Origin of the sequence: Plantibacter sp. CFBP 8798, from assembly GCF_014841195.1 — a bacterium.
Taxonomy (GTDB): domain Bacteria; phylum Actinomycetota; class Actinomycetes; order Actinomycetales; family Microbacteriaceae; genus Plantibacter; species Plantibacter auratus.
In genome coordinates, this window is record NZ_JACYTS010000001.1 from 1,235,944 (window position 1) to 1,351,286 (window position 115,343).

Consider the following 115,343-nt stretch of genomic DNA (forward strand, 5'->3'; position numbering starts at 1 on the left):
TCACGCTCACCCCCGGCTCCGTCGTCGGCGACCCGGCTGTCGTCGACCTCCTCGGCTACGGCACGTCGAACACCTTCGAGACGGCCGCGTCGCCGTCCCCGTCGGGCAACACCGTTCCGCAGTCGATCGTGCGCACCACCTTCGCCGACACCGACAGCAACGCCGCCGACTTCACGCTCAGCGACACGGTCACGCCGCAGAACAGCGCCGGCGATACCCCGGTCGACCCCGAGCCCACGCCGGAGCCGACCCCCGAGCCCACCGACCCGACCACCCCGGTCGAGCCAGGTACGGCGACGATCGCGGAGATCCAGGGCAGCGGTGCCGCGAGCACGATGGTCGGCCAGACGGTCACCACCACGGGCTTCGTCACCGCGAGCTTCCCGACCGGCGGCTTCAACGGCTACTACCTGCAGACCGCGGGCACCGGTGGAGCGATCGACCCCGCGACGCACCTCGCGTCCGACGGCGTCTTCGTCTACTCGCCGGCCACCGTCGGCTCCGTCGCCGTCGGCCAGTACCTGCAGGTCACCGGCGTCGTGGACGAGTACTACGGCCTCACGCAGCTGAAGGTCACCGACCCGGCCGCCGTCTCCGTGCTCGACGCCACCGGTGTCAGCGCTCCGACCGCCGCCAGTGTCGCCTTCCCGGCCACCGACGAAGAACGCGAGCGTCTCGAGGGCATGCTGCTCGACCCGGCCGGCGACTACACGGTCACCGACACCTACAGCACGAACCGCTACGGCGAGGTCGCGCTCGCGGCATCGACGACGCCGTTCGTCACGCCGACGGTCCTCGGCAAGCCCGGTTCTGCTGAGGCGCTCGCGGCCGCGGCCCGTGTGCCGGCGGAGAAGGTCGTCCTCGACGACGGCTCTACCGTGGACTTCTCGAAGGCTGAGAACACGGGCATCCCGCTCCCGTACGTCTCGACCACCGCGCCCGTCCGGGTCGGTGCCGCCGTCGACTTCACCGCACCGGTCGTCTTCGACTTCCGCAACAGCAACTGGAAGTTCCAGCCCACGCAGCACCTCACCGGCGCCAACGCCGCGGATGTGCAGCCAGCGTCCTTCGAGAACACACGCTCCACCTCGCCTCGCGGGGTCGGCGGCGACGTGTCCCTCGCGACCTTCAACGTGCTCAACTACTTCGCCACCACCGGCGACTCGCGCACCGGCTGCACCTTCTTCACCGACCGTGAGGGCGGCAAGACGACCGTCGACGACTCCGATGCCGCCGGTTGCGGCGTCCGAGGAGCGGCGACGGCCGAGAGCCTGGCGCGTCAGCAGGCGAAGATCGTCTCGGCGATCAACGCCCTCGACGCCGACGTCGTCTCGCTCGAGGAGATCCAGAACTCCGCCTCGATCGGCCTCGACCGCGACGACGCGCTGAAGACCCTGACCGCGGCGCTCAACGCCGATGCCGGTGCGGGCACCTGGACGTTCGTCCCGTCGCCCGCGAAGGTTCCCGCGGACGAGGACGTCATCCGGACGGCGTTCATCTACAAGTCGGCCGCCGTCGAGACCGTCGGTGAGTCGCGCATCCTGCTCGACGAGCCGGCCTTCGACAACGCCCGTGAGCCAGACGCGCAGGCGTTCAAGCCCAAGGGTGCGGACGACGCGGCGACGTTCCTCGTGATCGCGAACCACTTCAAGTCGAAGAGCACTTCCAAGGCCGCGACGGGCGACAACGCCAACACCGGCCAGGGCGCCTTCACCGGCGACCGCACGCGTCAGGCCAAGGCCCTCGTGACCTTCGCCGACACGGTCTCGAAGGACATCGGCACGAAGAAGGTCTTCCTCGTCGGCGACTTCAACTCCTACGACGCCGAGGACCCGCTGGACGTGCTCCGCGACGCCGGCTACATCAGCCAGGAGGCCAAGACCGGGGAGTACACCTACGCGTTCGACGGTGCGGTCGGGTCCCTCGACCACATCTTCGCGTCGCCGGAAGCCGACCAGAGCGTCACCGGTGCCGACGTGTGGAACATCAACTCCGTCGAGTCGATCGCCCTCGAGTACTCCCGCTACAACGCGAACGTGACCGACTTCAACGTGCCGGACATGTTCCGCTCGAGCGACCACGACCCCGTGATCGTCGGCATCAGCGCCGACGCGAGCGAGTCTGCGACCGTCAACCTGCTCAACATCAACGACTTCCACGGTCGGATCGACGCCAACACGACGAAGTTCGCGGGCACGATCGAGCAGCTCAAGGCGATGTTCGCACCCGACCAGACGGCGTTCATCTCCGCTGGTGACAACATCGGTGCCTCGCTCTTCGCTTCGTCGTCGCAGCAGGACCAGCCGACGATCGACGTGCTCAACGCACTCGGCCTGAAGGCCTCCGCGGTGGGCAACCACGAGTTCGACCAGGGCTACGGCGACCTCGTCGACCGTGTCATGGCCGACGGGAAGAACGCCGCCTGGCCGTACCTCGGGGCCAACGTGTACGAGAAGGGCACGAAGAAGCCCGCGCTCGAGGAGTACACGATCCTCGACATCGACGGAGTGAAGGTCGCCGTCGTCGGCGCCATCACGCAGGAGACGCCGACGCTCGTGTCGCCCGCCGGCATCGCCGACCTCGACTTCGGGGACCCGGTCGAGGCCGTGAACCGCGTCGCGGCGCAGCTGACCGATGGCGACGAGTCCAACGGTGAGGCCGACGTCATCGTCGCCGAGTACCACGAGGGTGCCGGAGCCGGCACGCCGGACGGCGCGACCCTCGAGCAGGAGCTCGCCGAACAGAGCGCCTTCACCGAGATCGTCACCACGACGAGCGCGGACGTCGACGCCATCTTCACCGGCCACACGCACAAGCAGTACGCGTGGGACGCTCCGATCCCCGGCGTGACCGGCAAGACCCGTCCGGTGCTCCAGACCGGCAGCTACGGCGAGTTCATCGGTCAGATCACGCTGACCGTCGACCGCGCGTCGGGTGACGTCACCGCCTACACGGCGAAGAACGTCGCACGCACCACCGTTGCCGAGGCCGACCTGGTCAAGCAGTTCCCCGCGGTCGCGACGGTCAAGACGATCACCGACAAGGCCCTCGCGGTCGCGGCGGAGATCGGCAACCAGAAGATCGGTGAGGCGAAGGCCGACATCACCCGCGCGTTCAACAACGGGGTGAAGGACGACCGCGGCGCCGAGTCGACGCTCGGTGCGCTCGTCGCCGACTCGCTCCGTGCCTCGCTCTCGAGTGCCGACCGGGGCGGAGCCGACATCGGCATCGTCAACCCGGGTGGCATGCGTGAGGAGATCCTCGCGGGCGACATCACGTACGCCGAGGCGAACGCGGTGCTGCCGTTCCTCAACAACCTGTGGACGACCTCGCTCACGGGTGCACAGTTCAAGACCGTGCTCGAGCAGCAGTGGCAGCTCGACGCGGCCGGGAACGTCCCGTCCCGTCCGTACCTGCAGCTCGGACTGTCGTCGAACGTGCAGTACACGTTCGACCCCACGAAGGCCCAGGGACAGCGGATCACGAGCATCACGGTGAACGGTGCGCCGATCGACCCGAGCAAGAGCTACCGGATCGGCTCCTTCAGCTTCCTGCTGCAGGGTGGCGACAACTTCCGTGAGTTCGCGAACGGCACGGACACGCGCGACTCCGGTCTCGTCGACCGCGACGCGTGGATCGCCTACCTGACGGCGAACAGCCCGGTGTCCCCGGACTTCGCCCGCCAGAGCGTGCAGGTCACGAACGCGCCGACCGCAGCGGTCGCCGCTGGGAAGACGGTCTCGTTCGACGTCGCGAAGCTCGACCTCACCTCGACCGGCAGCCCGGTGAACACCTCGCTGGCGATCGAACTCAACGGCTCGCCGATCGGGACGGTCCCGGTCACCGCGGGGGCCGCGACGGTCTCGTTCACCGTCCCGGCGGGTACCGCTGACGGCGCGGCGACGGTGCGCCTCACGGCACTCGAGTCGGGGACGACGCTCACGGTGCCGCTCACGGTCGCGACGCCGCCGGTTGTCATGCCGCCGACGCCCGCACCGGAGTCCGCGCTCATCCAGGCGCTCAAGGACCTGATCAAGGCGATCACCGACTTCATCATCGGCAAGCTCGCCACGATCCACGTCGGCAAGGAGTACGCCGGCACCTGGGTCAGCGTCTGGCTGCACTCCGACCCGATCCTCGTCAGCGACGGCCTCGTGCAGGTCGACGCGGACGGCAACGTGCAGGTCACGGTTCCTGAGGACGCGCCGGTCGGTGCCCACCGCCTCGTCGTCCAGGACGCCGACGGCAACGTCATCGGCTGGCAGGACATCGTCGTGCAGGCTGCGGCGGTCGACCCCGGCACCGACCCGGGCACCCAGCCCGGTGCGGGCGGCGGGACCGGTTCGGGAACGGCCGGCGGCAGCCAGGACGGCAGCCTGAGCAAGACCGGTGCCGAGCCGTGGGGGAACGCGGCGCTCGCCGCACTGCTCCTCGTCGGCGGCCTCGCGCTCGTGATCGCCCGTCGTCGCTCGGCGCAGCAGCTCTAGGCGCTCGCATCACCGAGCACCACCCGGCACCATCAGCACCACCAGCACCATCCCGATGCCTCGTCATCGGTCGGACCACGGTCCGCACCGACGGCGGGGCATCGGGTGTTTCCGCGCCACTGCACTTAATCTGTGAGCATGTCGAGCCTCACGAATCCCCGCGGACCGGAGCGGCCCGCCGTCTACTGGCGACGCAGGTTGATCGTGTTCGGCGTCCTGCTTGCCGTCATCGTCCTGGTCATCGTGCTCATCGTCCGGCTCGCGTCGGGTCCGGGCACCCAGAACACCGCCGCGACGCCCACCCCGACGCCCACAGCGACCCCTGCGCCGACCCCGGCTCCCGAGGCGTCGACCACCGCACCGATCGATGAGTCCGCGACCACCGACCCCGGTTCGGCGGCCGCGTGCACGGCCGACCAGATCCGCGTCGAGGCCGTCGTGAACGGGACGAGCTTCGCGGCGGACGAACTCCCGCAGCTGTCGCTGAGCGTGACGAACACCGGCTCGGCCGCGTGCACGATGAACGCCGGTACGAGCCAGCAGGTGTTCACCGTTTCGAGCGGTGAGGAGCCGTACTGGACGTCGACCGACTGCCAGACCGGACCGAGTGACCAGCAGGTGCTCCTCGAGCCGGGGAAGACGGTCTCGTCGAACCCGCCGATCACCTGGGACCGCACGCGGTCGGCGCCCGACACCTGCGACCAGCCGCGCGACCCGGTGCCCGCCGGTGGCGCCTCGTACCACCTGAACACCTCGATCGGCGGCTTCGCCTCCGCTGACAGCGCGCAGTTCCTGCTCAACTGACGGAACCTGCTCGCCGAGCCACTCCGGTCACTGAGCCCCCCCCGGTCACTGAGCCGCTCCCGCCCCGGTCACTGAGCCGCTCCCGCCCCGGTCACTGAGCCTGTCGAAGTGCTCGACCCGCAGCCCCGCACCAGCCTGCGACAATGGACGCATGGCGAAGCAGAAGCGACCCGAGTTCCGTTCCGAGCCTTTGGCCGCGGCCCTCGCCGCCGGCGACATGGTTGCCGTGGCACTCGCCTTGCGGAACGGCCGCTTCGTCGTCCCGCTCATGAAGCCGGGTAACCCCGACAAGCCGACGGAGACCGGCGAGGTCTGGATGTTCCGCCAGCCTGAGACCGCGAGGCTCGCGCTGCTCCTCTTCTCCGACGCGAAGAACAAGCCGGCCGCCCTGCCGCCCTACGTCGGCCTGCACGACGGTGCCTGGCTCGCGAGCTTCCTCCGCACCTACGGCGACGACATCGAGACGGTGCTCTTCGACGTCGCCGGTCCGCACTCGCTGCAGGCCTCGCCGGAGGAACTGCTGCGGGTCCTCGAGCTCGAGGCGCCGGCCGCCGAATAGCCCGACCCCGACCGCAAGTCCCGCTCTCGGCGTCGTCCGCGGTTCACAACTCCTGCACGTCGTCCTCCGAACCCCGGCAGGTCCCGTTCTGGGCCCCTGCGGGACCAGTCCGCAGGAGTTGTGAGCAGCACGCCCCCGGGCCTGGTTCGTGGAGCAGGTGCGCGGGCGCGCTCAGAAGGCCGCGTCGAGCTCGCGTTCGCGTCGGGCGGGCCGTGCGGCCTCGGCTGCGGTCTTCGCGATGCCCAGCACCGACTTGAGGTCGTTGCTGACGTCGGAATTGAGCAGCAGCTTGTAGCCGAGTCGGTTGCCCTCCGAGCCGCGCTGCTTCGCGACGCTCACCGGACGCACTTCGCCGCTGAGGCTGATCTCGCCGTAGGCCGCGAGGTCGCGGGGGAGGGCGAGGTCGCGGATGACGGAGACGAGGGCGAGGGCGATCGCGAGGTCGGCTGCCGGTTCGCTGATCTTCACGCCGCCGACGGTGGAGATGTAGACGTCGTGGTCGGTGAGGTCGTAGGAGTAACGGCCGTGCAGCACCGCGAGGATCATCGCGACACGTGACGGGTCGACGCCGTTGGTGACCCGGCGGGGGTTCGGTGCCTGCGTCTTGTTGATGAGGGCCTGGACCTCGACGGGCAGTGCGCGACGGCCTTCCATGACGATGGTGACGCAGGTACCGGCCACGGGTTCGTTCTGGCTGAGGAAGAGGGCGCTCGGGTCGGGGACCTCGGCGATGCCGTCGCCGGCCATCTCGAAGCAGCCGACCTCGTCGGTGGCGCCGAAGCGGTTCTTCTGCGCGCGGAGGAAGCGGAGCGCGGTGTGGCGGTCGCCTTCGAACTGACACACGACATCGACGAGGTGCTCGAGGAGCCGGGGGCCGGCGATCGAGCCGTCTTTCGTGACGTGGCCGACGAGGAGGATCGGGAGGTCGCGTTCCTTGGCGATACGGGTGAGCACGGCGGAGACTTCGCGGACCTGGCCGGGTTGTCCGGCGAGGCCGTCGGACTGCGAGGAGGACACGGTCTGGACGGAGTCGACGATGAGGAGCTTGGGCTGCACCTGGTCGATGTGGCCGAGGATGGTGGCGAGGTCGGTCTCGGAGGCGAGGTAGAGGTCGTCGTGGAGGGCCCCCGTGCGTTCCGCGCGGAGGCGGACCTGGCCGACCGATTCCTCGGCGCTGACGTAGAGGACGCGGGCGCCGGTCTTCGCCGCTCGGGACGCGACCTCGAGGAGCAGGGTCGACTTGCCGACGCCCGGCTCGCCGGAGAGGAGGATCGCGGCGCCGGGGACGATGCCGCCGCCGAGCACCCGGTCGAACTCGGCGATACCGCTCGACCAGCGCGGTGCCTCGTCGGCGCTTGCCTGCGTGATGGGGCGTGCGGCGCGTTCGTCCGTGGCGCGGATCGGGGTCAGCTTGCCGAGGACGCCGGTGGGAGCCGACGCTTCGACGACCGTGCCCCACTGCTGGCATTCACCGCATCGGCCGGCCCACTTGGCGGTGGTCCAGCCGCATTCGGTGCAGCGGAATGCGGGGGAGGGTGCCTTGGCCATGCGGCCAGCCTAAGCGCGGCCGCCGACACCGCCGGCCCTCCGCGCCGCCTGTGGATGACCGGCATCGCTCAATTCGCGTCGGCGCTCGTCTTCTATTACACTCGACCCCGGTACCGTGTCCGAGCGGCCGAAGGTGCAACTCTCGAAAAGTTGTGTGCTTGAAAGAGCACCGTGGGTTCAAATCCCACCGGTACCGCCATAGAAAACCCCTGGTTGTCCAGGGGTTTTCTGTATTTCTGGCTGTGGCGTGGTGCGAGCGTCATGCAGGTCTTCGGACAAGTGTGCCGATCAAGGTTCATTCGGCGGGGTTCGAACGGGGTCAGATCCGACCTCGCATGACGGCTCAGGTGTCGAGGATGTACGAAGCTTGAGAAGCGCACTCGGGTGAGTCATCGACTCGCCTCCGCAGCAGCCTTCGTGAGCGCGTGCCCCGCGAGGAGCATGATGACGAGAGCGATCGCTGTCAGCGTCGATGCGATCCAGATCGGAGCGAGTAAGCCCGGCCCGGTCGCGAGCCCGAACGCGCCAAGCACGGGCCCCGCGGCAGCTCCGATGTTCAATGCTGCGGTTGCGTACGAACCGCCCATCGTTGGCGCACCCGACGCCGCATACAGCACACGAGTGATCACGGTGCTACCCACGCCGAACGACAGGAAGCCCTGAACGAAGACGAGGATGATAAGCGCGACGGGATGCGACGCGACCAATGCCAATGCGATCCAGCCTGTCAGCAGCAGCGGACTGCCGACCGCAAGCACGACGCCGGGGCGTCGATCCGACAGTCGCCCTGCAATCGTGACGCCAAGGAACGATCCCATGCCGAACATCACCAGCGCGACGGACACCCACCCACCAGCCATCCCCGCGGTCTCGGTCACGACGGGTGCGAGGAAAGTGAATGCCGCGAAGGTCCCTCCGTTGATCACCGCTCCAAGTGCCATGGCCAGGATGAGCCGCGGCTGTGCCAACTGGCTGAGCTCGGCATGAAGCCGTGGCGAGGAAGCGCTTGAATCGGTCTGACCGGCGTTATTCGTGATCCCTCGGATGACTCCGCAGACCGCCGGAATACAGAGGATTGCGATCGCCCAGAACGTCGTTCGCCAGCCCAGCGCTGTGCCGAGCAAAGACCCCGCGGGGACACCCGCGACGGTTGCGATCGTCGTGCCGGAGAGCAGGATCGACAGTGCCCGCCCCTTCTGGTTCGCTGGCACGAGGGTAGTTGCCGCGCTCAGTGCTACGGCGAGGAATCCTGCGTTTGCAAGAGCGCTGAGCACCCGGGTGATGAGGAGGAGCGAGAACACGGGTGTCATCGCTCCGACCACGTGACTTCCCGCGAACACGAGAAGGCAGACGATCAACGTGAGCCGCGGTGGCCAGCGGCGAGCGAACGCCGCCATTACTGGCGCGCCGATGACCATACCGACCGCGAAGGCCGAGGTCAGCAGGCCGGCCGTGCCGACCGAGACATCAAGCTCGGTCGCGATCGCGGGGAGCAATCCCGCGAGCATGAATTCTGAGGTGCCCATGACGAAAACCGCCAGAGCAAGCATGTAGAGAGCAAAAGGCATCGAGTACTCCGAGGTGAGAGATCAAGAAATGGTTCTTCTTGTCACCACGGCCAGTACCCCGGGCACGCCAGAAATACGCGCACACCGATCGTGGGCGTCGCAACTACTGGTTCACGGGGCTGGCGGTGTGACCGACAACCCCTGGCCTGTCTGACTCGGGACTCGACATGTCCCAAACTCTACAGCGCTCAACTGCGCGTGGCGTGGAGCGATCGGTCCCCCTCGGTCCGGCGTCATCCGACCGCGCGTGAGCTGATCTTGAGACGGCGACGCGTCAGCAAAGTCCGATCGGACCCGGGTCCTCACGGTAGCGGATCGCATGCGCCGTGGTGCGTTTCTGGTGCAGATCTCCCCGTGGACGGGTGGGTGTACCTGTGAGGCGACGCGGGCATTTGCGCTGATCTGGCGGGGCTTTTCGCAAGGGCGCGATGGTTTCGTGACGGCGCAAATGGAACTGAATCCCATCGGTACCGCCACGACGAGGCCCCGTGCATCCCCGAGCATCACCGGGACGGAGGGGGCTTGTCGGTGCAGGCCCGGCGTCATCCGCTAGGGCGCGTCCCGCCAATAGTCGCCGCGCACGACCCAGACGTCGTCACCGAACTCCTTTGCCGAGACGCTGATCGGCTGCGGGTCCCAGAAGGTCCCGGGCACTCGTCCGAACTCGACGAGGTAGGTGTCCTCGAACGCGGCACGCGCTTCACCGATCGGTGGTCGCACGGTGAAGAGAGACCAGCAACCGCCGTTGCCGGCGTTCGTGCATTCGTTCCGCACGCGAAGCAGTTCGGTGCCCTCCGGGAATCGCATAGCCTCACTCGACGGCACCGCGGTGCCGCCGAACCGTTCGAAGTCGAGCGCCAGGAGGCGTAGCGGATAGACGTGCATGGCGACGTCCAGAACAAGAGCCATGGTGATGATGAGCGCCGTCGACCAGGCACGACGACGTGCCCTACCCTGCATAGTTCCCCCGCCCCCGGGTCCAGCCGAAGCTTCGACCGTACCAGGGGCCGGACCGGTGCTCGGTAGAGTCGAATATGGCTACCTTCGATGAGGAACGTGACCGAAGCGCGCATCTGCCGACGGGAGAAGCGGCGCCTCCGAGCCCACCAGGAGAGCCCGAGCCGCCGTTTCAGGCGATCTTCCCGAATCTGGACCGCGTGTCCCGAGACTCGTTGCGGAAGGGCACGTTCAGTCGCCGCCGAATCATCCGCGCAGCGATCGGGTTTCTGATCGTCGTCATCACGATCGTCGTCATCGTCTGGCTGACCCGGCCGAGCGGCTAGCCCAGTCTGAGGGTTCTCAGGCCTGCAGCCGGAACGGTTTCGTTGTTGTGGGCAAGGAATGCCTGCGTCCTCGCTACACCCTCCCAATCGTGTTCACGGCTATCCAGATGATCAAGGCGATGAGGATCAGGCCAGCGACACTGCCGATGATCTTCGTCGACAATGGACGCTTGTTTGAAGGGGCATTCATGAGCGGAGCTTAGCCACCGCCTCGCGAGCAGCGGCCTACCGTGCTCGGCGCGGACGGTTGTCGTGGGAAGCCGCGCAGATCCGATGAAACACCCGGAATGAAAGACCTCGCGGGGCGGTAACCGCCGCAGAACTGAAAGACACGGATTCCCAGCGAAGCCCAGTGACACCTCACCTGAGGTTCAGAACGCCGTCGCACAGTGATTCCATGACCAGATCACGTGCCCTCGTCGTCCCCCTCGTCCGCACCGCCGCCGTCCTCGCCGGCGTCTCACTGCTCGCGGGGTGCCAGGCCACCTCGGCAGCCGTGCCCGATCCGTCGTCCTCGGTCTCGACGGCGCGGAAGGGAAGCGCCGACGGCGGCTCGACGGGCGACCGCAGCGACTCGAAGACCGAACAGAGGAACCTCGCCGCCGTGCTCAAGCTCTACACGGACGCCTTCCCCGACCCCGCCTCCTCGAAGGCGGTGGCCACGACCGACAAGCTCGTCGCGGCCGACGCCGTCGCGCACGGTTCCGGGCAGAAGTCCGGTCCGAGCGGGCTCCTGGCGGAGTTCACCGCCGACCGGACGCGGGTCCCCGGGGCGCAGGCTGTCGTCAAGCACACCGCGGCCGACGGCGACCTCGTCGCCGTGCACTACCAGGTCGCCTCCGACCCGGCCGACGAACGGACGGGCGAAGCCGCTGTCGACCTGTTCCGGGTGCGGGACGGCGCCGTCGTCGAGCGCTGGGCGTTCGATCAGCCGATCGCGACCGGGACGCCGGCGAGCGGGAACACCAACACAATGTTCAGCGACCTCTACAACCCGGCGAAGCCCGCGGTCGCGCCGTCGGAGTCGCAGGAGGAGCAGAACCGGACGTTCGCGGTGAGCGCGTACAACACGCTGTTCCGCGACCAGGACATCTCGATCCTCGACAAAGCGTTCGACCCCGCCTACCTCCAGCACAACCCGGTCGCACCGAACGGCACGGCAGCGCTCAAGTCCTTCTTCTCGGGTTCCGCGACCTTCCCGCCGCAGGAGTCGGTCATCTCGCTGAGCGACGGCGACCTCGTGTGGACGTTCTCGCAGAGCGTCGGAGCGAAGGCCGACGACCCCGTTCTGGCGGCGGACATCTTCCGGGTCGACGACAAGCTCATCCGCGAGCACTGGGACGTGGTACCGACCGCCGGGTGATTGTCGGGCCTCCAAGCTGCGCGCTCATTAGGCTCTGGGGATGACTCAGGACTTCGCGACGCTGAACGCCCACGCCATGGAGGTCGCCGCCGCCTACGACGATCTCAGCACGAAGCGGATCGGACGCCCGTGGACGAACCAGGAGGTCGCCCTCGGCTTCGTCGGCGACGTCGGTGACCTCGCCAAGATCGTGATGACGCTCGACGGGACGCGTCGCATCGACGGCATCGGACTCGAACAGCTCGAGCACGAACTGTGTGATGCCATCTGGTCCTGTCTCGTGCTCGCCGACCGGTTCGGCATCGACATCGGCGAGGCGTTCCCCCGCCAGATGCAGGATCTGGTGCGGCACGTGTCCGAGCTCCGGGCCGACGAAGCGAGCACTGACTCCGCGACGCCCGCTGGCTAGAATCGCGACATGAGCGACGACAGCACGGCCAGCGCCGACGACGGCGAATCCTTCGGCGTCGAGCCTGGCACCTACCGGCACTTCAAGGGTGCGCGCTACGAGGTCATCGGCGTCGGACGCCACAGCGAGACCGAGGAGCCGTACGTCTTCTACCGGACGACCACGACCCCGCCGACGTCGTGGGTGCGACCGCTCGCGATGTTCGTCGAGCCCGTCTCGCGCGACGGCTACGAGGGACCGCGTTTCGCCCGCGTCGAGGACGACGCCGACTGACCACGGAGGAGCATCGCATGACCGACACCGATCACACCCAACCCGAACCGGCCGACGAGCGCGACCTGTTGGTCGAGCGCATCATCCACGCGCCGCGATCGGCCGTCTGGGCGGCGTGGACCGACCCCGCGACGCTCGGGCAGTGGTGGGTGCCGTCGCCGGCGGTGTGTCGGGTCGTCGAGTTCGAGTTGCGACCCGGCGGGTCCTTCCGCACCGAGTTCAGTGAGGACGGCGTCGACTTCGTGCCGCAGATCACCGGATGCGTGCTGGAGGTCGTTCCGGAGCAGCGTCTCGTCTGGACGACGGCGCTGACCGCAGGCTGGCGGCCAGCCGAGCAGCCGTTCATCACCGCCGTGATCGACCTCGCTGACCACCCCGACGGCACCCGCTACCGAGCGACCGCGCTCCACAGCGGGGTCGCGCAGCGCGACGAACACCTCGAACTCGGCTTCCACGCCGGCTGGGGGATCGTCACGGAGCAACTCGCCGCGCTGGTGGAGCAGCGCTGAGCAAGCCCTCCACTCACGCCGTCTCCGGATCGGTCGCAGTGCTGGGTTCTGGCGTCAGCATCATGCCGCCCGGCGTGTAGGAGGAGTCGAGCAGGGCGCGCACCCACGCCTGGTTGACCGACGGCTCCGGCTGCGCGAACCGGAACTGCAACGGGACGTCGCTCGTGATCCAGAGACTCACCCGCCCGCCGCCGTCCACAGCCCCCTTGGTCCATTCGACGAAGAAGGACTCCCGACGACGCAGCTTGTTGCCGATCGCCGCCCTGAGGTGGGCGAGCACGCGGTCGTCGAAGTCGTAGTGACTTCCGGCACCGTAGATGAGAACCCCCATGCAGCGATTGTGCCGCATCGGCCCCGCCGCACCGCTCGGCGACGCCCCGCCGCTCCACGTAAACTCGTGGGATGCCGAGTCCGACCCCCGCACCCGCACCCTTCGCCCTTCGCCCCGCGCTCATCCCGGGCATCATGGGTGCGGTCGCGCTCATGCTCGGGCTCGCACTGCTCGAACTCGACGCCTTCACGATCGTGTTGTTCGTGGTGAGCATCCTCGCGCTCATCATGGCCGTGTTCGCCTGGCAGGCCAAGCAGCCGCTGTGGTTGATCCCGACGCTGCTCGTCGCGATCGTGTGGAACCCGGTCCTCCCGCTCCCGTTCAGCGGCATCCCTTGGATCATCGCGCAGTTCCTCGGCGCGGTCGTGCTCGTCTCCGTCGGCATCCTGCTCGAGAACAAGCACGCCGCCCCGCCCGCCTGACCGGAAATGTTTCGGGAACGCCTGCGGGTCGTCCCGGCTCTGGCAAGCTTGCGCTCATGACGCTTGAACGCAACTGGGCCGGCACGCACACCTTCGCAGCGCCGCGGATCGTGAACGCCACGTCGATCGACGAGGTCCGCGCACTCGTCGCGGTGGCCGCCAGGACGGGCACGCGCGTCCGCGCCCTCGGCACCCGACACTCGTTCACCGACCTCGCCGACTCCGACGGCACGCTCATCACGGTGCTCGACATCCCCGCCGACCCGGTGTTCGACGAGGCCGCCGGCTCGGTGACGATCGGAGCCGGGACCCGCTACGGGATCGCCGCCGCCTGGCTCGCCGAACAGGGCCTCGCCTTCCACAACATGGGCTCGCTCCCGCACATCTCCATCGGCGGCGCGATCGCGACCGGCACCCACGGTTCCGGCAACGACAACGGCATCCTGTCCTCGGCCGTCAGCGGTCTCGAGTACGTCGACGCCACGGGCGAGCTCGTCCACGTCCGTCGTGGGGACCCCGGTTTCGACGGACTCGTCGTCGGGCTCGGCGCGTACGGCATCGTGGTGCGCGTGACGGTCGACGTGCAGCCCGCCTACCGCGTGCGTCAGGACGTCTACCGCGACGTCCCGTGGGACGCCGTCCTCGCCGACTTCGAGGGCGTCACCGGCGGCGCCTACAGCGTCAGCATCTTCACGAACTGGCTCGGCGACACCGTCGAGCAGATCTGGTGGAAGACCCGCCTGGCCGCTGGTGACGACGAGCTGCCCGTCGTCCCGGAGTCGTGGCTCGGCGTGCAGCGGGACTCCCTGACCGCCGGCAACCTCGTCGAGACGGACCCCGACAACCTCACGCTGCAGGGTGGTGTCCCCGGCGACTGGTGGGAGCGACTGCCGCACTTCCGGCTCGAGTCGACGCCGAGCAACGGCGACGAGATCCAGACCGAGTACTTCATCGACCGCGCCGACGGACCCGCCGCGATCACGGCCCTGCGTGCGCTCGGCGACCGCATCGCTCCGCTGCTGCTCGTGACCGAACTGCGCACGGCGGCGCCCGACAAGCTCTGGCTGAGCGGTGCGTACCACCGGGAGATGCTCGCCGTGCACTTCACCTGGCGCAACCTGCCCGAGGAGGTCCGGGCGGTGCTGCCCGCGATCGAGGAGGCGCTCGCGCCCTTCGGTGCCCGCCCGCACTGGGGCAAGCTCAACCTGCTGACGGCCGAGCGCATCGCCGAGGTCGTGCCGCGGCTCGCCGACGCGCGGGACCTCTTCGAGGAGTTGGACCCGGCAGGGACCTTCTCGAACGCGCACCTGGAGCGCATCGGGGTCCGTCTGCCCCGGTAGCGGGTAACGGTGGCTCGGGTGCCAGCGCGGTGCGCTGGCGCGAGCGCGGGTCATCGGGTGCCAGCGCGGGGCGCTGACGCGAGCGCTGGGGAACCGGCGTGGGCGCGGGTCACACGCGTGAGCGCGAGTCTCCGGAGACCCGCGCTCACGCGTCAGACCCGCGGTGACGTCAGCGCACCGCGCTGGCGCAACCCCAGAGGTCAGTCCTCGACTCGGATGCCGAACTGCTCGGCGAACATCGCCGCGAGCTCGCCGACCTGGAACGGGGTCATCGTCGCGCCCCGCAGATGCTCGATGCCCGCGATGCGACGCAGCTCGAGCGTCCGGAGGTCGACGTCGGTGAGCCTCGCCCGCGTGACGTCGAGACTGTTGAGGGTGCAGTCGACGAAGCGCACCCGGGTGGCCGTCGCATCGGCGAGGTCGAGTTCGTCGATCGTGCAGTCGTCGAACAGGACGTCCTGCAGCACGGCCCCGCGCAGGTTGACGAACCCGAGCTTGCACCCGGTGACCCGCACCGACTGCCAGTTCGCGTCGTAGCAGTCGGCGGAACCGACCCGGGAGCCCTCCAGCTCGACGTCGCGCAGCCGAATCCGAGGGGCGAGGAGGATGGGCGCGTCCCATCGTTCGAGCCGGGTGTCGAGGAACGACGCCGCCCGGAAGTCGGTCTGGTCGGCTCGAATGCCCGCGAGCAAGGATTCGGAGATCGTGATGCCCGAGAGGTCGCGGTGCGACAGGTCGAGGTCGGCGAACCGCAGACCTTCGACACTGTCGTGTGCGTCGAGGGCGCCCTCGTCGCCGTCGGTCAATCCGATGAGCCGGACGGGGTCGAGCCGTGGTGCCGTCGTTCCGGTGCGTTTCGCCATGCCGTGTTCTCCCGATGCCCGTGCGTGATGGGGTGATCCGGCCAGCCTAGGGGCGGCCGCCGACGGGCTTCCGAGCCAGTGCTCAGCTCGCTGTGAACCGACCGGGGAGGAACGGCAGGAGTGGAGCGCGGTACACGAGCGACGTGTCGACACCGGCGGTCAAGGTGGTCCTGGCCGCGCCGTACCGCCAGACCCGGTTGAAGAGGAAGACCTCGAAGGAGACGTCCGTCCCGCCGACCTGCCAGCTCCCCGTACCCCACTGCGCTGGCTGGCCGCGCCCGTCGAACACCACCGTCGGACGCTGGAAAGCGCCGTACCAGGGACGTCGGAGTGTCACTTCGACGCGATGCTGCGTCGGCGACGGGTCCTGGACGACTTCGCTGCTCATCGGCCCAGCCTAGGGCGAGCGGCGACGTTCCCGTGGTGCCGGTGCCGGCGGGACGGGCTTCGCCGCGATGACGTCGGCATCGGCGATCACGACCGGTCCGCGCATGGTCTCGACCGTGCAGCCCGTCGCCGACCGCTCGACGAGCTCGCCGAGGGCGTCGGTCGCACCCGCCTCAGCGCCCTCGGGCAGTGCGAAGCGCACGACGACCCGCGAACCGAGCGGTGCCTCCCGGAGGAAGCGGACGGCGTCCGGACCGATCATGGCCGGGTCCTCGACCACGACCGCGCGTCGAAGCTCACCAGGAGCTCGGGCGGTAGTCCTTGAGGAAGACGCCGAAGAGGTTCTCGCCGGCCTCGCCGCGGACGATCGGGTCGTACACCCGCGCCGCGCCGTCGACGAGGTCGAGCGGGGCGTGGAAGCCCTCCTCCGCCAGTCGCACCTTGGTCGGGTGCGGGCGCTCGTCGGTGATCCAGCCGGTGTCGACGCTCGTCATCAGGATGCCGTCGGTCTCGAACATCTCCCGCGCGCTCGTCCGGGTGAGCATGTTCAGCGCGGCCTTCGCCATGTTCGTGTGCGGGTGGCCCGGGCCCTTGTACCCGCGACCGAAGACGCCCTCCATCGCGGAGACGTTGACCACGTAGGTGCGCGGGAAGTCGGATGCGGCCATCGAGGCACGCAGGCGACTGATGAGGATGAACGGGGCGGTGGCGTTCGCCAGCTGGACCTCGAGCATCTCGATGGGCTCGACCTGGTCGACGTTCTGCACCCAGCTGTTGCTGTGGTCGACGTCGGGCACGAGTCCACCGGCGTCGATCGCGGTGCCGGCGGCGAGGCGTTCGAGCGAGGACGACCCGGCCGTCATGGCCGCCTCGGTGAGGGCGTCGGCCTTGGCGGCCGCAGCGGCGAGGATCGGGTGCGCGGACACCGACGCCGCGAGCGACAGCGGGTGCGCGTCGTTGGTGTGGCCGAAGGTGACGAGCTCGGGCAGTGGGCCGTCGGGCAGCGGGGCGAGCTCCGCGTCGACGAGCGGCTGGTACGCGCCCTTCGTGCGGCGGACCGTCTGCGCGGCGTTGTTGATGAGGATGTCGAGCGGACCCTGCTCAGCCACGGAGTCCGCGAGGGCGATGACCTGGGCCGGGTCGCGGAGGTCGATGCCGACGACGCGCAGGCGGTGCAGCCAGTCGGCGCTGTCGGGGAGCGCGCTGAAGCGTCGGACGGCGTCGCGTGGGAACCGCGTCGTGATGGTGGTGTGTGCGCCGTCGCGCAGGAGTCGCAGCGCGATGTACATGCCGATCTTCGCGCGGCCGCCGGTGAGGAGGGCGCGCTTGCCGGTGAGGTCGGTGCGGGCGTCGCGCTTCGCGTGGCTCATCGCCGCGCACTGCGGGCAGAGCTGGTGGTAGAAGGCGTCGACCGTCGTGTACGGCTGCTTGCAGATGTAGCAGTTGCGCGGCACCAGCAGTTCGCCGGCGGTCGGGGCCGTCGTGGTGGTGGCGAGCGGGATGCCCCGCGTCTCGTCGTCGATGCGGTCGGGGGCGCCCGTCGCGGTGGCGGCGATCACGGCGCGGTCGGCGTCGGCGATCCGGGCCCGACGGTCGAGTCGGCGCTCCTTCTTGACCGCCTTGAACATCTTGGCGGTGGCGCGGCGCACCTGGAGGTAGTCGGGGTGCTCCTCGTCCATCGTCGCCATGGTCTGGAGGACGCGCAGCGTGACCTCGAGATCGGTGGGATCGATGCCCGCGTCGTCGCCGGGAGCGTGGTTCGCAGGCTCGTCGTGGGGGAGAGAGGTCATTGCTTCATTCTACGAGCCGCCGGACGTGCCCCGGTCGGTGCTGTGGTCAGCGCGGGGCGCTGGACGGACCGCGACCCACAGACGAGAGCGCGCCCCTCCGGAGGGGCGCGTTCACGTCGGAGACCCGCGCTCGCGTCAGCGCACCGCGCCGGCCCGAGGGAAGGGTGTCCGTCGTGCGTGAGACCATGGGGCGATGACTCCCGAGCCCGCACCACTGGTCGACGTGGCCGACCTCGTCCGGCTCGTCGGGCGGGTGGCGTTCGACCGCGGCCGGGTCTACGCGAGGGACGGTCGGGTCACCGCTGCCGACTGGGACCCCGACAAGCGTCGGCTCCACGGGATCGTCGAAGGCTCCACCGACGTCCCGTACGCCTGCATCATCGACCTCGGCGACGACACCGGCGGGTTCGCACGGATCGAAGGAAGCGCCTGCTCGTGCCCCCTGCGCGGCGACTGCAAGCACATCGTCGCCACCCTGCTGCACAGCAACGCGGCCCACCTCCGGGCCGAAGGTCGCTCCGACCGGTGGGTGGCCCCACAGCGGCCGCCGTCGGTGAAGGAGGCGTCGTGGCGTTCCGACCGGCGTTGGACCGCACCCATCAACGACCCCGCGCTCGACGAACCGGCCGAGCACCAGCCGATGTACGCCCTCGACGAGCTCGACGACCTCCCCGCCTCCTGGCGTCCGGAAGCGGAACGGCGAGCAGCGCGATGGACCCCGAGTCCGCAGACACCGCCGGCGCCGCCCAGCTGGCGGAACCGGCTCGACTCCCTCGCCGGTGACGCCGGTCGCGCCACGGCGCCGACGGCCATGGGCCTGCAGTTCGAGGTCCGCGAGAGCATCCCGCGCACCGCCGAACGCTGGCGCGGACCGACCTCCCGCACGGCCGACGGCCCGCCCGAGCCCCGGCACCCCAGCCGGATCGCCGTCCGACCCGTGGTCAAGAAGGCCGGCGGCGGCTTCGTGAAGTCGACGATCTCGTGGACCTCGTTCACGCACCAGGGCCACCGGCTGTCGCTCGATCCGGCGCACCAGCAGTGGTTCACGCAGTTCCAGGCGCTCCTGCGTGCCACCCGTCCGCCGGCCGGTGCCTACGCCGGCGCCGGTGACTCGGACTGGCTCGTCCTCGACGACTTCGGCAGCCCCGTCCTCTGGCATCTGTTCGAGGAGGCGGCCCAACTCGGGATCGAACTCGTCGGCACGCGCAAGGGCACGGTCACCCTCGGCACCACAGCCGCCATCCGGCTGGACGCCGCGCACGACGACGAGGGCGTGGTCCTCCGATCGGTCGTGACGATCGACGGCACCGACGTCGATGCCGCCACGAGCGGAGCCCTCGGCGACCACGGGCTCTACCACTACACGCTCGAACCCAAGCAGGCGCTCGTGCTCGCACCCCTCGCCGAACCGCTGACGGACGAGGCCCGCGGACTCCTCGGGCCAGGCGAGCCCGTCGTGGTCCCCGAAGCCGAGGTGGCGGAGTTCCTCGAGCACTACGTCCCACGACTCCGCCGCAGCATCTCGCTGAGTTCGACGGACGGCACCGTCGCCCTCCCCGAGATCGTGCCACCGGTGCTCGTGCTCGCGGCCTCGTTCGAACCGAAGCAGACCCTGCGCCTCGCCTGGTTCTGGCAGTACGCCCCGGCGCAGCGCGTCCCGATCGGTGGCGGCACCCCGGCGCTCGCCGCAGGGCGACCACTCGTGTCCACGGTGCCGAACGGCGCGCCGACCGACGCCGCCACCGGCACTGCCGCAGCGGAGGTCCTCCGCGACGAACGCGCGGAACGGGCCATCCTCGACCGGGTCGGTGCCGCCATCGCCGCCGCAGCGGAACCGGAACGCCGCGCGCTTGCCGCCGGCTCGTTCGACGAGCTCACGACCCCGGGCGTCTGGCCGCCCAGGCCGCAGGTCCTGACGGAGTTCGACGCGGCACTCGTCACCGAGCGCACCCTGCCCGTCCTCGAATCGCTCGACGACGTCCTCGTCGAGGTGTCCGGCGACCGCCCTGAGTACCGGGAGCTCACCGGCACACCTCACATCTCGGTCACCACGGTGGAGACGGAGCAGCGCGACTGGTTCGACCTCGGGATCGTCATCCACATCGGCGAGTACAGCGTCCCCTTCGAGCCCCTCTTCAAGGCCCTCTCGAAGGGGCGCACGAAGCTGCTCATGGTCGACCACACCTACCTCTCGCTCGAGCACCCCGCCTTCGACCGCCTGCGCGAACTGCTCACCGAGGCGGCCACGCTCAAGGAGTGGGACACGAAGCCGAGCATCAGCCGCTACCAGGCGAGCCTCTGGGCCGACTTCGAAGACCTCGCCGACGAGACCGAGCAAGCCGTCTCCTGGCGCGAGGCCGCAGCCGGACTCAACGCGATCGAAGCGGTCCCCGACACCCCCTTGCCGTCGGGACTCCGCGCCGACCTCCGGCCCTACCAGGTCGAGGGCTTCCGCTGGCTCGCGTTCCTCTGGCAGCACGGACTCGGCGGCATCCTGGCCGACGACATGGGCCTCGGCAAGACGCTCCAGACGCTCGCCCTCGTCGCCCACGCGCGCGAGACCACCGGGACCACGGCACCACCGTTCCTCGTGGTCGCCCCGACGTCGGTCGTCTCCAACTGGGTCGCCGAGGCCACGCGCTTCGTGCCCGGCCTCGTCGTCCGCAGCATCACGGCCACGCAGGCGAAGGGCAGCGCGTCGATCGCGGACCTCGCTGCGGGCGCCGACATCGTGGTCACGAGCTATGCGCTGTTCCGGCTCGATGCAGCGGCGTACCAGGCGGTCGAGTGGTCGGGGCTCATCCTCGACGAGGCGCAGTTCGTGAAGAACCACCGTGCCAAGCTGCACGAGTGCGCGGTCGACCTCAGAGCACCGTTCAAGCTCGCGATCACCGGCACGCCCATCGAGAACACCCTCATGGAGCTGTGGTCGCTGCTGTCGATCGTCGCGCCGGGCCTGTTCGCCTCGGCGCCGCGCTTCACCGAGCACTACGTCAAGCCGATCGGCAAGGGGCTCGACTCGAGTCGGCTGCAGACCCTGCGCCGACGTATCCGACCGCTGCTCATGCGCCGGACGAAGGAGATGGTCGCGCCCGAACTGCCGCCGAAGCAGGAACAGGTGCTGCGCATCGAGCTCGCACCGGCCCACCGCAAGCTCTACGACCTCGTCCTCCAACGCGAACGGCAGAAGCTCCTCGGACTCGTCGACGACCTCGACCGCAACCGGTTCATCGTGTTCCGCTCGCTCACCCTCCTCCGCATGCTCAGCCTCGACGCGAGCCTCATCGACGCCGAGGAGCACGCGGGCATCCCCTCGAGCAAGCTCGACGCACTCCTCGAGCAGCTCGACGACGTCGTCGCCGAGGGGCACCGGGCGCTCATCTTCAGCCAGTTCACGAGCTTCCTCGGCACCGCCGCTCGTCGGCTCGAGGAGCAGGGCATCGCGTACGAGTACCTCGACGGGTCCACCCGTCGTCGGGGAGAGGTCATCGACCGCTTCCGCACCGGTGACGCCCCCGTGTTCCTCATCAGCCTGAAGGCCGGCGGGTTCGGCCTCAACCTGACCGAAGCGGACTACGTCTTCCTGCTCGACCCGTGGTGGAACCCGGCCGCAGAGGCGCAGGCCATCGACCGCACGCACCGCATCGGCCAGACGGAGAACGTCATGGTCTACCGACTGGTCGCCGCCGACACGATCGAGGAGAAGGTGATGGCGCTCCAGGCGAAGAAGTCGGAGCTCTTCGCCGCGGTCCTCGACGACGACGCGGTGTTCAGTCAGGCGCTCACCGCGGAGGACATCCGGGGCCTGCTCGAGTAGGCTCCGGCACCCACGACGCCCGTCGGGATGGGGTCGGTCGAGCGACCGATAGCCTGATCGCTATGGAACTCGGGGTGTATGCGGTCGTCGGCATCGCGGTGATCGTCGCCGTCGCGGCCTTCTCCCGCAAGCTCGGCGTCGCCGCGCCGATCATCCTCGTGATCGTCGGTGTCGGGCTCTCGTACCTCCCGGGCGTCCCGGAGATCGAGGTCGAGCCGGAACTCGTGCTCGACGTCGTCCTGCCACCCATCCTCTACGCCGCGGCGATCAGCGTCCCGATCATGGACTTCCGCCGCAACCTCGCCACCATCACGAGCCTGTCCGTCGTGCTCGTCATCGTCACCGCGTTCGGTGCCGGCTTCCTCCTCTTCAGCCTCCTGCCCGACCTCAACCTCGCCGCCGCCATCGCCCTCGGCGCGATCATCAGCCCGCCCGACGCGGTCGCGGCGACCTCCATCGGGCGCCGTCTCGGCCTCCCGCCCCGCCTCCTGACGGTGCTCGAGGGCGAGGGGCTCGTGAACGACGCGACTGCACTCGTGCTCCTCCGATCGGCGAGCGCTGCGGCGGCCGGCGGCATGCTCACGCCGTGGGCGACGGTCGGCGACTTCGTCTACGCGGTCGTCCTGGCGATCATCGTCGGCTTCATCGCCGGATACGTCACCGTCTGGCTGCGGTCGAAGCTCAACGACTCCGTCCTCGACACCGCGATCTCCATCGCCGTCCCGTTCGTGGCGTTCATGCCGACCGAGGCGCTCGGTGGGTCCGGTGTGCTGGCCGTCGTCATCGCCGGCCTGTACACGGGCCACGCGAGTTCGGCCGCGTTCTCGGCGCAGGCGCGGATCAGCGACCGCATCAACTGGCGGACCATCCAGTTCCTGCTCGAGAACGCCGTGTTCCTCCTCATCGGACTCGAGATCCGGACGCTCATCGGCGCCGTCGACGCCGAGATCCTGTCCGTCGAGGAGTCCATCGGGATCGGTCTCGTCGCGACGGCCGCGCTCATCGCGCTGCGGTTCCTGTGGGTGGGCCCGCTGGTGCTCGGGCTCCGTGCACGAGAACGCTGGGCTGAGCGGCAGACCCTGCAACGGTGGCTGTCGATGGGGTACTCGGAACGGTTCCCGAGACAGAACCGCCGATGGCATCGACGGCGGCGTCGGGAGCGCGCCTACGAGCGGCAGCGCGCCGACCTCGAGCAGCTGCGGCTGGAGCAGATCGACTGGCGGGGTGGCGTCATCCTCAGCTGGTCGGGCATGCGCGGCGTCGTGACGCTCGCCGCCGCACAGTCACTGCCGCAGAGCACCCCGTACCGCGAGCAGCTCGTCCTCATCGCCTTCACGGTCGCCGTCGTGACGCTCGTCGTCCAGGGTGGCACGCTGCCGTGGCTCATCCGGCTGCTCAAGGTGCAGGGGATCGACGAGTCCGAGGACCGTCGACAGCTCGCGACCCTGCTCGACGAGATCAGCTACGCGGGCATCAGTGTGCTGGAGGATCCGGCGTCGGCGGTCGGCATCGAGGAGGAGATCGACCCCGATCTGCTCGAACGCGTCCGGCAGTCGACGTTCCTGCGGGCCGAAGCCGCCTGGGAACGCTCGCGCGAGTCGGTCTCGCCGAGTGAGACGCACGCTGAGACACCGCACCGGCTCTACCGCCAGCTGCGCCTCGCCGTCGTCCAGGCCGAGCGTGAGCGGCTCCTCGACGCCCGGGCGCGCGGTGCGTACCCGTCGCGCATCCTCGCCGAGGCGCAGACGATGCTCGACATCGAGGAGACGCGCCTGCGGCCGCCTCGTGCCGACCACTAGAGCTGGGTGACCTTTCTCAGGAGTCCTCCGGTGCGCCGCCCGGTGGGCGGATCGACGCGCCAGCGAACTCCTGAGAAAGGGTCGTTGCGGTCAGGAACTTGGGCCGGGGTTGGTGATGTCGGCGACGCACTCCGCCTCGCGCCGACCGCTGAAGCTGCTTGACCGTTCTCAGGAGTCCTCCGGCGCGCCGCCCGGCGGGCGGGTCGACGCGCCGGCGAACTCCTGAGAAAGGGTCGTTGCGGTCAGGAACTTGGGCCGGGGTTGGTGATGTTCGCGACGCGCTCCGCCTCGCGCTCGCCCGCAGCGTCGCGTTCGGTCTCCGAACCGGGGTTCGTGATGTCGGCCTCGCCGCTCGCCGCGGGGTCGTCGGCGGCGACGTGCGGGCCGGGGTTCGTCGTGGAGGCCACGCGCTCGGCCGCCGCGTCGTCGACGGCCTCGTCGTGTGGACCCGGGTTGTTGATGTCGGCGTTCTGGTCACTCATGGGGTGCTCCTTCCGAGATCCGCCTGGGCGGTCTCCGTCTCGCGCATCGTCGCGCTGATCCGCTCTCACGGTAGGTCCGTGGGCGGGTGGCTGCAAGGGGTGGCGCCGGCCGATCAGTCGCGGGCGGCGAAGGCGTCGACCCCGGTGAGTTCGGCGGAGAGCGCCCAGAGTCGGGCCGCCTCCTCCGGATCGGTCGCGTGGTCGGCGACACCGGAGGCCGGGGAGACCGCGGTCTCGGCCGGGCCGGCGATGTCGCAGTCCTCGCAGAACACCCCGCCGAGGCCGTCGAGCGACGGCGAGGTCGCGGCCCAGACCTCGGTTGCGGCACCCTGCTCGGGCGACTTGAACCCCGAGACGAGGAGGTTGCCGTCGGCGTCGACCCAGCCGAGCGCCATCATCTCCTCGCGGGGCAGGTGCCGCTGCAGCGGCGTGAGGATGCCACCGGGGTGGACGGAGAACGCGCGGACGCCCTCCTCGGCGCCGAGCGTATCGAGCTGGAGGGCGAAGAGCGCGTTGGCGGTCTTCGCCTGCCCGTACGCCTCCCACTTGTCGTAGCCGTGCTCGAACTGGACGTCGTCCCAGCGGATCCCCGAGCGCTTGTGGCCGCTGGAGGACAACGCGACGACCCGCGAGGAGCCGCCCTTCACGATGGCGGGCCAGAGGCGGTTGACGAGGGCGAAGTGGCCGAGGTGGTTCGTCGCGAACTGGAGTTCCCAGCCGGGGCCGACGCGCGTCTCGGGAGCCGCCATGACGCCGGCGTTCGTGATGACGAGGTCGATGCCCCGGCCCGTGGCGAGGAAGCGGTCGGCGAACGCCTCGACGCTCGCGAGGTCGGCCAGGTCGAGTTCGTCGACCTCCACGCCGTCGATGCCGGCGAGCTCCTCGCGAGCGGTCTCCGGGCGCCGCGCGGGGACGATGACGTGGGCGCCCGCGCCGACCAGGGCACGGACGGCCTCACGGCCGATACCCGAGTAGCCGCCGGTGACGATGGCGAGCTTGCCGGTGAGGTCGATGCCCTCGAGCACCTCCGCCGCGGTGCTCGAGTGGCCGAAGCCGGAACCGATGGGGTGCTGCGGGGTGCGCGTGCGATTGGTCATGCCCTCACGCTACGACTCCGGGGAGGGCGGCGGAACCGGAAGGACCTGGGAAGATGTGCAGCCCTCGTCAGCCCGTGGTCGTCGCAGCCCGCACCACCTGGACTCAGCGGGTGGACAGCACGCGCACGGATGGGAGCGGGTGGCCGTGCAGCAGCGCACGGACCTCCTGCAGGCGGCGACGCACGCCCCACATCGTGACCTTCTTGAGCGACTCGGAGACGATGCCGCCGCTCATCTTCGACTCGCCAGACACCCGCTCGGTGAAGACGATGGGCGTCTCCACGACCCGGAGCCCGCGCTGCAGCGCCCGCCAGAGGAGGTCGACCTGGAAGCAGTACCCCTGCGACGCGACGTCGGCGAGGTCGATGCGGCGCAGTGCCTCGCTGCGGAACGCGCGGAACCCGCCGGTCGCGTCGGCGACACCGATCCCGAGGGCGAGTCGCGTGTAGAGGTTGCCGCCGCGACTCAGCGCGAGCCGATGCGCGGGCCAGTTCTCGACGACGCCACCCGGGACCCAGCGCGAGCCGAGCGCGAGGTCGTGGTCGTCGAGGAGTCCGATCAGGCGGGGCAGGTCCTCGGGGTGGTGGGAGCCGTCCGCGTCCATCTCGACGATGACCTCGTAGCCGCGCGCGAGCGCCCAGGCGAAGCCCGCGAGGTACGCCCCGCCGAGCCCGTCCTTCACGGCCCGGTGGAACACGTGCACCTGCGGGTGCTGCGCGGCGAGCTGCTCGGCGAGGAACCCGGTGCCGTCGGGGGAGGAGTCGTCCACGACGAGGATGTCGACCCCGGCGACGGCGAGCGTGCGGTTCACGATCGGCTGCAGGTTGTCGAGTTCGTTGTAGGTGGGGATGACGACGAGGGAGCGGTTCACGTCGGTTCCTTTCGGGTCGTTGGGAGTGGTTCGGAGCGGGGCGGCCCCTCGACAGGAGCGAGGGGTGGGGAGCGGTGCTACGGGGTCGTACTGACGAGCGAGGCGAAGACGACGTAGTTGTTCGCGTAGGTGTTCGCGGCGTCGTCGAAGGGCCCGTTGCAGGTGATGAGCCGGAGCTGCGCGTCGGGCGTCGGTCCGTAGACCTCCTCGGTGGGGAAGGTCTTCTTCTCGACGTCGATGGCGCGGTCCACGGCGTAGGTGGCGGTCGAGCCGTCGGACATCGTGACCGTCACCTGGTCGCCCGCCACGAGCTGCTTGAGGTGGACGAACACCGCCTCGCGGAGGGTCGTGTCGAGGTGACCGGCGATGACCGCGGGCCCCACCTGACCGGGCAGGACGCCGGCGCGGTACCACCCGGCGTCCTCCCACTCGACGGGCGGCAGGAGGACACCGGACGCATCGCGCTCGAGCGGTTCGACCGCCGCGTCGACACCGATCGACGGGATCTGCACCCGGCTCACGCTCAGTGCGCTGACATCGGCGGCCGGCGCCTGGGCGACCGGGTCCTGCTTCGCACCGGCGGCGCCACGGTCGGTCGCCTCCGAGGAGGTGATGGGCCCGTCGGCGGCGTTCGGCGAGGTCGGCGTCTGCCCGGTGTGCGTCGTGGCGCAGCCCGAGAGGGCGAGCGCCGTGAGGAGTGCTCCGGCCGCGGCGAGCGTGCCGATCGTCCGGCGGTGTGCGCGGATCATGAGGTGGCTCCTTCGGTGAGCGGCGGGCACCCGTCCAGCTCACCGGTCGTGAGCATCATGGGCGCGAGGGCTGCCCAGGCGGCGCCGAAGTAACTCGGCACCTCCTGCGCGAGTTCGTCGGCGGCTCGGAGGTCGTCAGCCGACTCCGGCAGGTTGCCGACGGCTGCGCGCGCGGCTGCTCGGGCCTGGAGGGCGAGCGGGTGCACGTCCGAGGTCAGTGGTGATCCGCCGAGATCGGTCTCCGCCCGCAGCTCCTTCGACCGCGCGAGGGTCGAGGCGAGGCGGGCGGCCGTCGCCTGGTCGGCGGTGTCGCAGGACTCGGCGTAGCGGATCGGGAGTCGGGCCGCGTCGTAGCCGTAGCGGACGCTCTGCCCGGTCCCTGCCGCGCCGGGCATGGCATCGACGGAGCCGTCGGCGTGCACCTGGGCCCAGTCCGGCGGCAGCGGGCTCTCGTCGAGCAGGGTGGTGGTGACCGCTGCGGAACCCGCCTGCAGTTCGGCCCACCGCGGGTCACCCGTCGCCGCACCCAGCACCGAGAAGGCGACGGGGGAGGCGTAGGACGGGTTGTACGCGTAGGGCTCGGTCGATGCGGCCCAGACACCGGGCAGGAGGATCCGGCCCGCGGCGGTCTCGGCGGTCATGCGGTCCGCGATCACACCGGCAAGCGTGACGCCGGCCTCGGTGAACCGCGGCTCGTCGAACCGGGTGCCGGCGATGACGAGGGCGCGGGCGGCGTCGAGGTCCGCATCGCTTGCGGGTTCGTCGTCGACGACCTCGCCGTCGCTCCACCGCCAGGCGAGCAGTCCGTCGGGGCGCTGCAGGTGCTGCTCGGTCCAGTCCCAGATCTCGGTGAAGGACTGCTCGTCCCCGACCCCGGCCGCGACGAGTAGTCCGTAGGCCTGCCCTTCGCTGACCGTGTCGTCACCCTGGTCCCGGCGCACGACGCGGCCGTCGTCGACCCAGTCGGCGAGGAACGCGTCTGCGGCCTCGGTGGTGGTCCGGTCCGTGACCGTCGAGGTCGGGCCAGGCTGTCCGTCGGCGTCGGTCGCGCCGGGTGACGCAGCCGTCTGACCCTGGAGGAGGTTCGCCGGGAACCCGGTCGCCAGGGAGGCGATCACGGCGGTCGCGGTGACCGCGGCGACCGCGGTCGCGGCGATGCCGATCGTCTTCTTGGCGCTCATGGTCAGCTCGCCGCCGTCCCGAGCTCGCGCACGAGCCGGGCGAGCTTCGCGTCGAGGTCGTCGAGGACGGACCCGAGCGTCGACGACTCCTTGGCGAGTCCGCCGCCACCGGTCTCCACCGGACCCTCGGGAGCGTCACCGGCCGCTGAGCTGTCGAGGACGGGCATGAGGGTGACGCCACCTGCGGCGTTGTCGAGCACGAAGAGCGTGCTCACGGTGCCCGGCGCGAGGTTCACGGAGGCTTCGGCCGCCTGCTTGCCGCCGGTCAGCTCGAGATCCCATGGGCCGGCGGGGACGCTCGCGTAGTCGGTCGCCGTTCCGGTGGTGGCGCCCTTCGCGATCGGCATGCCGGTCGAGGTGCTGACGTCGACGCTCTTCACATCGGTCGACGCCTGGATCAGCCGGATGCGTGCCGCACCCTCGGCCGGACCGGTGAGGTCGTCCTCGAACACCTTCGTCTGCAGGTCCTTGTTGGGACCGTAGGCGGCGACGGTGGCCGCTTCCCCGGCCGTGATGGTCACGTTGGTGCTGATGACCGGCTTCGTGCTGTCGGGAGCCCCGGCGGGCACCATCGACACCACGTAGGTGCCGGCGGCGAGGTCGGTGTAGGGGGAGACCTGGCCGTAGGCGACGTCGTCGAGTTCGAACACGGTCGCGCCGCCGGAGAGCGCCGACAGCTTCACGTCGACGGTCTTGGTGTCGGCCGAGAGGTGCCCGACGCGGATCCAGCCGGTGCCGGCGGCATCGGTGGTGGCGGCGCTCGCGGCGGTGGTGCCGAAGCCGATGAGTGCTGCCGTCGCGACGGCGGCGAGGCCGCTGAGGGCGAGTCGCCTCGTGGTGGTGGTTCGCATGGTGGAACTCCTGTTCTTCGGGTGGTTCGGGGGTTCGGGTGGTTCTGGCGTCCGGCTCGAGCCGGTGCTCGGGACGGTGGTCAGCGGACGACGTCGGGTTCGACGACCGAGTAGGTGACCCGCACGCCGGCCGCCGTCTGCTCGACACGGTCGGCCGCGTAGTCGCCCTGGATCGAGCGGATGGAGTCGGCCAGACGGCTGTCGCCCGCCGCGGTGCCGGTGCGGAGCACCATCGTCCGTCGCACGTCGCCTGTCTCACCGTCGAGCACCGGGGTGCTCTCGAGCCGGACCGGCGTGGTGGCGAGCACCTGTCCGAGGGCGAGCAGGGCGCGGGAGTCGAGCTGGCCGTCGCTCACGGTCTGCGAGGCCTCCGCCGAGACGCTGAGCGAGGGATTCAGTAGGAGCTGCGCGCCGAGCGCCGCCCGAGCCGCCGTTCGTCCGGCAGCCTGCTCGGCTGCCGCGTCGAGTCCGTCGGCGTCGATGCGGCGGACCTCGACGGCCTGCGTCCCGGAGCCGAAGGTCGCGACGAGCTCGGAGTTGTCGATCGCACCCTTCACCTCGGGGAAGGTGGTCGGGAAGGTCCGCATCGAGTCGGTCGTGACGATGTAGTCGGCGTCGCGCCAGCCGTTGGGCGACTGAGCCTGGACGGCGGAGTCCGTGTCCATCTTGTAGTACCAGATGACGTTGTCGCGATCGAAGCCGCTCTCGACGAGGTCGACCCACATCGCGTCGTCGACGATCACGCGGGACTCCTTCGGCACATTGGTCTGGACCCACTGCTGGGCTTGCCGGACCGGCTTGTCGAGGTCGGCGAGGAGGAAGCCGCGGAGCTGGGTCGCCGTGTTCGGGACGGCGACGACAGCTGCCGCGAGCACGGCGGCGACCCAGACGGCTCCGGCTGCGCGTCCGCCGAGAAGACGACGGCGCGGTGCACCGGCCTCGACGGTCGAGCGGCGACGGAACTGTCGGATGGCCGCGCCGGTCACACCCATGATGAGGATCGTCATGAACGGCAGCAGCATGATGACGTACGGCACCGGCAGGTAGCCGCCTGGGCGCAGCATGAAGAGGCCGAGGAAGACGGTCATCGCGGCGATGACACGCAGTCGCGAGATGAAGAGCCCGGCGACGGCGGCCACCGCTCCGGCGACGAGGAGTGCCGCGTCCAACTGCCACCACATGCCGAGGGTCTTCGCCGACAGGCTCTCCGGGTCGAACAGCGACCCGCTCGCGACGCGGGATCCGAGCTGGAAGAAGACGCCGCCGAGGAGGCTCACCCGGTCAGGGCCGGGGATGAGCTCGCCCTTGATGGCGGCGAAGAGCACGTACGTGAAGCCGATGACGACGACGATCGTCGCGGCGACCGGCAGCGTGTACCGGCGGGTCTCCTTCCGAGCCGCGCGCCACATGGTCCAGGCGAGGAAGGGCAGGGCGAGCAGGAAGGTCTCCTTGCTCAGCACGGCGATGCCGAACGCGGCGGCGGAACCCGCGAAGCCGACGAGCTGGTGCTTGCGGCTCGTCGCGAGGATGAAGGCACCGAGGAGCCAGGGCACCGCGACGTTGTCGAGGTAGACGGTGCGGTGGAACTGCACCGCGAGCGGCGAGATCGCGAACACGAGTGCGGCGACGGCGGCCATGGCCCGGCTGAGGTGCAGGCGGCGGGCGAGGACCCACACGAGCACGACGGCGATGAGCGTCGCGACCAGCATGGCCTCACGTGCCGCGACCACGGCGATGTCGTAACGGTCGAACGCGCCGGTCAGCCCCGTGTAGGCCGCGATCTGCAGCCAGCCGAGCGGCGGGTGGTCGTACCAATAGGTGTAGTGGGCGAGTTCGCCGAGCTTCAGCACGCTCCACGCCTGGGCGGTGTAGGTGCCCTCGTCGTCGATGCGCTGCGGGGATCCGCCCATGTTCATGGCCTGCGCGACGGCGGCGATGGCGAGCACGGGCAGGAGGAAGGCCAGGGTGCGACCGTGGCGCGAGAGCCAGCGGCGCACGACGCCGGGGCCTCGCTGTGCCGGTGGCCCTGAGGTGAGCCAGCCGAGGCGGTCGCTCTCCAGGTGGAGCTCTGGTCGGCCGGGGGCGGCCGGTCGTTCGAGGATGCCGGTCATCGGGTTGCTCCGTTCTGGAGGACGAGCTCGGGTGCGCGGTCGGGCAGGTCGACGGAGACGGGAGCGGCCTCGGTGGCCTCGGCGACCTCCTCGCTGCGGTGGGCGCCGGTGTGCTCCGTCTTCTCCCAGGAGTGGTCGCCCTTCCACTCGCGGAAGACGGAACGGACGGCGGCCAGGCCGAGGAAGATCTGGTACGGGAAGGTGCCGAGGATCAGCCGGGCGTAGTCGCGGAGGCGGACCTTCTGGCCGTAGAGGCGGCCGAACTCGCCGAGCCCGGAGGCCTCCACCGCGAGGGTGACGATCGTCGGCGCGAGCGGGATGAAGGTGAGGAGCGCGATCGGCGCGGGCACCTTCGCGAACAGCACCAGCAGGACCGAGACAGGGATGAGGAGGCCGGTCGCCGCCTGGAGGAACGGCATCGACAGCAGGTAGCGGGCGAACATGCGCTGACGGAACGTCGGCAGCTTGCGCCACTCGCCCTTCTTCAGGACCTGCAGGAACCCCTGGTTCCAGCGCGTGCGCTGCTTGTAGAGCGACTGCAGGGTGCCTGGCGTCTCCTCGCGGGTGACGACCTCCGGGCTGTAGGCCACGACGACCGTCGCGCCGGCGCTCGAGAGTCGGACGCCGAGCTCGCAGTCCTCAGCGAGGCAGCCGTCGTCCCAGCCTTCCGACCAGTCGAGCCAGGTCTTCTTCACGAACACCGTGTTGCCGCCGAGCGGGATGAAGCGGGAGTTCGCGTGGAAGTGCAGGCGCGACCGGAACCAGAAGTAGTACTCGAGCACGTTCCGGAGTGACCACCAGCTCGACTGGAAGTTCATGAGCTGCACGCCGCCCTGGACGACGTCGGCGCCGCTCTCGGTGAAGCGGGAGTCCACGAGCGTGAGCAGGCGCGGATGCACCTCGTCCTCGGCGTCGAACACGCCCACGACGTCGCCACGGGCGATCTGCAGCGCCCGGTTGAGGGCCTTGGGCTTGTTCTTCGGCACGCTGTCGTCGACGACCACTTTGATGAGGTCGGGGTGCCGGGCGGCGGCCTCGCGGACGACGCGCTCGGTCCCCGGGTCGTCGTGGCCCACGATCGCGATGATCTCGAAGTCGGGGTGGTCCTGTTCGGCGAGGCGGTCGAGGGTCTGACCCATGACCTCCTCCTCATGCCGACCGGGGACGAGCAGGGTGAAGGAGTGCTTGGCGGGCAGCGGGACCGCGGCGAACCCCGTGTTCTTCAGATGGCCGGTCGACCGCCAGGCGTGGAGCATCCAGTAGAGCGTGGTGACGGCGATGATCGTCAGCGCGGCGGCGAACAGCAGCATGGTGCCGTAGCCGAGCCACTCACCGATGCTCCAGGAGCCGGGGTCGGCCGCCGACGCCGGGTCCACCAGGGTGCCGCGGTTCGGCAGCGGTTCCGTGGGTGCAGCGGGCTGCGGGGTCAGCAGGGGAGCGGGCTCGTCCGCGGCGGCGAACGGGCGGGAGGGGATGAGCGCGAGCGCTCCGAGCAGCGGTGCGAGTGCGGGTGCCATCAGGACAGGCCTCCAGAGGTCGGCAGTGCGTGGGTCGGTGCGGATCGACGAGGGGTCGTGGTGCGCGGTGCGGCGGCGGGTGCCGATGCGGCCGGGCTCGAAACGGTCGTCTCCTGCGTCGTCGTGCTGCGACGGCGATCGGTCGCCGACTCGGCGGGTCGGAAGACGACGAAGCGGTAGGCGAGGAAGCGGAACACCATGCCGAGGACGAGTCCGACGCCGTTGCCCGCGATGTTGTCTGCGAGCGGCGTGGTGTAGCCGAGGACGTAGTGCGAGACGAAGAGACACCCCGCGGCGATCCCGAGGCCCAGGACGTTCATGAGCGCGAAGAGGGCGCCCTCCTTCCACACCGCGCGGCGGTGCTCGGTCCGGAACGTCAGCGCCCGGTTGCCGAGCCACGCGACGATCGTGGCGACGGCGACGGAGATCACCTTCGCGCCGATCGGCTTGTCGTCGAGCACGGTGAACCGGAGGAGGTTGTACACACCGACGTCCACGACGAACGCGGTGCCACCGACGAGGCCGAAGGTGACCAGCTGGGAGACGAGCTTGGGGAGACGCAACGGCTGGCGTGCACGGCGGGGACGCGTTCTCGGAGCGACGGATCGTTCGGGGACGGACGGCTGGCTCGGGTGCACGACGGAAGATTCGGGCTTCACGGTCATGCACGCCGTTCGGGGGCAGCGCGAACCGCGGTTTGGTCGATTCCGCCGCCGCCCAGGGCTTTGCCAGGTTCAGGAAACAGGGCTGAAATCCCTTGATTTTCCGCGGAAGTTGACGTATTCGCGAGGGCACGGGGGACAACACCGCGGCCCCCTGAACTGGGCCGCCGCCCGCCCGTCAACCGGCACGACGGCGATCCTTCGGTCGCCTACGATGGGGGCAACGCCCGGTGTGCTCGGGCGTCGTGATGCCCTGATTCGAGGGCGCGCGAGACGACCGGCACAGAGGGAGACATCTGGTGGGAAAGCTGATCTACGGGAGTTCATCGCGAGAACTCGAACTCGACGACCGGATGCTCGCGCACGTGAAGTCGATCGCGGTCATGAAGCTGCGGCGCAACGAGTCCTTCACGATCTCCTGGCCGCGCTCGCTCGAGACCGGTGGCGGACGCGTGACGATCTGGGTGCACCCCTCGATCTCGTTGCAGTTCGAGTTCGACCAGGAGGAGCGTCCGGAGCTCAACCGCAGCTGGCTCGAGTCGATGATGCAGGACGCCAACAAGACCGGCGACCTCGCCATCGGACGTGAGGTCCCCGACATCGACCAGCGGGCGCGCCCGACCAACGTCAGCGAGCCCCGCCCCCGGAAGTCCTCCGCGTGAGCGACCGGGTGATCGTCCTCACCGGCGCCAGCGACGGCATCGGTGCTGCGGCCGCGAAGGCGTTGACGGACGCGGGCGAGCAGGTCGTGGTGGTCGGGCGGTCACCGGAGAAGACCGCGGCCGTCGCGCAGCGGATCGGGGCTGCCTCGTTCATCTCCGACTTCGCCGAACTGGCGCAGGTGCGGCTCCTCGCCGAACAGCTCCTCGAGCGGTACCCGCGGATCGACGTCCTCGCCAACAACGCCGGCGGGATCTTCGGCGCCGACCGCCGGGTCACGGCCGACGGCCACGAGCAGACGTTCCAGATCAACTACCTGGCACCCGCGCTCCTCACCCACCTCCTGCTGGACCGCCTCCTCGAGTCCGAGGCGACGGTGATCAACACCTCGAGCGTCGCCAACCGCCTGTTCGGGAAGCTCGACCTCGACGACCTGGACGCCGAACGCTCCTACTCGCCCACGCGTGCCTATGGCAACGCGAAGCTGGCGCAGATCCTCTTCACGAAGGAGCTCGACCGCCGGTACGGCCCGCGCGGACTGTCCGCCGCGGCGTTCCACCCGGGGGTCATCTCGACGAACTTCTCCAGCGCGCCCGACGGCGCGATGCGGTTCCTGTATGCGAACCCGCTCGGTCGTCGCCTGCTGAACACCCCCGAGGAGGGCGCCGACACCCTCTTCTGGCTCGCCGAGAGTCAGCCGGGCCTCGACTGGACCTCGGGCGGCTACTTCGTGAAGCGGAAGCCCGCACGCACCAACAAGCTCGCCGACGACGTCGCCCTCGCCCGCGGGCTCTGGGAACGGACCGCGGAGCTGCTCGCCGAGCACCGCTGAGCGGTCCCCTCGGTCCGTCTCAGTGGCTCCCGCGTCGCCGTTTCGTGGTGACGGGAGCCTAGGCTGGTGGAATGCGATGGAACGAGTGGACGACGGCGCTCGTCGTCGCCGGGGTCCTCGCGCTCGCCGCGCTGCTGATGCTCCTGGTCCTCGGACCCGAGGCACCGGTCGTGTGGGGACTCGTCTCCGGGGTGCTGCTCGCCCTCGTCGTCGGTGCCATGGCGTTCGTCAAGCGCGAGCGCTGACCGCGGCCATCCTGGGAAGGCCTGGGCGAGTCGGGCGGCGGTGCGCGAGGATGGAGCAATGACGACGAAGCGCATCCTGTTCATCGGCGGCAGCGGCATCATCTCCTCGGCGTCGGTCGCCAGAGCGGTGTCGCTCGGCCATGACGTCACCGTCCTGAACCGCGGCCTGTCCCACGTCCGCCCCCTCCCCGAGGAGGTCGAGCTCCTCCGCGCGGACGTGCGCGACACCGACGCGGTGACCGAGACGCTCGGCTCGCGCGAGTTCGACGTCGTGGCGCAGTTCACCGCGTTCACGCCACCGCAGGTGCAGGCGGACATCGACCGCTTCGCCGGTCGGATCGGCCAGTACGTGTTCATCAGCTCCGCATCGGCCTACCAGAAGCCGCCACAGCGCCTGCCCGTCGTGGAGTCGACGCCGCTCCGGAACCCGTTCTCCCAGTACGCGCGCGACAAGATCTCCTGCGAGGACGTCCTCGTCCACGCTTACCGCGAGCAGGGTTTCCCGGCGACGATCGTGCGCCCGTCACACACCTACGACCGGACGCTCATCCCCACGATGGGACGGCGCACCGACCTCGACCGCATGCGCGCGGGCAAGCCGGTGATCGTCCACGGCGACGGGACGACCCTCTGGACCATCACCCACACCGAGGACTTCGCGGTCGGGTTCGTCGGCCTGCTGGGTCGCCGCGACGTGCTCGGGGAGGCCTTCCACATCACGGGCGATCACGCACCGAGCTGGAACGACATCACCCGGTGGATTGCGGAGGCGGCCGGCGTGGAGGCCGACATCGTGCACGTGCCGTCCGACGTCATCGCGGAGGTCCACCCGCCGCTCGGGCCGACGCTCCTCGGCGACAAGGCGTTCCCGATGGTCTTCGACAACACGCGCATCCGCAGTCTCGTGCCGGAGTTCCGGCCCACCATTCCGTTCTGGGACGGCGCGGCGGAGATGGTCGCGTTCCACGACGCGAACCCGCACTGGCAGCCGGCCGAGCCGGAGCTCGACGCCGCCTTCGACCGGATGGTCGCCGCCGTCGGTCACTGACCTGCCCTCGATCCTGATCGTCCTTCGGCCCCGAGCGGCCTTCGGTCCCTGAGCGGCCTTCGGTCCCTGAGCTTGTCGAAGGGCGCCCTTCGACACTTCGACAGGCTCAGTGCGGCGCAGCTCAGGAACCGGCGGGGGCGGCCTCCGCGGCCCGGAGGTCCTTGCGGAGGATCTTGCCTGACGCCGACTTCGGGATGGCGTCGACGAACGCCACGCGCCGGATCTTCTTGTGCGGCGCGACGCGCTCCGTGACCCACGCCATGAGCGCCTCGGCGGTGACGTCCTGGCCCGGTTGCAGGACCACGAACGCTTTCGGCACCTCTTGGCCCTCGTCGTCGAGCACCCCGATGACGGCCGCGTCGGCGATCGCCGGGTGGCCGAGCAGCAGCGCCTCGAGCTCCGCCGGCGCCACCTGATAGCCGTGGTACTTGATGAGCTCCTTCAACCGCTCGATGATGCGCACGGTGCCGTCGCCGCGGACGGTCGCGATGTCGCCGGTGTGGAGGAAGCCGTCGTCCTCGAGGGTCTCGCGAGTGGCCTCCTCGTTGCCGAGGTACCCGAGCATGACGTTCGGGCCGGCGCAGAGCAGCTCGCCCGCCGCGCTCTCCTCGTCCGAGCCCTCGGCCGGGTAGTCCACCTCGGCGCCGGTCTCCGGATCGACGATCCGGCACTGCATGTTCGGGAGGGTCGTGCCGACGCTGTCGAGGGACGCCCCCTCGGCCTGGAATGCGATCGCGTGGCTGACCGGGCTGAGTTCGGTCATGCCGTAGCCCTGTCGCATCCGACAGCCGAGACGCTCCTCGACCGCCCGCCCGAGCGTCGCGTCCAACGGTGCGGCACCGGAGAAGATCGTGTGGACGCTCGAGAGGTCGAACTCGTCGACGAGCGGGTGCTTCGCGAGCGCCACCGCGATCGGCGGGGCGATGAACACGTAGCTGCAGCGGAAGTCCTGGATGATCCGGAGGAACTCAGCCAGGTCGAACCGCGGCATGGTCACGAGCGAGGCGCGCCGCGACAGGGCGAGGTTGAGGAGCACCGTCATGCCGTAGATGTGGAAGAACGGCAGGACCGCGAGGATCCGGTCGTCGGCGACCATGCCGAGCTGCGGGATGGACTGCTGCACGTTCGCGACGAGGTTCCGATGCGAGAGCATCACGCCCTTCGGTCGACCCGTCGTGCCCGAGGAGTAGGGCAGCACCGCCACATGCGTGCCCGGGTCGAACGAGACGTCCGGCGCGGGGAGGCGGCGCAGGAGGAGGTCGCTCAGCGACGCGTGCCCCTCCGCGCCGTCGAGGACGACGACGCGGTCGGAGGGGATCGCGCAGGCGCTCGCCGCAGCCCAGGCCTGGGGGAGCAGTGGGGAGACGGTGAACAGCATCGTCGCGCCGGCGTCGCGCAGTTGCGCCTCGATCTCCTCGGCGTTGTAGAGGCCGTTCACCGTCGTCGCCGTCGCACCCGCGCGCAGGATGCCGTGGAACACGGTGGCGAAGGCGGGGACGTTCGGCGCGTGGAGGGCCACGACGTCGCCGACCCCGATGCCGGCCGCCGCGAGGGCGCCGGCCAGGGCGTTGATCTGGCCGATGAGCTGTCGATAGCTCGTCTCGGCGCCGGTCGTGCCGTCGCGGAGGGCGATGCGGTCGAGGTCGCTCGGGGCGATGCCGCCGAACAGGGTGTCGTAGACGCTCAGGTCGGGGATCTCGACGTCGGGATGCGGGCTGGTGAACACGAGTGATCTCCTTCGAACACCGGTGATGGTGGAGTGAGTCTATCCACGCCGGGTGCTCGTTAGGCTGAACCCGTGAACGCGTCCCGCCCCATCCTCGGTCTCCTGCTCGACGTCGACGGCCCCATCGCCAGTCCGATCACCCGGACGATCAACGTCCCGAGCATCGCGCAGGACCTCGCGACGCTCGCGAACGCCGGGGTGCCGATCGCCTTCAACACCGGGCGGAGCGACGCGTTCCTCCGCGAGGTGGTGGTCCCACCGCTCCTGGCCGCCGGGCTCGCGGACGACGTCCGGCTCTACGGCATCTGCGAGAAGGGCGCCGTGTGGTTCGGGTTCTCGGCGGCGGGGGTCGACGAGCTGAGCCTCGATCACGACGTCGCCATGCCGGAGGGGTACGGCGACGTCATCGAGCGCCTCGTCGACGAGCGGTACGCCGAGACGGTGTTCTTCGACCACACCAAGCGCGCGATGGTCTCGGTCGAGCAGCACGTCGAGGTGCCGGCAGCGGACTACGCGGTCGTGCGGAAGCACTTCGACGACGACGCCCGGGCCGAGCTCGCCCGACGCGGGTTCGGGGTCGAGCACGCGCCCGGCCGCTACCCGGACGACGCCGGCCTCGTGCAGTACCGCATCGATCCCACGATCATCTCCACCGACATCGAGTCGGTCCGGCTCGGCAAGGACCTCGGCGCCGAGCGCGCGCTCGAACTCCTCGAGGCCGACGGCGGTGCGCTCCCGGTCGCCTGGCGCACGGTCGGCGACTCCCGGAGCGACTACGCGATGGCCGACTGGTTGTTCGAGCACGGGTTCGAGGTCGCGCACGTTGACGTCCGCCCCGCCGACGGCGTGCCCGAGAAGCCGTACCCGGTGTTGACCCACCCGACGCTCATCCACGACGAGGCGGGCGCGGCCTTCCTGGCCCGCTGGGTCGCCATGGTGCAGGGGACCGCGACCGACGACGCCGACGTGAGCTGACCATGGCGGGAGACGGGGAGGGTCGGACGGCGGGCCGCGGACGCGGCGTCACGACGGAACGCGGCCTGGACCGCGTCGTCAACTTCAGCGACGCGGTCGTTGCCATCGCGATCACCCTCATCATCCTGCCGCTCGTCGACGTGGCCCAGGAGTCGGGCGGCGGCCCGGTCTCCGAGTTCCTGGGCGAGAACGCCTCCGGGCTCGCGGCGGCGGCCCTGAGCTTTGTCGTCATCGCCAGCTTCTGGCGCGACCACCACCGACTGTTCGAACGCACCGAGAGCTACTCACGGCGGCTCGTGTCGTTGAACTTCGTCTGGCTGGCGGGCATCGTGTTCCTGCCGCTCCCGACGGTCCTCATCGTCGACGCGGCCGGATCGGACCGCGGTGCCGCGATGCTCTACATCGCGACCATGCTCGTCTCGATGGTGGCCGTCCGGCTGCAGCAGATGGTGATCGTGCGCGACGGTCTGCTCAGCGAGGAGGCGGCGGCGATGCCGCAGCGCCCGTGGTGGCTCGTGTGGGCGCCGACGGCACTCATGCTCCTCGCCTTCGTGCTCGCGGCCCTGGTGCCGGGCGTGGGCACTCAGGCCCTCTTCCTCCTGCTGCTGTCGATCCCGCTGTCGTGGGTCGGCGGGAGGCGGCACCGGGTCGACCCCTCGACAGGCTCAGGGACCAAGGAACCTTCCGGTCCCTGAGCCTGTCGAAGGGTGGGGTGAGTCGGGTGGGGCTGCACTTCGACAAGCTCAGTGACCGGTCGTGGTGGCTCTCGGGGATCGGTGGTGGTGGCTTTCGGCGACCGGTGACCTTCTGGTTCGTGGACATATTCCGGTCCCTGAGCTTGTCGAAGGGTGGGGTGAGTCGGGTGGGGCTGCACTTCGACAAGCTCAGTGACCGGTGGTGGCTCAGTGACCGGTGGTGGCTCAGTGACCGGTGGTGGCTCAGTGGCCGCCGGTGGTCGGGTCAGGTCTGGCAGTGGGGACACCAGTAGGTGTCGCGGAGCGCGGTGGGGTCGGCACCGAGTTTGCCTCGCTGGATCCGGGTGCCGCAGCGGAGGCAGCGCTGACCGTCGCGTGAGTACACCCACGTCTTCCGGCCGGGCCTCGTGTCGCCCGTCGTGACGCGGTTGCGACGGTCGCGATTGGCGTTGATGAGCCGGTAGCCGAGGCGTACGGCGCCCGGCAGGTCGACCTCGGCGGTGGGCCTCGTCGGGAGGACCCCACGGATGAAGCACAGCTCGTTGACGTACTCGTTGCCGAGCCCCGCGAGGTTGCGCTGGTCGAGCAGGGCGACGTGGATCTCTCGGCCGTCGGCCTCGAGGTTGTGGATGGCACGCTCCTCGTCCCAGTCCGGTCCGAGGAGGTCGGGACCGAGCCAGCCGAAGCGCTCTTCGTCCTCGCGCGAGGGGAAGACCTCGACGAGGCCGAGTTCGAACCCGACCGTCACCCAGTGCTGCGTCGACACGATCGCGCGGGCCTTCCACGCCGGCCGCCGCCAGTGCTCGCCCGGCTGGTAGACGTGCCACAACCCCTCCATCTTGAGGTGCGTGTGGAGCGTGTGGTCGCCGATGTGGTGCAGGAGGTGCTTGCCACGCGGGATGACGTCGTGGACGACGTCGCCCCGCAGGTCGACGGTCGCGAAGGCGGGCACCCGCAGGTCGAAGCCGGTGACGACCTCGCCGGCGAGCGCCTGCCGCAACCGGTGCGCGGCTTGGAAGACCGTGTCACCCTCTGGCATGAACCGCTCCGTCCGTTCCGGCTACGGTGCCACCGGCAGGGTGTCCGGCGCAACCCGTGGCGGGACGGCCGCGAGCCGGTTCACCCACGCCGGAGCCGCAATCCACGCGGCGTCTCGACGAATCCGGCGTCGCGGAGGGCGTGGCCCGTCGGGGTGCCGAGCACGAAGGCGCCGTTGACCTGCTCGATGCCGAGCTTCTCGATGCGACCAGCGCGCACCGTGGACGCCAGGGAACGCGCCCCGGCGCGGAGCTGGTCGTCGTCCTCCGAGAAGACGAGGGCCGTCTTGCCACCGCGTTCCAGGTAGTAGACCGGCGCTCCGTCGACGAGGACGACGAGCGCACCCGCCTTCCGCCCCGGCCGGTGCTTCACCCCGGTGACCTCCTGGCCCGGCCAACCGAGGGCGGCGCCGTAGGGGTTCGCCGGGTCGGTCGCGGCGAGGGTGACGGCGTCGAGCGGTGGCTCGTCGTCGGTCCGGATGAACCCGCGCAGGCGGTCGACGGTGCCGGAGGAGGCGAACTGCGCCCCGCCGAGGCGTTCCACGAAGTATCCGCGACGGCAGCGACCGTTCTCCTCGAACTGCTTCAGCACGCGGTAGGCGAGGGCGAAGCCGCCAGTCACGCCCTCCGCGACGACGGACCCGCGCGTCACGACGCCGTACCGCTCGAGCAGGGTCTCGCCCGTGGCGACGGCACGGATGGTGGCGTCCTGCTCGGCCAGCGGCAGGATCGACCACCGGCCGCCGAGGGTCTGGCTCGCCCGCGTCGACATCGAGGGGCGCTGCAGGTTGCGGCCACGGTACAGCTTCGATCGCGGGGTCTGCCGTTGCACCCGGTGCGCCGAGTTCCCCGAGCCGGAACCCACCAGGGTGCGGAGCGGTGAGAAGGTGTCGTTGGTGACGAGCCCGGCCCACACGAGCTCCCAGAGGGCGTCGACGAGGAGCTTGTCGTCCGTCGAGCCGACCGACTCCGCGAGCTGCCGGAAGAAGTACGCGCCGCCCCCGCCGAGCGTCGCGAGCAGTTCGGTCTGCAGGGCGTCCGGGGTGTGCGGCGTCGGAGCGAGGGGCAGCGTGAGGGGCGCCGTGTCGGCGAGGTGGAGCGCGACCCAGCCGTCGTTGCCGGGGATCGAACCGCTACCCGACCACACGACCTCGCCCGTCGCGGTGAGTTCGTCGAGCATGGCGGGACTGTAGTCGGCGACGCGCGAGGGCAGGATGAGCGACTCCCAGGCCGACGCCGGGATGGGCGCGCCGGCGAGCTGGTCGATGACCGTCGCGACGCCGTCGACGCCGCGGAGCGTCCCGCCGAGGTGCTGCCACACCGGCAGGAACCGGGCGAACGCCTGCTGCTCGACCGGCTCGACCTCGTGCCGCAGGGCCGCGAGCGAACGGATGCGGAGCTTGCGGAGGACGCCGGCGTCGCACCACTCCGTCGCATCGGTGGGGCTGCGGTCGGCGTCGTCGTCCTCGCCCACCTGCTGCCGGCCGGCGGGGAGGAACTCCCCCTTGACCACGCGGCCGGCGTCGGCCAGCCGGGCGAGCGTGTGCTGGACCACCGCGGTCCCGAGACCGAAGCGCCTGGCCGTCTGCCCGGTGGTGAACGGCCCGTGCGTGCGCGCATGGCGGGCGAGGAGGTCGCCCAGCGGATCGGCGACCGGCTCGGTGAACGCGACCGGCACGCCGATGGGCAGCGGGGTGCCGAGGGCGTCGCGGAGTCGACCGGCGTCCTCGATCGCGGCGAAGCGCTCCTCGCCGGCGATCGGGACGCGGATGACGCGCTTCGAGCGTTCGAGTTCGGCGACGGCGGCCGCCGAGCGAGCCGGATCGGGGGCCCAGGCTTGCGGCTCGTCGCCACGACTCGCCTCGCCGTCGGCGGAGACGCCGTCGAAGGTCGTCCGGGCTGCGATCTCGTCGATCGTGAGCGGGCCGAGCATTCGCAGCGCGTCGGCGACGCCCTCGACCCCCTTGAGTCGACGCTCGGGGTCGAGACGCTGCAGCTCGAGCGCGGTCTGCTCGATGACGCCGGGGTCGAGGAGCTCGCGGAGTTCCACCCGACCGAGGAGTTCGCCGAGCATGGTGCTGTCGACCGCGAGCGCCGCGGCCCGACGCTCGGCCAACGGGCTGTCGCCCTCGTACATGAACGCGCCGACGTAGCCGAACAGGAGCGAACGGGCGTAGGGCGAGGGCTGATCGGTCGTGGTCTCGACGATGCGGATCGCGCGCGACTGCAGCTCACGCGCGAGGTGGTCGAGGGCCGGGAGGTCGTACACGTCCTGGAGACACTCGCGGAGCGTCTCGAGGATGATCGGGAACGTCGGGTACTGCTTCGCGACCTCGAGGAGCTGCGCCGACCGCTGGCGCTGCTGCCAGAGCGGCGAGCGTTTCTGCGGCGAGTAGTTCGGGAGCAGGAGGGCACGGGCGGCGCACTCGCGGAACCGCGAGGCGAACAATGCCGACCCGCCGACCTCCTGCGTGACGAGGGCGTCGAGCTCCTCCGGTTCGAAGACGAAGAGTTCGGCTCCCGGCGGCTCGCTCTCGGTGTCGGGTAGGCGGACGATGATGCCGTCGTCGCTCGCCACCGCCGAGCCGTCGACCCCGAGGCGCTCCTGCACCCGAGCGCCGACCGCGAGCGCCCAGGGAGCGTGCACACGGAGTCCGTAGGGGGAGTGGAGGATGACCCGCCAGTCGCCGAGTTCATCGCGCGAGCGTTCGACGACGAGGGTCGTGTCGTTGGGGACGACACCCGTCGCCTCGCGCTGCTCGCGGACGTAGGCGACGAGGTTGCTGATGGCCCGCTCGTCGAGGCCGGCTGCTTCGAGACGTGGGGTGGAGCCCGTGCCGGTGGTGTCGAGCTCGCGCACGAAGGCGCCGATGGCGCGACCGAGCTCGGCCGGGCGACCGATGCCGTCGCCCTTCCAGAACGGCAGCCGGCCCGGCTGGCCGAACGCCGGGGTCACGAGCACGCGGTCGTGGGTGATCTCCTGGATGCGCCAGCTGGTGGCGCCGAGGGCGAAGACGTCGCCGACGCGGGACTCGTAGACCATCTCCTCGTCGAGCTCGCCGACGCGCGCGCCGGCACCCGACTCGCCGACCATGAAGACGCCGAAGAGCCCGCGGTCGGGGATGGTGCCGCCGCTCGTGACGGCGAGGCGCTGGGCCCCCGGCCGCCCGGTCAGGACCCCGGCGTCGCGATCCCAGACGATGCGCGGGCGCAGCTCGGCGAAGGCGTCGGAGGGGTAGCGTCCGGCCAGGAGGTCGAGCGTCGCCTCGAAGGCCGAGCGGGGCAGGGAGGCGAACGGGGCACTGCGCTTGACCGTCTCGAACCAGTCCTCCACGCCGAGTTCGTCGAGCGCGACCGCCGCGACCGTCTGCTGCGCGAGGATGTCGAGCGGATTGGAGGGGACCTCGATCGCCTCGATGAGCCCGGCCTCCATCCGCTCGGTCGCGACCGTGGTGCTGATGAGGTCGGCGCGGTGCTTCGGGAACAGGACGCCTCGGGAGACCTCGCCCACCTGGTGGCCGGCGCGGCCGACCCGCTGCAGGCCGCTCGCGACGCTCGGCGGGGACTCCACCTGGATGACGAGGTCGACCTCGCCCATGTCGATGCCGAGCTCGAGGCTCGAGGTCGCGACCACGCAGCGCAGGCGTCCGGACTTGAGGTCCTCCTCGATGCCCGCCCGCTGCTCCTTGGAGACGGATCCGTGGTGGGCGCGTGCGAGGAGGGGGACGTCGTCGTCGCTCTCCTCGGTGGCCGGCCGGGCGGCTGCGGCCGCGACGCTCGTCGATCCGCGGGTCTGGCCGCTCTGGGCCATGAGCTGCGCCGGTGGACGCCCGGCACCGGGGGTCGTGAGAGTGGCGTCGCTGAGTCGGGCCTCGTTGATCTCGTTGAGCCGGGCCGTGAGCCGCTCCGCCAGACGACGGGAGTTGGCGAACACGATGGTGGAGCGGTGCGCGAGCACGCGGTCGACGATCGCCTCCTCGACGTGGGGCCAGATGCTGCCGACGCGGTCTTCGCCGCCGCCGTCGCTGTTCGGGGTGTAGCCGGTGAACCCGCCACCGCTGCCGTCGTCGTCGGCCTCGCCGGGCGTCCGCATGCCGGCGTCGGGGTCGGTCATGTCGTCGACCGGGACGACCACGTGCAGGTCGAAGGTCTTCGCGGCCGGCGGGGCCACGATCTCGACCGGTGCGCGGCCGCCGAGGAACCGCGCGACCTCCTCGGCGGGGCGCACCGTCGCGGAGAGCCCGATGCGCTGCACCGGCTTCTCGAGCATGGCGTCGAGCCGCTCGAGCGACACCGCGAGGTGGGCGCCGCGCTTCGTCGAGGCGACGGCGTGGATCTCGTCGATGATGACGGTGTCGACCGTGCGGAGGGTCTCGCGTGCCGCACTCGTGAGCATGAGGAAGAGCGACTCGGGCGTGGTGATGAGGATGTCCGGTGGCTCTTTGGCCATCGCCCGGCGGTCGGCGGACGGGGTGTCGCCCGAGCGGACGCCGACACTGATGGTGGGTGGTTCGGTGCCGAGGCGGCGCGCCGCCTGGGCGATGCCGACGAGCGGGGTGCGGAGGTTGCGCTCGACGTCGACGCCGAGGGCCTTCAGCGGCGAGATGTAGAGGACGCGGGTGCCGCGGGAGCGCTCGCGCTGGGCGGCGGCGGCCTCCGCCTCGTCGGCCTCGAGGCCGGTGAGCGGGACGCCGGTGCGCGGCCGCACGGCGTGCTCGGCGATGGCCTCGGAGAGCAGGCGGTCGATCGACCAGAGGAACGCGGACAGGGTCTTGCCCGAACCGGTCGGCGCGACGACGAGGGCGTTGGCGCCGCGGGAGATCGCATCCCAGGCACCCGCCTGCGCCGGCGTGGGCGCGACGAACGCCCCCTCGAACCAGTCGCGCGTCGCGGGGGAGAAGCGCTCGAGCACCTCGGTCATGGGTTCCATCATCCTGCACCCCACCGACACCGCGACCGGCGTCGCGCGCGGTCGTGTGGCCCCGTATGATCCCGCCGCGCGTCTGGCGCGGTGTCCGGTCGAACCGCCGCCCGCCTGGATCGCCGCTCGGCTCCATACGGTATGAAGGAGCTATGAGCGTTCGCACCCCTGATCCCAACCCGGAACCCGATCTCCCCGGCAATTCCAATCCGGGCTGGCTGTCGGACGTCGAACTCGAGGAGATCCGCCGCCGGCTCCCGTTGCTGTACGTCGAGGCCGTGCCGGTCCGCGTCGACGGCTTCGGTGTCGTCACCGAGGTGGGCGTCCTGCTCCGGGCCACGGCGCTCGGCGAGATGACGCGCACGCTCGTCTCCGGTCGCGTCATGTACGGCGAGACGATCCGCGACGCGCTCTTCCGCCACCTGGAGAAGGACCTCGGTCCGATGGCGTTCCCGCTGCTCCCTGCGTCGCCCGTGCCGTTCCAGGTGGCCGAGTACTTCCCGTTGCCGGGCTTGTCGCCGTACTCCGACGACCGGCAGCACGCCGTCGCACTGGCGTACGTCGTCCCCGTGACCGGCACCTGCGAACCCCGCCAGGACGCGCTCGAACTCACGTGGATGACACCTGAGGCGGCGTCCTCCGACGCGATCGCCGCCGAGATGGAGGGCGGCCGCGGCACGCTCCTCCGCGCGGCCCTCGCCTCCGTCGGACGGCTGCGCTAGCCCTTCGACAAGCTCAGGGACCGGGTACGGGCTCAGGGACCGATGCGTCAGCGGGTGTAGCGGACCTCGTCGATCATCTCGCCGAGGAACGGCTCGGTCTTGGCTCCACCGTCGAGGACGAACCCGTTGCGCTGGTAGAAGCGGTGCGCACGCGGATTGTCCGCGGCGACCCACAGGAATGACGGCTGACCGTCGGGGATGGCGGCGTCGAACAGCTGCTGACCGATGCCGGTCCCGTGGAACGCGTCCAACAGGTAGATGAAGTACAGCTCGCGCTCACGGGGTGCGTCCTCGTCGCGGGCTGGGCCCGAACCCGAGAAGCCGACGATCTCGCCGTCGACAAGCGCTGCGAAGTGCGTGTACTCGGGACCCTGCGCGGCCCAGTGGGTCCACAGCTCGGCCATGCGGCGTGGTGACAGCTTCGCGAGGGTGGCCGAGCTGATGAGGTGGTCGTAGGTCTCGTGCCAGCACGTGGCGTGCACACGCCCCAGCGACTCGGCGTCGACGTCTCGGATGGGGCGGACGACTGCGGTGGCGTTCATGGTGGAACCGTATCCCGAGCGCCCCCGTCTCGCGAAATCGAGTGGGTCCGCGAACGGCGAAGCGCCGCCCACCCTGCGGTGGACGGCGCTTCGTTCGAGCGGTTCGCTGCTAGTTGCCGCTGGACGCGCGACGGTTGGTCCGGGGGCGCGAGGACTCGGCGGGAGCGCCCGAGTTCGCGGCGTAGCCGGTGCTGTAGTGCGTGCGGCTGCCACCGGTGGCGGCACCGGCGCCTGCACGCGCGCCGCCCGAGCGACCGGCGCCGGAGCGCTGTCCGCCCTGACCACCGTTACCGCCGGCGGGACGACCGCCACGACGACCGCCGCCGCCCTGGCCGCCCTCGCGAGGAGCGCTGTCGCGGCTCGCGCCGGCGCGAGCACCGTCGCGGTCGCGGTGACCGTTGCCGAGGCCGTTGCCGTCGCGGGCTGCACGCTTACGCTGCGCGTTCGCACCCTGCGAGCGACCACCACCGCCACCACCCTGCTGCTGCACGGCCGCACGCGGCGCGGGCTTCACGTAGGCGGCGACGTCGCCGATGAGCTCGAGGACCGCCGGGGAGGTCGCGGTGACCGCCTGCGGGGTGACGTTGATCTCGGCCTTGCGGAGGAGCTTCTTGAGGTCCTCCATCTGGCCGGGGATCGCGAGGGTGACGACGTCACCGGCGCTGCCCGCACGAGCCGTGCGGCCCGAGCGGTGCAGGTACGCCTTGTGCTCGGTCGGCGGGTCGACGTGGATGACGAGTTCGACGTCGTCGACGTGCACACCGCGGGCGGCGACGTCGGTGGCGACGAGGACCTTGGCGGTCCCGGCGCTGAAGGCCGCGAGGTTGCGGTCGCGGGCCACCTGCGAGAGGTTGCCGTGCAGGTCGACCGCGGGGATGCCGGAGTCGGTGAGCTGCTTCGCGAGCTTCTTGGCGTGGTGCTTCGTGCGCATGAAGAGGATGCGTCGGCCACTACCCGAGGCGAGGGCCTGGATGAGGTCCTTCTTCGACTCGACCGAGGGGGTCGTGAAGACGTGGTGCGTCATCGCGGCGACGGGCGAGTTCGCCTCGTCGACGGAGTGGAGCACCTCGTTCTGCAGGAACTTGCGGACGAGCTTGTCCACGCCGTTGTCGAGCGTCGCGGAGAACAGCAGACGCTGCCCGCCGCGAGGCGTCTTGTCGAGGATGCGCGTGACGACCGGCAGGAAGCCGAGGTCGGCCATGTGGTCGGCCTCGTCGAGGACGGTGATCTCCACGGCGTCGAGGTTCACGAAGCCCTGCTTCATGAGGTCCTCGAGGCGGCCGGGGCAGGCGATGACGATGTCGACGCCGGCGCGGAGCGCCTCTTCCTGACGCTTCTGCGAGACGCCGCCGAAGATCGTGGTGGTCTTCAGCGAGTAGGCGTCGGCCAGCGGCTGCATGACCGCGGCGATCTGGGTGGCGAGCTCGCGCGTCGGTGCGAGGACGAGTCCGAGCGGGCGACCCGGGCGGCGCTTGCCACCGGCGAGGGCGCCGCCGAGACGGGCGACCATCGGGATGCTGAAGGCCAGGGTCTTGCCGGAGCCGGTCTTGCCGCGGCCGAGGACGTCGCGTCCGCCGAGGGTGTCGGGGAGCGTGTCGATCTGGATGGGGAACGCGCTCGTCTTGCCGTCCTTCGCGAGGGAGGCGACGAGCGGTGCCGGGACGCCGAGGGCGTCGAAGGTGATGGTTGCTTCGGTCATGGGTGTGTGTCTCTTTCAGGCACGGCCACGAGCTTCGATGACGGCTGCCGGCGCACTCGTGTGCGGTAGCGGGCACTGCCGGGATGACCACGCACGTGATGACTCACGTGGATGGTACGGCGTGCTTCCGTCGGCGTCGTCGCTGGTGGGAGGTGGCGAAGGCGCAGGTCGCGCATCCGTTCGCCGTATGAAGTGTCATCGACCCTGGCATGCACCGCTGGGTGCCGTGCAGGGGAGAGAGGGAGCGTTCTACGACGCAAGCGAGTACCGCACCGGATGGCGCGATCGCACGCAAGTTCCTCCAGCGTAGCGCATCCGGCGAGGAGTCTGCTGGGAGAGGCGCGTTACGGCTGTGTTTCCATCTCCTGGAATCGGTCGTCGGCGCTTGACAGTCCGCTGGAGCAGGTGAGTAATGTGTCACCCACCACAAACCCGGATCCGTGTACTGTGTCACACGGTACAGAAAGGCCTGTCGCCCAAGAGCTTCGACGAAGACGCCCGAGCAGCGAGCACCGCGGTGCACGCGGGAGGCCGTTACGCCGCCGTCGCACCGATCGCGGGAGTCCGCATCCCGCTGGGCGCCCGACAGGTCGCGCTGGGAGATGGCGAGCTCGGTGCGTGGCAGCGTCGGAACCGCGACGCCACCGTCCCGCGCTCGATCGAGCAGCTCCGCCTCGCCGGCAACCTCGACAACCTCGCCCGGATCTCCGACCCGGGGGACGGCACGTCACGCTTCCGCGGGCGCTACCCGTTCCTCGACACCGACGTCTTCAAGACCCTCGAAGGCCTCGCCTACCTGCTCGCCGAGGACGAGGTCGTCGGGGCGGCACCCGGCGACGTCCGCGACTTCTACGAGGAGGCCGTCGGCGTCATCGAAGCCGCGCAGCGCGAGGACGGGTACCTCAACTCCTACTTCCAGGCTCCGGAGATCGAGAAGGAACCCTGGGAGGACCTCGCCTGGGGCCATGAGCTGTACAACCTCGGGCACCTCATCCAGGCGGCGATCGCCGCGAAGCGTCGTCTCGGCGACGACCGTCTGCTGATCGTCGCCCGGGCGTTCGCCGACCTCGCCGTCGAACGGTTCGGACCGGACGGCGACCCGCAGGTGTGCGGGCACCCCGAGGTCGAGATGGCCCTGGTCGAGCTGTTCCGTGAGACCGGCGTGCCGTCCTACCTCGAGCTCGCGACCGCGTTCGTCGACCGACGTGGTCACGGCACGGTCGAGCTCCGGGTCTTCCCCGCCGAGTACTTCCAGGACTCGGCCCCACTGCGCGAGCTCGACTCCGTGACCGGACACGCCGTCCGCATGGCGTACCTGGCCGCCGGAGCGACCGACGTCGCCCTCGAACGCGGCGACCAGGAGCTGCTCGCGTCGCTGCAGCGGCTCTGGGACGACATGGTGGAGACGAAGCTCTACCTCACGGGCGGCCTCGGGAGTCGACACTCCGACGAGGCGATCGGCGACCGCTACGAGCTGCCGTCCGAACGCTCCTACAGCGAGACGTGCGCGGCGATCGCCGTGATGCAGTGGGGCTGGCGCCTGTACCTCGCGACCGGGTCGGCCGCCGTCCTCGACACCGTCGAGACCGTCCTCTACAACGCGTACGCCGCAGGCCTCTCCGCGGACGGCATGGCCTTCTTCTACGACAACCCGCTGCAGCGTCGTCCCGACCACCTCCAGCGGTCGGGGGCGGAGGCGGACGGCGAACTCCTCCGGCGGAGCTGGTTCGGCTGCCCGTGCTGCCCGCCGAACATCGTGCGCTGGACCGCGGAGCTGCAGGATCACCTCGCGACGTCGACCCCCGCCGGTGTCGAAGTCGCCCACCTCACCGCGGCGTCGATCGCGACCGAGCGGCTCTCCTTCATCGTCGACACCGCGTATCCGTGGGACGGAGCGGTCACCGTGACGGTGGACACCGCCGCCGACGACGAGGTCGAGCTCGCGATCCGCATCCCCGCGTGGGTCGTGGGCGGCTCCATCCGCATGGGCGGATCGAGCGCGCCGCTCGAACCCGTCGACGGATGGGTCCGTGTCCGGCGCTGGTGGCGTGCGGGCGACACCGTGGAGCTCGACCTCCCGATGCCCGTCCGGGCGCACGGCGCGCACCCCTCCGTGGACGCCCTCCGCGGCTCGATCGCCTTCGCCCGCGGACCGATCGTCTCCTGCGCCGAGCAGCAGGACACGACGGCGGACCTCGACCTCCTGCGGTTCTCCGGAGCCGACGCGGATCGCGCGGTCGTCGAGCACCGTCGGATCCTGGACCGGGAGGGGATCGACGCCGTCGCGCTCCTCGTCCCGGCGACCGTCGACGCCCCCGCTCCGGCCGTGCTCTACCCGATCCTGTCCGGGGCGCCCGACACCGAGCCCGCCACGGCACCGCTCGCCGCGGTCGCGACGACGGCCTCGGTGACACAGACCACCGCGACCCTCATCCCCTACGCCCTCTGGGGCAACCGCGAACCGGGTGCCATGCGCGTCTGGTTCCGCTCCCACTGACCTCCTCCCGTCCCCCGACCCCGCTCCACCCTCTCCACCCGCGGGCGACCCGCCCGATCGACACGAAAGCAGAGCGTCATGAAGCAACGATTCTCCATCCCCGCCCTCGCGGCGGCGGCCGTCCTCCTCCTCGCGGGGTGTACCTCCGCGGGTTCCGGCTCAGGAGGTGACGGACCGTCCAGCACCCCGGTGAAGGGCGGCACCGTCGACGTCCTCCTGAACGCGGACTTCTCGCATCTCGACCCGGTCCAGGGCTTCGACGGCGGCGTGAACAACTTCTACCGCCTCATCTACCGCACGTTGACGACGCAGTCCACGGGCGAGGGCGCCAAGGGCACCGAGATGGTCCCCGACCTCGCGACCGACCTCGGCACGGTGAGCGACGACGGCCTCCAGTGGACGTTCACGCTCAAGGACGACCTCAAGTTCGAGGACGGCACGCCGATCACGAGCAAGGACGTGAAGTTCGGCGTCGAGCGCTCCTTCGACCCGGCCATCGCCGTCGGATCGCCCTACGCCCGCCTCACGATCGCCGGCACGGACTCGTACGAGGGCCCGTACATCACGGGTGACCTGCCGTCCATCCAGACGCCGGACGACCAGACCATCGTCTTCACGCTCAAGGAGCCGTTCGCCGACTTCGCGAGCGTCGTCGGGCAGAACAGCTTCACGCCCTTCCCCGCCGACACCGAGCGGGTGACGACGACGAGCCTCGACAAGATGCCGATCGCCTCCGGCCCCTACAAGGTCGACAGCTACGAGCGCGGCTCGCAGCTGAAGCTCGTCCGCAACGACTCGTGGGACCCGAAGACGGACGACGTCCGCAAGGCCTACCCGGACGGCTTCGACTTCACCTTCGGTCTCGACGCCTCGACCATCGATGAGCGCATGATCGCCGGCCAGGGTGACGACGCGAACGCGATCGCCGGGTCCGTCCAGGCGGCCTCCATCTCCCGGATCCAGACGCCGGCCCTCAAGGCACGCACCATCGCCGGCCTCCAGGGCTGCACCACGTACATGGGTCTGAACACGACCAAGCCGAACATGGACAACCCGCTGGTCCGCCAGGCCATCGCCTACGCCATCGACCGCGAGTCGGTGAAGGACGCCTCGGGCGGATCGCAGCTCGCGGACATCGCGACCACCATGCTGCCGCCCACCGTCGCCGGCCACACCGAGTTCGACCTTTACCCGAGCAAGGACAACGCAGGCGACCCGGAGAAGGCCAAGGAACTCCTCACCGAGGCGGGCCTCCCCGACGGCTTCTCGTTCACGCTCGACATCCGCAGCCAGCCCAAGATGCAGGCGCAGGCCGAGGCGGTGCAGCAGGCGCTCGCGAAGGCCGGCATCACGGTGAACTTCAACCTCATCGACACCTCGACCTACTACGAGGTCATCGGCACGACGTCGCAGCAGAACGACGCCGCCATCACCGGCTGGTGCCCGGACTGGGCCTCCGGCTCGACCTTCCTGCCGCCGCTCTTCGACGGCTCGCAGATCTTCCCGAAGGGCAACTCGAACATCGCGCAGCTGAACGACCCCGCCGTCAACGAGCGCATCGCCGAGATCCGCGCGATGACCGACACCGACGAGGCCAACGCCGCCTGGGGTGCGCTCGACGAGCAGATCCAGAAGCTCGTGCCGACGGTGCCGCTGCTGTTCGAGAAGACGGTCATGGTGGTCGGAGCAAACGTCGCCGGTGCGTACTCGCACGCCGGGTACTCCGGTGGCATCGACTACGTGTCCGTCGGCCTGTCCTCGGCCGGCAAGTAGTCGGAAAGCCGGTAACCGCAGATGTCGTCGTCCGTTCCCAGTGAGCTGACCACCGTCGCCGAGGAGGTGGGTGCGCCGGTCGGTGCGCCCACCCCCGCGCGGCGGGTGATCGCCACCCTCCGCTCCAGCCCGCCGGTGCTGCTCAGCGTCGCGTTCATCGTGCTCGTCGTGCTGCTCGCGATCCTCGCCCCGCTGATCACCGCGATCAGCGGCTGGGGTCCGTACACCTTCGACAAGTCGGCGGTGGACTCCGACCTCGGCGGCGTGCCGATCGGCAACCTCGGCGGGATCTCCGCCGAGCACTGGTTCGGGGTCGAACCCGGGAACGGACGCGACATCTTCGCGCGCATCGCCTTCGGTGCGCAGGTGTCGCTGTCGATCGCCGTCTCGGCGACGATCGTCACGACCGTGCTCGGCGTCGTGCTCGGCATGCTCGCCGGCTTCTACGGCGGGTGGGTCGACCAGGTCGTCTCCCGCGTCATGGACTTCCTCATGGCGTTCCCGTCGCTCATCTTCATGATCGCGCTCCTGTCGGCTCTGCCCGCCGGCAACCGACCGGTCCTGCTCGTCGTGGTGCTGAGCCTCTTCGGCTGGCCGTACACCGCCCGGGTGGTGCGCGGTCAGGCGATGTCGCTGCGGACGAGCGAGTTCGTCGAATCGGCGCGTGCTTCGGGCGCCGGGGGCATCCGCATCGTCTTCCGCGAGATCCTGCCGAACCTCCGCGGCACCATCATCGTCCTGGCCACCCTCGCCGTTCCCGGTTACATCGGCACGGAGGCGGGCCTCTCCTTCCTCGGTGTCGGCGTCACCCCGCCCACGCCGAGCTGGGGCCAGATGATCGCGACCGCGGTCGGCTGGTACGCGGTCGACCCGATGTACTTCCTGATCCCCGGCACCTTCCTGTTCCTCACGGTGCTGTCCTTCACCGTGCTCGGCGACCGCCTGCGCAAGGCCCTCGACTCCGGAGACGCCGCCTCATGACCCTGTACCTCCTGCGCCGGATCGCGTCGGCGATCGGCATCCTGCTGCTCATCAGCCTCTTCACCTACGTCATCTTCTTCCTGCTGTCGCCCGACCCGGCGGTGCAGATCTGCGGCAAGACCTGCACCCCCGACCGCATCGACCAGATCCGGGCGCAGCTCGGGCTCGACCAGCCGTTCTGGCAGCAGTACCTCGAGTTCATCCGGGGGATCGTCATGGGCCGGAGCTACGGGGAGGGCGCCTCGGCGGTCTCCTGCGCGGCGCCGTGCCTCGGCTTCAGCTTCCAGACCAACGAGTCCGTCATGGACATGATCACCGCGCGCTTCCCCGTGACCGCGACGGTCGCGATCGGTGCGGCGGTCCTCTGGCTGCTCGTCGGCGTCAGCGGTGGCCTGCTCAGCGCCGTCAAGCAGGGGACCGGCTGGGACCGTGGGGCGATGATGGTCGCCCTCGCCGGTATCAGCCTGCCGAACTACTTCCTCGCGCTCCTCCTGCAGTACGTCCTCGTGGTGCAACTGCAGATCCTGCCGTTCCCGCAGGCCGTACCCTTCGCCGAAGACCCGGTCCGCTGGTTCCAGAACTACCTCATGCCGTGGATCGTGCTCGCCCTCGGCTACGCGTCGATGTACGCGAGGCTCGTCCGGGCGAACGTCATCGACACCCTCGGTGAGAACTTCATGCGGACCGCCCGGGCAAAGGGCCTGCCCGCGCCGCTCATCCTGCGCCGCCATGCGCTGCGGCCCGCGCTCACCCCCGTCGTCACGCTCTTCGGCATGGACTTCGCGGGCCTCCTCGGGGGCGCCCTCATCACCGAGACGGTGTTCGGACTGAACGGCGTCGGCAAGCTCGCCGCCGACTCGATCGCGAAGAACGACCAGCCCGTCATCATGGGCGTCACCCTGCTGGCCGCGTTCTTCGTGGTCATCGGCAACGTCGTGGTCGACGTCGTGTACACGTTCCTCGACCCGAGAGTGAGAGTGAAGAGCGCATGAGCCCCACCGTCACCAGGACCATCTCCCTGCCCGTCCCCGGGGCGGCGCTGCTCGAGGTCGACGACCTCACGGTCACCTTCCCGACCACCTCCGGCGACATCGACGTGGTGCGGAAGGCGTCGTTCGCGGTCCAGCACGGCCAGACCCTCGGCATCGTGGGCGAGTCCGGCTCCGGCAAGTCCATGACCTCGCTCGCGATCATGGGACTGCTCCCGAACGGCGGGCGCACGACCGGCAGCGTCCGGCTGAGCGGACACGAGCTCGTCGGTCGCAGCGACCGCGAGATGCGTCGCGTGCGCGGCGATCGGATCGCGATGGTCTTCCAGGACCCGCTCTCCTCGCTCAACCCGTACTACACCGTCGGACTGCAGATCGAGGAGGCGTACCGCGCCCATCGCGGCGGCTCCCGGAAGGCCGCCAGGGCCGTCACGATCGAGGCCCTCGAACGGGTCCGCATCGCGGACGCCTCCCGGCGGGTCGACCACTACCCGCACCAGTTCTCTGGCGGCATGCGGCAGCGCATCATGATCGCCATGGCGCTCTGTCTGGAACCCGACCTGCTCATCGCGGACGAACCGACGACGGCGCTCGACGTCACCGTCCAGGCGCAGATCCTCGACCTCCTCTCCGAACTGCAACGGGAGACCGGTGCCGGCATGATCTTCATCACCCACGACCTCGCCGTCGTCAGTCAGGTCGCCGACGACGTGCTCGTCATGCGCGGCGGCGACCCCGTCGAGATGGGCACGGCCGAACAGATCTTCTCCCGACCACAGGCGGCGTACACCCGGGCGCTCCTCGACGCCCTCCCGCGGATCGACGACCCGTTCACCGAGCGGCCGACGGCACCCGCCACGACCGGAGAGGGACAGGCATGAACGACGCGCCAGTGCTCCTGCAGGCCACCGGGCTGACGAAGGACTTCACCACGAAGGGTGACGGGGCGTTCCGCGCACGCACCACCCAGTTCCGCGCCGTCGACGACGTCGGGTTCGCCGTCCGCGCCGGCGAGACGCTCGGCATCGTCGGGGAGTCGGGCAGCGGCAAGTCGACGACCGCGCGGATGATCGCGAAGCTCATCGAACCGACCGCCGGCACGATCACCTTCGACGGCGAGGACGTCACCACTGCGCGTGGGCCGGCGCTCGCCGCGTTCCGGGCGAAGGTGCAGGTCGTCTTCCAGGACCCGTTCTCCTCCCTCAACCCGAGGCACACCGTCGAGCGGATCGTGTCGGCACCGCTCGACTACCAGGGCATCACCCCGAAGCAGGGCAAGCGTGCCCTCGTGCGCGACCTGCTCGACCGCGTCGGCCTGAACCCCGACCACCTCCAGCGCTACCCGCGGCAGTTCTCCGGCGGCCAGGCCCAGCGCATCGGGATCGCCCGGGCGCTCGCCGTCTCCCCGAAGCTCGTGATCTGCGACGAGGCGGTGTCGGCGCTCGACGTGTCGGTGCAGGCACGCATCATCGACCTGCTGCGCGACCTGCAGGCCGAGCGCGGTCTGAGCTACCTGTTCATCGCGCACGACCTCGCCGTCGTGCGGCAGATCGCGCACGACGTCGCCGTCATGCACCGGGGCAAGGTGGTCGAGCAGGGTGACCGCGAGGCGATCTTCGACCACCCGCAGGACGAGTACACGAAGACCCTGCTCGCCGCCGTGCCCACGATCGACCCGAGCTGGGAGGCCGCGCGTGCCACCATGCTCGAACAGGAGCGGCCGCACGGACCGGCCGCCGGAAGGACACAGGCATGACCCACCGCACCACCACCTCCCTGCTGCCGGGGATCCACGTGACCGACCACACGGTCGACGTCCCGCTCGACTGGCGACGGCCCGACGACGGCCGCACGATCAGCGTGTTCGCCCGCGAACTCGTCGACCCCCTGCGTCGCGACGAGCAGCTCCCGATCCTCGTGTTCCTCCAGGGCGGACCGGGCGGCAAAGGCCCGCGTCCGGTGTCCAGGGACGGCTGGATCGCCGAGGCCCTCCGCACCTTCCGGCTCGTGCTGCTCGACCAGCGCGGCACCGGCCGGAGCACCAGGATCGACGGCCGGTCCATCGCGGCCGTCGGTGACGCTGCTGCACAGGCCGAGTACCTGGAACGCTTCCGGGCAGACTCGATCGTCGACGATGCCGAGTACCTGCGCCGCACCGTCTTCGGTGGCCGTCGCTGGTCGACGCTCGGTCAGAGCTACGGCGGGTTCCTCACCCTCACCTACCTCTCGCGAGCCCCGGAGGGACTGGCCGCCTGCTACGTCACCGGCGGTCTGGCGGGCATCCACCCGTCGGCGGCGGAGGTCTACCGACGCACCTATCCGCGCACCGAGCGCAAGAACCTGGCCTTCGCCGAACGGTACCCCCAGGACGTCGACACCGTCGCGCGGATCGCCGACCGACTCGCCGCCGAGGAGGTGCTCCTGCCGGACGGCGATCGACTCACCGTGCGGCGCTTCCAGAACCTCGGGATCGACTTCGGGATGAAGCCCGGCTACGAGCGCCTCCACTGGCTGCTCGACGAGGCGTTCGACAGCGGCGACCGCTTGAGCGACACCTTCCTGGCGCAGGTCTGGGGGAGGACGTCCTACGTCGACAACCCCCTCTTCATCGCCTTGCAGGAGAGCATCTACGGTGCCGCCGGCTCGGGGGCGACCGCGTGGGCGGCGCAGGCCGAGCGCGACGCACGGCCGGCGTTCGCCGAGACGGCCAGGCCGCTGCTGTTCACGGGGGAGATGGTCTACCCCTGGATGTTCGAGGAGATCCGCTCGCTCCGACCCTTCCAGGGCGCGGTGGAGCGACTGGCGGCCAAGACCGACTGGGACCCGCTGTACGACCCCGCGGTCCTGGAGGCGAGCACGGTGCCGCTCGCCGCGGCCGTGTACTTCGACGACATGTACGTGGACGCGCAGCTGCAGTTGGAGACGGTCGACGTGGTCGGCGGGGCGACCGCCTGGGTCACGAACGAGTACGAGCACGACGGGATCCAGGACGCCGCCGTGGTGCGCCGCCTGTTCTCGATGGTGGACGAGCGCGGCGGCCGTCGCGCGGATGAGGAGCAGGCATGACCGACACACAGCAGCAGGCACCCGAGCAGACGGCGGGCCTCGCGCCGGCCACCACGGAGGCACCCGCCACGTCCATGCCGCGCCCGGCGAACCCGGACCCGAAGCTGCCCCGCCTGGCCGAGGTGCCGGCGTTCCGCGAGTTCCTCGGCACCGGCTGGGGCACCCCCGACCGCACGCCGCCGGTCGAGCCCGGGATCGCCGCGGCCGCGGCCGAGCACCGTCGTCGGCTGAGCGAGGCCTTCGTCGGGCGGACGCTCGTCGTCGCCGCCGGTCGCGCGCCCGTCCGTGCCAACGACTCGAACTACGACTTCCGCCCCGACAGCGACTTCTTCTGGCTCACCGGCTGCTCCGCCGAGGACGCGGTCCTCGTGCTGCGTCCGAGCGGCGCCGGTCACGACGCGACGTTGTACATCCCGGCACCGGCACACCCGGGCGAGACCGGCTTCTTCGCCGACGCCAACCACGGTGAGCTCTGGGTCGGCTCCGCGCCGGGGCCGGCCGACTGGTCGGCGGTCCTCGACCTCCGCGTCGAGGTGCTCGCCGCGCTGCCCGACGCGCTCCGAGGCGTCGACCGACCGCTCCTCGCGGGGACCTTGACCTCGCGGCATCGCGCGCTCGAGCCGCTGACGGTCGCGCCGGAACTCGGCCGCGTGCTCTCGGAACTGCGCATGATCAAGGACGAGTGGGAGATCGCGGAGCTGCGGCGAGCGGTCGACGCGACCGTCGGCGGGTTCTCCGCCGTGATCCGGGAGCTGCCGACGGCCGTCGCCGGCGGGGGTGAGCGCTGGCTGCAGGGGACCTTCGACCGGCACGCCCGCACCACGGGGAACGGCCCCGGCTACTCGACCATCGTCGGCAGCGGCGCGCACGCACCCACGCTCCACTGGGTGCGCTGCGACGGCCCGGTCCGCCCCGAGGACGCGATCCTGCTCGACATGGGCGTGGAGACGCGTGCGTTCTACACGGCGGACGTCACCCGCACCTTCCCCGTCTCGGGCACCTTCAGCCCGGAGCAGCGGCGCGTCCACGACCTCGTCGAGGCGTCCCACCGCGCCGGGATGGCCGCCGTACGCCCGGGCCGCGACTTCACCGACTTCCACCACGCGGCCATGGAGGTCATCGCGCAGGGGCTCCACGACTGGGACCTCCTGCCGGTGTCCGTAGACGAGGCTCTGAGCCCGGTCGGGCAACAGCACCGGCGGTACCTCGTGTGTGGCATCGGTCACCACCTCGGCCTCGACGTCCACGATTGCGCGAAGTCCTCCTACGAGGCCTACCAGGGTGGCTCGATGGCCCCCGGCATGGTGCTCACGGTCGAGCCGGGGCTGTACTTCCACGCCTTCGACGAGACGGTTCCACCGGAACTGCGCGGCATCGGCGTCCGGCTCGAGGACGACCTGCTCGTGACGGCCGACGGCACCGAGGTGCTGTCGGATGCGCTGCCCATCGACGCGTCGGGCATCGAAGCGTGGATGCGCGCCCAGTAACCTGAGCGGACCGTGGTGGGAGATGAAGGATGGGAGTCGCGATGAGCATGTCGGCGATCCGACCGGCCGAGGAACGGCTGAGCCTGCGGGCGCAGGTGGAGCGGGCGGTGTCCGCGGCGATCATCTCGGGCGAGCTCGCGCCGGGGACGATGATCTCGGTACCGACGCTGGCGGTGCAGTTCAACGTCTCGGCGACGCCCGTCCGCGAAGCGATGCTGGACCTCGAGAAGCGCGATTTCGTGGAGGCGGTCCGGAACAAGGGGTTCCGCGTCACGGTCGTCAGCGAGGCCTCGCTCCGCAACACGGCGCAGATCCGCCAGCTCCTCGAGCCGCCCGCGATGGCGGACCTGGCGGAGGTCTTCGACCACGGGTCGCTGCCCGAGCTCCGGCAGCAGGCTGACGACATCGTGGCCGGTGCCCGCGACGGCGACCTGACCCGGTACCTCGAAGCCGACCAGGCGTTCCACCTCGCGCTCACCGCGAAACTCGGCAACCCGCTGCTCGTCGAGCTCGTCGCGGACCTCCGCGGACGTACCCGGCTCGTCGGACTGGCCGCCATGCTCGATTCGCAGCAGCTCGACCGCTCGGCCGTGGAGCACCACGAACTCCTCGACGCCCTCGAGCGGGGTGACGGGGTCGCCGCTCGCGAGCTCATGCACCGACACATCGGGCACACCACCGGCTGGTGGGCCGGCAAGCCCGAATCCGACGCCGAGTAGCCCCTGGCGTGCGTGCGCGGACCTCGACCAGGATCCGCGATCATGCACGCTTGCCTGTTCAGTGAATGTGTGACACATTACTGAAAGCCCTTCCCCGCATCGACCGAGAGGACCGCACGTGACCCGCATCGTCATCGTCGGCGCCGGCATCGTCGGTGCGGCCTGCGCGCGGATCCTCGCCCGACGCGGTGCCGAGGTCGTCGTGCTCGACCGTTCGGCGGCCGCCGGCGGCACGAGCGGCTCGGGGGAGGGGAACCTCCTCGTCTCCGACAAGGGGCCCGGCCCCGAACTCGACCTCGCGCGGTATGCCTCACGCCTCTGGCCCGTCGTCACCGCCGAACTCAGCGCCGAACTGGGACCGACCTTCCCGAGCATCGAGTTCGAGCGCAAGGGCGGCATCGTGGTCGCCACCACCGAGGCCGGCGCGCAGCCGCTGCTCGACTTCGCCGCCGCCCAGCGCGCGGCCGGTGTCGACGCCAGACCCCTCACCGAGGACGAGCTGCTCGCGGCGGAGCCGTCGATCACCCGCTCGTCCACGGCGGCCGTCCATTATCCCGAGGACGCACAGGTCCAGCCCGTCATCGCCACGGAGGCCCTGCTCGCCTCGGCCCGGCGTGCGGGCGCTGTCGTGCGCACCGGCGTCACCGTGACGGGCGGCGTCCGGAGCGCGACCGGTCGCCTCACGGGTGTCCAGACCTCCGTGGGCGATGTCTCGGGCGACGCGGTCCTCGTCTGCGCCGGACCGTGGTCGGCCGAGCTCGGCGACCTGCTCGGCGCACCCGTCCCGGTCCGTCCCCGTCGCGGCATGGTGCTCGTCACCACCCGCATGCCGCACCGCGTGCACCACAAGGTCTACGACGGCGACTACTTCGGTGCCACGCAGTCGAGCGACGCCTCGCTCCAGACCTCGAGCGTCGTCGAGTCCACCGCCGCGGGCACGGTCCTCATCGGCTCGAGCCGACAGCAGATCGGATTCGACGCGCGTCTCGACGTCGACGTGCTCCGCGAGGTCGCGGCGAAGTCCCTGCGCCTCTTCCCGTTCCTCCGCGACGCCTCGGTCATGCGCAGCTACGGCGGCTTCCGGCCGTACATGCCCGACCACCTCCCGGTCATCGGCCCCGACCACCGTGTCGACGGCCTGTGGCACGCGACGGGCCACGAGGGCGCTGGCATCGGACTGGCCCTCGCGACCGCTGAACTCATCTCCGCCCGCCTGCTCGGTGGATCCACCGACCTCGACGACGCCCCGTTCCAACTCGACCGCCCGGGGCTCGCCCCGCACCTGCGCGTCGACCGGCCGGCGGAGGTGGCCTGATGGTCTCGAGACGACTGCCCGCGACGAACGACCGGATCCTGCCTGGCACGGAGGACGCGCTGCGCATCGACCTCGACGGGACGCCCGTCGACGGACTCCGTGGACAGACGATCGCCGGGGTCCTGCTGGGCTCCGGCGTCCTCGCCTGGCGCCGCACCAGTGGGTCAGGGAAGCCACGCGGCGTCTTCTGCGGTATCGGGGTCTGCTTCGACTGCATCGTCACGGTGAACGGCCAGCGGGACGTCCGTGCCTGCCAGCGTCGCGCCGCGGACGGCGACCGCATCGAGACACAGCACGACGCCCTCCCGGAACCCACGACGGAGAACGACCCGTTCGGGGACCGGACATGAGCGCCCGGCAGCGCGAGGTCGTCGTCGTCGGCGCAGGGCCAGCCGGCCTCCAGGCCGCGCTCGCCGCCCGGGCGCTCGGCGCCGCCGTCACGCTGCTCGACGCCTCGGACGAGCTCGGCGGTCAGTACTGGCGGCACCTGCCGGCCAGCCGGCCGTCGGAAGCCGAGGCCTCGCTGCATCACGGGTTCGAGCGCTTCGTCGCCATGCGCGCGGCGCTCGACGCCGACGACGGCTGCACGGTGATCACCGAGGCGCAGGTGTGGGCGATCGACGTCGACCGCGCCGCCGCCGACCACGGCTCCGACGACACCTCCGGGGCGACCGGCCTGCGCCTGCACGTCCTCGTCGGACCGCCGGACGGCGCCGACCGCACGCCGCTCACCCTCCGGCCGGACGCGCTCGTCCTCGCGACCGGCGCGCACGACCGGACGCTGCCGTTCCCCGGCTGGGACCTCCCCGGCGTCTTCTCGGCCGGTGCCGCCCAGGCCCTCGCGAAGGGCGAGCGGGTCACCGTCGGTCAGCGGGTGGTCGTGGCCGGTGCCGGACCGTTCCTGTTGCCGGTGGCCGCGTCCCTGACCGCGACCGGATCACGCGTGCTCGGGGTCTACGAGGCCACGACCGTCGGCGGCCTCGCGAGGGGCTGGCTCCCCAAGCCCTGGCAGCTGCTCGGCGTGACCGGGAAGGCCGGTGAACTGCTCGGTTACGTCGGTGGCCACCTCCGCCACCGGATCCCGTACCGCGTCGGTCACGCGGTGGTCGCCGCGCACGGCGCGGACCGGGTCGAGCGCGTGACCATCGCCGCCGTCGACGCTGACTGGTCGCCGATCCCCGGCACCGAGCGCACGGTCGAAGCGGACGCCGTGTGCGTCAGTCACGGGTTCACCCCGCGGCTCGAACTGCCCGTCGCGGTCGGCTGCGCGCTCACCGAAGCCCGGTTCGTCCAGGTCGACGCCGAGCAGCGCACGAGCGTCCCGACCGTCTTCGCGGCGGGGGAGATCACCGGGATCGGGGGCGTCGACGCCGCGCTCGCCGAGGGCGCGATCGCGGGACACGCTGCGGCCGGCGGCCTCCCCGGTGCCTCCGGGATCCGTGCCGCCGTGAGCCGACGCGACACGTTCCTCGCCTTCGCCGACCGGCTCGAACGTGCCCACGGCATCCGCGCCGGCTGGAGCGACTGGCTCGACGACGACACCAACATCTGCCGCTGCGAGGAGGTCGACTACGGCTCATTGCGCACGACGGCGACCGCCACCTGCGCGACCGGCCTGCGCTCCCTCAAACTCAGCACGCGAGCCGGGCTCGGGATCTGCCAGGGCCGCATGTGCGGGCGCACCGTCGAGGAGCTCCTCCACCGCGTCGCCTCCGAATCCGGCGGCAGCGGCCTCATCGACGGCGTCTCGAGCGACCGCCGGCCCATCGCCTCCCCGCTGCGCATCGGCGAACTCGCCGCGCAGGCACCGGGACACCCTCCCCACGAACCGCCGTCGACCCCGACGGCCGAACACCCAGGATGACCGACCGGTCTCCGCACCACTCCCTCGGAAAGGAACCACCCATGGCCAAGCAGTTCGACCTCGGCGGCGTCATCGTCGCGACCACCCTCGCGTTCAAGGAGGATGCCTCGGCGCCCGCAGGCCTCGCCGTCGACTACGACCGCTTCGCCGAGCACTGCAACTGGCTCATCGAGAACGGTTGCCGCGGCGTCGGCCCGAACGGCTCGCTCGGTGAGTACTCGTCGCTGACGGACGCCGAGCGTCGCAAGGTCATCCAGGTCGCGGTCGACACGGTCGGCGACCGCGGCCTCGTCGTCGCCGGGGTACACGGGGTCGGCTGGCACCAGGCCCAGCAGTGGGCCGAGTACGCGAAGGAGGACGGCGCGGACGGCGTCCTGCTCCTGCCGCCCACCATCTACCGGGCGAACGACGACGAGGTCATCGAGCACTACAGCCGCGTGGACGAGGTCGGCCTGCCGATCATGGCCTACAACAACCCCATCGACACCAAGGTCGACCTCACGCCCGACCTGCTCGTCGAGCTCGCCAAGCTCGAGCACGTCGTCGCCGTGAAGGAGTTCTCGGCCGACATCCGTCGGGTGCTCGAGATCCAGGACAAGACCGACCTCGACGTCATCGCGGGGGCGGACGACCTCCTCTTCGAGTCCCTCGTCGCCGGCGCGGTCGGCTGGTTCGCCGGCTACCCGAACGCCTTCCCGCGCGAGGCCGTCGAGCTGTACACGCTCGTCACCTCCGGTCGCGTCGACGAGGCCCGCACCCTCTACCGCGAGCTCGTGCCCGTCTTCGGGTGGGACTCGAAGACGGAGTTCGTCCAGGCCATCAAGCTGTCGATCGACATCGCCGGCGAGAGCTACGGTGGTCCGACGCGTCCGCCGCGCGGTCCGCTGAACGCGCTCCAGACGGAGCAGGTCACGACGCAGACGCGTCGCGCGCTCGACTACCTCGCGGCACGCTGAGCCCGACGGCCGACGCGACACCCCGACCACGACCACCAGTCCTGAGAGGCACACCATGAAGTCCTCCCGCATGATCAGTGCGGTCGACTCGCACACCGAGGGCATGCCGACCCGCGTCGTCACGGGCGGGGTCGGCGTGATCCCCGGCGCGACCATGAACGAGAAGCGCCTGCACTTCATGGAGCACCTCGACGACCTGCGGCTCTTCCTCATGAACGAGCCTCGCGGTCACGCGGCGATGAGCGGGGCGATCCTGCAGCCGTCCACGCGCGCGGACTGCGACTGGGGCGTCGTGTACATCGAGGTGTCCGGCTGCCTGCCGATGTGCGGGCACGGCACCATCGGGGTCGCGACGGTCCTCGTGGAGACCGGCATGGTGGAGGTGGTCGAGCCGGTCACGACGATCCGGCTCGACACCCCCGCCGGACTGGTGATCGCGCGGGTCGACGTCAGTGACGGGCACGCCGACCGCGTGACCATCGAGAACGTCCCGAGCTACGTCGACCGCCTCGACGCCACGATCGAGGTGCCCGGCCTCGGCACCGTGCCCTACAGTCTCGCGTTCGGCGGCAACTTCTACGCGATGGTCGACCTCGACGACGTCGGCCTGCCCTTCGACCGCGACCGTCAGCAGGACATCCTCGACGCGGGCCTGCGGATCATGGCGACGATCAACGAGCAGGCGCCGCCCGTGCACCCCGAGATCGCCGGGCTCGACCACTGCCACCACGTCGAGTTCATCGCGCCGGGATCCGACGCCGTGCTGTCCCGGCATGCGATGGCCATCTTCCCGGGGTGGTTCGACCGGTCGCCATGTGGCACCGGCACCTCGGCGCGCATGGCCGAGCTCTGGGCCCGCGGTGAGCTGCCGCTCGACCAGGACTTCGTCAACGAGTCCTTCATCGGCAGCCGGTTCACCGGCCGGCTGATCGCCGAGACGACGGTGGCGGGCCGGCCGGCTGTCATCCCGACCATCTCCGGTCGGGCCTGGGTCACCGGCATCGGCTCCTACCTCCTCGACCCCGCCGATCCGTTCCCGACCGGCTTCCAGTTCTGAACCGCACCACGATCCCGGAGGATCACATGTCGACCACCCCAGCCCCCGACGCCACCATCGCTGAGACCACCCCCGAGCAGCTCGAGGAGGTCCTCCGGGGAGCCGCCGCCGCGGCACCTGCGTGGGCCGCGACGCCGGCGGACGCCCGTGCGCGTGCGCTCGTCGCCGTCGCCGACGCCCTGCAGGCCCACGCGGACGAGCTCGTCCCGGTCGGCATGGTCGAGACGGGGCTCGCCGAGGCGCGGCTCCGAGGCGAGCTCCGTCGCACCGCCGTGCAACTGCGGCTCTTCGCGGAGACGATCGTCGACGGCTCCTACCTCGACGTCCGGATCGACGAGGCCGACCCGGACTTCGCACTCGGCGTGCGCCCGGAACTCCGCCGCGTCCTCGTGCCGCTCGGCCCGGTCGTGAACTTCGCAGCGAGCAACTTCCCGTTCGCCTTCTCCGTCGCCGGTGGCGACGCCGCGTCGATCCTCGCGGCCGGATGCCCGGTGATCCTCAAGGTGCACGACGGGCACCCGCGGCTCTCGCTCGAGACGGCGGCCGTCGTCGAGGCCGCGCTGCGGGCGTCCGGGGCTCCTGACGGCGTCTTCCAGACGATCATCGGCCAGGAGGCCGGCGTCGTCGCCCTGCAGGACGAGCGTGTCCGGGCCGGTTCCTTCACGGGCTCCCTCCGGGCCGGCCGGATCCTCGCGGACCTCGCGGCGGCGCGCCCCGTCCCGATCCCGTTCTTCGGCGAGCTCGGCAGCGTCAACCCCGTGTTCGTGACGCAGACCGCCCTCGACGAGTCCGCTACGGCCATCGCGACGGGATTCGTCACGAGTGTCGCGGGCTCGGCGGGTCAGCTGTGCACGAAGCCCGGCTTCGTCTACCTGCCGGACGGCGCGGGGCTCGACGAGTCGATCCGTGAGGCCGCTGCCGCGGTTCCCGAGCACCGACTCCTGAACGACCGCATCACGGCCGGGTACGAGGCGAGGCGCGACACCATCCTCGGCACCGACGGCGTGCGGGTCATCGCCGAGGGTTCGCTGCGGGTCGACGAGGACGGCGACGGCTGGGCGACCCCCACGATCGTCGCGGTCTCACTCGACGCGCTGCGGGCCGGTCGGGACGCCCTGCTCGACGAGGCCTTCGGTCCGTTGTCGATCCTCGTCGAGGTCCCGGCCGGTACGGCGTTCGCGCCGCTTGTGCCGGAGTTCTGCGAGGGCAACCTGACGGCCACCCTGCACGCCGGTGCCGACGAGACGAGCGACGACCTCGTGGAACTCGTCCAGCAGCTCTCGGCGCACGCCGGCCGGGTGCTGTTCGGCGGTTGGCCCACCGGCGTCGCCGTCACGCCCGCCATGCAGCACGGCGGACCGTGGCCGGCGACGACGAACGACTCGAGCACCTCGGTGGGGACGGCTGCGATCACCCGTTTCCTGCGGCCGGTCGCGTTCCAGAACATGCCGGACCGGTTCCTGCCGGAGGTGCTGCGATCGTCGGCCACCGGTGTCCCACGCACGGTCTCGCCCGCGGGCGAGTCGACGCACTGGGGCGAGGCGGCTCAGCGCTGACGGACGGCTGGTCGGGCCTCCGGACGGCGAGGCGTCAGATGGCGCCCTGGACCGTCGCGCCGACCTCGTCGTCCTCCTCGTCGCCGGGGAGCGGCGGGTCGTACGCCCAGCTCGGCGCGAGCGCCTTGATGCGGGCACCGCGCCACTGCCACGTCGCCCACAGCGGGTACCAGTAGAGCGGGGCGATCGCGCCGGTGATCACGAGTCGGTCGCGGTACAGGGTCTTCGTCGGGTCGTGCTTGTCGCGGGCGACCGCCATCTGGTGGTCCCACCCGGCGAGCTTGCTGAGCGGCCCGCTGACCGGGTCGCCCTGGTCGTGGAGGATGCGGGTGCCGTCGCGACGTTCGATGAACTCGAGGTCGATGATCTGGTCGCCGACCGGGATCGCGCCGGCGGCCTTCACTCGGACGCGGTGCGCTCCCGGCTCCCAGATGGTGGGGAACCCGTCGGCGTCGAGCGCCTCGAGTCCCATGACGGGGCTGTAGAGCTCCCGCAGGACGGCCGGGGAGCGGAGTGCCCGCCAGGCGACGTCGACATCACAGTCCAGGACGAGTTTCAGCATCACGCGCATGCCTCAGTGTCGCATGTGCGGCTCGGCGGCTGCAGGGGGTGCGCCGGTAGGGAAGACTGTGCCTATGGCGATCCGGTACTGGCTGGGCGTGATCCAGCGGGACCACGTCGTCCTCGGCGTCCGTCACGGCTTCGTGCAGATCAACCACGGGCAGCGCGGCGGTCTCGACCAGATGCGCGAGTCCGACGGCTTCGTGTACTACTCGCCGCGGGTCAGCACCCCGGACGGCGAGCCGCTCAAGGCGTTCACCGCGATCGGGCGGGTCTCCGACGACACCGTCTACCAAGCGGCCGTGCCGCGACCGGACGGTGCCGATTGGCGGCCCTGGCGGCGGAGTGTCGACTGGTACGCGGACGCGGTCGAGGCGCCCATCCGTCCGATGCTCGCGATGCTCGACTTCACGAGCTTCACCCGGAACTGGGGTGTCCAGCTCCGCCGGGGGTTCCTCGAGCTCAGTCGTCACGACTTCGAGCTCATCCGCAACGAGATGCGCCCGCCCCACCCCGACGACCGTCGTTTCCCCACCGCCTCCCGCTGAACCCCTGCCCGAGCGCCAGCGCGGTGCGCTGACGTCACCGCGGGTCTGGCGCGTGAGCGCGCCCCTCCGGAGGCCCGCGCTCACGTCCGATGACCCGCGCTCGCGTCAGCGCACCGCGCTGGCGACCACCCCCACGGAGGTCTTCGGACGCAACAGTCGTGGGGTGGGTGGGTGCGCCTGGATACGATGAACGGGTGAGTACCGCAGCCACCACACCGCCGCCCGTCCACCCGCCGTTCGCCCAGACCAAGTACCAGGTCAGGTTCGACTGGGGCGTCGCAGGAGCCGGGCGGGTCGAGGCGGCGGACGTCGCGGTCGTCGTGGACGTGCTCCACGCGACGACCTCCGTCGAGCAGCGCGTGAGCGACGGCCGGGTGGTCGCGATCGCCGACCTGGACGAGCGCGGCGAGACGGCGCAGATCGCGAACCTCCTGGCCGATACGGGCGCGACGGTCGTCGCCGCGTGCCTCCGTAACCGATCGGCGGTCGCGGACTGGATCATCGCGAAGCAGGCCGAACTCGGCCGGCGCACGAGCATCGTCGTCATCGCGGTCGGCGAACTCGACGACACGGCCGAGACCCGGTTCACCGTGGAGGACCTCTTCGGTGCCGGCGCCGTGATCGAGGCGCTGGGGCTCCGCGGCATCGACTTCACCTCGCCCGAGGCGGCCGCCGCAGCAGCCGCCTACGAGGGCCTGCGCAACGGCGTCGGACACCTGCTGTCCGCGTCGGCGACCGCTCAACAGCTCGCTCAGGCGGGCGCGGCGCACCACGTGCAGGCCGCGCGTGAGGTCGACGTGTCAAGCGTCGTCCCAGTCCTGGACGGAGCCGTGTTCCGGGCGTAGTCTCGGCGCATGCGCGCACTCCTCGGAACCACCGTCCTCGCCGAAGCCCCTGAATCGGAACTCATCAAGATCGAGGGCAACTGGTACTTCCCGCCGTCGAGCCTCAACCGCGAGCGCTTCGTCGAGACCGACACCCAGTACCACTGCCCGTGGAAGGGCGACGCCCAGTACTGGGGCATCACCGACGGCGGCGAGGTCAAGCCCGATGTGGCCTGGTCGTACCCGACCCCGTACCCGACCGCGTTCGACCGCGTCGGCAAGGACTTCTCCGGCTACGTCGCCTTCGGGAACGAGGTCGAGGTCGTCGACTGATGGCCGACTGGGGCGACCGCCCGCAGCCGCCTGAGCGCGGTGAGGAGCGCGAGACGATCGAGGCTTTCCTCGATCTGCAGCGCGCCAGCATCGTCTGGAAGGCACGCGGACTCACCGACGACCTCGCGGCCAAGCGACTGTTGCCGAGCATCACGACCGTCTCGGGCGTAATGCGACACCTCGCCGATGTCGAGCGCAGCTGGTTCCGCGAGGACATGGACGGGCAGTCGGATGTCCCGGCACGGTGGACCGACGACGACCCCGACGGCGAATGGCGCGTCACGGCCGACGACAGCCTGGCCGAGATCATCGCCGACTACGTTGCGGCCTGTGCGGAGTCCCGCGAGGTGGCGTCGCGGTATCAGCTCGACGATGTCTGCCTCGGCAACGACCAGCGGTTCACGCTGCGGTGGATCGAGCTCCACATGATCGAGGAGACGGCCCGGCACCTCGGGCACATCGACGTCCTCCGCGAACAGCTCGACGGCCGCACCGGCGAGTAGCGCCGAGGCCGTCGAGCGTGCGGAGCGTCAGGCGCGCACGATCGCTGCGCGGTCGCGTCCCCGCGAGACGCGGACGGCCACGGTGACGATGGCCACCACGACCGCGACGATCAGCGCCGTGACCCCGGCTTCGGTCGACAGCAGTTCGCCGGTGAAGCGGCCCACGGCCACCCACGCGAGCCCCCAGCAGAGCGACAGCGTGGGGGCGATCCGTCCACGGCCGACGACCGCGAGCAGGATCCCGACCGCGCCGGCGACCGCGAGGACGATGATCGCCCAGACACCGGCGGCCGGACCGTCCGCGCTCCCGATCCCGGATCCGACGAGCGCAGCGGTGATGTTCGCCGCCGTCGCGACGCACACCCACCCGAGGTAGAGGCCCATCGTGCCGTCCGTGATGATCGCGTCGACCATGCTGGACGGCTTGGTCCGGAGCACGATCACGAAGATGCGGGCCAGGACACCGAGGAGGGCGATGATCACGAACACGCTCAGGATCAGGAAGCCCGCCTGCACCACGAGGATCCACGCCGCGTTCAGCAGCAGGCTCGCCACGACCCAGTAGCCGAGACGACGGTGGCGCTCACGGGTCGTCTGCGAGGGCAGGAACTGCCAGACCGCGTAGGCGACGAGCCCGAGGTAGATGACGCTCCAGATGGAGAACGCGGGCCCGTCCGGTGCGATCGGCGTCGACGAGGCGCTCAACGCGCCGTTCGCCGCGTTCTGGACCTGCGTGCCCCCGGCGGCTCCCGACCCGATGTAGGAGCCGATGATCGCGAGGACCGCGCTGACGGCGACGGCGATCTGCCGGACGCGGTCCGCGGTGGTGGGTGAATCGGTGCCGGTCATGACGCGTGCCTCCAGAATTGTGCAGCTAGCTGATCAATTCAGCGTACGCCACCGTGGAGCGCCTCGCAGGGGCTTGCGCCGGCGCCGCGGAACAGCCTGCTCAGAGGAGCTTGCGCAGCGTCCGCAGGTTGCGCGTGGTGAGGTGCGGCTTGAACCGGGCCTTCGAGGACTCCTTCGCGAAGGCGGTGTCGGTGCTCGACCCCTTCGGAACCTCCCAGTAGAGGACGCCGTCGCCGGATGCGACGCGGTCGGGCTGCTCCCCGGTCTCCGTCGAGAACGCGAGCAGGGCGTCGAGTGAGCCCTGCTCGGAGGAGAACATGACGTACGGCTGGACCTGCTCGGCCTCCGGCCAAGGGTAGGCCTCGATGACGTCGGTGAGTGCGCGCTGATGCGTGAGCACGATCCACGCCTCGTAGCCGAAGGCCTCCGCGAGCGACCGCTCGATGCGCCGTTTCAGCGCACCACGTGCATCGTCCGCGGTCTCGCCAGGCTCGTGCTCGGGGTCGTCGAAGACGACGTTGCCGCTCGCGAGGACGGTGCGGACTCCCGAGAAACCGGCCGATCGGAACACCTCGGCGAGGTCGGCGGAGCGGATCGTGACGCCGCCGACGTTGACCCCGCGCAGGAGTGCGATCCAGCTGGCGGGAACCGCGCCGCCGGTCATGACCCGATGCCTGGCTCAGGCGAGGTGGAGCCGTCGAACGCGGCCGCCCGACGCCGCATGGCCGGCGTGACCTCCCGGTGCACCCAGCTGAGGAGGAAGCGTTCGTCCCACGAGCGCGAGCACTTGCCGCAGGAGGTCGCCCGGCTCGGGCGCCGGTGCCGGTAGAGGACATGGCCCGAGGGGCAGGTGCCGACCCACGGGGCGAGTTCGTCGGCCGTCTGGCCCTCGTGGAGCCGCGAGCCCTCGTAGCCGATCTCCTCGGCGACCTTGCGCCACTTGGGTCCGTGCCCGGCGCGCGCCCCGGCGAGGGCGTGCGCGACCTCGTGGAGCAGGATCTGGTGGATCTCGTCGTCGTCGTAGCGTGCCGCGAGATAGCGCGAGACGGTGATCCGCTTCGTCGTGAAGTTGCACAGGCCGGCGCGTCGCTTGGCGTTGTCGAAGCCGAAGGTCCAGACCGTCGGGTCGAGGTGCAGCACGATGAGCGCCTGTGCCCACGCCGTGACCCGACTGAGTTCTGCCATGCCTGGATGGTACTCCCGGCGACCGACACCGGACCGCAGGTGCGGGATGACCCACCGGTGTGGCGGTGAATCCTCAGCGGGACGCGAGCGGGGCGAGGGGGAGTTCGACGATCCGGTCGTCCTCGGTTCCGGGCGAACCGCGGCCGTCGGTGTTGTTCGTGAGGATCCAGGCGGTCCCCGGCGGGCCAGCCACGACGTCGCGGATCCGTCCGAACTCGCCGACGAGGTAGGGCACCGCGTCGATCACGCCCACGAGCGCGCTGCTCCCCGCCGGGACGTGCACGCCGTCGGTGATGCCGTACAAGCGCTCGCCGCGGAGCGAGGCCATGAAGATCGTGTCGTCGACGATCGCCAGACCGCTCGGGCTCGCGTCCTCCGTGGCCCACTGCGCGACCGGGTCGATCATGCCCTGGGCTCCGGCGATGCCCTCGGCGACCGGCCAGCCGTAGTTGCCACCGGGGGTGATCCGGTTGAGCTCGTCCCAGGTGTTCTGCCCGAACTCGCTCGCCCACAGGCCGCCGTCGCGATCCCACGCGATGCCCTGCGGGTTGCGATGGCCGAGGGAGAAGACGGGCGACCCCGGGAAGGGGTTGTCGCCCGGCACCGCGCCGTCGGGTGTGAGCCGCAGGATCTTCCCGCCGAGGCTGTCCACGTCCTGAGCCAGGCTGCGGTCGCCGGCGTCGCCCGCGGTGGCGTAGAGCATGCCGTCCGGTCCGAACGCGATGCGTCCGCCGTTGTGGTTCCCGGCCCGGGGGATGCCGACGAGGATCTCCTCGACGCCGCCGAGCGCGTACGACCCGGCCGCTCCCGTGAGCGGGAACCGCACGATGCGGTTGTCGGACGACGTCGTCAGGTAGGCGTAGAGCCAGGTTCCCGCGGGCTCCGATCCCGCCGGCGTGAGGACGGCGAGGCCGAGCAGCCCGCCCTCGCCTCCCGCGGCCACCCCGGGGACCACGCCGACCTGCCGCACCGCGCCGCCGCTGACGACCTCGAGGACGTCGCCCGCGTCGCGCTGGCTCACCAGCGTGCTGCCCGAGGCGAGTCGGACCATCGACCAGGGCGCGTCGAGGCCGCCGACGACCGTGGTGGCCTCACCGGTCGGGGCGACCGGTCCGGCGGGGACCGCGGATGTAGGCGTCGACGCGGACGCGCTCGGCGCGGGGGAAGGTGAAAGGGAGGCCGTACCCGGTGATCGTGGCTCCCCGTCGGTGCAGGCCACGAGCGCCAGGGCGGTGGCGGCGAGCAGGGTGGTGAGCGAGGCGGGCGCACGCAGGCCCCGTCGTCGCGGCGTCTGCGTGGTGGCCATGGTCAGCCCTTCGTCTGGAAGATGCCCTGGGCGGGGTTCGGGGAGGGGACGGCGGTCGTGTCCGTGACGACCTGTGCCCCCGCGATGAAGGCGCGCAGCTCGGCGCCCGCCACCGCCTTGGCGGGGTGGGGTCCGGCCGCGAGGAGCCTCGGCAGGAAGTCGAGTGGGAGGGCGGTGTTCGACCCGACGAGGACGACGTTGCCGAAGCGGCGGCCCTTGAGGATCTGCGTCTCCGCGAGGGCGGCGACGTGCGACACGGAGTCGGCGAGCGTCGCGGCCTGTCCGCGGGCGAACGCGAGCCCGCGGCCGTCGGCGACGTTCACGACGATGACGCCGGTCGGCGACAGCAGCTCGACCGCCGAGGCGTAGAACTCCGTGCTCGTGACATGGGCCGGCGTGTTGGCGCCGCTGAAGATGTCGACGACGACGAGGTCGACGGTGCCGCGGAGGCCGGGCGGTAGCTTCGCCACGATCTCGCGGGCGTCGCCGTAGCGGACGCGGATCTGGGCGCGCTTCGACCAGGGGAGGTGCTCGCGCACGAGATCGATGAGTTCGCGCTCGAGTTCGACGACCTGCTGCCGCGAGCCCGGCCTCGTCGCCTCCACGTAGCGGGGGAGGGTGAGCGCGCCGGCACCGAGGTGCACCGCCGTGATCGGCTGACCGGGGTCGGCGATCTCGTCGATGATGTGACCGATCCGCTGGATGTACTCGAAGAAGAGCTCCTCGGGCTGACCGAGGTTGACGTGCGACTGCGGCGTGCCGTCGACCACCAGCTGATAGGTGCCCGGCACGAAGCGGTCGGCCTCGATCCTGGCCAGGTATCCGCTGACGCCGAGTCGTACCTGTGCCTCGTCCATACCCCCACCCTAGACTTTCCCGCAGTGGCGGGAGGCGGAGCGGAAGGAGTGCGGCCGTGGCGCAGGTGGACCTCAACAGCGACCTCGGCGAGGTCTGGCGCGGTGTGCCGACCGCCGACGACGACGCCATGTTCACCCTGATCACGAGCGCGAACGTCGCTTGCGGCTTCCACGCCGGGGACGCCGCATCCATGCGCGATGCCGTCCGCCGCTCGACGGCCCACGGGGTGTCGCTCGGCGCCCACCCGTCCTACCGGGACGAGGCGGGCTTCGGTCGACGCGACCAGGACGTACCGGCCGAGGTGCTCGAGGCCGAGGTCTTGGAGCAGCTCCGCGCCCTGCAGCGCGCGGTCGACGAGGTCGGCGAAGCCGACGGGACCGGCGTGGGGCTCGCCTACGTGAAGCCGCACGGCGCCCTCTACAACCGGATCGCGCACGACCGGGTGCAGGCGCGGGCGGTCGTCCGAGCGGTGGTTGCGGCCGCCGAGGAGCTCGGGCGACCACTTCCCGTGCTCGGGATGCCCGGCTCCGTGATCGAACAGGAGACCCTCGCCGCCGGACTCCGCTTCGTCGCGGAGGCCTTCGTCGACCGCGGCTACCGCTCCGACGGTTCGCTCGTCCCGCGCGACGCGCCCGGGGCATTGGTCACCGATGAGACGGTGGCCGTCCGCCGGGCCGTCTCCCTCGCTCTCGACCAACGCATCACCAGCGTCGACGGTGCCGACGTGGAACTCGACGCGGTCTCGCTCTGCGTGCACGGCGACACCCCGGGGGCCGTGTCGCTCGCCACGGCGGTCAGAGCCGCCCTGCTGGACGCCAGCGTCGAACTGGTCGCGCCGTGGTGACCGCGGACACCTCCACCGGACCCGTGCTCCGAGCGATGGGGGAGGAGGCCGTACTCCTCGAACTCGCATCGCTCGAGGACGTCCTGCTCGTGCACCGGGCGCTCGCCGCTTCACGCCCGGCGGGGTTGGTCGACCTCGTCCCGGCAGCCCGGACCGTGCTCGCCGTGACGGACGCGCGGGGCCCGGCGCTCGCCGCGGTGGGGGCCTGGTTGCTCGCGACCGGGGAACGGGTGCTCGCGCCCGGCGTGGGAGGCTCGACCGGCGCTGTCGACGAGGCGGGGAGACGGTCGGACACCGTCATCCAGGTCCGCTACGACGGCCAGGACCTCGCTGAGACCGCGGCGCTGCTCGGCATGGACGCCGACGGTCTCATCGCCTGGCACACCGGTCGAGCGTGGACCGTCGCCTTCAACGGCTTCGCGCCGGGGTTCGCCTACCTCGTGCCGGAGCGGGAGGACGAGACGATCGGCCCGCCGCTCGAGATCCCGCGTCTGAGCGTGCCGCGGACGACCGTCCCCGCCGGTTCGGTGGCGCTCGCCGGGACGTTCAGCGGCGTCTACCCGCGAGCCTCCCCGGGTGGGTGGCGCATCATCGGGACGACCGACGCCGTGCTGTGGGACGACGCAGTGGATCCACCAGCCCTCCTCGTCCCCGGCGGTCGGGTTCGGTTCGCACAGGTCCCCGCGTGATGGGCGGGACGCTGCTCGTGGAGGCTGCTGGACCGGCGACCACCGTGCAGGACCTGGGTCGACCGGGTGCTGCGGCCCTCGGGGTCAGCCCGTCCGGCGCGCTCGACCGCGGTGCCCTGCGCCTCGCCAACCGTCTCGTCGGCAACCCGGAGGGCCGTGCGGCGCTCGAGGTCGTCCTGGGCCCGTTCGTCGCCGTCCCCGACGTCGACCTCTGGATCGCCGTGACCGGCGCGTGGGGTGCGATCACCGTCGACGGCCGAGCGGTCGACGGACACCACGCCGTCCGCGTGGCGGCCGGTTCCCGGCTCGAACTCGGTGCGGCGACGCACGGGCTGCGGTACGTCCTCGCGGTCCGTGGCGGCTTCGACGGTCCGGAACTGCTCGGCTCGCGGTCGACCGACACCCTGGCCGGCCTCGGCCCGGCACCGGTCGTCGGCGGCGATCGACTCGTCGTCCTCCCCACCCCGCGCCGCCGCATCCCTCCGCTCGACATCGCCCCCTGGACGCGGCCCGACCCCGGGGAGCGGCTCATACGGGTCTCGCCGGGACCCCGCCGGGACTGGTTCGACGCCGCCTCCCTGCAGCGTCTCGTCGAGCAGTCGTGGAGCGTGACGGCCGACGCCGACCGCATCGGGATCCGCCTCGACGGGACGCCGCTCGAGCGACTCGATCCCGGTCGTGAACTGCCGAGTGAGGGCATGGTCGCCGGGGCGGTCCAGGTGCCGCCGAGCGGTCTGCCGACGATCCTGTCGGCCGACCACCCCGTCACCGGCGGGTATCCGGTCATCGCGGTCGTGCGCGCCGCGGACCGAGACCTCCTGGCGCAACTCCGGCCCGGTCAGCGCCTGCGGTTCGGCGCGGGTTGACGGGAACACCGGGGGCGACGCGGCGGTTATACCGGAAAGTGGAAAACTCGTCAAGGAAAGAGTAGACACGCCGCAGATTCCGGCATATAGTTGTTCTTTGCGCTCCCAGAATCTCTATGCCTTCATATTGCGGTCGGCTGGTGTGCGGGTCCAACCCGCCACATGTTCCTTTCTGGTGAGTAACTCCACTGACGACCAGTAACTCGGCCCCCAACAGGCCTCCGGAGGTTATCCCCTTGGCTGCTGCGCGCAACGCAACCACCAACTCACCCAAGAACGGCCGCGGAGCATCCCGCCTCTCGTTCGCGAAGATCACCGACACGCTCACGGTTCCAGACCTCCTGGCTCTGCAGACCGAGAGCTTCGACTGGCTGGTCGGCAACGACGTGTGGAAGGCACGCGTCGAAGAAGCCACCCAGGCCGGCCGACAGGACCTGCCCACGAAGAGCGGCCTCGACGAGATCTTCGAGGAGATCTCGCCCATCGAGGACCTCGGCGAGACGATGCAGCTCTCCTTCGCCAACCCGTACCTCGAGCCCGAGAAGTACTCCATCGACGAGTGCAAGGAACGCGGCAAGACCTACGCGGCCCCGCTCTACGTCGAGGCCGAGTTCATGAACCACCTCACCGGTGAGATCAAGACCCAGACGGTCTTCATGGGCGACTTCCCGCTCATGACCGAGCGCGGTACCTTCATCATCAACGGCACCGAGCGTGTCGTCGTCTCGCAGCTCGTCCGCAGCCCGGGCGTGTACTTCGAGTCGGCTCAGGAGAAGACCTCCGACAAGGACATCTTCTCCGCTCGCGTCATCCCGAGCCGCGGTGCCTGGCTCGAGTTCGAGATCGACAAGCGCGACCAGGTCGGCGTCCGCATCGACCGCAAGCGCAAGCAGTCCGTCACCGTGTTCCTCAAGGCGCTCGGCATGACGAGCGAGGAGATCCTCGAGGAGTTCAAGGGCTACGAGTCGATCGAGCTCACCCTCGAGAAGGACACGATCCTCACCAAGGAGGACGCGCTCCGCGACATCTACCGCAAGCTCCGTCCGGGCGAGCAGGTCGCAGCCGAGGCCGCGCGTGCGCTCCTCGACAACTTCTACTTCAACTCGAAGCGCTACGACCTCGCGAAGGTCGGCCGGTACAAGATCAACAACAAGCTCGGTCTCGACAAGCCGCTCAGCGACTCCGTCCTGACGACCGACGACATCGTCGCCACGATCAAGTACCTCGTCGCCCTGCACCGCGGCACGGCCACCCTCCCGGGTGTCCGCAACGGCAAGCCCGTCGACCTCCGTCTCGACACGGACGACATCGACAACTTCGGCAACCGTCGCATCCGCGCCGTCGGCGAGCTCATCCAGAACCAGGTCCGCACCGGTCTGTCCCGCATGGAGCGCGTCGTCCGCGAGCGCATGACCACGCAGGACATCGAGGCCATCACGCCGCAGACCCTGATCAACGTGCGCCCCGTCGTCGCCGCGATCAAGGAGTTCTTCGGGACCTCGCAGCTGTCGCAGTTCATGGACCAGAACAACCCGCTCGCGGGCCTGACCCACAAGCGTCGCCTCTCGGCGCTCGGCCCCGGTGGTCTGTCGCGTGAGCGTGCAGGCGTCGAGGTGCGAGACGTCCACCCGTCGCACTACGGCCGCATGTGCCCGATCGAGACTCCGGAAGGCCCGAACATCGGCCTGATCGGTTCGCTCGCATCGTTCGCGCGGATCAACTCGTTCGGGTTCATCGAGACCCCGTACCGTCGCGTCGTCGACGGCCGGGTCACCGAGGACATCGACTACCTGACCGCGATGGAAGAGGACAACTACATCGTCGCGCAGGCCAACGCTCCGCTGAAGAGCGACGGCCACTTCCAGGAGGACCGCGTCCTCGCCCGGAAGAAGGGCGGCGAGGTCGACCTCATCCCGTCCGAGGAGATCGGCTACATGGACGTCTCCCCGCGCCAGATGGTGTCGGTCGCGACCTCCCTCATCCCGTTCCTCGAGCACGACGACGCGAACCGCGCACTCATGGGTGCCAACATGCAGCGTCAGGCCGTCCCGCTCCTCATGTCGGACTCGCCGCTCGTCGGTACCGGTATGGAGGGCTACGCAGCCATCGACGCGGGTGACGTCGTCACCGCCGACAAGGCCGGCGTCGTCCAGGAGGTGTCGGCAGAGTCCGTCACCATCCAGCTCGACGAGGGTGGCACGCAGACCTACTACCTGCGCAAGTTCGACCGCTCCAACCAGGGCACGAGCTACAACAACCGCGTCATCGTCTCCGAGGGTGCACGCATCGAGGCCGGCGAGGTCATCGCCGACGGCCCCGCCACGGAGAACGGCGAGCTCGCGCTCGGCAAGAACCTCCTCGTCGCCTTCATGACGTGGGAGGGTCACAACTTCGAGGACGCGATCATCCTCAGCCAGAACCTGGTGAAGGACGACGTCCTCTCCTCGATCCACATCGAGGAGTACGAGGTCGACGCCCGCGACACCAAGCTCGGCAAGGAGGAGATCACCCGTGATCTCCCGAACGTCAGCCCGGAGCTGCTCAAGGACCTCGACGAGCGCGGCATCATCCGCATCGGTGCCGAGGTCCGCCCCGGCGACATCCTCGTCGGCAAGGTCACGCCGAAGGGTGAGACCGAGCTCTCCGCCGAGGAGCGCCTGCTCCGCGCCATCTTCAACGAGAAGAGCCGCGAAGTCCGCGACACCTCGCTGAAGGTTCCCCACGGTGAAGCCGGCACGATCATCGCCGTCAAGGTGTTCGACGCACAGGACGGCGACGACGAGCTCGGCTCGGGCGTCAACCAGCGTGTGGTCGTCTACATCGCCCAGAAGCGCAAGATCACCGAGGGCGACAAGCTCGCCGGCCGTCACGGCAACAAGGGTGTCATCGCGAAGATCCTGCCCGTCGAGGACATGCCGTTCCTCGAGGACGGCACGCCGGTCGACGTCATCCTCAACCCGCTCGGTATCCCCGGTCGAATGAACTTCGGTCAGGTCCTCGAGATCCACCTGGGGTGGATCGCGAAGCAGGGCTGGAACGTCGAGGGCAAGCCCAGCTGGGCCAAGAAGCTCCCGGCTGCCGCGCACTCGGCCGAGCCGAACACCAAGGTCGCGACCCCCGTGTTCGACGGCGCCTCCGAGGAGGAAATCGCCGGTCTGCTCGACTCGACCAACGTCACCCGCGACGGCGACCGCCTCATCGGTTCCTCCGGAAAGGCCCGTCTGTTCGACGGCCGCTCCGGCGAGCCGTTCCCGGCACCGGTCTCGGTCGGCTACATGTACATCCTCAAGCTGCACCACCTCGTGGACGACAAGATCCACGCGCGTTCGACGGGTCCGTACTCGATGATCACGCAGCAGCCGCTCGGTGGTAAGGCTCAGTTCGGTGGACAGCGCTTCGGTGAGATGGAGGTCTGGGCCCTCGAGGCCTATGGAGCCGCGTACGCGCTCCAGGAGCTCCTGACCATCAAGTCCGACGACATCCTCGGCCGCGTCAAGGTGTACGAGGCCATCGTCAAGGGCGAGAACATCCAGGAGCCGGGTATCCCCGAGAGCTTCAAGGTGCTCATCAAGGAGATGCAGTCGCTGTGCTTGAACGTCGAGGTCCTCTCGGCCGACGGCACCGCGGTGAGCCTGCGCGACACCGACGACGACGCGTTCCGCGCCGCCGAGGAGCTCGGGATCAACATTTCCTCCAGGTTCGAGTCGTCGTCCATCGACGAGATCTAAGCCTGACCACTGTAGAGACTGACGAAACCTTTCATAGGAGATACATTGCTCGACGTCACAACTTTTGACGAGCTTCGCATTGGTCTGGCCACCGCAGACGACATCCGTGCCTGGTCGCACGGAGAGGTCAAGAAGCCCGAGACCATCAACTACCGCACCCTCAAGCCCGAGAAGGACGGTCTGTTCGGTGAACAGATCTTCGGTCCTTCCCGCGACTGGGAGTGCGCCTGCGGCAAGTACAAGCGGGTCCGCTTCAAGGGCATCGTGTGCGAGCGCTGCGGTGTCGAGGTCACGAAGTCGTCGGTGCGCCGTGAGCGCATGGGCCACATCGAACTCGCCGCCCCGGTCACGCACATCTGGTACTTCAAGGGTGTCCCGTCGCGCCTCGGCTACCTGCTGGACATGGCGCCCAAGGACCTCGAGAAGGTCATCTACTTCGCGGCCTACATGGTCATCGATGTGGACGAGGACGCACGTCACCAGGACATGCCCGGCCTTGAGAACGAGCTCCGTCTCGAGATCAAGACGCTCGGCGACCAGCGCGACTCGCGCATCGCAGACCGCCTGAAGAAGCTCGAGGACGACCTCGTCGCCCTCGAGGAGGAAGGCGCCAAGAGCGAGCAGAAGCGTCGCACCAAGGACGCCGCTGAGAAGGAGATGAGCCAGACCCGCAAGTCCTACGACGAGCAGATCGCTCACCTCGAGCGCGTCTGGGAGGACTTCCGCAACCTCAAGGTCGGCGACCTCAAGCCCGAGGACTCCGTGTTCCACGAGCTGCAGGACCGCTTCGGCCTGTACTTCGAGGCCTACATGGGTGCCGAGGCGGTCAAGAAGCGCCTGCTGTCCTTCGACCTCGCGGCCGAGTCCGAGCTGCTCCACCACCAGATCGCGGAGGGCAAGGGTCAGAAGAAGATCCGCGCCATCAAGCGTCTGCGCGTGGTCAACTCGTTCCTCATCACCGGCAACTCGCCGGCCGCGATGGTCCTCGACGTGGTCCCGGTCATCCCGCCGGAGCTCCGCCCGATGGTGCAGCTCGACGGTGGCCGCTTCGCGACCTCCGACCTCAACGACCTCTACCGTCGTGTGATCAACCGCAACAACCGTCTGCGTCGTCTGCTCGACCTCGGGGCTCCCGAGATCATCGTCAACAACGAGAAGCGGATGCTGCAGGAGGCCGTCGACGCACTGTTCGACAACGGTCGTCGTGGTCGCCCCGTCACCGGTACCGGCAACCGTGCCCTGAAGTCCCTCAGCGACATGCTGAAGGGGAAGCAGGGTCGATTCCGCCAGAACCTGCTCGGCAAGCGCGTCGACTACTCGGGCCGTTCGGTCATCATCGTCGGCCCGCAGCTGAAGCTGCACCAGTGTGGTCTGCCCAAGCAGATGGCGCTGGAGCTCTTCAAGCCGTTCGTCATCAAGCGCCTGATCGACCTGAGCCACGCTCAGAACATCAAGGCCGCGAAGCGCATGGTCGAGCGCAGCCGTCCCGAGGTCTGGGACGTGCTGGAGGAGATCATCCGCGAGCGTCCCGTGCTGCTGAACCGTGCGCCGACGCTGCACCGTCTCGGCATCCAGGCGTTCGAGCCTCAGCTCGTCGAGGGCAAGGCCATCCAGCTGCACCCGCTCGTCTGCGCCGCGTTCAACGCGGACTTCGACGGTGACCAGATGGCTGTCCACCTCCCGCTCTCCGTCGAGGCCCAGGCCGAGGCGCGCATCCTGATGCTCGCGTCGAACAACATCCTGAAGCCGTCCGACGGCCGCCCGGTCACCCTGCCCACGCAGGACATGATCATCGGCCTCCACCACCTGACCACCCTCAACGAGGGTGTCGAGGGTGAGGGCCGTGCCTTCTCGTCCGTCGCCGAGGCCATCCTCGCGAAGGACCAGGGCTCGCTCGACCTCAACGCCAAGGTGCGCATCCGTCTGACCGACGTGACGTTCGCCGAGGGCACGGGTCCCGAGGGCTACGAGGGCTCGGGTGTCGCACTCGTCGAGACGACCCTCGGTCGCGCACTCTTCAACGAGGCGCTGCCGGCGGACTACCCCTACGTGGAAGACGTGGCGGACAAGGGCAAGCTGTCCTCGATCGTCAACGACCTCGCGGAGCGGTACCCGAAGACGGTCGTCGCCGCCACGCTCGACAACATCAAGGACGCCGGTTTCCACTGGGCGACGCGTTCCGGTGTGACCGTTGCGCTCAGCGACGTCCTGACCCCGCCGAACAAGCGCGAGATCGTGCAGGGCTACGAGAAGCAGGCCGCCAAGGTCCAGAGCCAGTTCGACAAGGGTCTGACCACGGATGCCGAGCGTCGTCAGGAGCTCATCAAGATCTGGACGGAGGCCACCGAGAAGGTCGCCGAGGCCATGCGCGCGAACTTCCCGGCGGACAACACCATCAACCGCATGGTGTCGTCGGGTGCTCGTGGTAACTGGCTGCAGATCCGCAACATCGCGGGTATGCGAGGCCTGGTGAACAACCCGAAGGGTGAGATCATCCCTCGCCCGATCATCTCCTCCTACCGTGAGGGCCTGTCGGTCGCGGAGTACTTCATCGCGACCCACGGTGCTCGTAAGGGTCTGGCCGACACGGCGCTCCGTACCGCCGACTCGGGATACCTCACGCGTCGTCTCGTCGACGTCTCGCAGGATGTCATCATCCGCGAAGACGACTGCGGCACGACCAAGGGTCTCGAGCTCGCGATCGCGAACGCCGACAGCTCGGGTGAGCTCGTGCGCGACCCGAACGTGGAGAACTCCGTGTTCGCCCGTTCGCTGGCCGCTGCCGCGGTCAACCCGAAGGGTGAGGTCGTCGCCGAGGCCGGCGAGGACGTCGGTGACGTGCTCATCGACAAGCTCGTCTCCGCGGGTGTCGAGAACATCAAGGTGCGCTCGGTCCTGACCTGCGAGTCGACCGTCGGTGTGTGTGCAGCCTGCTACGGCCGCTCGCTCGCCACGGGCAAGCTCGTCGACATCGGCGAGGCCGTCGGCATCATCGCGGCCCAGTCGATCGGTGAGCCCGGCACCCAGCTGACGATGCGTACCTTCCACACGGGTGGTTCGGCATCGGCGGACGACATCACGCAGGGTCTGCCCCGCGTGCAGGAGCTGTTCGAGGCTCGTACCCCCAAGGGTGCGACCCCGATCGCCGAGGCCGCCGGTCGCATCACGATCGACGAGAACGACAAGGCTCGTAAGGTCATCCTGACGCCCGACAACGGCGACGAGCCGGTCGTCTACCCGGTGCTGAAGCGTGCGGTCCTCCTCGTCGAGGACGGACAGCACGTCGAGCTCGGTCAGAAGATCCACGTCGGTGCGGTCGACCCCAAGGAGGTCCTGCGCGTGCAGGGCGTCCGCGAGGTCCAGAAGCACCTCGTCGGTGGCGTCCAGGGCGTGTACCGCTCGCAGGGTGTCCCGATCCACGACAAGCACATCGAGGTCATCGTGCGCCAGATGCTGCGGAAGGTGACCGTCGTCGACCACGGCGACACCGACCTGCTGCCCGGTGAGCTCGTCGACCGCCTGCGCTACGCCGAGCTCAACCGCTCGGCCGTGTCGGAGGGTCGTCGCACCGCATCGGCTCGCCAGGAGGTCATGGGTATCACCAAGGCGTCCCTCGCGACCGAGTCGTGGCTGTCGGCCGCTTCCTTCCAGGAGACCACGCGTGTCCTCACGCAGGCCGCCATGGAAGGCAAGAGCGACCCGCTGGTCGGCCTCAAGGAGAACGTCATCATCGGTAAGCTCATCCCGGCCGGTACCGGCCTGGCGCGCTACCGCAACGTGACGGTCGAGGCGACCGAGGAGGCGAAGGCGGAGCGTTACCCGAACCGCATCTTCGGTGAGGACGGCGCGTTCAACGAGTCCGACCTGAGCTTCGTCGACTTCGACAGCTTCAGCTCCGACGACTTCACCCCCGGTAACTACAACTAGGGCTGAACGACTCACCCGGAGGGCCCGTCCCGATCGTTTCTCGATCGGGACGGGCCCTCCGTCGTTCGTTCGCCCATTCCTGGGCGAGTGAATGCCCGTTCGCCTCGGAATGGGCGAACGAATCGGGCATTGGTGAGTTGTGTGGCGGGTCTCTGCACGACATGCTGGTCCGATGAGTGATCAGCCCGAGCAGCCCACCGGCCAGTTCCAGCCGCTGGAGCCGGACGCGACCCCGGTGCAGCCAGACGTCCGCTACGGCGCTCCGGCACCCAAGCGGAAGCGCAATCCGGTCGTGATCGGCTTGAGCGTGCTCGCCGGCGTGCTGGCGATCGCGCTCGTCGTGGTCATCGGGCTCCTGGTCGTCGGCCCAGGCGGGACTCCCGCAGCCGATTCGACCCGCACACCGAGCGGTACGGCGACCCCCGGCTCCACGCCTGATCCGACCATGACGGACGCCGCTGAGTCGCCCGCTGCACCGGCGCGTCCGACCGAATGCACGCAGCTCTTCCCCGCCGGCTACATCGAGTCACTGACCGCTGACGGTTTCCTCGAGTTGAATCCCGCCTGGTCGCAGCCGCTGTTGTCCGAGAGTTTCGGGTCGAACGACGAGGCCCTGGTGGCCTTGCTCACCCCGACGGACCGACTCACGTGTGACCTCACGAAGGCGAGTGGTGCCGGTGAGGTCTTCATTCTCACGAACGTGGCCCAGGTGGAGGGGGACGTCCAAGCGGCGGCGGTGGCCAGGATGTCCGAAGCCGGGTTCACCTGTTCCGAGGAGACCGGCGGGACGATGTGTTTCACGGAACGTGCCGACCCCTCAGGGAACACCGTCGGTGAGCGCCATTTCCTGCGTGACGGCACCTGGGTGGCCACCCGCTGGGCGAATGTCGCCATCACCGGTTGGACGCAGACCATCGTCTCGACGCTGTTCCCCGCCTGACACCGAACAGCGGGCTAGGCGATGCTCCAGTAGTACACGGAGGCGCCGGGGTGGATGACGGTGATCGCCTCGTCGACGGTTCGGTAGTCGGTGTCGTCGGTGTGCCCCGCGTAGTACACCTGGGTGCCGGCGTCCGTGGTCTCGACCTTGGACACGATGCCCGTGTGGTCGCGGTCGCCGCTGTTGTCCCAGTCGAACTGCACGATGTCGCCGACCTTCACCTGGTCGCGCTGGGTGTCGTCGAGGGCGGTGGCGAGCTCGGGGTGCTCCTCGACGTAGTTCATGAAGAACGTCGAGCTGACCCAGGCCTTCGAGAAGTCGAAGTCGTCGCCGGTCCCCTCGGCCCACCAGTCCTCGTCCATCGTCCACCCGCGTTCCAGCAGACTCTGGCTGGCGAAGTTCGCGCAGTCGGTGTCGACCAGTGAGCCGTATTCAGCGAGGTTGTAGTCGTTCCAGTGCGTGAACACGTAGGCCATCTGCGCGTCGACGGGGCTCGTGATGTCGTAGCTGTAGCTCAGCGCATCACCGTCGACCCGGAGATCGTCCGCGTAGACGGCGATGCCGACGTCGGCGGGGGAGAAGCCGGTGGCTGCCGGCACGGCGACGGTCACCTCGGTGCTCGTCGCCGACAGGATCCGGGCTTCCTCCTCGCCGAACACGACGCGGGTCACGCCGTCCACATCGACACCGCTCACGGTCAGGGTGCTCCCGCCTGCGACGGATCCGGTCGTGGCGGAGATCGCGGTGACCGCCGTGGCGTTGACCGTGGAGGCCGGGACCGTGGACGTCGTCCCGTCCAGAGCCTGCGCGGCCGGCTCGGATCCGGTCGCGTCGGAGTGCTGCAGCGCGATCGGGGTGATCACCGCGGTGGCGAGGAGCAGGACGGCTCCGGCAGCGGTACCGGCGACCACGCGTCGCCCGCGCAGGGGGAGGGCGCGGTAGCGAGCGGAGAGCCGACCGAACGGGGAACGGTCGTCGGCGTGACGGGCGTGGGGGAGTTGCTCGGGCATGGGGCCTTTCCGGGGGATGCGCCGTGGGGGCTCGGCGTCGCGGGATCGGCAGTGATCCGACAGATCTGTTAGAACTCCCACTCAACCGCGCGGAGCTGAGGAGACCGTTTCCTCCGGATATGAATCAGACCTGAATCGGGTCGACGGGAGTGAGCGAGTCCCGGCGAGGTTGCCGAGCATCCGTGCCCCGGCTTGCTACCGTGGCGAGCGGAGTGCCGTGAGGGCGCTCCTGAACTGGCTTCCGCCGAAGGAGTACGCGATGAGCACCCAGAACCCCGAGCCCGGATCGCCGACCGACCCGAGCACTCCGGCGGCTGCCCAGACCGCGTCTGGCTCCGCGCGTCCCACGACCGCATCCGAGCAGCCCGCGGCCGAGCGGCCCGTGGCTGAGCGGGACATCCTCTCCGAGGACACCGTGCAGCAGGACACCATCACCACGGCGGACGGCGTCGGCGCGGACCCGGTCGTCGACGACCGTCGGGTCGCAGACCGCGCCGACACGGCCTCGGACGCCGGGGTGCGCGAGACGCGTCCGTACCAGCCGCACACGCCGCAGCGCGCGTACTCGAACATCGACTTCGACGACGACGACACCGCCGGCACCCCGACGTCGACGGCGGCCACCCGGCAGGCCGACACCGGTGCCCACCCGTACCCCGCCGCGGCCTACGAGCCGGTCGCCCGCTCCGGCGCGACCGAGACCGCCACCGCCGCCGAGACCGAACAGCAGCAGGCCTTCCCGCTGTACGTCCAGGCACCCTCCGAGCCGGAGGTCCGCGGCAACCGCGGCTTCGGCATCCTCATCGGTCTCCTCGGCACCATCATCTTCGCCGGCCTCTACGCGGCGGCCGTCGCGGGCCTCCAGCTGGTGCTGGAAGGCGACGGTACGTTCGTCGAGAACCTCATCCAGATCGCCACCAGCTGGCCGTTCCTCATGGCCGCCGCAGGCTTCTTCCTGGCCTGGGTCGTGACCGCGACCATCGTGAACCGTTCCGGCTGGGTGCACTGGGTGCTCGGCGGTTTCATCATCGGCCTGGTCGTCTTCCTCGCGTGGGTCGGCGGGTTCCTGATCCAGGAGCGCGCTTGGACGCTCAGCATCGACGAGATCCTCGCCGAGGTCACCGGAGTCGCCTTCACGTTCGGGCCGGTCCTCGCCTTCGTCGTCGCCCGCGAGATCCCCGTCTGGTTCGGTGGCTGGATCGCCGCCCGCGGCCGCAAGGTGCGCGAGGCGAACCTCGAGGCGCGTGCCGAGTACGAGCGCGTCCTCGAAGCCGGACCGACGACCGCCCGCTGAGCATGACCGGTGACGCGGACGGAGAACGCGGTCCCTGGTGGATCGCCCCGTTCGCAGCGGTCACCTACGTGGCACTCGTCGTCTGCGCCTTCGGGTTCATCAGCCTGCTGGCAGACCTCGACGTCGTGACCGACCCGGACGCCGGCCCACTGACCGGTCCGCTCATGGTCGTGGTCGCAACGATCGTGGTCCTCTGGGGGATCATCCGTGAGACGCGCCGCACCCCGCTGCGCGTCTCGGTCGGCTCCGCGGTCCTCGCAGGGCTCCTCGCCTGGCTCGCGTACGGCGTGAGCGGCGGCGTGTTCGACGCGATCGCCAGCCGGGACGGAGCGGACGCCGCCGCCTTCGCCGTGACGACACTGACCGGGCCGTTCTCGGTCACCGTCGGTGTGCTGGCGCTCGTCATCGTCCTCGCGGCCGCCGCCGTCGCCACGTCGTCGACCGGGCGGCGTCCGACCCCGCGCTGGCCGTGGGAGCACGACGCGCGGTGAGCCGATGCGACGTCCACCCCGGGCCCGCCCGCGCGGTGCGCTGCTCGACCCTCCCCACGAGGGCGACGGCGTAGGCGATAATCGATCCGTTGCCGTCGTCGGCCGACGGCGCTTGGGGAGGAACCACCGATGAGATCACCCGACCTGACCGACACCGGTCTGGATCTCGACCTCGCGGGGACCGCTGACGACGTCGTCGCGCTCGTCCAACGTGCGGTCGCCGCCTCCGGTGAGGATGCGCAGCAGACCAGGCATTACGTCGCGATCGACGGTGGGACGAGCGCGGACATCCGCCTGCGGGTCGTCTCGGTCGACGATCCGGCTCCGCTGCTCGCGTTCGCGATCACGACCGCCCCGTCCGCACGGGGAACGGCCGCCGCGACGTTCATCATGCAGCACGGCGTCCAGAAGCGTCGGCGTCAGCGCTCGTTGCTCGGGCAGGAGCCGTTCCTCGGCTTCCTGCAGGCCCTCGCCGGGCTCGTCTCCGATGCCGATCCCGGCGCGTCCGCAACCTTGCGCGTGCAGGGTGCCCGCACGGTCCTGGCTCCGCGCGCAGCGGTGTCGACCGGAAGCGAGCCGGCCGTCCCCGAGACGGCACCGGCGAGTGCGCCGGTCACAGGGGCACCGGCCATCCAGAGCTGGGTGCCAGCGGCCGTCGAGGAGCAGGCCCCGGTACAGGCGCACCCTGCGGAGATCCCCGCCCAGAACTCCGCCGCGTCGACTCCGGTGTCAGAACCCCCGGTCACGGGAGCATCTTCCGAGCCGTGGACCGAGGCTCAGGCTTCCGAGGTTCCGGCGGCCGAGGTTCCGGCGGCCGAGCCGCATGCCGGCCCGTCTGAACCGGCTCCCGTGGTCGCGTCGGTTGTCGCTGCACCTCCAGCGTCCGCAACTCCCGCATCCCCGCCACAGTTCCGTGAGCCTCCGACGGCCCTCGCCCACACGCACGCTCCCGCGGCGTCGACGTCCTCGGTGCCGCCGGAGCTGCAGATCACCGTCCCGCCCGGCTTGATCGCCGGTGCTCCGGCGGCTCCCCGACCGGCCACGCCCGAACCGGTCCGGCCGACCGACGGCGTCGCGGTCCAGGCGGAGGATGTGGGAGCCACGGTCGTCTCGTCGTCGCTGCGTGCGGGGGACTTCGCCCTCGAGCTCCCCGGCGGCGAGCGGATCCCGCTCAGCGGGCCGGTCCTACTCGGGCGAAACCCCTCGGCGCGGCCGGAACAGCCCGACGCCGAGCTGCGTGCACTCGTCGACCCGCGCATGTCCGTCTCGAAGACGCACACCGCGGTCGTACCCGGTCGGCGATCGCTCCGCGTGACGGATCTGCACTCCACGAACGGCACGACGATCACGGACGCGTCCGGCGCCGTCACCGTGTGCCAACCGGGCGAGGCCTACGTCGTGGAGGCCGGTTCGACGATCGGGATCGGCGAGTTCCCGATCCGGGTGGTCGCGGGCTGACCCACTTCGCGCATGGGGAGTGCTCCCCATCGTCGCGTCGTCCTCGCTCGGTTACGCTGAACGACGTACACGCCGGACCACTGTCCGGTACTGCGGTGCAGACCACCGGTGCCGAGGCTACGAAGGGGAATGATGAGCGAGCAACCACTCGTCGTCGACGGGGACCAGATCCTGGCCGTCGCCGCGCCACTGACACCCAGCGGATCCGGGCTTCCACAGAACGTCCCCCTCGACTTCTCCGGCAGCTGCAGCAGCGCGGTGACGACGGCCGCGGAGAGCTTCGCGATGTGGGTGTCCGTGCACGTCTCCCTCGCCGGCGGAGCGATGGTGGAGGCCGGTCGGGTCGCAAGTGAGACGGTGAGCGTCTGGCAGCAGACGGAAGCGGCGATCGCGGAGGAGGCACAGGGCTGATGGCGAACTGGACTGCAGATGATCCCGGGCGGATCGATTCGGGTGCGCTCGGCACCACCGCGACCACCATCCAGACGACGGAGACGGCCCTGACCGATGCACGCGCCGTTGCGCTCGCCGCGCAGGGCGGGATCACGGACGCGATCTGGACGGGCGACGCCGCGGCCACGTGGGTGTCCTCCCTGTCGACGCCGATGGGGAAGATCGACGCCGTCGTGCCGGAGCTGGCGGCGGTTCGTGCGGCGATCTCGACGTACACGACGACCGTGGACGGCATCAAGTCGCGTGCGGCGACCTACACGGAGATGATCTTCCAGGCCAACATCACCGCGAACCAGCAGTACCTGGACCCCCAGGGCGGCCCCAGCCCACTCGAGCAGGCCCAGCGCGATCAGGTGCACCAGACGGCCGTCTCCGACCGCGCGAGCGCGCAGCGGCTCCTCGACGCGCTGTCCGAGGAACGCGAAGCCGCCGACGCCGCGCTCGTCTCCGCGCTGTCCTCGCCCGGTGGCGACAACTGGGATCGGCAGCAGGCCGCACTCGCCGCGATCGGCATCACCTCGGCCGGCGACCTCACGCCGACCGCGATCGCGCAGGGCATGGCCGAGATGGCCTCCGAGCTCGGCAACGGCACGTTCGAATCCGAACTGGCGACGCAGCTCCAGTCGCTGTGCGCCCTCTACGGCAACGACCCGTCGGTGATGGCGCAGATGAACCTCGCTCTCGGCGGCGAGGACCTCATCTCGCTCATCAGCCGGATCGACGACGCTGGAGCAAACGGCTGGATGGAGGCCGGTGCAGCCCTCCTCCTCGCGCAGTCCGTGCGGAGTGGTCTGTCCGTCGGGTCGCAGCGGTGGACAGACGGGGTGGGGCAGGGGTTCGCCCAGGAGCTGTACAACGGCTCCGCCTCCGTCCACGGTACCGACAGCTGGACGAGCCTTGCGTTCCTCTTCGGCGATGAGCAAGACAGCCCGATCGGCGAGTCGACGACGGTCGGCCTGGCGAACATCGCCGACGAGATGGAACGAGGGTTCCCGGGCGCCAGCGAGGGCCTGTACGGTCCGGGCCAGGGCGTCATGGGCCCGGGCGGGTTCCTGAGTCTCGCCGAGGCCGAGCAGGCCGGGTACGACGTCAACCGGCTCGGTGACTGGACTTCGCGCGTCTTCAGCACCCTCGGGGAGTATCCCGAGGCGGCGATGGACTGGCTGACCTCCACCGAGGATGACCCGTACCGTGACGCCCCCATGTATCCGGACGAGCCGTACGCCTCGGACGACCTGGGTGCGAACCGGATCGAGTACTGGTACGGACGCCGGGACTCGGGCCTCGACGGGTTCGAGGGCGTCCTCGCCCTCTGGGACGGTGCCCAGTCCATCCCGGGCGGGCCGACCGACGGCACCGCGTACAGCCCCGAAGCCTGGGACCGTGCGTCGACCCTCAGCCACGACGTCATCTCGCGGCTCATCGGCGAGCCGCGTGCCACCGAGGACGCCGAGGGCTACGTCGCTGGCAACCCGCACTTCACGAGTGAGAACATCAGCGACTTGGGGAGCGTCAAGCTGGTCGACGCCCTGGCGCCGCAGATCCCGGGGCTCGTCGAGCACCCGATGGTGGGCCAGAACCCGGATGGGGCCTCCGACCCCACGACGTCGATCGATCCGTACGGCGTCGAGGGCGATCCGCGCGTCTACGCCAACCTCTCACCCGAGGCGCTCGCTCGGATCCTCGGGATCGCAGGGAGCAACGCCGGCGGTGCCGAAGCGTTGCAGGCCGTCGTCACCGACTACCAGAACACGGTCCTCGGCGCAGCGGAGCTCGGCCTGTACAGCCCTGTGGACGCGGCCACCCGTGTCTCCATGCTGCAGTCCGTGCTCGACGGCAGCACGGCCGGTGTCGACCTCGGCGAGGCCACGCGTCACGACGAGGCCGTCCAGTCGGCCATCGGTGTCGTCGAGACCGGCGTCGGGATGCTCCCGATCCCGGGGCTCGACAAGCTGGTCGGGACGCTCGGTGACGCGGTCGCCGAGAAAATCGCGAGCGAGGGGATCGGCTACGTGCGCGGGCAGTTGACGGACGCGGCGACCGGCGCGGCCGGCGACGCCTGGGCCGGCTCGCACGACGATCTGCTCACCCAGCTCGAGGACGGCGGTGACGCCCGTCTGCGTGCGACGCAGATCGGTGTCGCCCAGACGCTCATGGAGCTCTCGCCGCCGGAGGGTCTCGTCCCGCCGACCACGAACGACGCCGAGGTCTGGTGGGACTGGGTGCAGGACAACCGGGATGCGCTCGACGACATCATCGACCCGGCTTCCGGGAGCACCCGCACCCTCGCCTCCATCGCCACGAACGCCTCGAACGCCTTCGACGCGTATCAGGCGGATGCGGAGGGTTGATGTGCGGGTGATCGGTCCGGTCGCCCTCGCAACCCTGGTCCTCGGCTCGCTGGTGGCCTGCACGCCGACGGACGACGGACCGGCGCCCATGCCGACGACCGTCTGGACGTCCGCGGCACCGGAGGGTCCCCTCGAAGGCGACCCGTGGGTGGAGACCGTCCGCGCATCCCTGGAGGCGCAGGCGATCGCCGTGAACCGCAACGACTTCTCGCTGGCGTCGCTCACGGAGACGACCTCCTACGACCTGCGGTCGAGGCTCTACAGCGCCGCCCGTGACCAGGTGACCAGCAGTGGGAGCACCGAGATCCTGCCCGGACCACTCCCGTTCGCCCCTGTCGAGGTGACCGGCGTCCCGGAGGACGCGACCGCGTCCGTCCGCGGGTGCGTCGCCGAGCAATGGGCGAGCGAGGGCGGCACCCCGCCGGCCGTGCCCGGTGCGCGCGGAATCGAGTACCGGCTCGCCCAGGAGGACGGGTCCAGGACCGTCACGTCGACGGTCAACGTCCCGGACCTCGACTGCTCGACCGTCGACCCGCCCGTCGCCCTGTTCGACCCCGCACCGGAACCGTCAACCGTCGACGACGTCGAGCGGATCATCCGGCCGACCCGAGACTGATCCGGCCGGTCCGAGATCGAGGCCGGTACCGCTTCCGTCGCTAGGCTGATCGAGGTCGCGTCGAGCGGCCCGCACTTCCAAGGGGATCCTGCATGCGCATCAAGCTGACGTTGACCAGGCCGTCCGGGTCGTCCGCCGACATCGTCGTGACGACGGACGCGGCGGCGAGCATCGCGGAGGTCGCGTCGACCATCGCGCGCGTCGACCCGCAGGGGCCGGACTCCGCGAACGCCGACTTCACGCTGCACGCGCGCTTGCCGGGATCCACCGAGACCTTGCCGCTCCCGCCCGAGGCCCCCATCGGCGAGGCGTGGGTCGGTTCGGGTGCCGTCATCGAGCTCGCCGACGCGGGGGTGTACTACTCCGCGGCGCGCACCGGCCAGGCGCCCGCCGTCGCCGTCGTGCGGGTCCTCTCCGGCGACGACGCCGGCCGTGAGTTCACCCTGCCGGCCGGCAGCTGGACCATCGGACGTGAGGCGAGCTGCGACATCGTCCTCGACGACCCGCTCGTCTCGAAGCGTCACGCACGCCTCGAAGTCGGCGGCGAGATCGAACTCGTCGACCTCGGCGCGGCCAACGGCATCGTCGTCGACGGCGGCATCGTGCCTCGACTCAAGGTCATCGAGCCGGAGCGCGTGCTCATCGGCGACACCGAGGTCGAGATCGGCTTCGCCGGGACCGTCGGTCGCGCGGGTGTCGTCCCGAAGGCCGGGCCGGTGTACTTCAACCGCTCGCCGCGCGTCGAACAGCGCTACGCGGGGGAGACCTTCCCCGCTCCCGAGCCGCCGACCGAGCGCGAGAACCAGCCGTTCCCGCTCCTCGGCATGCTCACGCCCATGCTCCTCGGTGGCGCGATGTACTTCTTCACGAAGAACCCGCTGTCACTGATCTTCATCGCCATGACGCCGCTCATGCTCATCGGCAACTACTTCACCGGTCGCGGGCGCAACAAGCGCAAGCTCAAGCAGCAGATCAAGATCTTCGACGAGCGGCTCGAGTCCCTCGGCAAGCAGCTCGCGGCCGAGCGGGAGATCGAGCACGACGTCCGCATGCGTGAGGCACCGTCCACCTCCGAGGCGCTCAAGCACGCGCTCACACGGGGGCCGCTGCTGTGGACCAGGCGCCCCGAGCACTGGTCCTTCCTGAACCTCCGGCTCGGCGTCGGCACGATGCCGTCGCGCAACGAGGTCTCGGCGAAGGCCCGCGACAGCTTCCTGCCGGAGTTCCAGGAACGACTCGAGAAGCTCAAGGACCAGTACGCGACCGTCGCCGACGTGCCGATCATCGACAACCTCTACGACGCCGGCGCGCTCGGCATCGCCGGTTCACCGCAGACGGCCGGGGGCGCGGTGAACGGCATCCTCGTCCAGCTCACCGCCCTCCACTCGCCGGCCGAGGTCGTCGTCTCGGCGATCGTCTCGCCCGCGTGGTCGAACGCCCTCTCGTGGGTCAAGTGGCTCCCGCACGCGTCCTCGCCGAACAGCCCGCTCGACGTCGGCCACCTCGCCGACAGCGTGTCGAGCGGCAACCTGCTGCTGGCCGCGATCGAGGAGCTCGTCCAGACCCGCCTGCAGGCGGCCCGGGCCGGCGACGCCCGACGCGGAGCCATCTCCGAGAAGCAGGCAGCCCAGGAGCGCGGCGCGGAGATCGGGACGAAGAGTTCCAACGACACCGGCACGAAGTCCCCGATCCCCGCGATCGTCCTGCTCATCTCCGACGACGTCGGCGTCGACCGCGCACGCCTCGTCCAGCTCGCCGAGATCGCGGCGGACGCGGGGGTCTTCCCGATCTGGATCGCCGACGATGTCGTCTCGCTCCCCGCCGCCTGCCGCACCTTCCTGCAGGTCCCGGAGGCCGGGGCCGGCCTCGACGCACCGGCGACGGTCGGCATGGTCCGCCTCGGGTACTCCGTCGACGACGCCCGCCCGGAGTTCGTCGACCCGGTGACTGCCCTCGACTACGCGCGACGTATGGCATCCGTGATCGACGCCGGCGCCCTCGTCGAGGACTCGAGCGACCTCCCGCGGTCGGTGTCGATGGTGACGCTGCTCGGGCCGGAGCTCACGACCTCGAGCGACGCCGTGGTCGACCGCTGGCGGCAGAACTCCTCGATCCACGACCGCACGCCCGGGCTCCCGCCGAAGCCCCGCCGGGCCGGCCAGCTGCGCGCGACCGTCGGATCGGGCGGTGTCGACGCCATGCATCTCGACCTCCGCGCCCAGGGCCCCCACGCCCTCGTGGGCGGGACGACGGGTGCCGGTAAGAGCGAGTTCCTGCAGGCCTGGGTGCTCGGGATGGCGGCCGAGTACAGCCCCGACCGCGTCTCGTTCCTCTTCGTCGACTACAAGGGCGGTTCGGCCTTCGCGGACTGTGTGACGCTCCCGCACTGCGTCGGACTCGTCACCGACCTCAGCCCGCACCTCGTCCGGCGGGCGCTCACGAGCCTCCGCGCCGAGCTGCACTTCCGCGAGCACCTGCTCAACCGGAAGAAGGCCAAGGACCTCCTCGAGCTCGAGAAGCGCGGCGACCCGGACTCGCCGCCCGCCCTCGTCCTCGTCATCGACGAGTTCGCGGCGCTCGTCGGCGAGGTCCCGGAGTTCGTCGACGGCGTCGTCGACATCGCCCAGCGCGGTCGTTCCCTCGGGATCCACCTCATCATGGCGACCCAGCGACCCGCCGGTGTCATCAAGGACAACCTGCGCGCGAACACCAACCTCCGCGTCGCGCTGCGCATGGCCGACGAGTCCGACAGCCAGGACGTGGTCGGCGTCAAGGACGCGGCGCACTTCGACCCGGGTGTCCCCGGCCGCGGCATCGCGAAGACGGGTCCAGGGCGCCTGAGCATCTTCCAGTCCGGCTATGCGGGTGGCTGGACGAGCGACGAGCCGAAGCGCTCAGACATCGAGGTCCGCGAGCTGCGGTTCGGCGGCGAGACGCGCTGGGAGGAGCCCCGCGCGGCCGACGCCGAGGAGGAGCGCGACCTCGGCCCCACCGACCAGCAGCGGCTCGTCGCGAGCATCATCGCCGCAGCCGACCGGGCGTCGATCCCGGCGCCGCGACGGCCCTGGCTCGACGAGCTGGCGCCCGTCTACGACCTCAGCAAGCTCCGTCAGCGGTCCGACGCCGAACTGCTCATCGGTGTCGCCGACCTCCCGGACTCGCAGGAGCAGCGCCCGGTCTACTTCCGGCCGGACGTCGACGGCCACATCGCCGTGTTCGGCACCGGCGGCTCGGGCAAGAGCACCGTCCTGCGGACCCTCGCCACCGCGGCGGGCATCACGCCGCGGGGCGGTCCGGTCGAGGTGTACGGCCTCGACTTCGGCGCGGGCAGCCTCCGCATGCTGGAGGCCTTGCCGCACGTCGGCTCGATCATCCCCGGCGACGACCAGGAGCGCGTCATCCGACTGCTCCGCCGGATCAAGGAGATCGTCGACGAGCGCAGCGTCCGGTACGCCGAGGCGAACGCGTCCTCCATCACCGACTACCGCCGCGTCTCGGGTCGCAACGACGAGCGCCGCATCCTGTTGCTCGTCGACGGCTTCCAGTCCTTCCGGCAGGAGTACGAGACGACGCTCGGCCTGTCCTCGTGGTACACGCTGTTCCAGCAGCTCATCACCGATGGCCGCCAGCTCGGCGTGAACATCGCGTTCTCGGCCGATCGCCCGGGCTCCGTCCCGACGAACATCAGCTCCGGTGTGCAGCGACGCGTGGTGCTGCGCCTCGCGGACGAGACCGGCTACCAGCTCCTCGGCGTGCCGAAGGACATCCTCGGCCCCGAGTCGCCCGCCGGCCGGGCGATCGTCGACGGTCTCGAGGTCCAGGTCGCGATCCTCGGTGGTTCGCCGGTGCTCTCGGACCAGTCGGTCGCGACGGTCCGGCTCGCGGAGGCGATGTCGCGCGCGGGAGCCACGATCACGGCCCCGCCGATCGGCGCGCTGCCGAAGGAGATCGAGGCGCGTGAGCTGCCCGAGCGCGTCGGCGACCGCCCCGTGCTCGGCATCGGCGACGCCGACCTCGCACCGATCGGGTTCGACCCGTCCGGCGCGTTCCTCGTCGGCGGCCCTCCCGGCAGCGGTCGGACGAACGCCGTCGCATCCCTGGTCGGCGCCATGCGACGCTTCGATCCGACGACGCGCTTCGTCTACTTCGGCTCCAAACGCTCGGAGCTGCTGCGGGAGCTGCGTTTCGACGAGTCGGCCGTCACCCCCGAGACGATCGCCGAGCAGGCGAAGGCGCTGTCCGCGGCGATCGCGGCCGAGACGGTGACCGGCCGGACGGTCGTCGTCATCGAGACGCTGTCGGACTACCTCAACGGCATCGCCGACCCGCCGCTCGTGGAGCTCATCAAGGCCATCAAACGCAGCGACCATCTCGTGATCGCCGAGAACGAGGTGTCGGGCTGGTCGTCGTCCTGGCCGCTCATGGGCGAGATCAAGAGCGCCAGGCGGGGCATCCTGCTGCAGCCGGAGCAGATGGAGGGCGACCTCGTCCTCCGGACGACCTTCCCCAGGCTCGCGCGCAAGGACTTCCCGCAGGGGCGCGGAATCTACGCGAACCGCGGTGCGCTGTCGCGCGTGCAGCTGCCGATCGCGCCCGAGTTCCCCGTCTCCTGAGCGGCGTCGTCCCTGGGTGGGGACTGCATGGGGAGTGCTCCCCATGTGCTCCCGCGAGGCGTTGTGGTTACATGATGAAGGCACCGACGGTGCCGGTGACCACAACGAAGGAGCAAGACTCATGGCCAACATCAACGTCAACTACAGCGAGATCAAGCAGGCCGCCGTCAACCTGACGACGGGTAAGGGCGAGGTCGAGACCACGCTCAACCGCCTGCAGACCCTCATCAACAACCTCGTGTCCTCCGGGTTCCAGACCGACACCGCGTCCGGCACCTTCAACGAGACCTACACGGCCTTCACGCAGAGCGCGACGGTCACGATCCAGCACCTCGACAAGCTGTCGGGCTACCTCAACAACGCTGTGACCACGCTCGAGCAGACCGACGCAGCGCTCGCTGCCGGCGCCGGCCAGTAGTCACCACCGTCGGCTTCGCTCTGCGCGCCCTCCCGACCACGTGTCGGTGAGGGCGCGCGGGTTTTCCGGTGAAGTCGACCCACGGCGACAGCGACGCAGCATCACCCGACGAGGAGCGAGCAGTGTACGGCGACACCCAACAGATCCGCCTCCGCGCGACGGAGCTACGAACCCTCGCGACGGAGGTCCGTAGCCGCGCCGGAGACCTCCGCTCGGCGGCCGAGCTCGCGTGGACCTCCACCGCGGCGGAGACCTTCATCGAGCAGCTCGGCACCCGGGCGGTCTCGCTCGAGAACTCGGCGACGCAGCTCGACGACGCGGCCGACAAGCTCGACGCGCACGCGACCGCCGTCGAACACGTGAAGCAGCTCATCGAAGATGCCGCGCGTTGGGTGGGCGACCGCTGGAACGACGCGGTGAACCTCGTCTCCGGCGCGGTCGAGACCGTCAAGGACGGTGCCGCGAAGGTGTTCGAGTTCTTCGGCCAGGAGGTCCCGGACTTCCTCGTGCACCAGGCCAAGGACATCGTCGCCTCCACGCCATCGCTTCCGACACCCGGTGACCGCAGCTGGCTGGACCTGGCAGACCTCTACCGCAGCCGAGGATGGACCCCCTGATGCCCATGACCCGTACCCGCCCGGCTCCGGCAGCGGCAGCCTTCCTGCTGACCGCTGACGAACTCCACGTCCTGGAGCACCGCACCCCGCACATCGTGCTGCCACCCGCCTTCCACACCGAATGGGGTTCGGACGTGCAGCCCGCCGAAGTCCGTGAGCGCGAGCAGCGAGCCGTCGCGCGGCTCCGGGAGCGGCGACTCCTCGCCGGCGGCGACGACAGCCTCCCGGACGACCTCACCGCTGATGTCGATCCCGATTTCGCCGCCTTCCTGTCGATGCCGCAGTTCGCGACGGCGGCCGTCGACGCCTCCTGCTGGACCCTCGACCGGACGGCGATCCAGTCCGTCTCCGTGATCGGCGCGCACGCTCTGGCGCTGTTGCGGACGCAGCGGGTCGACCACTCGGACGCGTCCGTCGCCGAGCACGGCACGGCCGCGCGCGACGAGGACGCCGTCGAGATCCGCGCCTTCGACACCGCCGGCCTCGCGCAGCAACTCCTGCGACCCCTCTCCGCGCTCCACGACGTCCCCGACACGCGGGGTCGTTCGACCGAGGTGGTCGTCCTCCCGCTCGCGGACGCCGAGGCGCTCGTCCTCGCGCTCCGACAGGACCGACCGGACGTCGTCGGCGCGGTCGTCGAACAGCTCCACAGCCCGCAGGCCGCAGTGCTCCTCGGCGGCGCCGCCCAGCGGATCGACGGCGGGTTCCGGCTCGACGCACTCTCCCGGAGCGGGGAGCCCATGAGACGATGGACGGACACGTGGCTCCGTGGTGCCGACGGCTGGGTCGCCGTGTCGGTCGACACTCCGGACGTCGAAGCGGCGGGTATGGACCCGTCCACCGTCGCCGAGGGGACCCGGGTCTCGCTCCGGGCCGTCCGTCGCGCGGACATCGTCGCCGAGGTGTTGGCGATCGCCGCGACCATCCAGGGAGCACGGGCATGAGCGGCATCACGGTCTCCGGTGGAGCCGGAGGCGTCGGCGCGAAGCTCGACGACATGCGACTGCAGGCGCAGCAACTCGCCACGTTGTCGACCGAGCTGATCGGGCGTTCGGGCGCGGCCGCTGCGAAAGCGGTCGACGGCGACCTGCTCGAATCCATGATCCTGTCGCCGGTGACGGGGGCGGCTGCGGAAGGCGCCATCGTCCTCGCCTCCGGTTCCCTGCTCCTCGTGGCGACCGAGACCGGCGTCTCCGCCGTCTTCCTCGAGGGCGCCGTGGTCGCCTACGAGACCGCCGACCAGCTGATCGCCGCAGCGACCGTCGCCCTCCACAACGGGGTCGCCTTCGTGATCGGCGTCCTCGCGGTGCCGGTCGGCTTCGTCGCAGCGGCGGGCGTGGCGGTGGTGGGCGGGGCGTGGATGCTCACCGTGGCAGGCGTCAACGTCGTCGTGGAGGGCGTCGACTCGCTGGTCGAGGGCGCCCAGCAGACGCTGGATCAGATCGGCGACAACCCCTGGCTGCTGCTCTCGCCGGCCGGCGTCGCGGGACTGTTCACCGCCAACTCGATCGCCGCCTACTCACCGCAGGAGGTCATCGACCGGACCGCCGCGACGTATGCGGACGCACTCGCGAGACTGCAGGAACTCGCTCCGATCGCAGGTCAGGCGGCCAACGAATGGTTGGGCGACAACGCGTGGATCGAGGACATCCTCACGGACGGCGCTCCAGGCCTGCTGGCCGGCCTCACCTTCCTCCCCGGGTTGTTGCCCGGCTTCAACGGACTCATGTCGGTCGTCACCGGCCAGGGCTGGCCGCCGCTCACCTATGAGCAGGCGATCGACGCCATCGCCACCGGTGGCGGCCGGTTCGGCCTCTTCGACGACGGACAGGGCGGCCTCGCCATGGATCCCGACGACCCCTCACAGCCGCTCGCCGTGCCTCGGGACCGAACCGTCACCGACCTCGGCGACCTCCTGCAGGGTTCGGCCGACATCGACAAGGGTGAGGACGAGCTCAGCAATATCCGCGTGATCCAGTCGGCCGGACCGCCGCCGAGCTGGATCGTGCAGATCCCGAGCACGCAGGTCTGGGATCCGCACGGTGGCGCGATCTCGAACGACCTCACATCGGACATCGCTGCCATGCAGGGTGAACAGACGGCGCTCGGCCAGGCGGTGAAGGACGCAATGGCCGCCGCCGGCATCTCGCCGACGGACCCGGTGATGCTCGAGGGCTTCAGCCTCGGCGGGATCACCGCCGGGTCGCTGGCCTCGGACCCGGACTTCGGCTACAACGTCACGCACGTCGTCACGGCGGGCTCGCCGATCGCACGGTTCGACATCCCCGACGACGTGCAGGTCCTCTCGATGGAGTTCAACGAGGATCCGGTCGCCCGGCTCGACGGACAGGGGAACCCGGACTCGGCCAACTGGACGACGGTCCAGGGTGACGCCCCGCGACTGGGCGGCGTCAACCCGGAACAGCAGGATCCGGGGATCGCGAGTGCCCACAACGCGCAGCGGTACGAGATGATGGCGGACGAGACGTCGTCGTCGGCAGACCCGAGCGTCGACGCCTACCTGGACTCGGCGAGCGGCTTCTTCAGTGGTGATCAACAGGTGACCGACTACAGTCCTACGCGGAGATGATCGATCGCGGCCCGGGACCGGGTCGCCCGTCCACAGCCCGTTCCCGACCGTGAGGCCTTCCATGCGCATCAGCACCATCGTCCGATCCGGCGCCGTGTCGGTCGTCCTGTTGGGGCTTCTCACCGCCTGCGGGACCGGAGCACCGACGGCGCAACGCACCCCGGCCCGCATGCCGGACCGGACACTGGCCGCCGTCGAGGAAGCGGTCGCCGAGATCCCCGGGGCCGACTTCAGGGCCGCCCGCGCCTGGGACGGCACGACGGCGTACGTCACCGCGACACTCTCGGCGACCGACGCCTTCACCGGCGACCCCGGTGCCCTCGTGGACTACTCCCTCGCGCAGCTCGCTTCCCAGGACGAGGTCGACCGCGGGCGCTTCGTGCGATTCGCCTTCGACGCGCCCGGACAGACCGTCGAGTCGACGATCGCCATCCTCGCGACGCTGGACATCGCCTCCGAGCAGTACGCCGGTGGCGATTCCGTGGAGCTCTCGAGCTCCGACCTCGACGCGAGGTACGGAAGCTGGCCGGGCGAGGTACCGACCCTTCCCGCCGCGTTGGGCGGTGCGGGATGACGACGATCGAGACCGCGCGGTCCACGCACACCCTGCGCAGCGAGGGCCGGACCGACACCGGGCTGGTACGACGCCTGAACGAGGACGCGTTCTACGCCGGCGCGCCCGCCTTCGTGGTCGCCGACGGCATGGGCGGGCACGAACGCGGCGAGGTCGCGAGCCGTGAGGTCGCGGCGGCGCTCGAACGCGGCATCCCGATCGGCATGCCGACGACGACCGAGGCGGTCGTGACCACGATCGTCGCCGCCAACGCGGTCATCCGGAGCATCCCCACGCCGAACGGGGTCATCGGCACGACCGTCGCGGGTCTCGCGCTCGTGGCGCTGTCGCCGCAGACCGATCTGCACTGGATGGTGTTCAATGTCGGCGACTCTCGCGTGTACACCTGGGCCGATGGCGCACTCCGTCGGATCACCGTCGACCACTCGGCCGTGCAGGAACTCGTCGACGCCGGTTCCATCACGGAGGAGGAGGCGCGCGAACACCCCGACCGCAACATCGTGACGAAGGCGATCGGCGTCGAGGCCGGCATCGACCCGGACGTCTGGCTCCTCCCCGTCGCCGGGCGGCAACGGTTCCTCCTCTGCTCCGACGGTCTCACGGGCGAGCTGTCCGACGAGCTGATCGCCGAGGTCCTGTCGCAGGGCTTCGAGGGAGCCGCAGACCGCCTCGTGGAGCTCGCGCTGGCCGCCGGCGGACGGGACAACGTGACCGCGCTCGTCGTCGATGTCGTGTCGACCTCGCTGATGTCCAGCGGCCCCGGCTACGATGACGCGGGTGGTCTCGGGTATCTTGAAGAGACGATGCCGCGAGGCTAGAGGAGTGGCCGTGTACTCGTACGAAATGGAACCGGCCGAGGTCCGCCGTTGGCTCGCTGTGGCGGGGCCCGGCAGACTGGTGCTGGTCGACGCCCAGGGCGACGACACCGCCGCTGCCGCATTCGCCGCGGACCTCCCGGGCGACGCGTCGCTGTCGCTGATCGTCGACCGCCTCGCGGCCGGCGGTCTCTCGAACACGCCCGCGTTCGCCGCGGCCGTCTGGGACGAATCGGGCGCGACGGTCATCGCGCGCGGGCTCGCGGCCGCCGTCGTGACGAGCGCCGCCGGGACCGAGACGGTCCTGGGCGCCCGCGCGACCACCTGGGTCGAGGAACACCACGCCGACGCGGTGAGCGTCACGCTCCGGAGCGACCAGCCGAACCCGTCCGGCGTGCGCCTCCCGCTCGGGTCGGGAGCCGTCTGGACGACCTCCATCACGGCGACCCTCGACGAGGATGCCACGGCTTCCCTCGCCACTCCGACCACCGATGAGCGCCGGCCGACCGAGTCGTCCACGAGCAGGCCGACCGCGGCGGAGCAGCTCGCGGCCCCGCCCGTCCCGGCCCCCGCCGAGCCCGCTGCATCCGCGGCGACCTCGGACGAGGCGGACGACGGGACGGACGGCGATGAGGCGGCCCCAGCGGCCCACGTCGAGCCCGTTCAGCCGCTCCACGTCGTGCCGTCCGTCTCCGACACCCAGTTCTTCCACGACGAGGACGACCCGGACGAGACCCCGGCGTCCCCGGAGGAGCCCGTCGACGAGGGCTACGACTTCCTGTTCGGCCAGACCGTGCTCCGTCCGGTCGGTGCAGCGGCGGTCGACGAGGCCGGCGACGCCGAACGCGCGGCGGCCGAGGCGTCGGCGCACCAGCAGGCGGCCCCCACCGCAGCCGCCGCGCCGGAACCCGCAGCAGCCGGACCTTCGGACCTCGGCGACCACGACGGCCACACGATCCTCGCCGAGGATCTCGCCGCATTGCGTGCGCGTCGCGCGGCCGAGACCCCGCCTGCTCGATCGACCACCCCGTCAGCCACGCCGCTCACCTACCTCGAGCTCCCCGGCGGCACTCGCCAGTCGCTCGCCTCACCCGTCGTGCTCGGCCGGGCGCCGAGCGTCTCGCAGGTCCCGGCGTCGGTCGTCCCGACGCTCGTCACGCTCACGGGAGACGACATCTCGCGGAGCCACGTGCGCGTCGCGGTCGAGGGCGGCACGGTCGTCGTCACCGACCTCCACTCGCGGAACGGCACGCAGGTCGTCCTGCCCGGTCAGGCGCCGCAGTCCCTGCGACCGGGGGAGCCGACACCGGTGATCGTCGGGACCGTCATCGACCTCGGCGGCGGCGTCGCGCTGCGCGTCCGAGAGGGCTGACGTGCGCCGCTCACCCTCGCAACCGCCGGCCATCCCCGGGCTGCGGTTCGAACGACAGCTCGGAGCCGGTGGGTTCTCCGACGTCTTCCTGTACGAGCAGCAGTTGCCGCGGCGTCAGGTCGCCGTCAAGGTGCTCCTCGCCGAGCACCTCAGTGAGCAGACCCGCGAGGCCTTCGTCGCCGAGGCGAACCTCATGGCGCAGCTCTCCGCGCACCCGTACATCGTCACGATCTACACGGCGGACGTCGCCCCGGACGGCCGACCGTACCTCGCGATGGAGTACTGCGCGGGGCCGAGCCTCGCCGAGCAGGCGAAGCTGCGGCGGTTCGCCGTCGCCGACGCGCTGCGGACCGGCGTCCGCCTGGCCAGTGCGGTGGCGACCGCACACGCCGCCGGCATCCTCCACCGCGACATCAAGCCGGCCAACGTGCTCACGAACGCGTACGGTTGGCCGGCGCTGACCGACTTCGGCATCTCGCAGGCCGTCGAACTCGAGGTGCCGTCGACGGCCGGCCCCGGGCGGCCGGGCGACGTCGGCTCGACGGGCGCCTCGGGTACCCAGACGGTCGGTCTCTCCATCCCCTGGTCACCGCCCGAGATGTTCGAGGACGAGCCGCATCCCGACGTCCGATCCGACATCTTCTCCCTGGCCGCGACGGTCTACACGCTGCTCGCCGGACGCACGCCGTTCGAGATCCCCGGGCAGTCGAACGGTGCGGCCGACCTCATCAGCCGGATCGAGCGCGGGACCGTCACCCCGCTCGGGCGCGACGACGCGCCGGCGTCCCTCGTCGCGACGCTGCAGAAGGGCCTCGCGAAGGACCGCGCCAACCGTTTCGAGAGCGCCGTCGACTTCGCGCGGGCGCTGCAGCGTGTCGAGATGGAGCTGGCCTACGCGCCGACGCCCATCGACATCCCGAACCTCGTACAGCCGCAGTCGCAGGCCCCCCGACCGGACACGTCCAGCAGTGCGTCGGACGAGACGCGGGTCCGGCAGGTCCCGACGGTCGAGGCCCAGCCCCGACCCGGCGTGCCGAGTGTGCAGCCGTCCATCGGAGACGAGACGGTCGTGCGCTCGGCCGGACCGCTCGTCCAACCGATCCAGCCGTCGGCGCCGATCACCGTCGGAGCGGCCTCGGTGCCCTCCGAGACGATCCGGCGCGACCGTCTCGAGTCCGCGGCTGCGGTTCCCACGGAGGACCCCGGTGCAGATGAGGCCGGACGAGCCAGACGTCGCCGACTGACCCGCCTCCTCGTCGCGGGTGGGGTCGCGGTGCTCGCGGTCGGTGGGATCGCAGCCGGGATCATCTGGCAGGGAGCGGCCGCCGACCCGAAGCCGACCGCCGCCGCGACCGGGGCACCGATCCAACTGAGCGACGTCCCCTCGCCGAAGCCGTTCGGGGTGAACATCAGCGAGGACGGCAGCGTCGTCACGTTCATCTGGGACAACCCGGACCCGCAGGACGGCGACTCGTACATCTACCAGGTGACGAGCAGCGGCAAGAACTCGCCGAAGGTACCGACCTCGACCTACGCGGTCGACCTGAAGCCGAGCGCTCCGGGCGCGCAGCTGTGCATCGAAGTGGTGATCGTCCGAGGCGGCGTCACCTCACCCGATCCACTCGAGATGTGCTCGCAGCAGTAGCTGGAGCGAGACGATGACCGACCACAGGGGGACCAGACGATGACCACGGACGAGGCGACCGACACCGCGACGACGAAGACGGCGGTGCGCGTCGAGTTCTGCGGCGAGGAGTACGCCGTGGACGCACGCAAGCCGTTCCTGATCGGTCGCGAGGGCGACCTCGTCGTCGACGAGAACCCCTTCCTGCACCGCACCTTCCTCAGCGTGACCTTCGATGCCGGACTCTGGTGGCTCACGAACATCGGGAACACCCTCTCCGCGACGGTGACGGACACGACCGGCAACGTGCAGGCGTGGCTCGCGCCCGGTGCGCGGCTCCCGATCGTGTTCCCCGAGCTGCAGGTGCTGTTCAGTGCCGGGACGACGACCTACGACTTCACGATCACCTCGGACCTCGAGTACTTCAGTCCGTCGCAGCTCTCGACGACCACCGCCGGAACCACGACGGTCGGGCCGATCCACCTGACGAGCAGCCAGCGCCTCCTCATCGTCGCCCTGGCGGAGGACGTCCTGCGCCAGGCGTCGCCCGGTCGCGGCGAGATCCCGGCGTCGGCCGCCGCTGCCGCCCGCCTCGGCTGGAGCCAGACCACCTTCAACCGCAAGCTCGACAACGTCTGCGACAAGCTCGACAAGTTCGGGGTGCAGGGGCTCCGCGGTGGGCCGGGGAAGCTCGCGACCGGCCGTCGTGCACGGCTGGTCGAGTACGCGGTCTCGACCCGACTCGTGGACGCCAGTGACCTCCCGCTCCTCGACCACGCCGAACAGGCGGATCCCAGTGGGTCCGACTCCGGCCGTTAACGAGCGCGACATCTGATGTATGTCATTCTTGTCGATGAGACTGACTCGCAACTTTGCTAGACTCAGCGGCGACCGTGGCATGATGGCGGCCGCCTGACCGAACACTTCACCTGGGGGATCGTGAGCAACTGGAGTGCCTGGCTGCGCAAACGCAAGACCGCGGCCTCGATCACGGCCCTGTCGGTCCTCGTCGCCGTACCGGTGACCGCCGCGCTCATCCACCAGGGCTTCCCGGTCACGGAGGTCGACCTCGAGTCCCGCGACGTCTGGGTCACCAACGGTGAATCGCTCCTCGCGGGCCGTCTCAACGATCAGATCTCCGAACTCGACGGAGCGGTGTCGACGGCCTCCAACAACGCCGACGTGCTGCAGGACGGCGACGACGTCTTCCTCCAAGACAAGGCGCTCTCCTCGCTCGAACGGATCGACCCGGCCTTCACGAGCCTCATCCAGCGTGTCTCGCTGCCGACCGGCGCGACGGTGCACTACGGCGGCGACCGACTCTCGGTCGTCGCTGGGGAGACCGGCAAGCTCTGGTCCGTCGACGCCGCGGGGGAACTCCGCTTCGACCCCACGGAGACGAAGCCGATCGTCTCCATCGGCAAGGCCGGTCAAGCGGTCGTCACCTCGACGGGCACCATCCTCGCGGTCGCACCCGCGAAGGGGCGGCTCTACCGCATCCTGCCCGATGGCACGAAGACCGAGTCGAAGCTCCCGAAGCTCGACGACTACCAGTTGAGTGCTGCCGGTGAGCAGGCGGTCATCCTCGACCTGAAGTCCGGCGACCTCGTGAAGCAGGACGGCTCCGTCGTCGAGCTGCCGGGCAAGCCGTTGAAGATCCAGGAACCGTCGGCGTCGGACGACGCCGCCGTCATCGCCACCGGTGACTCGCTCGTCCGCGTCCCGCTCGGCGGCGGCGACCCGGAGGTGCTCGACGCGGACGTCACGACGGCGGCGACGACCGCGGCCGAGGTCACGGCACCGGTCAACCTCGACGGCTGCATGCACGGAGCCTGGGCCTCCTCCAGTCGGTACGCCGCCGAGTGCGCCGACAAGAAGCCCGTCATCGAGGACATCAACCCGGAGACCATCGGCCAGCAGCTCGTCTTCCGGGTCAACCGCTCGGTCATCGCCCTGAACAACGTCCAGACCGGCAACTCCTGGCTCGTGCAGGCGAACATGCGCCTCGTCGACAACTGGGACGAGGTGACGCCCCCACAGGAGGAGGACGGCGAGGACGGCGACGAGAAGGCCTCCGAGCAGTCCTTCGAGGACACGCTCGCCGAGCGCACCGACGAGAACCGCCCGCCCATCGCCCGCGACGACGCGTTCGGCGTCCGCCAGGGTCGCGCGACGGTCCTGCCGCTGCTCGACAACGACTCGGATGCGGACGGCGACGTCCTGACGATCCAGAACCCGCCGGAGCTCGCCGCGGAGACGGGCAAGCTCGAATCCATCGACGGCGGGCGCGCGCTCCAGTTCACCCCGGCCGAGGGCTTCGTGGCCGGGACGACGTCGTTCCGCTACTCCGTCAACGACGGCCGCCCAGGCGGCGTGGCCGAAGCGAACGTGAGCATCGCCATCAAACCGCCCGAGGTCAACGAGCCGCCGACGTCCCATCGCGAGGCCGCCGTCTCGGTCGAGGCCGGGCAGACGGTCACCTACAACGTGCTCGCCGACTGGCGTGATCCCGACGGCGACGACATCTTCCTCCAGTCGGCCTCACCGGCGTCCAGCGACCTCGTCCGGTTCACCCCGGACGGTTTCGTCACGTTCACGCACGCCTCGCCCGAAATGGGCCCGCGCGACGTCAAGTTCGTCGTGTCCGACGGAGTCAACTCGGCGGAGGGCACCCTCAAGGTCGACGTGCAACCCGCCGGAGCCTTGAGTCCGATCGGCACACCCGACTTCGTCTCGACCTTCGTCGGCGAGTCGGCCCTCGTCCAGCCGCTGGCGAACGATCAGTCACCGAGTGGGGCCCCGCTCGGGCTCATCGGCGTCGACGCGTTGCAGGGCGGTCTCGTGTCCTCACCGAGCCTCGAGAAGCAGTCCGTCACCGTGTCCTCGAACGAGCCCGGCACCTACTACCTGAAGTACACGCTCGGCGCCGGTATCGCCTCGAGCATCGGGCTCATCCGCGTCGACGTCCTCGAGAAGCCCACCGATGTGCGGCCGCCGGTCGCCGTCAAGGACGAAGGCTATCTGCGTCCGAACGAGACGATCACGATCCCGGTCCTCGCGAACGACGAGTCGCCGGGTGGGCAGGTGCTCGCCGTGCAGTCCGTCTCCGTTCCCGACGAGTCGACCTCGTTGTCCGTCGAGGTCCTCGACAGCGCGGTCATCCGCGTGTCCTCCTCCGCGCCGATCGAGCAGCAGCTGCAGTTCACCTACGTCGTCTCCGACGGCACCTCGTCGGCTCAGGCGGCCGTGACGGTCGTCCCGGTGCCACCGCTGCCGAAGCATCAGGCACCGGTCGCGACCGACGATGCGGTCGTCGTCCGCGCGGGCGACATCGCCAACGTCGCGGTGCTCGACAACGACTACCACCCGGACGCGGCGGTCATGCTCGTCGACCGCCAGCTCGTCGACGAACCGACCGCCGGCCTCGCCTTCGTCGACGACGACGAGGTCCGCTTCCAGGCGCCGAGCGAACCGGGCACCTACACGACGACGTACCGCGTGTACGACACGTTCGGCGAGGCCGACACGGCCACGGTCACCTTCAACGTGGTCGGCGAGGACAAGAAGAACAACCAGCCGCCCGTGCCGCAGCTGCTGACCTCGCGCGTGTTCGCGGGTGCGACGGTCCGCGTGGACGTCCCGCTCGACGGCCTGGACCCGAACGGCGACTCCGTCGTCGTCGACGACATCGCCTCGGCACCGTTGCTCGGTCGCGTCATCGAGCAGGGGAGCACCTGGTTCGTCTACGAGGCGGCTCCGGACTCCTCCGGCACCGACACGTTCCAGTACCGGGTCAAGGACACCTACGGTGCGGTCGCCGTCGGCACGATCAAGATCGGGGTCATCGGACGCCCGGAGGTCGACGGCCAGCCGAACGCGGTCGACGACTACATCGAGGTCCTCCCGGGCAAGGTCGCGTCCGTACCGGTGCTCTCGAACGACTCCGATCCGAACGGGTACAAGCTCAAACTCGAACCGAAGCTGCTCTCGGTGGACGACGGCCTCACCGCCGAGGTCAGCAAGAGCCGTGTCGTCATCGAAGTGCCGGAGGAGGAGGCGTTCTTCACGGTCCGGTACCAGATCACCAACGGCAAGGGTGGCATCGACAGCGCCTACATCCAGGTCAAGGTCACGAAGGACGCGAAGCCGCAGTTCCCCGAGGCGGATGATCACGTCCTCGAGGACGCCGACATCGTCGGCAAGAAGACCATCGACATCGACGTGCTCGACGGCGCGCAGAACCCCGGTGGGCTGATCGACGACCTGCAGCCGAGCCTCGAAGGTGTGAACGCCGCCTCCGGCGAGGTCCGCGACGGTGGCACCATCCGGGTGACCCTCACCGACCGACGCCAGGCGATCGCCTACCGCCTGACGGACCCGGTCACGCAGCTGAGCGGCGCCGCGTTCATCATCGTGCCGGCGGCGACCGACGGCGAGCCGCCGCGGATGAAGAGTCCGTTGCCGGAGCAGATCGTCAAGGTCAATGAGACGCGCACCTGGAAGCTCTCCGACATCACCGAGGCGCCGTCCGGCAAGCCCGTCACGATCGCCTCCGAGGGCAGCGTCGTCAACTTCCGGAGCAACGGCACGTCGAGCTACGTCGACGACGCCACGATCACCTTCACCCCGGCGAAGGACTACCGCGGACCCGCCTCGGTGAGCTTCGAGGCCACGGACGGCCGAGAGAGCAAGCTGCTCACGCTGCCGATCACGGTCGGCGACCCGAACCTTGAGGACGTCCCGCCGACGTTCACCCCGCCGACGGTGACGATCGAGGCCGGCGAGGCGCCGGTGACCGTCGACCTGCGGGCGTCGAGCGACCACCCGAACCCGAAGATCCTCGCCGCGCTCACCTACCAGGGCTTCGGCGGCACGACCGCGGGCGTCCAGGGCAGCCTCTCCGGTTCTCAGGTCTCGATCTCCGCTCCGCAGGGGACGCAACCCGGCACCTCGGCCACGCTGACGTTCACCGTGAACTACAAGGAGTACTCCGTCCCGGGGTCGATCAACGTCCGCGTCGTCTCCTCGACCAGGCCGCTCCCACGTGCCATCGACGACCGTGTCGAAGAGGGCCGCAAGAACAAGGCCGAGTCGATCAGCGTGCTCGCGAACGACTACAACCCGTTCCCTGACACCCCGCTCAAGATCGTCGACGCCACCGTGGAGAGCGCGCCGGCCGGTGGGGCGACGGCCACGTTCTCCGGTGGCACGGTCACGGTCACCCCCGGTTCGTCGAAGAGCGGGACCGTGAGCGTCATCTACACGGTCCAGGACGCGACGAACGACCCGAACCGGAAGGTCCAGGGTCGCATCACGGTCGTCGTGAAGGACGTTCCCGATCCACCGTCGCTCAGTCTGAAGAGTGCGAAGAGCGGCAAGATCACCGTCGTCGTCGGCGGTTCGCCGGCGAGCAACGGCGCACCCATCGAGTACCACGCGGTGAAGTGGAGCGGCGGCGCGGAGAAGCAGTGCGCCCCCGGCAACGACTGCACCTTCGACGTGACGAACGGGCAGAACTACACCTTCACCGCCTATGCGCAGAACTCCGTCGGTCCGAGTGCCGGTTCGAATGAGATCGCTGCGACCGCCTACGGCGTGCCGAGTGCGCCACAGAACGTCTCACTGAAGTCGTCAGGCGATGCGCCGGCAACGTTGACCATGCGGTGGAACGCTCCCGCCGACACCGGCGGACAGGTCGACAAGTACCACTGGCGGATCATGAGCGGCTCCAGCACGGTGCAGACCGGGACGACGGGTGGCACCAGCGACTCGGTGGGCGGCATCGGCGCCGGCACCTACCAGGTCTACGTCTCCGCGGAGGGTCCCGGAGGTACCGGACCCGAAGGCGGGCCGGCCGAGGTGACGGTGAACAACCCACCACCGCCGAAGCCGAGCGGATCGCTGTACAAGTCCGGTCAACCGCACGCGTGTCAGAGCGGCGGTACCGGTTGCTACGACGTCGGAGTCCGCTACGCCGACGTTCCGAACGGCAACTACGACGTGCAGATCCAGCGCAATGGCTCGGCGGTGGGTTCGACCTCGAACATCAACGCCAGTGGGACGGGCAGTTTCGTCCACAACAACCACCTCGGCGTCATCCCCGCCGGTGAGACGATCACCGCGTTCTTCCGGAACACGGCGACGGGCGAGACGTTCAGCATCGGGGCCACCTCAGCAGCCGCATGGAACGCGATGTAGCGGCTCGACCTTCCACCTCTCCCTCCTACACGAAAGCAACCAACACCTCCATGACTGTCACGCAGGAACAGGCCACCTGGTTCGCCGACGCGTTCGGCAAGCTCGTCGGCAACGTCGAGCAGGCCATCCTCGGCAAGGAGCACGTCATCAAGCTCGTCGTCACGGCCATGCTCTCGGAGGGCCACGTGCTCCTCGAGGACTACCCGGGCACCGGCAAGACCGTGCTCGCGAAGGCCCTCGCGAACACGCTCGACGGCACGAGCTCGCGGATCCAGTTCACGCCCGACCTCCTGCCGTCCGACGTCACCGGTGTGACGATCTACGACCAGGGCAAGGGGATCTTCGAGTTCCACAAGGGACCGATCTTCGCCTCCATCGTGCTCGCGGACGAGATCAACCGTGCCTCGCCGAAGACGCAGTCGGCACTTCTCGAGGTCATGGAGGAGGGCATCGTCACGATCGACGGCACGAGCTACGAGGCCGGCCAGCCCTTCATGGTCATCGCGACGCAGAATCCGATCGAGCAGGCCGGCACGTACAAGCTGCCCGAGGCGCAGCTCGACCGCTTCCTCATCAAGACGACGCTCGGCTACCCCGATCGCCAGACCTCCGTGAACCTGTTGCTCGACGCCTCCAACCGGGCACGTGCGACGAAGGTGCAGCCGATCATCGCCTCCAGCGCGGTCATCACCATGGCGCAGCTCGCCACCGAGGTGCACGTCGACGGCAGCATCCTCGAGTACGTCGCCGACGTCGTCGCGGCGACGCGGGACGACCAGGACGTCGCGCTCGGCGTGAGCATGCGTGGTGCGCTCGCCCTCGTACGCGCGGTGAAGACCTGGGCGATCTCGCAGGGACGCACCTATGTCACCCCCGACGACGTCAACGACCTCGCGCAGGCCGTCCTCGCGCACCGCATCATCATCGATCCCGAGTCCGACTTCGCCGGCGTGACCGCGCAGGACGTCGTCGCCCGGGTCCTCGTCAGCATCGCGCCGCCGGCGTACCGCGCAGCATGAGCGAGACCCTCGAGCAGCGCGCCGCCGCCGCGCCGGACGGATCCGATCCGGTCCGCACGGCGTCGGCCGGCGCGCCTGCCGAGGCGGGCCCAGACGGCCCCGATGCGCACGTCGACGGTGCGCCGGCTCCCGCCCGACGGCTGAACCCGTTCCGCAGCGCGCTCGACGGCGTCGGTGCTGTCGTCGTGCCCTGGGCCAGGGTCGTCTGGACGGCAGCGCAGCCCGTGCTCGCTGTCGTCAGCGGCCTCGGCTGGGTCGTGCTCGCGATCGGCGTCATCGCGACCGTCGCCGGCTTCATCCTGGGGTGGGCGGAGCTCGTCTTCCTCGGCTTCTTGCCGCTGGCCGCGTTGCTGGCCTCCGTCGCGTACCTCTTCGGGCGGTCGACCTTCCGCATCTCCATCCACTTGAACCCCAGCCGCGTCACCGTCGGGGAGCGCGCGATCGGGCAGGTCCTCATCGCCAACCCCGGCAACCGCGCCACGACGCCCACGCGCCTCGAGGTCCCCGTGGGCTACGGCCTCGCGGAGTTCGCGATCCCGGCGATCCCGAAGGACGGCGAGCACGAGGAGCTGTTCGCCGTCCCGACGAACCGGCGAGCCGTCATCCCGGCCGGGCCTGCCGTGTCGGTCCGTGGTGATCAGCTCGGTCTGCTGCGCCGCGAGGTGCGCTGGACGGAACCGGTCGAGCTCTTCGTGCACCCTGAGACCACGCGGCTCCACCCGACGGCCGCCGGTCTCATCCGCGACCTCGAGGGCCTCGTCACGAAGACCATCACGAACAACGACATCTCCTTCCACGCGCTCCGCGGGTACGTCCCCGGCGACGACCGCCGCTACATCCACTGGAAGTCCTCCGCGAAGACGGGCCAGCTCATGGTGCGGCAGTTCGAGGAGACGCGGCGGTCGCAGCTCACCATGGTGATGACGACCGACTCCCGCTACTACGCGGCCGACGAGGACGAGTTCGAGTTGGCCGTGTCGCTCACCGCGTCGATCGCGACCCAGGTGATCCTCGACCAGGTGCCGATCAGCGTCGTGACCGACCGGCTCGCGTTGCGGACCCACACCGTGACCTCCTTCCTCGACGACAGCTGCAGGCTGCAGCTCGCCGAGGGCACCTTCGACACCCCACGGACCTTCGCCCGGGAGACCACGAAGCGCCTGCCAGCACCGAGCGTCGTCATCATCGTCGCGGGATCACGGCTCGAGGCGCAGGAGTACCGGGGGATCCAACGCCTCTTCGGTCCCGACGTCAACGTGTTCGGCATCCGCGTCGAACGCGGTGCACGGGCCGGCATCAAGGACGTCGCCGGGATGAACGTCATGACGGTCGGGGCACTGAGCGACCTCGCCAAGGTCATGTCGAGGGCCCTGTGAGCGGGGTCGACGAGCGCACTACCGTGCGCCCCGGACGCGTTCCCGCCGGCTCGGCCGCGGACGTCGACGTCCAAGGCATCGTCCCGACCTTCGTCGCGCCGTGGCCGTTGCCCGGCCGTTCCTGGATCGATATCGCGGTCGTCTTCGTCCTCGCGGCCCTCGGTCTGCTCGGCTTCGGTGCGGCGCTCAGCGGCACCGGGTTCCTCCTCGCCGGCCTCGGCGGTCTCGCGCTCGGCATGGCGGTCGGTGTCGCCTCCCACGCGCTCCGGCTGAACGCCCTCCTGACCGGTCTCTCGACCGTCCTCGTCTTCTACGTCTTCGGCAGTGCCCTGGCGATGCCGTCGGTCGCGACGTTCGCGGTCCTCCCGAACCTGCGGACCCTCGGTGGGATCAGCATCGGGGCGGTGTTCGGGTGGAAGGACTTCGTCACCCTGCAGACCCCGCTGAGCGCGCCCGCCTACATCATGACCCTGCCCTACGTCGCGGGGATGCTCGTCGGGGTCGTCTCCGCCGTGCTCGCCGTCCGCTGGCTCCCGCGCCGTCCGCAGGTCGCCGTGCGCTGCGCCATCCTGCTCGTCGGCCCGACCGTGCTGTACGCGCTCGGCGTGCTCCTCGGCACGCAGACGCCGTTCCTGGCGGCCGTCCGCGGGATCGCGTTCGCGCTGATCGCCCTCCTCTGGCTGGGGTGGCGGCCGGGCGCCGGTCGTGGCGAGAACGCTGCGGCGTCGACCACCGCCGTCCTCCGTCGCAAGAAGATCATCGGCACGGCCGTCCTCGCCGCCGTCGCGGTCGTCGTCGGCGGCGGCGCGGCCGTGGTAGCCTCACCGCCCACGGACTCCCGGTTCGTCCTCCGCGAGGTCGTCACCCCACCGTTCGACCCCCTGGAGTACCCGAGCCCGCTCGCCGGGTTCCGCGAGTACACGAAGGACCTCGCCGAGACGAAGCTCTTCACCGCCACCGGCCTCGAGCCGGGGGATCGGATCCGTCTGGCGGCCATGGACAGCTACGACGGACGCCTGTGGACCGTCTCGGGACCATCCACGGCGACCGACGGCTCCGGTGCCTTCGAACTCGTCGGCGACCAGCTGCCCGGACCGGAGCTCATCACGGCCGGTGGCGACCGCCGGGTGTCGATCGACATCACCGGCTACGACGACATCTGGGTGCCCAGCGTCGGATATCCGAGTGCGCTCACCCTCGACGGCAAGGCGGCGGAGCGATCCGAGGACATCCGCTACAACGCCGAGAGCGGCGCGGCCGTCGTCACCTCGGGGATCGGCGCCGGCGACGACTACGAGGAGCGGACCACGACGCAGGCCGTCCCGAGCGACACGGCCCTCGCGACGACACCGACCGCAGCGGTCGAGCTGCCGCCCGTCACGAACATCCCCGACATCGTCGTCGCGAAGGCCTCGGAGTTCGTCGGCACCGAGACGACGCCCATGGCCCAGCTGCGGAGGATCGAGCAGACGCTCCGCACCACCGGGTTCCTCAGCCACGGGCTCGCCTCGGACAGCTCCCCGTCACGCGCCGGCCACGGCGCCGACCGGATGTCGGAGCTGTTCACCCGCACACCGATGGTCGGCGACGAGGAGCAGTACGCGTCGGCGTTCGCCCTCATGGCCCGATCGCTCGGCTACCCCGCGCGGGTCGTCATGGGCTTCGCGCCCGAGGTGACCGAGGGCCAGGGTTCCGTGCAGGTCGTCGGGGACGACGTGACGGCGTGGGTCGAGGTGCCCTTCGAAGGTTACGGCTGGGTCGCGTTCTCGCCGACCCCCGATGAGACCGAGATCCCGCAGGACCAGGACCCGAAGCCCAAGACCGAGCCGCAGCCGCAGGTGCGTCAGCCGCCGCGCAGCGACAACCTCGACGACAGCCTCCTCACCGAGGCCTCGATCGACGATGGCGACGACAAGGACAAGAACGACGGACTCGTGATCCCGGAGTGGGTCTGGTGGCTCGCGCTGATCGTGGGTGTCCCGGTGTCGCTGTACTTCATCCCGCTCCTCGCCATCTCCGGCGCGAAGCGTCGGCGGACGAAGCGTCGCCGCGCGGGCA

At 70.2% G+C, this 115,343-nt stretch carries 94 protein-coding genes and 1 tRNA gene (2 of these 95 only partly in view); 65 read left to right on the forward strand and 30 right to left on the reverse strand.

Annotated elements, in window-relative coordinates:
* The 3 genes from IFU30_RS05865 to IFU30_RS05875 all read left to right on the forward strand — a co-directional run.
* Positions 1–4,487: the 3' portion of an ExeM/NucH family extracellular endonuclease gene (locus IFU30_RS05865; RefSeq protein ID WP_192004611.1), read on the forward strand. It extends 427 nt beyond the left edge of the window; the window shows 4,487 of its 4,914 coding nt (coding positions 428–4,914); its start codon lies off the left edge, out of view; it ends in the stop codon at positions 4,485–4,487.
* A 138-nt stretch (positions 4,488–4,625) separates the two neighbouring features.
* Positions 4,626–5,291 carry a hypothetical protein gene (locus IFU30_RS05870; protein WP_192004612.1) on the forward strand — a complete coding sequence of 222 codons (666 nt, stop codon included), beginning with the start codon at positions 4,626–4,628 and terminating at the stop codon, positions 5,289–5,291.
* A 151-nt stretch (positions 5,292–5,442) separates the two neighbouring features.
* Positions 5,443–5,850 carry an SseB family protein gene (locus tag IFU30_RS05875; protein WP_086474535.1) on the forward strand — a complete coding sequence of 136 codons (408 nt, stop codon included), beginning with the start codon at positions 5,443–5,445 and terminating at the stop codon, positions 5,848–5,850.
* A gap of 171 nt (positions 5,851–6,021) precedes the next feature.
* Here the strand turns inward: IFU30_RS05875 and radA are convergent, their stop codons facing one another.
* On the reverse strand, positions 6,022–7,398 hold the full coding sequence (radA, locus tag IFU30_RS05880; RefSeq protein WP_137242225.1) for a DNA repair protein RadA: 1,377 nt from the start codon (positions 7,396–7,398) through the stop codon (positions 6,022–6,024).
* Between the two features lie 109 nt (positions 7,399–7,507).
* Here radA and IFU30_RS05885 point away from each other — a divergent pair.
* A tRNA-Ser gene (locus IFU30_RS05885) sits at positions 7,508–7,597 on the forward strand.
* Positions 7,598–7,787: 190 nt separating this feature from the next.
* Here the strand turns inward: IFU30_RS05885 and IFU30_RS05890 are convergent.
* From IFU30_RS05890 to IFU30_RS05900, 3 genes are all read right to left on the reverse strand, one after another.
* Positions 7,788–8,966, reverse strand: coding sequence for a Cmx/CmrA family chloramphenicol efflux MFS transporter (locus tag IFU30_RS05890; RefSeq protein ID WP_124768753.1), 1,179 nt, complete (start codon positions 8,964–8,966; stop codon positions 7,788–7,790).
* 21 nt (positions 8,967–8,987) lie between these two features.
* Complete coding sequence (locus IFU30_RS21010) at positions 8,988–9,041, reverse strand: chloramphenicol resistance leader peptide (RefSeq protein ID WP_124770126.1); 54 nt, start codon at positions 9,039–9,041, stop codon at positions 8,988–8,990.
* Between the two features lie 474 nt (positions 9,042–9,515).
* Positions 9,516–9,875 carry a hypothetical protein gene (locus tag IFU30_RS05900; protein ID WP_192004613.1) on the reverse strand — a complete coding sequence of 120 codons (360 nt, stop codon included), beginning with the start codon at positions 9,873–9,875 and terminating at the stop codon, positions 9,516–9,518.
* A 248-nt stretch (positions 9,876–10,123) separates the two neighbouring features.
* Here IFU30_RS05900 and IFU30_RS20625 point away from each other — a divergent pair, with 248 nt between their 5' ends.
* From IFU30_RS20625 to IFU30_RS05920, 5 genes are all read left to right on the forward strand, one after another.
* The gene (locus IFU30_RS20625; protein ID WP_274605393.1) at positions 10,124–10,249 is read left to right on the forward strand and encodes a hypothetical protein; all 126 of its coding nucleotides are present in this window, start codon (positions 10,124–10,126) and stop codon (positions 10,247–10,249) included.
* Between the two features lie 397 nt (positions 10,250–10,646).
* Positions 10,647–11,612 (forward strand): nuclear transport factor 2 family protein, encoded by a 966-nt coding sequence (locus IFU30_RS05905; protein WP_192004614.1) that lies wholly within the window; start codon positions 10,647–10,649, stop codon positions 11,610–11,612.
* 40 nt (positions 11,613–11,652) lie between these two features.
* Positions 11,653–12,021 (forward strand): nucleotide pyrophosphohydrolase, encoded by a 369-nt coding sequence (locus IFU30_RS05910; RefSeq protein ID WP_229939433.1) that lies wholly within the window; start codon positions 11,653–11,655, stop codon positions 12,019–12,021.
* A gap of 9 nt (positions 12,022–12,030) precedes the next feature.
* Positions 12,031–12,294, forward strand: coding sequence for a DUF1653 domain-containing protein (locus IFU30_RS05915; RefSeq protein WP_192004615.1), 264 nt, complete (start codon positions 12,031–12,033; stop codon positions 12,292–12,294).
* 17 nt (positions 12,295–12,311) lie between these two features.
* Positions 12,312–12,803 (forward strand): SRPBCC family protein, encoded by a 492-nt coding sequence (locus IFU30_RS05920; RefSeq protein ID WP_138946468.1) that lies wholly within the window; start codon positions 12,312–12,314, stop codon positions 12,801–12,803.
* 13 nt (positions 12,804–12,816) lie between these two features.
* On the opposite strand, the gene IFU30_RS05925 is transcribed toward IFU30_RS05920, so the two are convergent.
* A complete protein-coding gene (locus tag IFU30_RS05925) occupies positions 12,817–13,134 on the reverse strand; it encodes a DUF7882 family protein (protein WP_124768759.1) in 318 nt (105 codons plus the stop codon).
* Between the two features lie 71 nt (positions 13,135–13,205).
* Here IFU30_RS05925 and IFU30_RS05930 point away from each other — a divergent pair, with 71 nt between their 5' ends.
* Both IFU30_RS05930 and IFU30_RS05935 read left to right on the forward strand, forming a co-directional pair.
* On the forward strand, positions 13,206–13,556 hold the full coding sequence (locus IFU30_RS05930) for a DUF6804 family protein (RefSeq protein WP_192004616.1): 351 nt from the start codon (positions 13,206–13,208) through the stop codon (positions 13,554–13,556).
* Positions 13,557–13,612: 56 nt separating this feature from the next.
* Positions 13,613–14,896 (forward strand): FAD-binding protein, encoded by a 1,284-nt coding sequence (locus IFU30_RS05935; RefSeq protein WP_192004617.1) that lies wholly within the window; start codon positions 13,613–13,615, stop codon positions 14,894–14,896.
* A 200-nt stretch (positions 14,897–15,096) separates the two neighbouring features.
* Here the strand turns inward: IFU30_RS05935 and IFU30_RS05940 are convergent, their stop codons facing one another.
* The 4 genes from IFU30_RS05940 to IFU30_RS05955 all read right to left on the reverse strand — a co-directional run bounded on the left by IFU30_RS05940 (position 15,097) and on the right by IFU30_RS05955 (position 17,936).
* Positions 15,097–15,759: a pentapeptide repeat-containing protein gene (locus IFU30_RS05940; RefSeq protein ID WP_192004618.1), complete on the reverse strand. Its 663-nt coding sequence runs from the start codon at positions 15,757–15,759 to the stop codon at positions 15,097–15,099.
* Positions 15,760–15,841: 82 nt separating this feature from the next.
* Positions 15,842–16,147: a hypothetical protein gene (locus tag IFU30_RS05945; RefSeq protein ID WP_192004619.1), complete on the reverse strand. Its 306-nt coding sequence runs from the start codon at positions 16,145–16,147 to the stop codon at positions 15,842–15,844.
* A 9-nt stretch (positions 16,148–16,156) separates the two neighbouring features.
* On the reverse strand, positions 16,157–16,408 hold the full coding sequence (locus IFU30_RS05950) for a putative acetyltransferase (RefSeq protein ID WP_192004620.1): 252 nt from the start codon (positions 16,406–16,408) through the stop codon (positions 16,157–16,159).
* A 34-nt stretch (positions 16,409–16,442) separates the two neighbouring features.
* Positions 16,443–17,936, reverse strand: a complete 1,494-nt coding sequence (locus IFU30_RS05955) for an SDR family NAD(P)-dependent oxidoreductase (RefSeq protein WP_064294305.1) — start codon at positions 17,934–17,936, stop codon at positions 16,443–16,445.
* Between the two features lie 193 nt (positions 17,937–18,129).
* Here IFU30_RS05955 and IFU30_RS05960 point away from each other — a divergent pair, with 193 nt between their 5' ends.
* Both IFU30_RS05960 and IFU30_RS05965 read left to right on the forward strand, forming a co-directional pair.
* Positions 18,130–21,753 carry a DEAD/DEAH box helicase gene (locus IFU30_RS05960; protein ID WP_192004621.1) on the forward strand — a complete coding sequence of 1,208 codons (3,624 nt, stop codon included), beginning with the start codon at positions 18,130–18,132 and terminating at the stop codon, positions 21,751–21,753.
* A 62-nt stretch (positions 21,754–21,815) separates the two neighbouring features.
* Complete coding sequence (locus IFU30_RS05965) at positions 21,816–23,552, forward strand: cation:proton antiporter (protein ID WP_079705195.1); 1,737 nt, start codon at positions 21,816–21,818, stop codon at positions 23,550–23,552.
* 242 nt (positions 23,553–23,794) lie between these two features.
* Here the strand turns inward: IFU30_RS05965 and IFU30_RS05970 are convergent, their stop codons facing one another.
* The 9 genes from IFU30_RS05970 to IFU30_RS06010 form a co-directional block, all read right to left on the reverse strand.
* Entirely contained in the window at positions 23,795–24,034 is a 240-nt protein-coding gene (locus tag IFU30_RS05970) for a hypothetical protein (protein ID WP_192004622.1), read from the reverse strand.
* Between the two features lie 113 nt (positions 24,035–24,147).
* A complete protein-coding gene (locus IFU30_RS05975; protein ID WP_192004623.1) occupies positions 24,148–25,131 on the reverse strand; it encodes an SDR family NAD(P)-dependent oxidoreductase in 984 nt (327 codons plus the stop codon).
* Positions 25,132–25,234: 103 nt separating this feature from the next.
* Entirely contained in the window at positions 25,235–26,002 is a 768-nt protein-coding gene (locus IFU30_RS05980) for a polyprenol monophosphomannose synthase (RefSeq protein WP_079705198.1), read from the reverse strand.
* A gap of 77 nt (positions 26,003–26,079) precedes the next feature.
* Positions 26,080–26,751: a class F sortase gene (locus IFU30_RS05985; protein WP_124768766.1), complete on the reverse strand. Its 672-nt coding sequence runs from the start codon at positions 26,749–26,751 to the stop codon at positions 26,080–26,082.
* A complete protein-coding gene (locus IFU30_RS05990; protein ID WP_192004624.1) occupies positions 26,748–27,932 on the reverse strand; it encodes a glycosyl hydrolase family 8 in 1,185 nt (394 codons plus the stop codon). The genes IFU30_RS05985 and IFU30_RS05990 overlap by 4 nt, the downstream gene beginning before the upstream one ends.
* A gap of 2 nt (positions 27,933–27,934) precedes the next feature.
* Entirely contained in the window at positions 27,935–28,783 is an 849-nt protein-coding gene (locus IFU30_RS05995) for a DUF4397 domain-containing protein (RefSeq protein ID WP_192004625.1), read from the reverse strand.
* A gap of 80 nt (positions 28,784–28,863) precedes the next feature.
* Complete coding sequence (locus tag IFU30_RS06000; protein WP_192004626.1) at positions 28,864–30,894, reverse strand: ArnT family glycosyltransferase; 2,031 nt, start codon at positions 30,892–30,894, stop codon at positions 28,864–28,866.
* Positions 30,891–32,411, reverse strand: a complete 1,521-nt coding sequence (locus tag IFU30_RS06005; protein WP_241161027.1) for a glycosyltransferase — start codon at positions 32,409–32,411, stop codon at positions 30,891–30,893. Before IFU30_RS06005 ends, IFU30_RS06000 begins: the two co-directional genes overlap by 4 nt.
* Entirely contained in the window at positions 32,411–33,076 is a 666-nt protein-coding gene (locus tag IFU30_RS06010; RefSeq protein ID WP_192004627.1) for a GtrA family protein, read from the reverse strand. The genes IFU30_RS06005 and IFU30_RS06010 overlap by 1 nt, the downstream gene beginning before the upstream one ends.
* A 296-nt stretch (positions 33,077–33,372) precedes the next feature.
* Here IFU30_RS06010 and IFU30_RS06015 point away from each other — a divergent pair, with 296 nt between their 5' ends.
* The 4 genes from IFU30_RS06015 (at position 33,373) to IFU30_RS06030 (ending at position 35,858) form a co-directional block, all read left to right on the forward strand.
* Entirely contained in the window at positions 33,373–33,735 is a 363-nt protein-coding gene (locus tag IFU30_RS06015) for a DUF7882 family protein (RefSeq protein WP_079705204.1), read from the forward strand.
* Entirely contained in the window at positions 33,732–34,565 is an 834-nt protein-coding gene (locus IFU30_RS06020) for an SDR family NAD(P)-dependent oxidoreductase (RefSeq protein ID WP_124768771.1), read from the forward strand. The genes IFU30_RS06015 and IFU30_RS06020 overlap by 4 nt, the downstream gene beginning before the upstream one ends.
* Positions 34,566–34,636: 71 nt before the next feature.
* Positions 34,637–34,810 (forward strand): hypothetical protein, encoded by a 174-nt coding sequence (locus IFU30_RS06025; protein ID WP_161578549.1) that lies wholly within the window; start codon positions 34,637–34,639, stop codon positions 34,808–34,810.
* 58 nt (positions 34,811–34,868) lie between these two features.
* Entirely contained in the window at positions 34,869–35,858 is a 990-nt protein-coding gene (locus tag IFU30_RS06030; protein ID WP_192004628.1) for an SDR family oxidoreductase, read from the forward strand.
* A gap of 121 nt (positions 35,859–35,979) precedes the next feature.
* Here IFU30_RS06030 and IFU30_RS06035 read toward each other — a convergent pair whose 3' ends face one another.
* A complete protein-coding gene (locus tag IFU30_RS06035; protein WP_342450808.1) occupies positions 35,980–37,584 on the reverse strand; it encodes an AMP-binding protein in 1,605 nt (534 codons plus the stop codon).
* Positions 37,585–37,656: 72 nt separating this feature from the next.
* Here IFU30_RS06035 and IFU30_RS06040 point away from each other — a divergent pair, with 72 nt between their 5' ends.
* Positions 37,657–38,559, forward strand: coding sequence for a hypothetical protein (locus tag IFU30_RS06040; RefSeq protein ID WP_192004629.1), 903 nt, complete (start codon positions 37,657–37,659; stop codon positions 38,557–38,559).
* A gap of 2 nt (positions 38,560–38,561) precedes the next feature.
* Positions 38,562–39,254: a TMEM175 family protein gene (locus tag IFU30_RS06045; RefSeq protein WP_192004630.1), complete on the forward strand. Its 693-nt coding sequence runs from the start codon at positions 38,562–38,564 to the stop codon at positions 39,252–39,254.
* Positions 39,255–39,519: 265 nt separating this feature from the next.
* Here the strand turns inward: IFU30_RS06045 and IFU30_RS06050 are convergent, their stop codons facing one another.
* Together IFU30_RS06050 and IFU30_RS06055 are read right to left on the reverse strand one after the other, a co-directional pair.
* Positions 39,520–40,293, reverse strand: a complete 774-nt coding sequence (locus IFU30_RS06050) for a DNA-formamidopyrimidine glycosylase family protein (protein WP_138946489.1) — start codon at positions 40,291–40,293, stop codon at positions 39,520–39,522.
* Positions 40,294–40,373: 80 nt separating this feature from the next.
* Entirely contained in the window at positions 40,374–45,212 is a 4,839-nt protein-coding gene (locus tag IFU30_RS06055; RefSeq protein ID WP_192004631.1) for an ATP-dependent helicase, read from the reverse strand.
* Positions 45,213–45,364: 152 nt separating this feature from the next.
* Between IFU30_RS06055 and IFU30_RS06060 the strand changes: the two genes are divergently transcribed.
* Positions 45,365–45,934 (forward strand): NUDIX hydrolase family protein, encoded by a 570-nt coding sequence (locus IFU30_RS06060; RefSeq protein WP_064294286.1) that lies wholly within the window; start codon positions 45,365–45,367, stop codon positions 45,932–45,934.
* Positions 45,935–45,981: 47 nt separating this feature from the next.
* Here the strand turns inward: IFU30_RS06060 and IFU30_RS06065 are convergent, their stop codons facing one another.
* Together IFU30_RS06065 and IFU30_RS06070 are read right to left on the reverse strand one after the other, a co-directional pair.
* Positions 45,982–46,476 carry a GNAT family N-acetyltransferase gene (locus IFU30_RS06065; RefSeq protein ID WP_079705213.1) on the reverse strand — a complete coding sequence of 165 codons (495 nt, stop codon included), beginning with the start codon at positions 46,474–46,476 and terminating at the stop codon, positions 45,982–45,984.
* A 109-nt stretch (positions 46,477–46,585) separates the two neighbouring features.
* Complete coding sequence (locus tag IFU30_RS06070; RefSeq protein ID WP_079705214.1) at positions 46,586–48,175, reverse strand: DEAD/DEAH box helicase; 1,590 nt, start codon at positions 48,173–48,175, stop codon at positions 46,586–46,588.
* 517 nt (positions 48,176–48,692) lie between these two features.
* On the opposite strand from IFU30_RS06070, the gene IFU30_RS06075 reads away from it, so the two are divergent.
* The 15 genes from IFU30_RS06075 (at position 48,693) to IFU30_RS06145 (ending at position 66,435) form a co-directional block, all read left to right on the forward strand.
* Positions 48,693–50,672, forward strand: coding sequence for a glycoside hydrolase family 127 protein (locus IFU30_RS06075; protein ID WP_342450809.1), 1,980 nt, complete (start codon positions 48,693–48,695; stop codon positions 50,670–50,672).
* 78 nt (positions 50,673–50,750) lie between these two features.
* Entirely contained in the window at positions 50,751–52,445 is a 1,695-nt protein-coding gene (locus IFU30_RS06080) for an ABC transporter substrate-binding protein (protein WP_124768779.1), read from the forward strand.
* Positions 52,446–52,490: 45 nt separating this feature from the next.
* Positions 52,491–53,426 carry an ABC transporter permease gene (locus IFU30_RS06085; RefSeq protein ID WP_064294392.1) on the forward strand — a complete coding sequence of 312 codons (936 nt, stop codon included), beginning with the start codon at positions 52,491–52,493 and terminating at the stop codon, positions 53,424–53,426.
* The gene (locus tag IFU30_RS06090) at positions 53,423–54,418 is read left to right on the forward strand and encodes an ABC transporter permease (protein WP_079705218.1); all 996 of its coding nucleotides are present in this window, start codon (positions 53,423–53,425) and stop codon (positions 54,416–54,418) included. Before IFU30_RS06085 ends, IFU30_RS06090 begins: the two co-directional genes overlap by 4 nt.
* Positions 54,415–55,296 (forward strand): ABC transporter ATP-binding protein, encoded by an 882-nt coding sequence (locus IFU30_RS06095; protein ID WP_079705219.1) that lies wholly within the window; start codon positions 54,415–54,417, stop codon positions 55,294–55,296. Before IFU30_RS06090 ends, IFU30_RS06095 begins: the two co-directional genes overlap by 4 nt.
* Positions 55,293–56,171, forward strand: coding sequence for an ABC transporter ATP-binding protein (locus IFU30_RS06100; RefSeq protein WP_079705220.1), 879 nt, complete (start codon positions 55,293–55,295; stop codon positions 56,169–56,171). Before IFU30_RS06095 ends, IFU30_RS06100 begins: the two co-directional genes overlap by 4 nt.
* Positions 56,168–57,481: an alpha/beta fold hydrolase gene (locus IFU30_RS06105; RefSeq protein ID WP_192004633.1), complete on the forward strand. Its 1,314-nt coding sequence runs from the start codon at positions 56,168–56,170 to the stop codon at positions 57,479–57,481. The genes IFU30_RS06100 and IFU30_RS06105 overlap by 4 nt, the downstream gene beginning before the upstream one ends.
* Positions 57,478–58,968 carry an aminopeptidase P family protein gene (locus IFU30_RS06110; RefSeq protein WP_342450810.1) on the forward strand — a complete coding sequence of 497 codons (1,491 nt, stop codon included), beginning with the start codon at positions 57,478–57,480 and terminating at the stop codon, positions 58,966–58,968. Before IFU30_RS06105 ends, IFU30_RS06110 begins: the two co-directional genes overlap by 4 nt.
* A gap of 41 nt (positions 58,969–59,009) precedes the next feature.
* The gene (locus IFU30_RS06115) at positions 59,010–59,687 is read left to right on the forward strand and encodes a GntR family transcriptional regulator (RefSeq protein ID WP_064294279.1); all 678 of its coding nucleotides are present in this window, start codon (positions 59,010–59,012) and stop codon (positions 59,685–59,687) included.
* Between the two features lie 118 nt (positions 59,688–59,805).
* Positions 59,806–61,002: an NAD(P)/FAD-dependent oxidoreductase gene (locus IFU30_RS06120; RefSeq protein WP_192004634.1), complete on the forward strand. Its 1,197-nt coding sequence runs from the start codon at positions 59,806–59,808 to the stop codon at positions 61,000–61,002.
* Positions 61,002–61,352 carry a (2Fe-2S)-binding protein gene (locus IFU30_RS06125; RefSeq protein WP_079705223.1) on the forward strand — a complete coding sequence of 117 codons (351 nt, stop codon included), beginning with the start codon at positions 61,002–61,004 and terminating at the stop codon, positions 61,350–61,352. Before IFU30_RS06120 ends, IFU30_RS06125 begins: the two co-directional genes overlap by 1 nt.
* Positions 61,349–62,866, forward strand: coding sequence for an FAD-dependent oxidoreductase (locus tag IFU30_RS06130; RefSeq protein WP_192004635.1), 1,518 nt, complete (start codon positions 61,349–61,351; stop codon positions 62,864–62,866). Before IFU30_RS06125 ends, IFU30_RS06130 begins: the two co-directional genes overlap by 4 nt.
* Before the next feature lie 41 nt (positions 62,867–62,907).
* Positions 62,908–63,822: a dihydrodipicolinate synthase family protein gene (locus IFU30_RS06135; RefSeq protein WP_064294275.1), complete on the forward strand. Its 915-nt coding sequence runs from the start codon at positions 62,908–62,910 to the stop codon at positions 63,820–63,822.
* 55 nt (positions 63,823–63,877) lie between these two features.
* Positions 63,878–64,879, forward strand: coding sequence for a proline racemase family protein (locus tag IFU30_RS06140; RefSeq protein ID WP_192004636.1), 1,002 nt, complete (start codon positions 63,878–63,880; stop codon positions 64,877–64,879).
* Positions 64,880–64,905: 26 nt separating this feature from the next.
* Positions 64,906–66,435 (forward strand): aldehyde dehydrogenase (NADP(+)), encoded by a 1,530-nt coding sequence (locus IFU30_RS06145; protein ID WP_192004637.1) that lies wholly within the window; start codon positions 64,906–64,908, stop codon positions 66,433–66,435.
* A gap of 34 nt (positions 66,436–66,469) precedes the next feature.
* Here IFU30_RS06145 and IFU30_RS06150 read toward each other — a convergent pair whose 3' ends face one another.
* Positions 66,470–66,997 carry a hypothetical protein gene (locus IFU30_RS06150; RefSeq protein ID WP_249404641.1) on the reverse strand — a complete coding sequence of 176 codons (528 nt, stop codon included), beginning with the start codon at positions 66,995–66,997 and terminating at the stop codon, positions 66,470–66,472.
* 73 nt (positions 66,998–67,070) lie between these two features.
* On the opposite strand from IFU30_RS06150, the gene IFU30_RS06155 reads away from it, so the two are divergent.
* From IFU30_RS06155 to IFU30_RS06170, 4 genes are all read left to right on the forward strand, one after another.
* Positions 67,071–67,544 (forward strand): EVE domain-containing protein, encoded by a 474-nt coding sequence (locus IFU30_RS06155; RefSeq protein ID WP_192004639.1) that lies wholly within the window; start codon positions 67,071–67,073, stop codon positions 67,542–67,544.
* A gap of 194 nt (positions 67,545–67,738) precedes the next feature.
* Entirely contained in the window at positions 67,739–68,389 is a 651-nt protein-coding gene (locus IFU30_RS06160) for a 2-phosphosulfolactate phosphatase (RefSeq protein ID WP_342450811.1), read from the forward strand.
* A gap of 9 nt (positions 68,390–68,398) precedes the next feature.
* Entirely contained in the window at positions 68,399–68,701 is a 303-nt protein-coding gene (locus tag IFU30_RS06165; RefSeq protein ID WP_124768789.1) for a DUF427 domain-containing protein, read from the forward strand.
* On the forward strand, positions 68,701–69,204 hold the full coding sequence (locus IFU30_RS06170) for a DinB family protein (protein WP_192004641.1): 504 nt from the start codon (positions 68,701–68,703) through the stop codon (positions 69,202–69,204). The genes IFU30_RS06165 and IFU30_RS06170 overlap by 1 nt, the downstream gene beginning before the upstream one ends.
* 27 nt (positions 69,205–69,231) lie before the next feature.
* Here the strand turns inward: IFU30_RS06170 and IFU30_RS06175 are convergent, their stop codons facing one another.
* From IFU30_RS06175 to IFU30_RS06195, 5 genes are all read right to left on the reverse strand, one after another.
* On the reverse strand, positions 69,232–70,053 hold the full coding sequence (locus IFU30_RS06175) for a TspO/MBR family protein (RefSeq protein WP_192004642.1): 822 nt from the start codon (positions 70,051–70,053) through the stop codon (positions 69,232–69,234).
* Positions 70,054–70,153: 100 nt separating this feature from the next.
* Positions 70,154–70,717 (reverse strand): DUF1697 domain-containing protein, encoded by a 564-nt coding sequence (locus tag IFU30_RS06180; protein ID WP_192004643.1) that lies wholly within the window; start codon positions 70,715–70,717, stop codon positions 70,154–70,156.
* On the reverse strand, positions 70,714–71,238 hold the full coding sequence (locus tag IFU30_RS06185; RefSeq protein WP_079705233.1) for a SprT-like domain-containing protein: 525 nt from the start codon (positions 71,236–71,238) through the stop codon (positions 70,714–70,716). The genes IFU30_RS06180 and IFU30_RS06185 overlap by 4 nt, the downstream gene beginning before the upstream one ends.
* 73 nt (positions 71,239–71,311) lie before the next feature.
* A complete protein-coding gene (locus tag IFU30_RS06190; RefSeq protein WP_192004644.1) occupies positions 71,312–72,544 on the reverse strand; it encodes a PQQ-dependent sugar dehydrogenase in 1,233 nt (410 codons plus the stop codon).
* A 2-nt stretch (positions 72,545–72,546) separates the two neighbouring features.
* Complete coding sequence (locus IFU30_RS06195; RefSeq protein WP_192004645.1) at positions 72,547–73,401, reverse strand: spermidine synthase; 855 nt, start codon at positions 73,399–73,401, stop codon at positions 72,547–72,549.
* Positions 73,402–73,457: 56 nt separating this feature from the next.
* Here IFU30_RS06195 and IFU30_RS06200 point away from each other — a divergent pair, with 56 nt between their 5' ends.
* The 6 genes from IFU30_RS06200 to IFU30_RS06225 all read left to right on the forward strand — a co-directional run bounded on the left by IFU30_RS06200 (position 73,458) and on the right by IFU30_RS06225 (position 84,396).
* Positions 73,458–74,246, forward strand: a complete 789-nt coding sequence (locus IFU30_RS06200) for a 5-oxoprolinase subunit PxpA (protein ID WP_192004646.1) — start codon at positions 73,458–73,460, stop codon at positions 74,244–74,246.
* On the forward strand, positions 74,240–74,935 hold the full coding sequence (locus IFU30_RS20840; protein ID WP_342450812.1) for a 5-oxoprolinase subunit B family protein: 696 nt from the start codon (positions 74,240–74,242) through the stop codon (positions 74,933–74,935). The genes IFU30_RS06200 and IFU30_RS20840 overlap by 7 nt, the downstream gene beginning before the upstream one ends.
* Positions 74,935–75,801: a biotin-dependent carboxyltransferase family protein gene (locus tag IFU30_RS20845; protein WP_159877918.1), complete on the forward strand. Its 867-nt coding sequence runs from the start codon at positions 74,935–74,937 to the stop codon at positions 75,799–75,801. The genes IFU30_RS20840 and IFU30_RS20845 overlap by 1 nt, the downstream gene beginning before the upstream one ends.
* Positions 75,802–76,037: 236 nt before the next feature.
* Complete coding sequence (gene rpoB / locus IFU30_RS06215) at positions 76,038–79,529, forward strand: DNA-directed RNA polymerase subunit beta (RefSeq protein WP_079705237.1); 3,492 nt, start codon at positions 76,038–76,040, stop codon at positions 79,527–79,529.
* A gap of 45 nt (positions 79,530–79,574) precedes the next feature.
* The gene (locus tag IFU30_RS06220; RefSeq protein WP_192004647.1) at positions 79,575–83,456 is read left to right on the forward strand and encodes a DNA-directed RNA polymerase subunit beta'; all 3,882 of its coding nucleotides are present in this window, start codon (positions 79,575–79,577) and stop codon (positions 83,454–83,456) included.
* Between the two features lie 172 nt (positions 83,457–83,628).
* On the forward strand, positions 83,629–84,396 hold the full coding sequence (locus IFU30_RS06225) for a hypothetical protein (RefSeq protein WP_192004648.1): 768 nt from the start codon (positions 83,629–83,631) through the stop codon (positions 84,394–84,396).
* Positions 84,397–84,410: 14 nt separating this feature from the next.
* Here IFU30_RS06225 and IFU30_RS06230 read toward each other — a convergent pair whose 3' ends face one another.
* A complete protein-coding gene (locus IFU30_RS06230) occupies positions 84,411–85,406 on the reverse strand; it encodes an amidase domain-containing protein (RefSeq protein ID WP_192004649.1) in 996 nt (331 codons plus the stop codon).
* Between the two features lie 259 nt (positions 85,407–85,665).
* Here IFU30_RS06230 and IFU30_RS06235 point away from each other — a divergent pair, with 259 nt between their 5' ends.
* The 20 genes from IFU30_RS06235 to IFU30_RS20850 all read left to right on the forward strand — a co-directional run.
* Positions 85,666–86,700: a hypothetical protein gene (locus IFU30_RS06235; protein ID WP_124768798.1), complete on the forward strand. Its 1,035-nt coding sequence runs from the start codon at positions 85,666–85,668 to the stop codon at positions 86,698–86,700.
* Between the two features lie 2 nt (positions 86,701–86,702).
* Positions 86,703–87,191, forward strand: a complete 489-nt coding sequence (locus tag IFU30_RS06240; RefSeq protein ID WP_124768799.1) for a DUF6121 family protein — start codon at positions 86,703–86,705, stop codon at positions 87,189–87,191.
* A gap of 129 nt (positions 87,192–87,320) precedes the next feature.
* Positions 87,321–88,649: a hypothetical protein gene (locus IFU30_RS06245; RefSeq protein ID WP_192004650.1), complete on the forward strand. Its 1,329-nt coding sequence runs from the start codon at positions 87,321–87,323 to the stop codon at positions 88,647–88,649.
* Between the two features lie 132 nt (positions 88,650–88,781).
* Entirely contained in the window at positions 88,782–89,060 is a 279-nt protein-coding gene (locus tag IFU30_RS06250; protein ID WP_124768801.1) for a hypothetical protein, read from the forward strand.
* The gene (locus tag IFU30_RS06255) at positions 89,060–91,453 is read left to right on the forward strand and encodes a hypothetical protein (RefSeq protein ID WP_192004651.1); all 2,394 of its coding nucleotides are present in this window, start codon (positions 89,060–89,062) and stop codon (positions 91,451–91,453) included. Before IFU30_RS06250 ends, IFU30_RS06255 begins: the two co-directional genes overlap by 1 nt.
* Before the next feature lie 7 nt (positions 91,454–91,460).
* Positions 91,461–92,069 (forward strand): hypothetical protein, encoded by a 609-nt coding sequence (locus IFU30_RS06260; protein WP_192004652.1) that lies wholly within the window; start codon positions 91,461–91,463, stop codon positions 92,067–92,069.
* A gap of 92 nt (positions 92,070–92,161) precedes the next feature.
* The gene (locus IFU30_RS06265; protein ID WP_192004653.1) at positions 92,162–96,682 is read left to right on the forward strand and encodes an FtsK/SpoIIIE domain-containing protein; all 4,521 of its coding nucleotides are present in this window, start codon (positions 92,162–92,164) and stop codon (positions 96,680–96,682) included.
* Between the two features lie 121 nt (positions 96,683–96,803).
* Positions 96,804–97,100, forward strand: coding sequence for a WXG100 family type VII secretion target (locus IFU30_RS06270; protein ID WP_056008215.1), 297 nt, complete (start codon positions 96,804–96,806; stop codon positions 97,098–97,100).
* A gap of 68 nt (positions 97,101–97,168) precedes the next feature.
* Positions 97,169–97,717, forward strand: a complete 549-nt coding sequence (locus IFU30_RS06275) for a putative T7SS-secreted protein (RefSeq protein WP_192004654.1) — start codon at positions 97,169–97,171, stop codon at positions 97,715–97,717.
* Positions 97,717–98,661, forward strand: coding sequence for a hypothetical protein (locus IFU30_RS06280; protein ID WP_192004655.1), 945 nt, complete (start codon positions 97,717–97,719; stop codon positions 98,659–98,661). Before IFU30_RS06275 ends, IFU30_RS06280 begins: the two co-directional genes overlap by 1 nt.
* Complete coding sequence (locus tag IFU30_RS06285) at positions 98,658–100,307, forward strand: hypothetical protein (RefSeq protein ID WP_192004656.1); 1,650 nt, start codon at positions 98,658–98,660, stop codon at positions 100,305–100,307. The genes IFU30_RS06280 and IFU30_RS06285 overlap by 4 nt, the downstream gene beginning before the upstream one ends.
* 61 nt (positions 100,308–100,368) lie before the next feature.
* Entirely contained in the window at positions 100,369–100,881 is a 513-nt protein-coding gene (locus IFU30_RS06290) for a hypothetical protein (protein ID WP_192004657.1), read from the forward strand.
* Positions 100,878–101,699 carry a PP2C family protein-serine/threonine phosphatase gene (locus IFU30_RS06295; protein WP_192004658.1) on the forward strand — a complete coding sequence of 274 codons (822 nt, stop codon included), beginning with the start codon at positions 100,878–100,880 and terminating at the stop codon, positions 101,697–101,699. Before IFU30_RS06290 ends, IFU30_RS06295 begins: the two co-directional genes overlap by 4 nt.
* A gap of 10 nt (positions 101,700–101,709) precedes the next feature.
* Positions 101,710–103,068 carry an FHA domain-containing protein gene (locus IFU30_RS06300; RefSeq protein WP_192004659.1) on the forward strand — a complete coding sequence of 453 codons (1,359 nt, stop codon included), beginning with the start codon at positions 101,710–101,712 and terminating at the stop codon, positions 103,066–103,068.
* Position 103,069: 1 nt separating this feature from the next.
* Positions 103,070–104,713 carry a protein kinase domain-containing protein gene (locus IFU30_RS06305; RefSeq protein ID WP_192004660.1) on the forward strand — a complete coding sequence of 548 codons (1,644 nt, stop codon included), beginning with the start codon at positions 103,070–103,072 and terminating at the stop codon, positions 104,711–104,713.
* Between the two features lie 39 nt (positions 104,714–104,752).
* Positions 104,753–105,511 (forward strand): hypothetical protein, encoded by a 759-nt coding sequence (locus IFU30_RS06310; protein ID WP_192004661.1) that lies wholly within the window; start codon positions 104,753–104,755, stop codon positions 105,509–105,511.
* Positions 105,512–105,631: 120 nt separating this feature from the next.
* Entirely contained in the window at positions 105,632–110,890 is a 5,259-nt protein-coding gene (locus tag IFU30_RS06315) for an Ig-like domain-containing protein (protein ID WP_192004662.1), read from the forward strand.
* A 50-nt stretch (positions 110,891–110,940) separates the two neighbouring features.
* The gene (locus IFU30_RS06320) at positions 110,941–111,909 is read left to right on the forward strand and encodes an AAA family ATPase (RefSeq protein ID WP_085510244.1); all 969 of its coding nucleotides are present in this window, start codon (positions 110,941–110,943) and stop codon (positions 111,907–111,909) included.
* Positions 111,906–113,285, forward strand: a complete 1,380-nt coding sequence (locus tag IFU30_RS06325) for a DUF58 domain-containing protein (RefSeq protein ID WP_192004663.1) — start codon at positions 111,906–111,908, stop codon at positions 113,283–113,285. The genes IFU30_RS06320 and IFU30_RS06325 overlap by 4 nt, the downstream gene beginning before the upstream one ends.
* Positions 113,282–115,343: the 5' portion of a transglutaminase domain-containing protein gene (locus tag IFU30_RS20850; RefSeq protein ID WP_192004664.1), read on the forward strand. 392 nt of this gene lie beyond the right edge of the window; the window shows 2,062 of its 2,454 coding nt (coding positions 1–2,062); the start codon lies at positions 113,282–113,284; its stop codon lies beyond the right edge, outside the window. The genes IFU30_RS06325 and IFU30_RS20850 overlap by 4 nt, the downstream gene beginning before the upstream one ends.

Coding starts and splice junctions, on each gene's coding strand:
- IFU30_RS05870 (WP_192004612.1), top strand. CDS start 4,626: ATGTCGAGCCTCACGAATCCCCGCGGACCGGAGCGGCCCGCCGTCTAC.
- IFU30_RS05875 (WP_086474535.1), top strand. CDS start 5,443: ATGGCGAAGCAGAAGCGACCCGAGTTCCGTTCCGAGCCTTTGGCCGCG.
- radA (WP_137242225.1), bottom strand. CDS start 7,398: ATGGCCAAGGCACCCTCCCCCGCATTCCGCTGCACCGAATGCGGCTGG.
- IFU30_RS05890 (WP_124768753.1), bottom strand. CDS start 8,966: ATGCCTTTTGCTCTCTACATGCTTGCTCTGGCGGTTTTCGTCATGGGC.
- IFU30_RS05900 (WP_192004613.1), bottom strand. CDS start 9,875: ATGGCTCTTGTTCTGGACGTCGCCATGCACGTCTATCCGCTACGCCTC.
- IFU30_RS05905 (WP_192004614.1), top strand. CDS start 10,647: ATGACCAGATCACGTGCCCTCGTCGTCCCCCTCGTCCGCACCGCCGCC.
- IFU30_RS05910 (WP_229939433.1), top strand. CDS start 11,653: ATGACTCAGGACTTCGCGACGCTGAACGCCCACGCCATGGAGGTCGCC.
- IFU30_RS05915 (WP_192004615.1), top strand. CDS start 12,031: ATGAGCGACGACAGCACGGCCAGCGCCGACGACGGCGAATCCTTCGGC.
- IFU30_RS05920 (WP_138946468.1), top strand. CDS start 12,312: ATGACCGACACCGATCACACCCAACCCGAACCGGCCGACGAGCGCGAC.
- IFU30_RS05925 (WP_124768759.1), bottom strand. CDS start 13,134: ATGGGGGTTCTCATCTACGGTGCCGGAAGTCACTACGACTTCGACGAC.
- IFU30_RS05930 (WP_192004616.1), top strand. CDS start 13,206: ATGCCGAGTCCGACCCCCGCACCCGCACCCTTCGCCCTTCGCCCCGCG.
- IFU30_RS05935 (WP_192004617.1), top strand. CDS start 13,613: ATGACGCTTGAACGCAACTGGGCCGGCACGCACACCTTCGCAGCGCCG.
- IFU30_RS05940 (WP_192004618.1), bottom strand. CDS start 15,759: ATGGCGAAACGCACCGGAACGACGGCACCACGGCTCGACCCCGTCCGG.
- IFU30_RS05945 (WP_192004619.1), bottom strand. CDS start 16,147: ATGAGCAGCGAAGTCGTCCAGGACCCGTCGCCGACGCAGCATCGCGTC.
- IFU30_RS05950 (WP_192004620.1), bottom strand. CDS start 16,408: ATGATCGGTCCGGACGCCGTCCGCTTCCTCCGGGAGGCACCGCTCGGT.
- IFU30_RS05955 (WP_064294305.1), bottom strand. CDS start 17,936: ATGACCTCTCTCCCCCACGACGAGCCTGCGAACCACGCTCCCGGCGAC.
- IFU30_RS05960 (WP_192004621.1), top strand. CDS start 18,130: ATGACTCCCGAGCCCGCACCACTGGTCGACGTGGCCGACCTCGTCCGG.
- IFU30_RS05965 (WP_079705195.1), top strand. CDS start 21,816: ATGGAACTCGGGGTGTATGCGGTCGTCGGCATCGCGGTGATCGTCGCC.
- IFU30_RS05970 (WP_192004622.1), bottom strand. CDS start 24,034: ATGAGTGACCAGAACGCCGACATCAACAACCCGGGTCCACACGACGAG.
- IFU30_RS05975 (WP_192004623.1), bottom strand. CDS start 25,131: ATGACCAATCGCACGCGCACCCCGCAGCACCCCATCGGTTCCGGCTTC.
- IFU30_RS05985 (WP_124768766.1), bottom strand. CDS start 26,751: ATGATCCGCGCACACCGCCGGACGATCGGCACGCTCGCCGCGGCCGGA.
- IFU30_RS05990 (WP_192004624.1), bottom strand. CDS start 27,932: ATGAGCGCCAAGAAGACGATCGGCATCGCCGCGACCGCGGTCGCCGCG.
- IFU30_RS05995 (WP_192004625.1), bottom strand. CDS start 28,783: ATGCGAACCACCACCACGAGGCGACTCGCCCTCAGCGGCCTCGCCGCC.
- IFU30_RS06000 (WP_192004626.1), bottom strand. CDS start 30,894: ATGACCGGCATCCTCGAACGACCGGCCGCCCCCGGCCGACCAGAGCTC.
- IFU30_RS06005 (WP_241161027.1), bottom strand. CDS start 32,411: ATGGCACCCGCACTCGCACCGCTGCTCGGAGCGCTCGCGCTCATCCCC.
- IFU30_RS06010 (WP_192004627.1), bottom strand. CDS start 33,076: ATGACCGTGAAGCCCGAATCTTCCGTCGTGCACCCGAGCCAGCCGTCC.
- IFU30_RS06025 (WP_161578549.1), top strand. CDS start 34,637: ATGCGATGGAACGAGTGGACGACGGCGCTCGTCGTCGCCGGGGTCCTC.
- IFU30_RS06030 (WP_192004628.1), top strand. CDS start 34,869: ATGACGACGAAGCGCATCCTGTTCATCGGCGGCAGCGGCATCATCTCC.
- IFU30_RS06045 (WP_192004630.1), top strand. CDS start 38,562: ATGGCGGGAGACGGGGAGGGTCGGACGGCGGGCCGCGGACGCGGCGTC.
- IFU30_RS06050 (WP_138946489.1), bottom strand. CDS start 40,293: ATGCCAGAGGGTGACACGGTCTTCCAAGCCGCGCACCGGTTGCGGCAG.
- IFU30_RS06055 (WP_192004631.1), bottom strand. CDS start 45,212: ATGACCGAGGTGCTCGAGCGCTTCTCCCCCGCGACGCGCGACTGGTTC.
- IFU30_RS06060 (WP_064294286.1), top strand. CDS start 45,365: ATGAGCGTTCGCACCCCTGATCCCAACCCGGAACCCGATCTCCCCGGC.
- IFU30_RS06065 (WP_079705213.1), bottom strand. CDS start 46,476: ATGAACGCCACCGCAGTCGTCCGCCCCATCCGAGACGTCGACGCCGAG.
- IFU30_RS06070 (WP_079705214.1), bottom strand. CDS start 48,175: ATGACCGAAGCAACCATCACCTTCGACGCCCTCGGCGTCCCGGCACCG.
- IFU30_RS06080 (WP_124768779.1), top strand. CDS start 50,751: ATGAAGCAACGATTCTCCATCCCCGCCCTCGCGGCGGCGGCCGTCCTC.
- IFU30_RS06090 (WP_079705218.1), top strand. CDS start 53,423: ATGACCCTGTACCTCCTGCGCCGGATCGCGTCGGCGATCGGCATCCTG.
- IFU30_RS06095 (WP_079705219.1), top strand. CDS start 54,415: ATGAGCCCCACCGTCACCAGGACCATCTCCCTGCCCGTCCCCGGGGCG.
- IFU30_RS06100 (WP_079705220.1), top strand. CDS start 55,293: ATGAACGACGCGCCAGTGCTCCTGCAGGCCACCGGGCTGACGAAGGAC.
- IFU30_RS06105 (WP_192004633.1), top strand. CDS start 56,168: ATGACCCACCGCACCACCACCTCCCTGCTGCCGGGGATCCACGTGACC.
- IFU30_RS06110 (WP_342450810.1), top strand. CDS start 57,478: ATGACCGACACACAGCAGCAGGCACCCGAGCAGACGGCGGGCCTCGCG.
- IFU30_RS06115 (WP_064294279.1), top strand. CDS start 59,010: ATGAGCATGTCGGCGATCCGACCGGCCGAGGAACGGCTGAGCCTGCGG.
- IFU30_RS06125 (WP_079705223.1), top strand. CDS start 61,002: ATGGTCTCGAGACGACTGCCCGCGACGAACGACCGGATCCTGCCTGGC.
- IFU30_RS06130 (WP_192004635.1), top strand. CDS start 61,349: ATGAGCGCCCGGCAGCGCGAGGTCGTCGTCGTCGGCGCAGGGCCAGCC.
- IFU30_RS06135 (WP_064294275.1), top strand. CDS start 62,908: ATGGCCAAGCAGTTCGACCTCGGCGGCGTCATCGTCGCGACCACCCTC.
- IFU30_RS06140 (WP_192004636.1), top strand. CDS start 63,878: ATGAAGTCCTCCCGCATGATCAGTGCGGTCGACTCGCACACCGAGGGC.
- IFU30_RS06145 (WP_192004637.1), top strand. CDS start 64,906: ATGTCGACCACCCCAGCCCCCGACGCCACCATCGCTGAGACCACCCCC.
- IFU30_RS06150 (WP_249404641.1), bottom strand. CDS start 66,997: ATGCTGAAACTCGTCCTGGACTGTGATGTCGACGTCGCCTGGCGGGCA.
- IFU30_RS06155 (WP_192004639.1), top strand. CDS start 67,071: ATGGCGATCCGGTACTGGCTGGGCGTGATCCAGCGGGACCACGTCGTC.
- IFU30_RS06165 (WP_124768789.1), top strand. CDS start 68,399: ATGCGCGCACTCCTCGGAACCACCGTCCTCGCCGAAGCCCCTGAATCG.
- IFU30_RS06170 (WP_192004641.1), top strand. CDS start 68,701: ATGGCCGACTGGGGCGACCGCCCGCAGCCGCCTGAGCGCGGTGAGGAG.
- IFU30_RS06175 (WP_192004642.1), bottom strand. CDS start 70,053: ATGACCGGCACCGATTCACCCACCACCGCGGACCGCGTCCGGCAGATC.
- IFU30_RS06180 (WP_192004643.1), bottom strand. CDS start 70,717: ATGACCGGCGGCGCGGTTCCCGCCAGCTGGATCGCACTCCTGCGCGGG.
- IFU30_RS06185 (WP_079705233.1), bottom strand. CDS start 71,238: ATGGCAGAACTCAGTCGGGTCACGGCGTGGGCACAGGCGCTCATCGTG.
- IFU30_RS06190 (WP_192004644.1), bottom strand. CDS start 72,544: ATGGCCACCACGCAGACGCCGCGACGACGGGGCCTGCGTGCGCCCGCC.
- IFU30_RS06195 (WP_192004645.1), bottom strand. CDS start 73,401: ATGGACGAGGCACAGGTACGACTCGGCGTCAGCGGATACCTGGCCAGG.
- IFU30_RS20845 (WP_159877918.1), top strand. CDS start 74,935: ATGGGCGGGACGCTGCTCGTGGAGGCTGCTGGACCGGCGACCACCGTG.
- IFU30_RS06225 (WP_192004648.1), top strand. CDS start 83,629: ATGAGTGATCAGCCCGAGCAGCCCACCGGCCAGTTCCAGCCGCTGGAG.
- IFU30_RS06230 (WP_192004649.1), bottom strand. CDS start 85,406: ATGCCCGAGCAACTCCCCCACGCCCGTCACGCCGACGACCGTTCCCCG.
- IFU30_RS06235 (WP_124768798.1), top strand. CDS start 85,666: ATGAGCACCCAGAACCCCGAGCCCGGATCGCCGACCGACCCGAGCACT.
- IFU30_RS06240 (WP_124768799.1), top strand. CDS start 86,703: ATGACCGGTGACGCGGACGGAGAACGCGGTCCCTGGTGGATCGCCCCG.
- IFU30_RS06245 (WP_192004650.1), top strand. CDS start 87,321: ATGAGATCACCCGACCTGACCGACACCGGTCTGGATCTCGACCTCGCG.
- IFU30_RS06250 (WP_124768801.1), top strand. CDS start 88,782: ATGAGCGAGCAACCACTCGTCGTCGACGGGGACCAGATCCTGGCCGTC.
- IFU30_RS06255 (WP_192004651.1), top strand. CDS start 89,060: ATGGCGAACTGGACTGCAGATGATCCCGGGCGGATCGATTCGGGTGCG.
- IFU30_RS06265 (WP_192004653.1), top strand. CDS start 92,162: ATGCGCATCAAGCTGACGTTGACCAGGCCGTCCGGGTCGTCCGCCGAC.
- IFU30_RS06270 (WP_056008215.1), top strand. CDS start 96,804: ATGGCCAACATCAACGTCAACTACAGCGAGATCAAGCAGGCCGCCGTC.
- IFU30_RS06280 (WP_192004655.1), top strand. CDS start 97,717: ATGCCCATGACCCGTACCCGCCCGGCTCCGGCAGCGGCAGCCTTCCTG.
- IFU30_RS06285 (WP_192004656.1), top strand. CDS start 98,658: ATGAGCGGCATCACGGTCTCCGGTGGAGCCGGAGGCGTCGGCGCGAAG.
- IFU30_RS06290 (WP_192004657.1), top strand. CDS start 100,369: ATGCGCATCAGCACCATCGTCCGATCCGGCGCCGTGTCGGTCGTCCTG.
- IFU30_RS06295 (WP_192004658.1), top strand. CDS start 100,878: ATGACGACGATCGAGACCGCGCGGTCCACGCACACCCTGCGCAGCGAG.
- IFU30_RS06310 (WP_192004661.1), top strand. CDS start 104,753: ATGACCACGGACGAGGCGACCGACACCGCGACGACGAAGACGGCGGTG.
- IFU30_RS06320 (WP_085510244.1), top strand. CDS start 110,941: ATGACTGTCACGCAGGAACAGGCCACCTGGTTCGCCGACGCGTTCGGC.
- IFU30_RS06325 (WP_192004663.1), top strand. CDS start 111,906: ATGAGCGAGACCCTCGAGCAGCGCGCCGCCGCCGCGCCGGACGGATCC.